The organism is Arthrobacter sp. SAFR-023, assembly GCF_051965295.1.
In the GTDB taxonomy this organism is placed as follows: Bacteria; Actinomycetota; Actinomycetes; order Actinomycetales; family Micrococcaceae; genus Arthrobacter.
This window is the reverse complement of the sequence record NZ_JBQCMF010000003.1, coordinates 169677-277926: the sequence shown is the minus strand read 5'-3', so window position 1 is coordinate 277926 and position 108250 is coordinate 169677. Positions and strand designations below refer to the sequence as shown.

Here is a 108250-nt window from a genome sequence, read left to right as displayed (position 1 = left end):
GGAGATCAGTGCGGCGTGCCCGTCCACCGCATCCAGCACAGCAGTGGACACGTCGTTGGTTACGACGGTTTCCGTCTGCGTGGCGAGGGTGTCCAGCATCTGCCGTGTGGCTTGCAAAGCGTCCCGGAGGCGGATGTTCTTCGCCACCACAGACCGTGACACCGCACCGTCGGCGGCCTGTGCCATGAGTTCCAGCAGCGCGAGCTGGAAGGACGGGGCCAGGACATCCCACGCGTCAACCCAAGCCCGGGTGAGAGCAAGGGTTTGCGCGTCCGTCATCCGTTCCAGTTTGGTGCGGAGGTCGGCCACGACGCGCAATGTATCGGCCGTGACCGCCATCCGAACCTCCTACTTCAACGCTGCCGCGGGGTCTTCGCCGTCTCGGAATGCTTTCGCTGCCCGGTCGCCGGCGCTCACTTCCGGGTGGAGGTAGTTGCCGTCCTCGTCCATGACCTCGGCGAGGATTTCGTCGATGTCGCGGAGCTTGAGTGCCTGCAGCACGAGCTTCAGGAGCACGAGCGGCGGCGGCTTGACGGACAGGCCGTCCGCTTCCCCGATGGCCTTCATCAGTGTTTCGAGGGGCACCTCGTCCAGGCCGGGGAAGACAACCTCGACGGTGGCGGTGGCTGGGTCGTTGAACCTGACCCTGAGCCGGTCCCCGTCCCGGATCGCCGTGCCAAGGCCGCGCAAAGCGCCGCGGGGGGCGATGACGGCCTGTTCGACGGCGTACCCGGCGGAGTCCATGATGACCTCGGCGTGGAGTTCCTGCCTCGCCTGGAACGTGAGCCGAGTGGGGAGGTCCAGTGTCTCTGCGGTGGCCCGTGCCCCGGTCTGGCCGGGGTCGGCCAGGAGGATGGTGACAGGGAGCCCGATGGCGGATGCTGCCATGGTCGCTAGTGGTCGCGAGGATTCCGAGTCCAACGTGGCGCCGGACTTCGGCAGGGCCTCGATCTTCTGGTCATCCGACATGGCAACGCCGGAGCCGGCCGGGACGTTGGCCATGCCCTGCAGCGCGGCCCGCTTCGACTGCGCGTCATTGGACCGCTTCGAGGACGTCACGAAAGCGATCTTCGCCAGCGCCTTCATCAGCAGCGCCCAGTCCTCAAGGAACCCCTTGTGGGACAGGGCCCACGGGATCGCCGCGTAAGAGTCGCCGATGCCGAACTTGGCCCCGTCGCCGGCGTTGACCTTCACGTGCCGGACAGGTGCGTCCCAGATGATCTCGACGCCGTCGATATTCCGGTACTTGGTAGCCGGCTGGTACTTGAGAGCCGGGTAGTACGCCTTCTTCGAGACATCCTTAGCGTTGGCGTCCTGTTCGGTCCATTCCCGCAGGTAGAACCACGGGGTGGCCTTGTCACCGGGTGCGGTCTTCACGTCCGTAATCTCGTCGAACGGGAGGGACCGGACCTTTACCACGCCGGTGAGGGGGTTGGTGAAGTGGGCGAGGAAGAAGTTGCCCTCGTCGTACAGGCAGCCCTCGTACTTCTGCCGTGCCTGGGCGCCGTAGAACGATTCCCGGTTGCCTTCGTCGTCGATGAACTCCTGCACGACGGCGTTGACCTTCTCGTCCCGGGCGGAGATCCCGACGCCCTGGCCCCACACGTAGGCGTGGCGGACTTCCCGGCCGCGCTTGATGAGGGGGTTGGCGATCCCGAAGACCCGGCCTTGGGTGGCCGCGGTGCGGAGCCCTTCGCGGGTGAAGTCCTGCTGGTGCTGCTCGACGACGCGGGCCCAGCCGTTGTTCTCCCGGGCGAGTTCCAGCTGGGCGAGGGATTCCTCGAGCCGGTACGTCAGCGTCTCCACCGTGCCCTCGTGGACCTTTACCTCGGCGGCGGTGGCGGCCTCCTGAAGGCCGAGCAGCTGCAGGAACTTACCCACATTGGCCTCCTTAGACGGGGCTGATGGACCAGCCCTGCGCGTTGTAGTCGTCGTAGACGTCGGGTTCGATGAGTTTGCCGTGATTGATGAGCGGCATGAGGAGGAGCCGGTTGACGGCCTGGGATGTGGCGTCGATGGTGTCGTCGTGGGCGCCGTTGGGGAAGTTCTTGGCTTCCTCGACGAGCTCTTCGACGTTGGGCAGCAAGTGCGGTTCCGGGATGATCACGTTGCGGGAGTAGACCAGCGGGGAGATGGCGTTGGCGCGTGCTGTCTTGGACCCTTCCGGCTCGATCGGGATCAGCCCGACAAGCTGGGACTGCAAGGAGTTGATCACCGCGGGCCCGTTGGCTTTGTCCTCGATGAACTTCGCCACGGCCTGCGGCCACTTCGCGGACATCGCCTTCACGGCACCCAGGGAAGCGTTGAAGTTCATGCGCTCCCGCACCATGTCCAGCAGGTACGCCTGTGTGCCGATGCGGAGCCAGACCTGCCCGACGACGTAGTCGCTGGACTGCTTGTCCTTGAACGTGAGGTCCCACGACTGCACGAGTTCGTGGTCGTCGCGGCCGATACCGGGGACGATCCGTGAGCCGTCTTCGCGGGTGATCCAGAGCGGCTGGTCGTAGCGTGCCCACTCTTCACCGGCCGGGAACACCCCGCCCTGGTCGGGGGAGGGGCGGCCCTGGTACAGACTGGCCCATGTGCGGGGGCCGGCGGTGGCTTTGCGTCGTTCCCACTGCTGCTGGGTGCGGCCACGGGCGGAGACCATGAACTGTCCCGGCGCACGGCCGAGGGGGTCAGTTTCGCCCTTCTCGGGGCGGTGGTCCGCCTGAGCTGGGATGTTCAGGACTTTCCAACCGGCCTCGATGTCGCGTTCGAGGAGGCGGCCGGCGAGGTCGTCCTGATGCCAGCGGGTGAGGATGACGACGACAGGGGCGCCGGGGGCGAGGCGGGCGGAGGCTGCGTCCGTCCACCAGTCCCACACGTTGTCGCGGTAGGTTTCGGAGTCCGCTTCCTTGCGGTCCTTGATGGGGTCGTCGATGATCATCATGTCCGCGGGGCGGCCGGTCACACCAGCGCCGATACCCACGGACAGGACACCGCCCTGGTGGCCTTGCAGCGTCCATTCGGACACGGAGCCGTTGTCGTTGGCTATCTGCAGGCCGAGGTCTTTGGTGGCCTGGATCCGGTTGCGGATGGCCCGCCCGTTCCTGTTCGCGAGTCCCTGGGCATAGGAGGCGGTGACGATCCGCAGTTCGGGGTTCTGGGTGAGGCACCAGATGGGGAAGTCGTTGGCTACCCGGACGGACTTGCCCTCCTGCGGGGCCATGCAGATGATAAGCCGCGAGTCGGGGGTGTTGAATGCTTCAACGAGGGCGGCGTCGATGAGGTCAAGTGCCGGGGTCTGCACCATCTTCGGGTTGGTGGCGCCTGCCATCTCCCCGGGGGTGGACCACTTGGCCGCGACTGGTTCGAACATGCGGGCCGCGTGCTCCCACATATCCACGGTCACGGTCGGCTCCTCATTTTGTAATCGCGCTCTACCCTCGAGGCCTTGTCGAGTGCAATCATTTTTGGAAAGTAGGAGGCGGCATGGACTTTGCTACCCGGGTTGTCAAGGCCGTGGAGTCCGTCGCTGCAATTTGTGCACGTGCATGGGCAGCCGTAAAGACGTGGTGCGACAGGACGGGATGGGTATACGCACTCATCCTGACGATGGTGCTTTTGGTTGTCCTCTTTGTCAGCGTGGGGACGTCGAACGGGTGGCCGCTGCAAGCAAGTCTGTTCCTGTTGTTTCCATTTTTTATTGCCGGACTCGCGGCGACGCACACAGTGGGGCCGTACGGGTCCCCGGAACAAAGGCGTGAGGCTCTCGCTTCCCTCATCGTCTACGCAGGGCTAGCGGCTCTGACCGCCTTCGCATTCCTAATCGGGGAAACGACCGTCAGAGACAAATACATAGACGCGCTTCTATTCGGCCAGGTCGTTCCGCTTCTTTCCGTTGCCAAGCTCTGTTTGCATTCTTGGGCCTCCCCGACCCCTTTTGAAACCCCGGCAGAGTTTGCGGATCGGGTAAATGCCGCCCGAGAGACTCGTCGATTGAACAGGGCTAGGGTGAAAGGAGAAAAATGAGTGTTGCCCCGCCAGTGTCTGCCGCTGGTGTGGGCGTGCCCGGTGTGGTGCCGGCGTACGCCATCCACTGCCCTAGACGATGTGGTGCAGGCGGGCTGCTTTGGCTGGCCGGTCACGTTGAAGCGGCCCGCCCCTGGGTCTCAGCAAGGGCAGGCCGCGAGTGGACTGCCGGGACTCGAACCCGGTGGACGTCCAATGCCTTGCGGCGCTGCGTCCAGCCCTCCCGCCGTTCATGTCCGGCGGGCTATTCAGTTGTGGGTGTGCGGGGGGTGTTGGGCAGGTCCGTCCATGACAGGGCTAGAAAGGTATAAGCGCTCCGGCCGGCCTTCACTGGCGTCCCGTGCTTTGTTCCTGGTGTTGACCCTGGCCCCGCAAACAAAAGGAACCTGCCGCATGGGGGTCCGGCAAGTTCCTGATGGTAGAGACACGTATGCCCTACGCGCACTATCCTGCCTCAGACGGCGACTGATTGCAAGTGCAGAGCGCTTCTCGTACGAGCTGCACTTGTTTTCAATGCTGCGGCCAGGGCGTGGAGGCTTTTGCCTTCCCATGTGGTGCCGCAGTTCAGGCACCGCGCCGCCCCTCCCTGGGTGATGATGGCATGCCCGATCCGGGTGCGTTCCCCGTCGACGTTCTCCCACGCTTCCGCCGCTGTGCATTCGGGGCAGGCGCCGGGGATCTCACCCTTCCGGACGGGGTGGAGCATGGTCTCGATCTTGCCCACCCACTTCGCCAGATACGCCTGACACTCGACCGCCCGCTCAGGCTCCGCCGCGGCCACGATGGGGGACTGGACCCAGTGAGCCCACGCGATGAGCTGCTGCTCCACGCTCCCGTACGCCTGACCGGTGATGGCGACGTGCCATTCCTGGATGGTTCCCGCGAGTTCGCGGTAGTCCATGACGGCCTGTATTGCGATGGGGGCGCTGGGTCCGGTGCTGTGGCCGCTGGCCCCGCCTCGCGAGTCTTGCCGGCAGGCGTACCGGAGTTGCTGCAGCAAGGGGAGGACGTCAACAAGCTCACGTTGCCCGCCGTCTCGTTCGATCATGGTTTTGTGCGGTCTTGCGAGCTGGTGGACGAGCTGATCAAGTGACGCCAATGTTCCCCCTCAGGATACGCTTTCTACTGGTAATTCTAGCAAGTCCAGGTTGTAATTCCTCGTCGGGGCGAGGCTCGTTTCTATTTGGTCATTGACAGCAGCCGGGCTGGGACTGACCATCCATCCATGCACGGTCTGGCTAACTTCATCGGAGAGCTTGGCGGAGAGTCATGGACCACCCAGGCAGTGGCCGCAATAATCGGGGCCGTCTTGGTATTGATTGCAGCCGTGGTTACAGCCATTGTTGCCATCAGGCAAGGTCAGGCTAATCGGGACGCCGCTGCAAACCAGATAGCCGACGTCATCAAGAAGGACAGGGACTTGGCACTTGCAAGCGCTGAGAAGGACAGGGAGCTAGCCGCCAAAACGGCCGAGAAGGACCGTGAGCTCGCTAAGGAAACCGGCGAGCGAGAGCGTGAGCTCAAGGCCCGCGAGCAATGGTGGCAACGCTTCAAGACTGTTTGCGATGACGTCACTTCGAATGACGAAAAGAAGGGCATCGTTGCGGTCATCCTCATGGAGCAGCTGCTCGATAGCACTTGGGCCGCCGCCAGAGATAAACTGATGGCGGCAGCCGTTCTCGAGGTGGTCAACCGCCCTGCAGAGGAGCAGATGAAGGCGAGGGCCAAGGAGGGGTCACAACAATGACTATCTCTGAATTTGACATCAGGGTTGCGAAGCTTCGCAAGAAACTCCTGGACGAGCTCGAGCAGAACGTGTCGCCCGAGCTTGAGGAGCTAGCGGCGCTTGAGGAACCCGACGATACCCCTGCGCCTGCGACTAGTTCGAGGGCCAGCGAGGGCTCTGGAACGGTGATTCAGAACATGGGACTTGGCCTGGACAACATACCGAACACCGGTATCAACGTCGCCAACTGGTCGGCTAGCACCCCCCTGATTCCGAGCCCGACTTATGGCCGGAATGCCTTTGAAAAGGTCGGGCTCCACAACCCAATCATGAATGGTCTGCCGGCGACGATTAGGTCTGACCTTTTCGGTACCCGTTCCGCAACCATCAGTGTGCGGGGCCACGAAGTAATCCTTGACTTTCCTAATGCAGGTGACGCGAACCGAATCGCCGACAGCTTGAGCTCAGATGTGCATCCCACAATCGTGTTTGACACTGACCCGCCCGACACGGAGGAGTAAAGCATCTAGGCTCCTGTCGCGAGAGCACGGAGTTCCCGGGGGACGATTTCGGGGACGAGCAGTTGTTGTTCGGGGGTGAGGCCGAGGGCGTTGAGGATGCGGCGGATGACGTCGGCGACGAGGAGGCCCTGGTTCTCGGCGAGCTTCACCCGGCGCTCCTCGATCCCGGCCCGGAGGGCGAGGGCGCAGACCTTGGCGAGGTGTTCGCGCTCCTTGAGGTAGAGGTCGTACCAGACCGAGGGCGCGGCCTTCTCTGTGGTCACGTCCACGACGCCCTGGGGGCCCACCCCGTCGTCGTGCTGGGTCTTGCCCCACACGAGCTCCTCAGCTTCGAGCTCCTGCACCTTCTCCCGCAACCAGGCGACATGCCCGGCGGTCCAGTGGATCTCGTCCAGCAGGGCTTTGCCGGGGTCGACGTCCACAGGCAGGCCGAGTGTGCGCACGGCTTTGGTCATCATGTTCTTTGCTTCCTGCTCTGCTACCCGCCGTTCGGCCGCCTTCTTTGCTTGCGGTGACGCACCACCGTGCCGCCAGCAGCGGGTGGCGCCCTCGGCCGGCGTCAAACTGCAGAGTTCGCCCGCTCGCTTGCCTTTCAGCTTTGCGCCACAGCCGCCCTTGGGTTGCAAGTGCTCGTTCGCCACAGCTTCTCCTCCGTCATAATTCACGCTCGGCTTGTAATGTCCAAAAGTTCTCGGCAGCCGTCGAAGTGCCGGTGATGTTCCCAGGCGCGACTTCGGTTGCTACTGGATAGTTACAGTCAGTTACCGCTAGTTAACATTTCTTGCGGCTTGGCACGGTGCGACTGGCGCACACGTGCGAGCAAGACCGCGGCCGTCAGGTTCCGTCCGGGCGTAACCACGAAGAAAGAGTCAGACAGGGCGCGCTAGTTTAGAAATGCAGCAGCCCACCTCGTCTTTGGACGGACGTGGAGGTGGGCGGCTGAGGAGAAACATCCAGCGATGGCTGGTGTGCTTCTGCGCCCATCGTAGGCATCGGTCACCGGCCGAATCAATCTGCGAAGGCAGGGAGCGCGCACGCCCTGAAACCGAAAGGTGCCAGCCAAATGGCCCGATCCAAGAAGTCCCGCCGACGTCCTAGCCGTCTTGCCGACTCGGCCTTGCCTTATGTACAGGCCACTGCCGTGCCGCTGGCTACTGTCGCAGTCGTGTTCATTGATCACCTGCTGAGGTAGGTGCACGAGTCGCCGGCTCACCATTCCAGCCGTGGTGGGTCGGCGGCTCATGCTGCTTCCCGTTCTCCGTGCTCTGGGCAGTCCGGGTTGGTGGGTTTGGGGTGCCTTGGGTGGTAGCGCCAGGCGGGGCAGGTGCAGTCCGGGTAGTGGTTGGTGGGGCGTTCCCAGAACGACGCCGCCCCGGTGCCAACCTCGGCGTGATGGCGTCCATTCGCGTCTACTGACAATGCAGGCTCCTTCGCCCTCGGGGTTAGAACAGTACGTCATCGGGGTATGAGCCGGCGTCTTCGTAGTCGGGTGCTTCGAGGTCCCACGCTTCGCCGGTTCGGGTGTCGGTGACGACGTCGTGCAGGCAGTGCCGGCAGCGGGCGGCGATGAGGTCCCGGACCGCCCACGCCTCGACCTCGTGCGGCACGTCGTACTGGTGCCCGGACTTGGTCGTCTTCGTCCGGGTGGTCATGAACGTTGGGTGCTCGGGCGGCCGCTTGCCGAAGCTGATCGACGCTTCCTCTATGGCCCCGCACCTGTCACAGGCGAGCTTGTCCGCTGGGACGTGCAGCGCCAGCGTCGTGTGGCCCTCGCTCCACTCGGACCACTCCACGGGCACGCCGTCCCATGACGGGGGCAGGTCATGCCGGGCGTGGACCAGGGTCAGGTGGCTCATGCGCCGTCCAGTGCCTGCGTGGTGGGGCATGGCCAGGGGTGCCCGCACCCGGTGCAGGTCTGGTCCTTGGGGAGCGTGCACGGGAGAGCCTTGGACCGGTGCAGGGCCCGGACGGCGGACAGCGTGTCGTCCTGCTTCCGTGCGGTTTCCTGCAGCCATGCGACGTCGCTGGGCGTGATGGTGATGGACCCCGGCGCAGCCTTGTCTAGCCGTGCCTGGAGCGCGTCAAGCCCGTCAGACACCGCGCTCACTGGAAGACCACCACCGACGGTCGGGCTTCCCCTGCTGCCTCCGCCGCCTGCAAGAACAGCTTGGTAGCAATGGCACGCGCCTGTTCGGGCGTCATCTGGATGTACTGGTCATCGGGCAGCGATAGGAATACATCGCCGCCGATGGTCGTCACCGCGGTCTTGTGCTTACGTTCGAACTCGCTCATGGTTGCCCTTCCTCTGCTGCGCGGAGTGCGGCGCGGGCTTGTTGTGCGGCGTGCGCGTAAGCGGGCACCCCGTACCAGTTCTTCTCGCGGGCGGCTTCACGGATCGCGGCCGTGTAGGCGTCGTCCAGGCGGTCCGCCTCAGCCCGCAGTGACTCGACGTCGGGGCGGGGCATAGCCGGGGCCGTCACTTGGATACCTCGACGGGGATTGGTTCGATGACCTGCATCGATGGCGGTGCGAGTCTGTGCGTTGCCTGGTCGGAGAGGTCCTGGCCGGTCTTGATCTGCGCCCATGCCCACAGGGCTTGCCCGGCGATCCCGGCAATGTTCGGCACCGGGTGGATCTCCCGGACCCAGAAGCCGCCAGCGGTGGCGCGGGCGACCGACTGGCGGCCATGCTTCGGGTCAAGGTGCACCCAGTTCAATTCCCTAGTCGTGGAACCCCACAGGACTGCCATGGACCCGTCAAGGACTTGGGCGCTCATGCTGTGGCCAGCTGTTCGCGGAGGGGCTGCATGGTGCTGGCCTGGTAGGCCTCGAATGCCAGCGTGTATTCGGCGTGGGTGGCGTAGTGGGCGGGTTGTGGTGCTTGGAGGGCGGCGGCGAACAGCTGGTTGCGGGCCGCTTGTTTGGCGGGGGTTTGAGTCTGAGCACTCATCGTGGGTTTCCTTTTCGTGGTCCGGCGGGAGTTGCAGCTCGCTGGGCCGGGGATCAAGTTTTCCTGACCCAGCAAGTATAGCAAGTCCCACTTGGTGTAGCAACGATTTCAAAGCGTTTCGACGGGCAAAGCTGCGCGCTGCTCGTCTGCTGTGAGGACAGCCAGGGCATACGCCTGCCACATGTCAGCCGCGAAGCCATGGAACCAGCCAGGAGCGGCCTTAGTACCCTTCCCGCGGTTGGGCTGCCCGTAGGCGAACCGGTCGATGAGCGCCTGCGTGATGTTGGCATCCTTCGCCTTCGCGCTCTGGCAGTGGTGGAGCTTCACGTCACGGCGATAGACGAGGGCGTGTTCGACGTCAGGGCCGGCCCATATGTGTTGCTGGACGAACCGGCCAATCCACACGCAGGTGTCGAAGACTTCCTTGCCGACAGCCATGCCGTACGAGGCGATCATCTCAACGCTTAGGCGGGTGTAGCTGGTGGTTGCTATCAGGTGTAGAACTTCGGCGTTCGGGATCTTCCCGACCCTGAGCGGCCGACACGTCTCCGGGTCGATGAGCGCGAACCCGGAGTGGGTGTTGCCTGGGTCAATCGCGAGGATGGTCACGATGGTTCTCCTTGGTGATGGCCAAATTGTGCTGGCAGCGGTAGCGCCTCAGAATCGTTTCTCCGGGCCTAGTGATGCCCGGCATAGGTAATCACCCCAGACCGCCCATGCGGACCCGTCCTACCCACCACAGAGCCCCGCTGGCACACAACGCTGCGGTACAGGTCCAGATCCGCCTTCGTCGCCACCACCCAATCCCACGCCTCCTCCTGCTGCAGCACAGCCGCCACACGATCCTGGCCACCGCTCTGCCGGACCCGGTCGCACCATGCCTCGAAGATGTCCAGCGCTTCCTGGTGGCGGGCTTTGAGGGTCGCTTCGGTGTGCATGCCGGTCGCCACGTAGTGGGGGGTCTCGGTGGTCATGATTCTTCCTCCAGGATTCGGGTGAGGACGTTCTTGGCTGACGGGGTCATGTCGTCGGGGTAGAGCAGCTTGAGTGCCCCTTCGATCCGGGCGAGCTTGTCCTCGGCCTTCTTGCGCATCTCGTGCGGGGTGTTGCCTTCGGCTCGCTGGAAGGTCATCACGTAGCCGCGGTTCGTTGCCCGGTCGTAGCAGCGCTGCTCGAGGTAGTTCTTCGCGTCGGGGAATTGCTCGAAGCTGGTCCGCATGATGTCGAGTGAAGCGGCTGCGAGGGCTTCCGGTGTCGTGATGGAGATCCCTTGCGGGCCGATCTCCAACAGCTCAGCCTCCACGTCTCCGCGGACCTCGGGCTTGGCCTTGGTCTTGCTGCCCTTGCGTGGTCGTGCGCCTTCCGGGATGAGGAACGTCATGGACCTGCCGCGGCCTTCCATGAGCGCTTCGGGGTAGGCCATGCCGATCACTCGCATGACGGTGCCGGCGACGTCCATCGGCAGCGGGAGGTTGACTTGGATGCGGGTCATCTTTTCGGTTTCGGTCATGATGCGATTTCCGTTTCGTGGTGTTTGCCGAGGCGGTCGGTGGGTCTGAGTCCGGCTTTGATGTCTCCCCAACAGGCTCGGCAGTTGTGGGCTTCGAAGGTGGGGTGGTCTTCGCAGGGGGGACCTGGGGGGACCTGCGCCCCGGTCTCTTGCACTGGTTGGTCCCAGTGCCGGCCGGGTTGGTAGATGACTGCTGGGGTGCGGGCCACGTGGCTGCCGTCGGGGTTCCTCCGGGTGGCTGCCGTGATGGCTGCCTGGGTGAGTTGGGGGAACGTGGCCGGGTGGGTCAGGTTGCGCCCGATGAGGGTCATGAGGGCTGGTGTGCCCCATTCGGGCCGGAGCTGGTGGAGGATCCCCGCCAGCGCTTCTGCCTGGGGCCGGGTGATGCTGATTTGGTCAGTCAAGTGTCTGCCTCCTTCGCGTTACGTAACTGGACGATTGACTGATTTTCTTAGCCACAACTTCTTTAGAACTGGACTAAAAGCTTTGGTGAGATAGGCACATAGGTGAGTAGTAAGTGGTTAATGGTTAATGGTGCTAACTTTTCGCTAACCCTCTGCCATGCGTTTGCTATAGCAGGTGCTAAGGATTTGCTAGCCGCTAGGCAGCCTCCTGGCAGTGCGCGCATTCCGGTTTGAACACCCCCTTCTTTTCGTGGTGCCGGACGTGGGCGCCGTACCCGCCCGACTCCTGCTTGTTCGCCTGGTACGTCTCGATCTGCGTCCGTGAGTGCTGGTGGTCGAGGTAGTCGTGGAGCACGTAATTCCCGTCCTCCAAAGCGATCACAAGCCCTTTGTCGATCAGCTCCTTTCCCGCTTTCGGGCCCCGCGTGTTCAGCTCGTGCTTCGTGAAATGCCCGTCACTTTTGTTCTCGTTGCAGTCCGCGATCAATTCCACGTGCAACCGGAACGCTTTATCCGACAGGACCCGGATTTTCCGGTGCCGCGGATACTCGTTCGTGAGCGTGAAGTATGGCCTGGTGTCCTTGGCCACGACCGTTCCTTTCATGTGAGACCTCGGACCAGCTGTACGCGTTTGCTACGCCCGGGGCTGGTTCCTGAAGGCATGACTAAGCAGCGTTCGTACGGCAAATAAGCTGGTGTGCATGCATATAGAACCCCCCGCCGCTGGCCTGCTCGCCCAAATCATCCCGACGCTGTTGATCGTGCTGGCATTGGAGCAGCGGGCCGGGCTTCACAGAGGTCGGCGTGGTTTCTGGTCCGAGGTTCATTTCCTTGTCCGTACCGCCGCGATCTTCCTCAATCTGTCCACAACCTTCGTGTGTCTTGTCATCGTCATAACCGATTCGGACTTCAAGGGGCCATCCGCGATTGTCGTGGACAGCGGCATCCTGACAAGTCTCGTGTTTTTGTTCCTTGCTTTCTTCTTCATGGTGTTCGGATTGCTGAAGAAGGAAGTTGATGACTACTTCGCGCCCCTTGCCCATCCGAGCAACCTCGGTGTCGACCCCGGCGGTTCGGAACATCAGAAGGCCTGCAGTGAGTCGGACACGAGGTAGGCAAGATCCCGGGCTGCCGGGGGAGTGACGGCGTTGCCCGCCTGCATGGTGCGCTCCTTCATCGTCCCGAGGATGGTGTAATCCCGCGGGAAGTCCATTCCCCACATCTGCTCGTGTGGCTGGATCATCCGGAAGGCGACGTCGGCGACGTCCTTCTCGGTGTAGGTCATGAGCCCGTGGTGGTTGCCGCCGGCGGTGATGGTGGTGAACGGCTTCTCGCTGGCCGGGGTGGCCACAGCGTTGGACCGTAGAGTGACTACGAGTCCGTGCCGGTCCCTGGTGGTGAATGTGCTGTACGGGTCCGTGGTCGGCTTGGGCGATGGGGAGCCGTAGAACTGCGTGAGGATGCTCTCTGCGTTCGGGTAGCGGTTCAGCCCGTCCACGATCTGCCGCATGGTCGCGGCCGCCAGCGGCTTCTTCCGGTCTCCGATTCGCTTGCCCTTGATGCCCCAGTCGATGGCCTCCGCTGCAGGCTTCACGGCGGGCTCGAGGACAGCGTTGCGGCAGCTGGTGTGAGGGCAGCGGTAGACGTACTGCTGCCGGTACTTACCAACGATCCTCTTCGGGTCCTTGAATGCCTGGATGCAGCGGACCATGCCGTGCTCCGGGCACTCGGCCATGGGACGGAGGCGGTCGAAGTCAGGGGCCTTGTTGCCCTTGCGCCAGAACACGATGTAGACACGGTCACGGGACTGTGGGGCACCGTCGCCGAAAGCCTGGGCGTGCATGGAGTTGAGGCTGATGATCCGATGCTCGTAGCCGAGGTCTCCCATGGATTGCAGCCACCCGCGGAACGGCTTCCACGCGGTCACTTCGACCACGTTCTCGGTCATGATCGCTTCGTACTCGTGGATCTCGGCGAAGCGGGGCACGTCGTACATGGTGGCGCGGGACCGCTGCGCTGCCTCGTCGGGGATCCCGTCCGTGAACAGCGAGTCCTGGCCGTCCCACTGCTCGCGCTTGACGCCCTTGGCCACGGTGAAGTTCGTGCACTCCGGGGATGCCCACAGCAGGTCGGTGCGTGGGGTGAACTCCGGCCGGATGTGGGCAATGTCTGCGCAGGCGTGGTCCGTGTCCGGGTGGTTGTAGCCGTGCGTTTCGATGGCGCGTTCCCAGTGGTTCAGCGCCAGCTTCACGTGCAGGCCTGGGACCTGCATGATTCCGGTGCTGGATCCGCCGGCGCCGCAGAAGAAGTCTGAGACCGTGAGACTCATGCCGGGCTTCCTTTCAAGTTGAGGGGTGTGTCTTTGGTGAGTTGCCGGAACTCTCCGGCTTGCCGGTAGCTCCAGCCGTGGCCTGGGAAGTACTTCCGGAGGGTGCCGCGGTTGATGCCGGTGGTTCGGTGCACCTCGGTTTGGGATGCGCCGTCAGCGAATAGCTGTTCGGCCTGGCGCATCTTTTCTGGCGCGGGTGGAGCGTTGCGGCTGGTGATGTTCATTTGGTGCAGCCGCGGCACTCCCCGGTGCCGTTCAGGGGCCCGTCGCACGAGCTGCACGTTGGGATGGTCTTCTGCTGCTTGGGGAGGTTGAGGGCGGGCTTGGGCGGGAGGAGGGCGATGGTCTTCACGAGGCGGCCTCCAGCTCTGCCTCGGGAGCTTCCTTGCTGGCGATGTGCTCGTCGATCTTGGCGGCGATGAACCCGGACCAGTGCTCATCGCCTTCGGGCTTCGAGACGTAGACGACAGGTGCTTGGAGGTGCCCGAGGGACTTGATGAATTCAAGCGCGGTGGCGTCCTGGCTGACGTCGACGACGGTGTAATCGACTCCTTCCGCCAAGTTCTTCTTGTTGAACTTCCGCTTGGTCGCATCGCACTGGACGCAGGACGGCTTGGAGTAGAGAACGACGGCTGCCCCGTCGCGGGCTTCGATGCGGGGTGCGATGTCAGTGACTGTCAATGCTTCTCCTTGAGGGGATGGTGGCGGGCGCCCGATGGTTCAGGCGCCCGCGGTGGATGGTGCAAGGGTTGGTTAGAAGGGGACTTCGCCGCCGCCGTAGCCGCCGGAGTCGCCGCCCCAAGCTGCGGAGTTGCCGCCGCTGGAGCCGCCGCCCTGGCTGTTGCGCTGGGTGCGGTTGACCTTGGCGGTGGCGTTCTTCAAGCTTGGGCCGATCTCGTCGACCTGCAGTTCGATGACGGTGCGCTTCTCGCCTTCTCGAGTCTCGTAGCTGCGGCTGCCGAGCCGGCCGGACAAGATGACGCGGGTGCCCTTGGTGAGGGACTCGGCGACGTTTTCGGCTGCCTCGCGCCACACGGAGCAGCGCAGGAACAGTGTCTCGCCGTCCTTCCATTCGTTGCTCTGCCGGTCGAACGTCCGGGGCGTGCTGGCCACCGTGAAGTTGGCAACGGCCGCGCCCGAAGGTTGGAACCTCAGCTCTGGATCATTCGTCAGATTCCCGATGAGGGTCAGTGTGGTTTCGCCGGCCATCAGTTGCCCACCCCTGCCAGCCACTGAGCGTCTGCGTCTTCGGCGGGCAGGACACCGTCAGCGTCGGCCGGGGGCGTCTCAGCTTCTTCGATGAACCGGGAAGCTTCCGCCTTGGTGAGCTCCTTGGAGGATTCGAGTGTGCGGCCGGTGAAGGTGGAGAGTTCAGCGAGGCCGGACTCGCGGTCGTTGGCGCCGAGTTTGCCGAGGATGACGTGGATCTTGGTGAGCTGCGCGGCCGTGGCCAGTGCCTCGCCTGGCGCTTCGGGCTCGTCCTGAGGTGCTTCGTGGACGACGGCGGGCAGGTCCGGGGCCGGTGCCTTGGCACGGTTGATGGTGCGCTTGGTCTTCGGCGCTGCCTCGGCAGGAGCGGCGGTCTGCTCGCCGAGGTCGTCAAGCTCGACCTCTTCCACGGAAGTCGCGGCGATACCGGTGAGGACGTCAGGTGCGATGACGCGGCAGATCTCGGCCTGGCACTTGGCGGTGAGCATGCCGATGGGGTCCGTCTGGTACTTCTTGTTCGAGGTGTAGCCGGCCTTCTGCGCACGGGCGATGGTCCACTCAACACGGGTGGCCGTGGTTTCGCCCTTCCGGCGTCCCTCGTACACGACGCGCTGCTCGTTCGCTTCGACCCGGCGGATGGTGTGGCCGGCCTGCATGACGAGCGCCGCCATGGTTCGGGCGTACATGGACGGGCGGCCGGAGACAACGAAGATGTTGGCCAGCGCGTTCATCGGGTCGAGTCCGAGGGACTTGCCCGCGAGGATCGCCGCGGCTGCCGCTTCGGGCTTGCCACGGAACGATGAAGGGACGAACTCAGTGCCGCACAGGGCGGTGCCGAGCTGGTGGGCTGCTGCGAGTTCCTGCGCCCACTCCATGAGGGACACGGTCGCGGCCGTCGGCGGGAGGCCCGCGGCGCTGAATGGGGCGGCCATCGGGGCTGCCGCCTGCTGGGGGATTGCTACTTCACTCATGCTGCTTCTGCTTTCTGTTCGGGCTTGACCGGTTCGCCGACGATGGCTTCCCGGAGTTTGGTGGTCTTGTGGGTGTAGGCCGCGGCCAGGAACATGGCGTAGTGGCCCTTCATCTCGTCGCGGTTCTTCGCCAGCGGATAGAGCGTGGTGCCCAGCGGGGCGTCACCGTACCGGGCGTTCTCGCCGTCCCGGTCCATGGGGGTCACGTGCGCCACGTAGGTGGCTGCGATCTCTGGGAGCGGGTGCTCGTTGCCGTCCTCGTCGATGTAGAACTCGGCGAGGGAGTAGGCCGCGCACTGCAGCCCGGTCTCCCCGTAGACGTACTTGGACGTCTTGAGGTCGATCATCACGGGCTTGCCGTCGTTGAGCAGGGGAGAGGTGCCGATCATGTCGAACTTCCCGGCGAACCAGTCCTGCCGGCTGGCGCACGGCCGCTCCATCAGGAGCGGGGTGATCTGGAACCGGTCGAGGAAATCCGCGTACCCCTCGACGTACCCGGCGAGCTCTTCGGGGACGTCTTCGACGGTGCCGGTGGTCGCCAGGATCTCGGCGAAGTCGTGCACCGCTGTGCCCCTGACGCCCGCTTCGTCGCGGACCTTCGCGGGGATGGCGGCCAGCTCGCGGACGAAGTCGACGTCGTCACGGTTGCGGAGTGATTCGATCTCGGCCGGGTTCGCTTCGACGTACTCGGCCACGGTCTTGCCGGACCAGTAGATCAGTGCGGGCTTGGGGATCCCGCCGTTGAGGATGGTGGTCACGCCGGTGACGGGGAGCCCGTCGAGCTTGTACCGGTGCCCGTTGTGGGTGAAGGTCAGGCCCTTCACCGGCTCCTTGATCTTCGTGCTCATCGTGCTGGCTCCTTGTAGATGGCGGTGACGCCTTTGTCGCGGCCGCCGCAGAGGCGGGCGACTGCGCGGGCTTTGGTCTCGTCCTGGCCGTAGCGGCCGATGGGGTAGCCGATCTCGTCGTAGACGATCCACTCACCGGCGGCGTCGTCGCGGGGGTCGTAGCTCATACGGTCAGCTCCTGCTTCTGTGCCCAGGCTTCGAGGCGGGCGGTGGATGGGTTGACGTGGCCGGCGGTGACTTCGGCCTGGGTGTCGGGTGTGCCGTCGTGTTCGCAGTTGCAGAAGCAGACGTCGCGGCGGCAGTCTTCGCAGCGGTAGTGGCCGCCGCAGTAGCACTGAGTCATGGTCAGATCCCGAGTACGTCGCCGAGGAAGGCGAAGAAGATTGTGATGGTGAAGAGGAAGGCGAGCCCTGCGAGGGTGCCGAGGACGAGTTCGCCGCGTTCGGTGAGCCGGATCGGCTGGCGGCGGTTCATGCTGCCAGCTCCCAGTGGTCCTGGAATCCGGTGACGACGTCGGCGATGGCCATGTCGAGCTGGATCTCGAGGTGTTCGAGGACCTGCTCGGTGTTGTCGACGGTGCCGGCCCTGTTGACCTCGAGTGCGGTGTGCGTGCCGCGTTCGACTTGAAGTAGCTCATCGAGCAAGTTCAAAGCGTTTTCGACGGCATCGTTTTGGGCTGGGATGCCCAAGATGCCGCTGATGCGGTAGGCGAGGCGGTCGGCGTCCTGGTCGTTGAGGGCCACGGTTTCGTGGTGGGAGACGATGAGGTCGCGGGCTACTTTGGCGGCCTGTTCCTTCGTGAAGAAGTAGCCGTTGCTATACTTGGTGGTGTTCATCGAACGATTCCTTTTCGTGGGTTCGGTGGGCGTGAGGTCCGCGGGTTGCAGCCCGTGGGCCTCTTTTGTTGTGCTGCATCTATTACACCTTCAACTAGCGACAGAAACAAGTGACACTTGTTTTCAAGCAGTTTGTTGAAGGCCGGAGTCCCGGATCTGGTACGCCCGCTGCGGCGTCACCGACAGGATCCTCCCCACCTCCGGCGCCGTGCAACCAGCCTGAAAAGCAGCACGCACAGCCGCCCGCCTCGCGGCCTGCTTCTCCGCCGCCACAGCCTCAGCCTCAGCCGCCTCCGCGTTCGTGGATGCGACCAGCCGCAGAGCATCATCCTTATCGCTCACTGCTTGCTCCTCGTTGCCTGGTAGTAGTCGATGGCTTTGGGTGGGATCCGCCACGGGCTGGACCGGCCGCCGATCTTGTACGCGCCGCGCAGATCCTGCGTCTGGCAATGCTTCTTCACCGTGTCCGGGTGCTCGGCGAGCATCTCCGCGACTTCGGGGATGGTGTACGCGAGCCGGGGGAGCGCGGTGGCTGTCTTAGTGGCCGGCACGTGGCACACCCTTCCATGCGTGGAGGAACCCGCCGTGCCGCGACTTCCGCCGGCTGTTCGAGTAGTCCGCCTTGGCGATCAGGCCTCGGTTCTTGGCCGCGGTGAAGAGTCCGCCCCACTGGTTCTGATGGTTCGAAGGCTCAGGCACACCACGCTCCCGCAGGGTGTCGGCATTGAAGGGGTTCCCAGTCTTGGCCAGGTCTTCAATCACGACGAGAGCGTCCGCCTTCCAATCCGTCTCGAGTACAGCTGCTTGGGTCATTCGGTTATCTCCAATCTCATGAGGTAGTCGCGGAACGCGTCGTCCGCTGCGGTGTACGCGGTGATGTCGCCGGACGCCATCATGTTGACGGCCTCGCGGTGCAGGTCGAGGAGCTTGTCCCGCTGCTCCGCGTTCACTCGCCCCCCTCGCCTTCGCGGAGAACGGTGAGCGGTAGCCAGTCCACTTGGGGCTGCCACCAAGCGAGCGAGTTCGGCGTCTGCCAGTGGCCGTTGATGTACACCATGACCTTGCCGTGCGCAGTCGCGACGACCATGCCCTCTTTTGCAGTAATGGCGCCGATGCTGTGGATGGTCCGGGGGCTGGCTTCGATGATGTCCACCAGCTTTGCGATCGTGTCCTTGGCGGGCCGGGGGACCGACAGCGACCAGTCGGGGTCGGCCAGGTCCTTGGCGAATCGCAGGACCCGCGCCTGCTCGTCGTTGGCGGTAGCTGTGGTGGTCATGCGGGTTCCATTTCTTCTGTGGGTTTGGTGAGGGTCCAGCCCATTAGGGTTTCCAGCTCGAGGAGGGCGTTGTGCAGCTCGTCCGGTGTTGCCATCCCGCAGGTGGTGTCTTCGATGAGGTCGCGCAGCTTCTGCGTGGGCGCGGCGGTGAGCGTGGATGTTGCCATGGTTGTCCCCCTGTGGACTGGTGCTTATACGGTTGCGAGCTGGCGTTTGGAGCCTGCCGCGTTTGTCATTCTGGCCACGCGTGAATCCTCATTGCGGATGAAGAGTTCGTCGACGTCGCGGCGTAGCCACTTGGCGATTTGGTTTGCCAGGTCTTCCGAGCATTGCGTCATGGTTCCGCATTCAAGTGCGGAGATCGCTGCCTGGGTGCATTTGCAGAGGAGCGCGAGCTGCCGCTGCGAATAGCCTTCACGCTCACGGCGCTTCTTGAGCGTGGCCGTGCTGATGGGCTTCATAAAGACCTCCCCCCGGAGTCGTGTTCTGGGGCGCCTGGCCGCGAAGCTGGGGCGCCGTTCTTTTTCCTTGCCTTGGTACGTGTACATCCTGCATCCTTTCTTAGTGATTGACAAGTGAAGTGTGCTCCACTTGTCAGTCACTTGTCAACAACACGGGCTTGTTTCCCTGCAATTTCAAGGATCTAGCCGGTTTACTTGTATTCGGGAAAGTTTGAATCGTTGGAACAAGTAATACAACTGGTTAGAGGATGGGCCCCATGGACAGCACACCAATGACGTTGACGGAGATCGCCCAGGCGGCCTCCGACAACAACGGAGGCGCTAGGGGGCGTCAGCTGGGCCGTATAGCAGAACGAAAAGGTCTCACACTGTCCTACACGACAGTCGACAAGATCCTCGCCGGCACGTACACCTCGCGGCCGAGTCGGCGAACCTTGGAGGCGCTCGCTCAACTATCAGGAGTACCAGTGGAAAAGGTTTACGCAGCCGCGCAGGAGGCACCACCACAAGCCCGATTTGCAGACCAACTGCCCCCCGGCGTCGACGCACTCACACCCGAACAGCGGAAAGTGATCATCGACATAATCCGCGTCTTCCTCAAAGACAACCGCACCATCCACCGCCTCGAAACCGAGATCGCAGCTACCGAGCCGCAGGAAGCCCAGGACGACTACCGCCTGGCCGCCCGTGAACCCGACGCCGAGATCGGCCACGATCAACTTCCCGAAGAATAAGGACCACCCACCATGACGACAGAAAGCACCGGGGGCCTCCGAGCCCTCATCATGAACACCCGCGGCGAACGCAACAACGCCGAACTCTCCCGCGACTGCGGCGGCATCCCCACGCAGTCCCGGCTGCAGCAGATGGCCACCAAGCCCATCATGCTCTTCCCGGACCCCGCCACCATCAAGGGCCTCGCCCGCGGCCTGAACGTGAACGTCGGCGACGTCATCGCCGCCTGCGCCAAGGACCTCGGTCTGAACATGGGCGGCCCGGACGACTCGGCCCTGCAGCTGGCCGGCGCCCGCGACCTGCCCGAGTCCTCCCAGCGCGTGCTGATCAGCATGTCCCGGGAGCTGCAAAACCTCGCCGCGCAGGCCCGCACCAACCACTAAAGTTTGAGCGCAAACTAATCCTGTCAGTGCTCTCTACTATGTTCTTGCCCCATGGGGTACGAACAGATGGCGGCGCACTTAGGCGTCACTGTCGTATCCGGATACCCGCCGCACGGATGGTGGGGAAGCTACGATCCTGACCGGCACCGCATCATGATCCGGCCTGACCTGGGCTATATTCAGGCGAGGTCAACCATCTGGCACGAGCTCGGCCACGCCCACTACCAGCACGTCGGGTGCACCCCGAAGCAGGAGCGCCAGGCGCGGATGTGGGCGGCCCGCCACCTGATCCGGCCAAAGCAGTTCATCGATGCCGCCCGGATCACGGACGACCTCATCAGCATCGCCCACCGGCTCAACGTCATGCCCGACGACGTCCGGCACTTCGAACAATCCCTCACCGAGGACGAGCTGCTGTATCTGAGAAAGGAAATCGACAAAGCACATGAATGAGCGGGACAAGCAGATCCTTGCCCTCGCCGGTGAGCAGTTCAAATACGCCGCCGCCCGGGAAGCCAAGGCCAGCGAGCAGTTCGGACTTTCCGGGGTCCGGTTCTGGCAGGAGGTCAACCGGATCCTCGATACGCCGACGGCTCACGCTTACGATCCGCACACCGTCACGCGGCTCAAGCGGCAGCGGGTGCAGCGGCACCGGCCACGCGTCGCCTCGAGGCTCCTCTAATGGCCAGGGTGGAGGACCGGTGGATCCGGAAGGACAAGACCCGCACGCCGCTCTACGGGAAGGGGCTGCGGTGGCGTGCCGAGTGGACCCCGCCCGGGGCGACCAAGCAGCGGCAGAGCTTCGCCACGAAAGCGGCAGCCGAGCACTTCCTCGCCGAGCAGGTAACGGCCATGAACCGCGGCACCTACGTCCGGTCACGGAAGAAGACCCTGTTCCCCGACTACGCGAGAGCGTGGCAGAAGTCCCAGCTGCAGCACCGGGACTCCTCGAAGGAGCAGGTCGAGGCGAAGCTGAAGCTCTACATCATCCCCAGCTTCGAGAACGTGAGCCTGGACGAGATCCGGCGCGAGGACGTGCAGGAAGCGGTGGGGGACTGGTCAGAGTCGCTGGCGCCGTCCACGGTGAAGCTCACCTACAGCTACCTCTCCGCGATCTTCAAGTCAGCCGTGCTCGACGGGCACATCCAGAAGACCCCGTGTGTGAAGATCCGCATGCCCGAGGTCGAGCACGAGGCCGTCATCCCGCTCCGCACCGACGTCGTGCAGCGGCTCGCCGCCGAGATCTGGCGACCGTACCGGCGGATGGTGGTCTTCTGTGCTGCCACCGGGCTCCGGTCCTCCGAGCTGCGCGGGCTGACCTGGGACCGGATCGACCTCGACAACGCCATGATCAGCATTGACCGGCAACTCATCGGGTACAGCTCGTCCGATCCGAAGTGGGGGCCGCTGAAGACGAAGGCGAGCCGCCGGCGGATCCACATCGGGGACCACTCCGTGCAGCTCCTCAAAGACCTGCGCGAGAGCGAGCACGGGCCGGACGGTCTGATCTTCCACTCGGAGGGGCGGGCGATCACCCGGCACACGGCCAGCGAGGCGTGGCGGAACGTCCGTCTCAAGGTCAAGGAAGCGGGGACGGGCTGGCACGAGCTCCGCCACTACCACGCCTCCCAGCTCATCGCCGGGGGCATGTCACCGGTGGCCGTCGCACACCGCCTGGGCCACAAGGACGCCACCGAAACACTGAAGACCTACGCCCACCTGTGGCCGGACGATGACACCCGGGCGGCCGCCATCACGGATGGTCTCGTCAGGTTCGATGCCCCTGATTTGCCCCTGACCTAGCCGGAACGCCAATGCTGGTGCAGAATGTTGCAGAACCCGGCGTATCGGTCAACCCATCCACCTAACCCCGCGTCTGGAAGGTAGATGCCCGTGCAGTCCTCCTATGACCTCGATCCAAGACTGAACGCCGTGCTCGTGCCCATCGTTGGCCCCGGCCGTCAGGATCCGGATGGAACGATCGAGCTCACCGTCATTATCGATGGGACCATAATGTCCGGCTCGGTGGTGAGTGAGGAAGCGTGGTCCAGACGCCAGGAATCGCAGATCGGCGCATCGGGCGGGTACGGGGCTGACGTTCCCGGAGACGCGCAGGAAGCCGGGAACAACCCGCTGGAAGACCAGGTCCGGTTCATCCATTTCCTTGAACCCGTAGTGGTGTCCGGCGGCAACCCCATCCGGCTGAACGCGACGAGGGTGGACCTCCGCAACGTATCGGCCTGGAGCATCGGCCGCCTCCAGTACGGAGAGACGTAAATGCTGCCCGTCCGGGGGTGTGAGTGATTTCACGGGCTCCAAGGCAAAAGAAGCCCCCTGCCCGCCCTAGAATGGATGGTGAACGTAGAAGTTCTTCCGCCGGATCTGCGTTCGCAGCCGGCGGTATTTCTTTGCACGTCCAACGGCATCCGGGGTGGACCGAAACCCTGCCGGTGCCAGCATGCCCTGGATAACTTCCAGTGGCCGCCATCCGGTTTACGAGGACGTAGCCGGTTGAACCAAGGAAGGTAGTTCTGTGAGCCAGACGTCAGATTCTTGTCTTGATACGTGGATGAGCCGTGAGGCGCTCGCCGAGGCCATGATCCCGGTTATCGGCCGGCTGTACCGTGAAAACAACGTGGTTACCTCCATCCACGGCCGCAGCCTGATCAACAAGTCCACCATGAACATCCTTAAGGCGCACCGCTTTGCGCGCCGGATGAGCAAGGATGAGCTGCTCCTCGAGGAGACGGCACCGCTGCTGGACACGCTGGCACAGCTGGACCTGGGTGCCGCTGCCATCGACATTGCCCGCCTGAACCAGAAGTTCAAGTCCGACGGCGGGGACCTGACGTTGGAGGAATTCCTCCGCGCCGAGCTGGCTGAGATCGTGGGTAAGCGGGGAGCGGACGACCGCACCAGCACCGACGTCGTGCTCTACGGCTTCGGCCGCATCGGCCGCCTGCTGGCGCGCCTCCTGATCGAAAAGGCGGGTGGCGGCCACGGCCTGCGCCTGCGCGCCATCGTGGTCCGGCGCGGCTCCGACAACGACCTGACCAAGCGGGCCAGCCTGCTGCGCCGCGACTCCGTCCACGGTTCCTTCGAAGGAACCATCCGGGTGGACACCGATGCCAACACCATCACGGCCAACGGCGTCCAGATCCAGGTCATCTACTCGGACAACCCGGCCACCATCGACTACACGGCCTACGGCATCAACAACGCCCTGGTGGTAGACAACACCGGCCGCTGGCGCGACGCCGAGGGCCTCGGCCAGCACCTGCTGAGCAAGGGCGTTGCCAAGGTTCTGCTGACCGCACCGGGCAAGGGCGAGCTGAAGAACATCGTGCACGGCATCAACCACCGCGACATCGCCGATTCCGACAAGATCGTAACGGCAGCCTCCTGCACCACCAACGCCATTACCCCGGTCCTGAAGGCGCTCAACGACAAGTACGGTGTGATCCACGGCCACGTGGAGACCGTCCACTCGTTCACGAACGACCAGAACCTGATCGACAACTTCCACAAGGGCGACCGCCGCGGCCGCTCCGCCGCGCTGAACATGGTGATCACCGAGACCGGCGCGGCCAAGGCTGTGGCCAAGGCGCTGCCGGAGCTGCAGGGCAAGCTCAGCGGCAGCTCCATCCGGGTCCCCACCCCGGACGTATCCCTGGCCGTCCTGAACCTCAACCTGGAACGCGGCACCACCAAGGACGAGGTCAACGACTACCTGCGCGAGATGTCGCTGCACTCGGACCTGCGCAAGCAGATCGATTACATCGACTCGCCTGAGGTCGTCTCCACAGACTTCGTCGGCTCCCGCCGGGCAGGCATCGTCGATGGCCTCGCCACCATCGCCAACGACAAGAACCTCGTTGTCTACGTCTGGTACGACAACGAGTTCGGCTACAGCTGCCAGGTGGTCCGCGTCATGGAAGAAATGGCCGGGGTCAACCCGCCGACCTTCCCGGCCAAGGACTCCGAAAAGGACGCCGCCCCGGTCCTGGCCGTGGCAGCCTCGGCCTAACCGGAACGTTTCGTCAGCCCCGCCGGCACAGTTGTGCCGGCGGGGCTGACCTGTTCCCGGGAAGTTCCCGGGCAATTCTCTGGAATCAGGCGGTAATCGGGCACAAACTTGTGTCATGAAACAGAACCCGACACTCCAGCATGAGACAACCCTGGAACACGCCCTCGATGTTGCCAAGGCCAACCAGAAAGAAGCCCAACGGCTTCTGGACGAGGCACGCGCGTCACATGCGGCAGGGGAAATAGGCGAGGACAGGGTGGCCCAGCTTGAGCGGCTCCTGGATCTGGCCAACACCGATCTCCATCGGGTCATGCGCGAGCAGTAACCGGCCCCCCCTCCACAGGGCACCTGTCCTCCACACTGTGGATACCCGCACACCGACGGGTGGTTTCGCTTAGGCTCCTGGATGTGTATCCACAACCTGCCCGCCACGCCCAGCGCCCCCGGACGCCCCTGTGAGCGTCAGCTGGGCCGGTTACCGGCGTGCGCGCCGCCGCTCCCGGCAGGCCTGGGCGGTGCTCGGTGCCGCAGCGGCATCGGTGGTCGCCGCCGCCGTGTGGTTTTTCACGGCAGGCCAGTTCATCGCCGCCGAGCCTGCCATGTCCGGACCCAGAGAGGCGCCGGTGTTCGATGCGGCCTGGATGAAGCCCGTGACGCCCCCGCACGCGGTGCCGCCAGGCGGCGCGGCCGCCGCACTTGAAACCTTGGCAGTGAAGGGCCGGGCATCGGGAAGCGACTATGACCGGTCCGCCTTCGGCCAGGCCTGGCAGGACGCAGACCACAACGGCTGCGACACGCGCAACGACATCCTGCGCCGGGACCTTCACGACGTTGAGTTTACGGAGGGGTCAAAGTGCAAGGTTTCCGCTGGAACCATGCATGAGCCGTACGTGGGGCTGGCGGTCAGGTTCGTCCGCGGCGCAGAGTCCAGCAAGGCCGTGCAGATCGACCACGTCGTCGCGCTCGGCGACGCCTGGCAGAAGGGGGCCCAGCAGTTGACGCTGCAGCAGCGGCAGAACCTTGCCAACGATCCGGTCAACCTCATTGCCGCGGACGGTGACGCCAACCAGGAGAAAAGCGCGTCGGACGCCGCCACGTGGCTGCCGAAGAACAAGGCCCTCCGGTGCCACTACGTGGCGCGGCAGATCTCGGTGAAGGCAGCGTACGGACTCTGGGTCACCCAGCCGGAGAGGGACGCCATGGCCCGCGTGCTGGAATCATGCCCGCAGCAGCAGACGGTGGTGCCGCAGTAGGGCCGCAAAGGCAGCAAGCAGGCGCGGTGTCAGTGGCCGAACGGGTCGGGGTCAACGCCCGGCATCCAGGTCAGGCCCGGTACGCCCCAGCCGCTCTTCTTCGCCTGCTTCATCGCCTTGCGGGCATACCTGTCGATGAGTCGGTTGACGTACAGCTTGCCGTCAAGGTGGTCGTATTCGTGCTGGATGATGCGTGCGAACCAGCCGGTGGCTTCGAAATCCACCGGATTGCCTAGCCCGTCAAAGCCCTGGACTCGCACCCACTCGGCGCGCTTGAGCGGATACTGCTCGCCGGGGAAGGAAAGGCAGCCCTCCACTTCCTCATCCGGATCCGGCAGCGCCCCGGACACCTTGGAAAGCGTCAGCACAGGATTGACCACCACGCCGGCCGGGGGAGCGCCGTCCTCGTTTTCGTACTTGTACACGAAGATGCGCTTGCCCACGCCGATCTGCGGCGCGGCCAGGCCGACGCCGTTCGCCAAGTCGTTCGTTTCGAACATGTCGGCAATCAACTGGCGAAGCCCGTCGTCGAACTCTTCCACTTCAGCAGCCCGGCGGTGCAGCACCGGCTCGCCCCAGATCGTGATGGGCAGAACGGTCATGTGAGGATCCTTCGACGCTTTGCCGGGGTGGAACCGGCAGTGGTGAAAACAAGCAGCAGTGGTGAAAACAAGCAAAGGCCGCACCGGAAAACCGGTACGGCCTTTGTTGCTGGCCGGCAAGAAACTGCCGTCCTCGGTGAGGGTGAGCGACGGGGGTTGAACCCGCGACCTCCTGGACCACAACCAGGCGCTCTGCCAACTGAGCTACGCCCACCATGTGCCCTGCAGACTGTCCGGTTTCCCGGCCGTCCGAATTGGCAACGACAAATAGCTTACCTGCTGTTTGGGGATGCTTTTGCCACTTTTGGCTGTTTCGGCAAAATTTTCCCCAAACGTGGCGCAGATTACTTTCCGGACTGCTGCGCTGCGGGCGGCAGGACGCCTTCCGGGGCCTGCTGGTCCACTGCGGACGGCGACGCCGAGATGCGCTTGGAGATCTTCTGGGCCGTGGCACTGTCCGGTCCCGGGGCAGGCACGAAGACTGCTTCCCGGTAGTACCGGAGTTCATCAATGGAATCCTTGATGTCCCCGAGGGCGCGGTGGCCGCCGAGCTTCGCCGGCGCCTGGAAGTAGGCCCGCGCGTACCAGCGCCGCGCCAGTTCCTTGATGGTGCTGACGTCGATGATCCGGTAGTGCAGGTGCTCCACCACCAAGGGCATGTCCCTGGCGAGGAAGACCCGGTCCGTTCCCACCGAGTTGCCGGCAAGGGGCGCCTTGCGGGGGTCCGGCACCCACTTGCGGATGTAGTCCAGCACCAGGGCCTCCGCCTCGGCCATGGTTTTGCCGGCCGGAAGCTCGTTGAGCAGGCCTGACCGGGTGTGCATGTCCCGGACGAAGTCGTTCATCTGGGCGAGGGCGGCGTCGTCCGGTTTGATCACCACGTCCACCCCGTCTCCGAGGATGTTGAGCTCGGAGTCGGTCACCAGGGCCGCGACCTCGATCAAGGCGTCGTTGACGCTGTCGAGGCCGGTCATTTCGCAGTCGATCCAGACGATGCGTTCGTTAGTAATAGGCACCCGTTCAGCCTACCGTTTAGCCGCGTGCAAGCCTTGGAGAGGCGCTCCGATGCTAATATTTCGGGTACGTGGCAACGCCTCATTGCGGCAGCCGCGCCCCCGGCGTCGCCCGTTTTGGCTCGCCGCCCGATTTGGCTGGCCGCGCAGTTAGGCTGCACACGGGGCAGCACGCCCAACGAGATATGCCCAAGAGAGATACGCGCAAGAGAGTTAGGCGCAGAAGAGATTGGACGATCCTGAGATGACGGCGCCTGTGCCTGCGATAGGGGAAACAGCTACCGGCACTTCCACGGACCCGGGCCGGCCGGAAGTGGACAACCCACGCTCCCCGATCCTCTCCGGTTTCATCGGTTCCATGTTCCTGTTCGTCGGCTCGCTCGGCGTCGGCTGGCTGGCGCCGGTCTCGGAGCTGCGGCGGATGCCCCTGTTCATCTGGATGCGCACGGAGGCGTTCGGCGTCGGACTGTCCATCGTGCTGCTTGCGGTGGGCGGCATGCTGCTGGTCCGGGCGTGGCTCAGGCTTGGCCAGCACGTTCACGTGTGGGGCCGGGAGGCCCGGAAGGCCACCCTCCAGGCCGTCGTCGCGTGGGGCCTTCCCATGATGTTCACGGTCCCGCTGTTCAGCCGGGACGTTTACGCCTACATCGGCCAGGGCCGGCTGATGGTCGAGGGCTTCAACCCGTATGAGAACGGAATCTCGGCGCTGTCCAACTACTTCCAGCTGGGCGCGGACAAGATGTGGACCGAGGCCCCGGTTCCCTACGGCCAGGTGTTTTTGTGGATCGAGCAGTTCGTGGTCTGGTCCACCAACGTGCACCCGGAAGCCAGCATCATGCTGTTCCGCCTCGCCGCTCTGGCGGGTGTGGTGCTGTGCATCATCTACGTGCCCAAGCTTGCAGAGCTGCACGGCGTCAATCCGCACCGTGCCCTCTGGCTGACGGCGGCGAACCCGCTCTTCCTGACCAACTTCATCGCCAGCGTCCACAACGATGCGCTGATGATCGGCCTGGCCCTCGCGGGCCTCTACTACTGCGCCACCCGGCGCGTCATACTTGGCCTCGTTCTTGTTACGGCTTCCATCGCCGTGAAGCCGATCACCGTGGTGTTCCTTCCGTTTATCGGGTTGCTCTGGGCGGGCAAAGCGGCCAGTTGGCCCAGGAAGTTCGTGTTCTGGGGCCTGACCGCCGGAATCAGCTTCGCGCTGCTCTACGCCATGAGCCTGGTCAACGGCTTCGGGTTCGGCTGGATCAACGGACTCTCGGCGCCCGGCAGTGTCTGGATCTGGTACGCCCCGGTGGGACTGCTTGGCCTGGTGGTCGCCTCCATTTTCAACGCGTTCAGCCTTGACGGCTGGGGGCTGGCCAAATGGGTTTACGACGCCGGCAAGCTCCTTGCCGTGGGCATCGTCGCCTGGCAGATTTTCCGGGGCGAACACGACCGCCTCATGCGCCGCCTGACCCTGGCCTTCGCGGCCGTCGTGGTGCTCGCGCCAATGATCCAGTCCTGGTACGTGGTGTGGCTGATCCCGCTGTTCGCCGTCACGGGCATCCGCGACGACTGGCAGGTCAAGGCCCTGTACTTCATCGTTTCCTTTTTCATGGTCTACGCCATCTCCGACCAGCTGGAAGTCTTCCCCTACCTGCAGACCGGCGACCTGGGCCTTGCCCTGGCGCTGGCCCGCAACGCAGCCGCCATCATTGCCCTGCTGTTTGCCCTCTACCTGATCTTCCTGGACCGCAGCACCAAGCTGCTTTTCAGCAAGGCTGACCAGCCCGTCACGACGCGCCCCGTAATCTGACCTAAAGGTTTTTCAGGGCTTCCCTGCGCGAGAGCGGACTGAGTGACGTGCCGTTCCGCGTCACGAAATTCAGGACCCATTCCGGATCAGTTTTGGCGTACTCACGCAACGCCCACCCGATGGCCTTGCGGATGAAGAACTCCCTGTCGGCCATGTTCGCCTCGATGACGGCAGAGAGCAGCGCGGTGTCCGTCTGGAACTTGGCCCCCAGCTGGGCAGTGATGGACGCCCGCCGAATCCAGAAGTCGCGGTCGGCGCTCCACTGGAGCAGCACCCGGGTGAGTTCGTCCCGGTGGGCCCGGAGCAGCGCGCCGATCCGGTGGGCCACGCCGTCTGCATAGTCCCAGGACGAGCCGGTCCGGATGATCTCCTCGTACACCGCAAGCATCCGCGGGTCTCGGGCTACGCTGCGCAGCCCGGTCAGGTCAATCGCCGCATAGCGTTCCTCGCGGTAACGGGCTTCACGCCACAGGACCAGCACCGTTGACCGCAGGTCCTCAGCGGATTCAAACGGATGGGCAGCGGCCGCGGCCTTGGTTGCCTTGCGCACCTCCGGCACACGGACGCCGAGGGACGGCGTTGAGGACTTCATGTAGGCCTGTGCTGCGGCGCCGCGGATGGGGTCTGCCGCTGCCCGCAGCTGGGCGCGAATCAACTTCAGCACCGCTTCATTTGCCATGCTGCCAAGATAGCCGGTCCAAGGAGCCTGCGGCAGCGGTTGCCATTGCCGCCGTGGTCCGCGTGGTCCTGTCATCCGACCTGTAGCCGTATCACCCTGCGGCCGGGAACTGCGTCACTGACCACCTCAAACCCCGCGGCCAGGAACAGCTCCAGCGTGCCCTGGTAGAGATCGGACGGCCCGGCCTTTGGCCGTTCCCGTGGATCCACCGGATACCCTTCGACGACGGCGGCCCCGTTGGCGCGTGCATGGCCGACGGCGGCAGCCAGCAGGACCGCCGCCACGCCGCTGCGCCGGTGGCCGCGTGCGACGACGAAGCAGCTCACCGACCACACGCTCCCGCCGCCGTCCGCGACGGCGGGACCGGCAGCCTTGAACACCTGGGAACGGAGAATCCGCGGGTAGCATCCCCGCGGCTCCACGGCGCACCAGCCGACTGCGGAGCCGCCGCGGTAGGCCAGGACCCCCGGCGCCGGCCCGCGGCCGTCGAACCTGTCTTTCAGCTGTGCCTTGCGGCCGGCAGGCGGCGTGGCAGCAAAGCTGCCTCCCGGCAGGGCAAAGAACCGGCACCAGCAGCGTGACGGTTCGCCGCGGACGCCGAAAAGTTCCTCGACGGCGGCCCACTCGGCGGCCGCGGTGGTGATGCCCGCTGCTGTCTCCTGTGGATGGTCTGTCATGGCCGCCTTCCGTTGCCGCGGGCAAAAGTCCTGCTGCAGGACGGTGGCTGTTGCCGCGCCTGCCTTGCTGCCGGCTAGGAGGCGGGTTCGCCGCCCGGCTCCGTACTCCGGCGCAGGGTCACCTCGCCTGTGACCCCCACGGCGCCGGCCGCCGCGTGGCCGGAACCGGCGGGTACTGCCAGCCTGCCGATCTCCTCCAGTGGCAGGCGGACGGTGGAGAGGGCGGGCCGGAAGTCCCGCAGTGTTTCGATGTCGTCAAAGCCGGCGATGGCGGCGTCTCGGGGGACGCGCAGCCCCTTGGAGCGCAGCGCGGCGGTGGCCCCGATCGCCATGACGTCGTTGACGGCGAAGATACAGAGCCGTGGCGGTGCGGCGGCGTCATCGCCGGCCTCGCCCTTGCCCCGGTGTGCCCCGATGCGTGCGGCGAGCTCCATGCCCGCCTCGTAACCGCCCGCACGGTCGAATCCGGTGTGCAGGACGCGTGCCGGCGAAAGCCCGGCGTCTGCCAGGCCGCGCTGGAAGCCCCGCACGCGGTCGTCGGAGGTCAGGAGGCCCTCCGGACCGGCGATGACCACGAACTCCCCGGCATGCGAAGCGGCTAGTTCCCGGGCGAGTTCGGCAGCGAGCTCCTCGTTGGGAACCTCAACCACGTGATAGCCCTCGTTGGATTCCGCGCCCACTACGGCGTGTCCCACCACGCCCACTTGGCCGCCGTTGCGGCAATAGCGGTCAAGCTCGGCGGCCAGTTCTGCGTTGGCCTCATCGTCCGCGGTCCGTGCAGATCGCGATCCCGCAATCACTATCGAGTCCGCCCGGCGCGCCGCAAAGGCCGCCACGGCCGCGCGCTCGTCGGCGGGGCTGCCCGCGGTGGTGGCCAGCAGCACCATCTTGTTCTGGTGCCGGGCCGCGGTCTGGACGCCGCGGGCTATGGCTGAGAAGTAGGGGTCCGCGATGTCGTGAACGATGAGTCCGATGAGGCCCGAGCTCGACTTGGCGAGGCCTTGGGCCTGGGCGTTGGGGATGTAGCCGAGGGAGTCCGCAGCTTTCCGGACGCGCTCAGCGATATCAGGTCCGGGGGTCCTGGCGGAACCGTTCAGGACACGGCTCGCGGTGGCGGGGGAGACTCCGGCCAGGCGGGCTACTTCGGTCAGCGTGCTTGCTGCCACAGGCGAAACTCCTCTTCAACGGGCCCCAGCCTCGGGAACTCGGCTGATGCCCACATTATCGCAGTTACAAGTAAGTTCGGAAAGCGCTTGCCAGATCCGCGCGAGTTCTGCACTATGGAAGCAGCGGGAATGCGCTTTCCGATCCATCCACCACGAATGAATGAGGACTCATGGGCTTCGAAACAAAGACGATCCGTATCGCCATGAACGGGATTACCGGCCGGATGGGCTACCGCCAGCACCTGCTGCGCTCCATCCTCCCCATCCGGGACGCAGGGGGCTTCACCCTGGAGGACGGCACCAAGGTCCAGATCGAGCCAATCCTCGTCGGCCGCAACGAAGCCAAAATCCGTGAACTGGCCGAGCTTCACAAAATCTCGGAATGGACCACCGACCTTGACGGCGTGATTCACGACCCCACTGTGGACGTCGTCTTCGACGCCTCGATGACCAGCCTGCGGGCCGCAACCCTGAAGAAGGCCATGCTGGCCGGCAAGCACATCTTCACTGAGAAGCCGACGGCGGAAACCCTCGAGGAGGCCATCGAGCTGGCCCGCATCGGCAAGGAAGCCGGGGTCACCGCCGGCGTCGTGCATGACAAGCTCTACCTGCCCGGACTGGTCAAGCTCCGCCGCCTCGTGGACGAAGGGTTCTTCGGCCGGATCCTGTCCATCCGCGGAGAATTCGGCTACTGGGTCTTCGAAGGCGACGTGCAGGCGGCCCAGCGCCCGTCCTGGAACTACCGCAAGGAGGACGGCGGCGGCATGACCACGGACATGTTCTGCCACTGGAACTACGTCCTGGAAGGCATCATCGGCAAGGTAAAGAGCGTCAACGCCAAGACGGCCACCCACATCCCCGCGCGGTGGGACGAGGCCGGCAAGGAGTACAAGGCAACGGCAGACGACGCCTCCTACGGCATCTTCGAGCTGCAAACCCCGGGCGGGGACGACGTTATCGGCCAGATCAACTCCTCGTGGGCCGTCCGGGTCTACCGTGACGAGCTGGTCGAATTCCAGGTGGACGGCACGCACGGATCTGCCGTCGCCGGCCTGAACAAGTGTGTGGCGCAGCAGCGGGCCCACACACCCAAGCCGGTCTGGAACCCGGACCTTCCAGTCACAGAATCCTTCCGCAGCCAGTGGCAGGAAGTCCCCGCCAACGCCGAGCTGGACAACGGCTTCAAGCTGCAGTGGGAAGAGTTCCTGCGCGACGCCGTCGCCGGCCGCGAGCACCGCTTCGGGCTGCTCTCCGCCGCCCGCGGCGTGCAGCTCGCCGAACTCGGCCTGCAGTCCAGCGACGAACGCCGCACCATCGACATCCCGGAGATCACGCTCTGATGACTTCACTGATCCTTCCCACCTCCGACGGCGGAACCCGGCAGTACCGGCTCCGCGCTGCCACCACCTGGGCCAAACCGACGGCACGCCTGACATCGCGCCGGGCCTACGCTGCCGCCCACGTCATCCCCGAGGTGACCGCAGACAACACTCCCGGTGCCCCGGCCCGTCTCGACTGGGACGCCACCCTGGCCTACCGGCACGAGCTCTGGTCCTACGGGCTCGGGGTTGCCGACGCGATGGACACCGCCCAGCGCGGCATGGGCCTGGACTGGCCCGCCACGCAGCAGCTGATCAAGCGCACCGGCGCGGAGGCGGCGTCCGTGGTCTCCACCGGGGGCATGGCCACGGCAGGCATGACCGTCCGCGACCTCGTGTCCTGCGGCGCCGGCACCGACCAGCTGGACCTTGCCACACTGCCTTCCGGCGCGGCCGGGCTGCAGGCGGTCCTGACCGCCTACCGTGAGCAGGTCGCCGCCGTCAGCGAGGCCGGACCCAAGGTGATCCTCATGGCCTCAAGGGCGCTGGCCCAGGTGGCGTCCGGTCCCGAGGACTACCTGAAGGTGTACTCCACACTGCTCCAGGAGGCCGACCAGCCCGTCATCCTGCACTGGCTCGGCACCATGTTCGATCCCGCGCTGGCCGGCTACTGGGGCTCAGACAGCGTTGACCAGGCCACCGGGACGTTCCTCTCCCTCATCCGCGAGAACGCGGACAGGGTGGACGGCGTCAAGGTCTCCCTCCTGGATGCCTCGCATGAAATCGCGTTGCGGGCGGCGCTCCCCGAGGGCGTCCGCCTCTACACCGGCGATGATTTCAACTACCCGGAACTGATCGACGGCGACGGCACCCTCCACTCGGATGCTCTGCTGGGAATCTTTGCGGCAATCTATCCCGCCGCGTCCGCGGCGCTGCAAAGCTACGACGCCGGAGACGCCGCCAAAGCCCGTGCCATCCTGGACTCCACCCGCGAACTGGGCAAGCACATCTTCAGTGCCCCCACGTTCTACTACAAAACCGGAATCGCCTTCCTCTCCTGGCTCAACGGCAAGCAGCCCGGATTCCAGATGGTGGGCGGGCTGCACTCGGGCCGTTCCGTGGTGCACCTCGCGAAGACCTTCGAACTGGCCGACGAAGCCGGGCTGCTGAAGGACCCCGCCCTCGCAGCGTTCCGGATGTCCGATTACCTTCGCATTAACGGAGTGGGAGTATGACCTTCTATTCAGAACCGTCCCCCTTTTCACGGCTTTCCCTCAATAGCGCCACCACCAAGAAGTGGACGCTCGCCGAGGCTGTTGACGGCTGCGCCCGTGCAGGAATCCCCGCCATCGGGCCCTGGCGGGACATCGTCGCCGAGGCCGGGCTGGACAAGGCGGCGAAGCTGATCAAGGACGCCGGGCTCCGGGTCTCCTCGCTGTGCCGCGGCGGGTTCCTCACCGCTCCGGACGCCGACGGGCAGGCGGCAGCGCTCGCCGACAACAGGGCCGCGATCCTGGAGGCGGTTGCTCTCGATACGCAAGAACTGTTCCTCGTGGTCGGGGGCCTGGCGCCGGGGGAGAAGGACGTCGTGGCTGCCCGCCAGCGCGTGGCCGACCGGCTCGAGGACCTCGTCCCATTCGCCGTCGAACACGGCGTCCGGCTGGTGCTGGAACCCCTGCACCCGATGTACGCCGCCGACCGTGCGCTCATCTCCACGCTGGGGCAGGCGCTGGACCTGGCGGCGCCGTACGATGCGCGGGCGGTGGGGGTCGCCGTCGACACCTTCCACGTCTGGTGGGATCCGGAACTGAAAGCGCAGATCGACCGCGCCGGACGGGAGAACCGGATCGCCTCCTACCAGGTGTGTGACTTCAACCTTCCGATCGCCGCGGACGCGCTGCTTTCCCGCGGCATGATGGGCGACGGCGTGATTGACTTCGCGACGATCGGTACCTGGGTCCGGGACGCCGGATACACCGGCGACATCGAGGTGGAGATATTCAACCAGGAGATCTGGGACGCCGACGGCGCCGACGTCCTGGCGAGGATGAAGGACCGCTACGCGGAACTGGTGCAACCCTTCGCCTGAACCTGCCCTTACTTCGGTGGCCGTCCGCGGGTAGGGTGGCGCCAGGAGGGGTAGCCATGGACAAGCGCATCAGGGATGCCGAGGCAAGCGTTGTTGTCGCTGCGCAGCCGGAGCGGGTGTGGAAGGCGCTGACGGATCCGGCGGACGTCAGGGAATACTTTCTCGGCACGAACGTCACATCCACCTGGCGGGAAGGTGAGCCGGTGACGTTCGAGGGGGAGTGGCAGGGCAAGTCCTACCAGGACAAGGGGACCGTGCTGGAAGTCCGCCCCAACGAACTCCTGCGGATCACCCACTACAGCCGCTTGTCGGGCCTGCCCGACGAGCCGGACAGCTACCACACGGTGGAGTACGCCCTGGAGCCCGTGGCGGAGGGCACCCGGGTCAGCATCACCCAGGGCAACAACAGGAGCGATGACGAAGCCGCGGAGTCCGAGAAACTTTGGGGCATGGTGCTCGGCAACCTCAAGGACTATCTGGAGGACTGCCGCCGGTGGCGGCTTACCGGTTCCGGCCAGCCTGTACCCTGCGACGGTGGGCGGCGGCGCGCAGCTGGATGATCCGGGCTGCGCCCGCCATGGCCACGAGGACACCTCCGCCTACTGCCGCGATGAAGAGGGACATCCCGAGCGACACCGCGCCTTCAAGGCCGAAGAACTTCACCTGGACGAGTTCCTGGTTCTGCAGGATGAAGATGATCAGCAACACCAGTACCACCAGGGCCGAGGCCACCGCCGCCCAGATCATACCTGCGCGCGTCACCTGCCGTTCCGGCTCCGCCCGGCCGGGCCGCGGTGACGCGGCCCCGTCGTAACCCGGGATCGCGGCCGTGCCGGGATGGCGGGCCGCCGCGCCGGTACCCGCCGCCGCTGCGGCCGGTGCAGGGCCAAGCGGCTCCGCGGCGCCTGGCTGGCCTGCTGCCGCGCTCGCTGGCCGGGGCGTTTCCGGATCGGCGGGGTTTCCGCCCGACTGGCTTTGCTGCATGCGGATGTTCCTTCCCTGACGGTTGGTCCAAGCTGACCGGCGCGTGCACGTCGCCGGCGTCCAGTCCGATCATAGGCACAGTCGGGCCTTATTAGTAAGCATGCTTGGCACTTGCTGTCGGGAGGTCACCCGGGGGGCCTATCCATCCGGAGGCAGAGGCAGAACTGGCCCTGTCATGGAACTATAGTCGTGGAAGCCGGGGGCGCTCAGGATCCTGGCGAGAGCGAAAGGCAACAGGGCAGATGGCAGACGTCACCGTAGTGTTCGACGGTCAAAGGACGCTCTTTTCAGACTCGGGAAAGTCCTATTCCTACCGAGTCGGTCCGGCTGGAACTCTTCATGTTCTGGCCCAGGCCTCGGGTCAGGCCGAGTGGACGTTTGAGCGGGAATATTCGCCGGCAGGCTGGCACACGGTCGAGGGCAAGCGGTTCATGGCCGATCCGACTATGTTGTCGCTGGCGGGCAAGGGTGGCCGTGCATTCCACACGGTCACCGACGAATAAAGGAAAGGGCTGCCGCTTCGACGCAGAAGGGCTGCCGGAGAGAAGCGGTCCTGACTTTCGGTGTCGAATGTCAGGACCGCTCGTGGCCGTGCCCCAGGAGGGAATCGAACCCCCGACCGGCGGATTAGAAGGCCGCTGCTCTATCCCCTGAGCTACTGGGGCAACTGGTTTCCCGGCTTCCCGGGTGCCTGAAAAAGTCTACATTGCCTGCGGGCCCGTCGGCGGCACCGAGGACGAACGTTTCGGTTATCCACATACAGCATTGCGTACCTCCCCGCGGTCGCGTCGGCGGTTGATGCTGGAAGTGCCTGCTAGGGCAAGACACTTCGAGACAGGACACCAAGATGAGTGACAACATTACGGTCCGGGGCTTCGTGGCCACGGAGATCCGCAGTTCCACTACTCCCGGGGGCGTTCCCACCGCCTCATTCCGCCTCGGTTCCGCTGAACGGCGGTACGACCGCACGGCCAACGCCTGGGTGGACGGCAACATCAACTGGTTCACGGTCCAGGGATACCGGCAGCTGGCCGGGAACATGGGCTGCAGCATCAAGAAGGGCCAGCGCGTCGTCGTCGTGGGCAAGCTCAAGATGCGCAGCTGGGAGAAAGACGGCCGCATGTACCACGACGCCGAGATCGACGCGGACGCGGTGGGCCACGATCTCAAGTGGGGCACTGCCAACTTCATCCGCAATTCCGGAAACCCGCAGGCCGCTGACGGATTCGGCCCCGGGAACGGCGACCGCAGTGTTTCCGGATCCCCAGGCGAGGCCGGGGACGGCTCGGACGAGGACCGGGAGGAAGGCGACGAAGCCGACGAAGGCCCGGCTGCGGCGGGCATCTTTCTCGACGACGCCGGCGACGAGTTGCAGCTCGACCCGGAAACGGGCGAGCTCACGGGAGCCGCTGCCTGAACGCCGGTGCCGTGCGGCACGGCACCCCCTGGCGGTGCCGCATGGCAGAATGGCAGCGTGATGCGAGCGACTACACTTCAGCGGAACAAAGCACTCCGCGGCAATGCCACTGGTGCCCTGGGAAACGCCAAGAAGGTTACCGGCCGGCTCGCATTGGCGGTTGTTGTCGTGTCCCTGGCCGCCTGCACGGCACCGGGAGATCAGGCCACCGTGCACCAGACGACGGAAGCACCAGCCGCCGGAGAACAGGCGGCCACCCAGGCGACAGCAAAACCCTCGGCAAAACCGTCGGCGCCTGCGGCAGCCACCAAAGACGCTTCCGCGGCCACGGCCGCGCTGCAGCGGACCATGGCTGTCGTCCTGGAAAGTGTAGTAGCTGCCAACCCGAAGCCCGCTACTGCGGACATCACCTCCGCCCTCACGGCGGCAGGAGTTCCGGCGCGGAGCCTGGAGGTCTCGGCCGGGCGTACACCCACCGGGCTCGAGGTGGATTCCATGGAAGCGGCGGCTGTCCAAGCCAAGGAATGCGTGATCGGCCAGATCCGCGATGGGAAGGTGACGGTGACCTTGCTGCCGGCCCTGTCGAACGGCAAGTGTTTCGTAGGAGCCGCCGGCTGAGCCCGGAATGTGAGATATCACCGCCAACCCACTAGATTTGGAACCATGGCGGAATTTATCTACACAATGACCAAGGCCCGAAAGGCTGTTGGCGAAAAACTTATTCTCGACGACGTCAGCATGTCGTTCTTCCCGGGCGCCAAGATCGGCGTCGTTGGCCCCAACGGTGCCGGTAAGTCCACCATCCTGAAAATCATGGCCGGCCTGGACACCCCCTCCAACGGCGAGGCACGGCTGAGCCCCGGCTACACGGTCGGCATCCTGCTGCAGGAGCCGCCGCTGAACGAGGAAAAGACCGTCCTGGGCAACGTCCAGGAGGGCGTGGGCGAGATCTACGGCAAGATCCAGCGTTTCAACGCAATCTCCGAGGAGATGGCCAGCCCGGACGCGGACTACGACTCGCTCCTCGAGGAGATGGGCCACCTGCAGGAGGCCATCGACTCCGCCGATGCCTGGGACCTGGACTCCCAGCTCGAGCAGGCCATGGACGCCCTCCGCTGCCCGCCGGCCGACGCGGATGTCACCCTGCTCTCCGGTGGTGAGCGCCGCCGCGTTGCCCTCTGCAAGCTGCTGCTGCAGAAGCCGGACCTCCTGCTGCTCGACGAGCCCACCAACCACCTCGACGCCGAGAGCGTGCTGTGGCTGGAACAGCATCTCTCCTCCTACGAGGGCGCAGTGCTCGCCGTCACCCACGACCGGTACTTCCTGGACCACGTCGCGGAATGGATCGCGGAGGTGGACCGCGGCCACCTGTACCCCTATGAGGGCAATTACTCCACCTACCTGGAGAAGAAGCGCGCCCGCCTGGAAATCCAAGGCAAGAAGGACGCCAAGCAGGCGAAGCGCCTCGCCGAGGAACTCGACTGGGTCCGCTCCAATGCCAAGGGCCGGCAGACCAAGTCCAAGGCGCGTCTTGCCCGCTACGAGGAAATGGCGGCCGAGGCCGACCGCACCCGGAAGCTGGACTTCGAAGAGATCCAGATCCCGCCGGGACCGCGCCTTGGCGGCGTTGTGCTCGAAGCCAAGAACCTGCAGAAGGGCTTCGACGACCGCACCCTGATCGACGGCCTGTCCTTCTCCCTGCCCCGCAACGGCATCGTCGGCGTCATCGGCCCGAACGGTGTGGGCAAGTCCACGCTGTTCAAGACCATCGTGGGCCTTGAGCCCCTCGACGGCGGCGAGCTGAAGATCGGCGACTCGGTCAAGATTTCCTACGCCGACCAGAGCCGCGGGGGCATCGACCCCAACAAGACCCTCTGGGAGGTTGTTTCCGACGGCCTGGACTTCATCCAGGTGGGCAACGTTGAAATGCCGTCCCGCGCCTATGTCGCGGCGTTCGGGTTCAAGGGACCGGACCAGCAGAAGAAGGCAGGCGTGCTTTCCGGTGGTGAGCGCAACCGCCTTAACCTGGCGCTGACCCTCAAGCAGGGCGGAAACCTGCTCCTGCTGGACGAACCGACCAACGACCTCGACGTCGAAACTCTCAGCAGCCTGGAAAACGCGTTGCTTGAGTTCCCGGGCTGCGCCGTCGTGGTCTCCCACGACCGCTGGTTCCTGGACCGGGTGGCCACCCACATCCTTGCGTACGAAGGTGACGAGGAGAACCCGTCGAAGTGGTACTGGTTTGAAGGCAACTTCGAATCCTATGAGGAGAACAAGGTGCAGCGCCTCGGCCCCGACGCGGCCAAGCCGCACCGCGTCACGCACCGCCGCCTGACCCGCGACTAAATCAGGCGCTGAGCACGAAAAGGCCGGCCCCGGGTTGACAAGATCAACCCGGGGCCGGCCTTTTCGTGTGACGGAAGTCCGTCAGGCCTTGCGCATCTGGTGCTGCAGGATCTTGGTCTGCACGGCACCGGCAACCTTGCTCTTGATGTCCGTCGGCACCCGGACCATGCCCTCCTGCGCCACGGATGCCACGTGCAGGCCCTCCCGGTTGAAGATCTTGCCGGTCGCCAGGCCCCGCGCCCCCTGGGCGCTGGGCGATTCCTGCACGTACAGGAGCCATTCGTCAACGCGGACGGGACGGTGCCACCACATGGCGTGGTCGAGGCTGGCCACGCTCATGCCCGGCGTGATCCAGCTCAGCCCGTGCCTGCGAAGAATCGACTCGAGCAGCGTGTAGTCGCTGGCGTAGGCCAGCGCGGCACGGTGCGTGTTGGCGTTGTCCGGCATGGGGCTGAAGGTCTTCATCCACACGGCGTTGCGCGCTTCCTTCTTCCCCGTGGCCGCCACATACAGTGCGGGATCCACATGGCGGATGTCGAAGGGCCGTTCGTATGACCAGTGGCGGGCGACGGGGTGGTCGAACTTGCCCAGCAGGTCCGCCGTGCTGGGCAGCGACTCCGGATCCGGAATGTCGGCAGGCATCTCGGACTGGTGCTCAATGCCGTCATCGCCGGCCTGGAACGAGGCGATCATGGACAGAATCGGGGTGCCGTCCTGGTAGGCATGCACGCGCCGGGCGGAGAACGAGCGGCCGTCCCGCAGGCGCTGGACGCCGAAGGTGATGGGCTTGTTCGCGTCACCGGGCCGGAGGAAGTAGCCGTGCATGGAATGGACGGTGCGGTCCTCGTCCACGGTGCGCATCCCGGCGATCAGGGACTGGGCCAGGACCTGGCCGCCAAAGACGCGCTGGTGCGGCTGGCGCTGCGACGGACCCATGAAAATATCCTCGTCGGTGCGGGCGCCTTCCAGCTCGCCGAGGTCAAGCAGTTCGAGGAGGGAGTTCGTGGGGTCATTCGTGGGCAAGGCCTGCAATCCGGCGTCCGCTTCAGTCATGGTTTGACTCTAGACGGCGCCCCGGCACCGCTCAACCGCGCCCCAGCCGGTAGTGTTCTTAACGTGTCTGATCTCCTTACCCAGTCTTTCCGCTTCGCCGACCCGCGCGATCTCGCCGATCTGAAGACCTTCGTCACCCGCGCCAAGGCCATTGACGACGGCGCCATCCGCCTCCAGGCGGCCGGCACGGTCCTGGCCGCCTACGTGTGCGTGCTCCGGCCCCGGATCCTGGGGGAGTCCACCCCCACGATTCTGGGCCTGCGCACGATGGGACTGGCAGAGCCCTCCGCTGTTGATGTCACGGTTCCCCTCGCTGCCGTCCTGGACCGGCTGGCCCGGGCGGGGGAGAACGACGCCGATCTTCCGGTCCCGCCGTCGACCGTCACCGAGTCATGGGCCGGCGTGGGGGCGCCGCGCAGCGGCTGGGAACTCGTGGACTCCGTGCCCGATGCCGAACTGCGGCAGGCCGCCGAAACCGGCATCGCCGAGGTGGCCGGCATCGTTCCGGACAAACCCGGAGCCCTGATCGTGAACAACGCCCGGGCCGCCGTCTGGGGACGCGGGCTCGAGGGACGGCACGGGCTGCCGGCCGGAGCGGCGTTCGCCGCCCTCGCCCTGGGTTTCCTGGGCGGGGACGAACTGGCCGGCGACGAACAGAAGCTCTACCGTTCCGGGCGCTGGTTCCGGCTCAGCAGCAACCGCGGGCACGTGCTGGCACGTACCGGCGCCGGCCTGCTTTAGGCCGCCGACACCCGGCGGCTCGAAGCCGCAGCCGGTATCAGCCCTGCGCCTCGGACGGGCTGTTCACCATCGAGAGCGCGGCGCGCTCCATGTAATCCCACAGGGTTCCCTCATGCAGGGGCGGCAGGTCCAGGGAATCGACGGCTGTCCGCATGTGATGCAGCCAGCGGTCCTTCGCCTCGGGCGTCACCCGGAACGGCATGTGGCGCATCCGCAGCCGGGGATGGCCGCGCTCCTCGCCGTAGGTGGTGGGGCCGCCCCAGTACTGCTCCAGGAACATCAGGAACCGCCGCTTGGCCGGACCCAGATCCTCTTCCGGATACATGGGGCGCAGCAGCGGATCGGTGGCCACGCCGTCGTAAAAGACGTCGATGAGCTTCACGAAGGTTTCATGGCCGCCGACGGCGTCGTAAAAGTTGTCCGTGTAGCCCGGCTGGCTGAAGGGGTCGTTGCGCATCAGCGGCTTCCGGACGCCGGGCTCGGGCGGGGTGGGAAGGGATGGGATGGTCATGGCTATTCTCCAGACTTCTGCTGGGGTGCGTGCTCGGCTTCCGCAGCCGTCTCTTCAGGCTCCGCAGGCGGGACGTAGTTTCCCTGCGAGCGGTTGCCCACACGGAGGATCTCACCGTTGCGGAGGTACCAGATGGCGCCGTTCTCGTCGCGGACGCGCGTGATCCGCAGCCCGATCGACTCCACGACGCCCACCACTTCGCTGGTTTCAATGATGTCGCCGATGCCGTACTGGTCCTCGATGGTGATGAAGATGCCGGCGAGGAAGTCCCTGATCAGCTGCTGGGCGCCAAAGCCGATGGCGATACCGAGGATTCCCACGCTGGTCAGCAGCGGTGCCACGTCGACGTCGAGGTTCTTCAGCATGTAGATGGTGGTGATGACAGCGATCATCACGCCGATGCCGCTCTTCAGCAGCGAGCCGATCGTGTTGGCCCGCTGGACGCGCCGCTCATGGTCCAGGGCACGGAGAGCCGGCGCCACCCAGCGGAAGTGCGGCTTCTTGAACAGCGACGTGCCGCTGGCCACACGCTTGGTGATCCTGGCGATCAGGAAACTGGCGATCAGCCACAGGATTATGCCCGCGCCAAGGCTGATGGCCACGCCGGCCAGGTCGAGTCCGGTGGGCTCCAGTGAGGCGGAGGGTGCGGTGAACATGCTGTGCATCTGCTGGAAGGCTCCTTGCTGCTGTCCGGTGGCGGCCGGTCTCCGCGCTTTCCTGGAGGCCGGCCGCTCTTTGGTCGCCATTAAGCCTAACGGGGTCTGCCGCTGGCTAAGGACTTCCGGCTGTGGTAACGGGAGCGTGCAGGACGGGGAAATTTACGCTACGGGCAATGAAGCACACCTGGTTGGCCTCGTGATGCATCCGGTCCGCCAGCGCGATGTGCCCCGGATCCGCAACCGTCACCTGCGGGCGCAGCGTGACGGTTTCGAACTGGCCGCTGCCGTCCCGGTTGAGCCGCATCATGCCGGTGGCGTTGTCCGCATAGGACAGGACCACCACGCCATGCTTCACCGCAACGTGCAGGAAGGACAGCATGTGGCACTGTGCGAGCGCCGTCAGCAGCAGCTGCTCGGGGTTGTACCGGGAGCGGTCGCCGTGGAAGGTGGGATCGGCCGAGCCGTGCAGGACCGGCAGCCCGGGAATTTCGATGTCATGGTCCCGGGAGTAGTCCCGGTAGGACGACGTGCCGCTTCCAAGGTTGCCGGTCCAGCGGACCGTCAGCGCATAGTGGTGTTCGTTGAGTGCCATTGCCTAGACATCCGCCGCGCGGGCCCGCAGAGCCCGGTCCACGCCATCGCGGTTTTCCAGCATCATCCGGCGCAGCGCAGCGCTTTCCTCCGGCAGCGCCGCCAGGAACGAGTCGGTCCGGTCCACGGTGGCCTGGCTGGTCAGCTGCGCCGGGTACAGCCCGACGACGATCTGCTGGGCCAGGGCATTGGTGCGCTCGGCCATGATTCCCGGGACGGCCTCGAAGTATTTCTCCGCGAACGGCTCCAGCAGCGCCGTGTCCAGCACGCGCGTGAAGCCGGCGACGGCCGAGGCCTGGATGGCGTTGGAGAGCTCGCCCTTGACCACGATCGACTCCCAGGCTGCCAGCTTGGCCTCCGGGGTGGGGATGGCGGCCTTGGCCAGGGCGGCCGCGTTCTGGCCGCTGGAGGTGGTGTCCCGTTCCAGTTCAGCGTCGATGTCCGCCTGGCCCAGCCTGCCGCCGGCCACGAGGGCGGCCACGAGCTCCCAGCGGAGGTCCTGGTCCACGGTCAGCCCGGGCAGGGTGCCCGAGCCGTCAAGCAGCCCGGCGATCCGGTCCAGCTGCTGCCCGCTGCGCGCCAGGAGCGCGTACGACTTGATGAACTGCAGCTGCGCGTCGGACCCGCCCGGCACGTCCGTGGCGAGTTCCCAGAGCCGGTCGACGGCGGCAACGGTGAAGGCTTCGCGGTGCTCCTCGGCCACGTAGAACGTGAGCGTGGTGGCCAGCTGCCGCAGCTGCACCAGGATCACCGAGGAATCAGACTCGGAGGCGATGTTGGCCAGGATCAGGTCGACGTATCCGCGGGCGGGGCTTTCCCCGTCGCGTGCAGCGTCCCAGGCCGAGCCCCACACCAGCGTCCGCGGCAGGCTGTCGCGGAAATCCTTCAGGTGCGCCGTGGCGGTGGCGAGGGACTGTTCATCGAGCCGCACCTTGGCATACGCGAGGTCATCGTCATTGAGCAGGATGAGGTCCGGCCGCTTGAGTCCGGCAAGTTCGGGGACCTCGGTGCGCTCTCCGTCGACGTCGAGCTCTTCCCGGTGCACGCGCTCAAGCGTTCCCTCGCCGGTGAGGTCATAGAAGCCCACCGCCAGGCGGTGCGGGCGGATGGTGGGCTGCTCGTCAACCGCTGACTGCAGGATGGCGAACGAGGTGATGGTGCCGTCGTCGTCCACCGCCAGCTCCGGCTTGAGCGAGTTCACGCCGGCCGTTTCGAGCCACAGGCGGCCCCACTGGTCCAGGTCGCGTCCGCTGGCCTTCTCCAGCTCGACCATCAGGTCACCGAGCTCGGTGTTCCGCCAGGAATGCTTGGCAAAGTATTCACGCACGCCGGCCATGAAGTGGTCCGGGCCCACCCAGGCCACCAGCTGCCGCAGCACGGAGGCACCTTTGGCATAGGTGATGCCGTCGAAGTTCACCTCGACGTCCTGCAGGTCGTTGATCTCGGCGAAGATCGGGTGCGTCGTGGGGAGCTGGTCCTGGCGGTAGGCCCACGACTTCTCCACCGAGGCGAACGTGGTCCACGCGCTCTGGAACTTGGTGTTCTCCACCGCGGCCAGGTGCGACATGTATTCGGCGAAGGATTCGTTGAGCCAGAGGTCGTTCCACCAGCGCATGGTCACGAGGTCGCCGAACCACATGTGGGCCAGTTCGTGCAGCACGGTGATGGCACGGCGTTCCACCTGCGCCTCCGGGACCTTGCCGCGGAAAACGTAGCCTTCGAGGATGGTGACGGCTCCGGCGTTTTCCATGGCGCCGGCGTTGAACTCCGGGACAAACAGCTGGTCGTACTTCTCAAACGGGTAGGGGCAGCCGAACTGAGCCTCGAAGAACTCGAAGCCCTGGCGCGTGAGCTCAAAGATGTTGTCCGCGTCCAGGTACTGCATGAGGGACTTGCGGGCGAAGACGCCAAGCGGAACGACGCGGCCATCCGAACTGGTGACGTCGCTGCGCGCCGACTGGTACGGTCCGGCGATCAGCGCGGTGACGTAGGAGGACAGGCGTGGCGTGGGCGGAAAGTCCCAGACCGAGCGAGCGGCGCCGTCGTTCCCCGGTGCCGCCACCGGCTCCGGCGTCGGGGAATTGGAGATCACGTCCCAGTGCGAGGGTGCGGTGACGCGGAACCGGAAGGTGGCCTTGAGGTCGGGCTGTTCAAAGACCGCGAACATGCGGCGCGAGTCCGGCACCTCGAACTGCGTGTACAGGTACACCTCGCCGTCCACCGGGTCCACGAAGCGGTGCAGGCCTTCGCCCGTGTTCATGTAGGGAGCGTCCGCCACGACGGTCAGTTCGTTGTCCGCAGCAAGGTCCGGCAGCTGGATCCGGACGCCGTCGGACACCTCGGCCGGGTCCAGTTCGCGGCCGTTCAGGCTCACGCTGTGGACGGCGTCCGTCACGGCGTCGATGAACGTCGAGGATCCCGGCGCCGCCGTGAACCTGACAGTGGTGGTGGAACCGAAGACCGTCGCACCCTTGGTCAGGTCCAGGCTGACATCGTAGGAGTCGACGGCGATCAGGGCGGCGCGCTCGCGTGCTTCGGCGCGGGTCAGGTTCATGCCTGGCAAGGTTGTGCCTCCAGAGGTTGTGGTGGTGCGGGCAGGCCCGGCCCGCCGGCTGCCGCGCACGGTAGTCACGCGTGCGGTTGCATCACTGTGAAGCCATTGTTTCATTTCGGGGCCGCTTGGCAAGTTGCGCAGCTCACTTCCCTGGCCCAACTCCGGGCTCGTTCCCTGCGGCAGTCCTCTCCGGCCGGCCGGGGCAGGGGTAGCGTTAAGGCATGGGAAAGATCCTCGATGCTGTGGACACCAAAGCGCTGCGGTTCGCGATCGGCTTCCCAGTGTTGCTTGCCGCCGGGTTCGCGGTCTGTGCCGTGTTGTTGCGGCCGGATCTGCCGGAACCGCTGGCGGTCATGTGGAATAACGACGGCGGCACCGCCTTCGCTCCGTTCCCCGCCTTCGTGGGCGGCGGGGCAGCCCTGATCGTCATCACCGGCTGGCTGGTGCTGCTGCAGTCCGCGCCGGTGTCGCGGCCAACCGTGATGCGCCGGATCATGATGGGCGCGGGGCTGACGGTGAGCCTTTTCGTCACCACCGTGCTGGCGGCCGCCCTCGTAGGCCAGGCCGGTGTGGCTGACGCACGCCAGTCAAGCGTGGACATGATTGTCCTCGCCTCGGGCAGCGGCGCCGCCCTTGCCCTGGGGGTCATCATCGGGTTCGTGTTCAAGGCGGACCAGCAGTGGACACCGGAGGATGACCGTGCCCTGCAGCAGGCCCTGGAACTTGAGCTCGACCCTGAGCTCGTCCGCGATTCCGTCCGGTTCTGGGTGCATGCGCGCAGCTCGGTCTTCGTCATGATCGCTATAGCCAGCCTGTTTCCAGCTTCCCTGATCGCGATCGCCGTGCCGTGGCTCGGAGCGCTGCTCGTGGCGGCCGCGCTGGTGGGCGCCGCGTTCCTTTTCGCCCGGGTCACCGCGGACCGGAGCGGTCTGCGGGTCTTCCTTGCAGGCATCCTGCGTGTCATCGACGTCCCCGCCGCCGCCATCTCCGCAGCCCAACCAGCCGACGTCCGGGCCGCCGACTACGGCGGGTGGGGCTACCGCAACCACGACGGAACCGCAGCGGTCCTCGTCAGCAGCGGCCCCGCCGTCGTCGTCCGCAAGACCGACGGCCACAAGCTTGCCGTAAGCGGCGGCAACCCCGACTCGGCCGCCCGTCTGGCAGAGGTCCTGACCCGTGTTGCGGCAAGGGCCCGCCGCGACGCCCGCCCGCCGGACACCCACCCGTCAGCTTAGGACGGCAAGGACGCGTAACTGCCGCGTCACCGCCCGGGCGGACCCCGCCCGGGGGAAGCGCAGCGAGTACTCTTGGATCTGTTGATTTGACCTGTACCAGCCCGGCCGCGCCCCGGTGCTCATGACTGAACGGAAGCTACCGTGACAACAAACCCTGCATTTCCGCGGGTCCACATCGCCACCGACCACGCCGGCATGGAGCTGAGCGCCCATCTGGTCAAGCACCTGACCTCGAACGGCTACGACGTGGTGGATCACGGGCCCAAGGAATACGACGCCCTGGACGACTACCCGTCGTTCTGCATCAACGCGGCGCTCGCAGTGGTGGCGGACCAGGAAGCAGGAATCCACGCGCTGGGCATCGTGCTGGGCGGATCCGGCAACGGCGAGCAGATCGCGGCCAACAAGGTCAAGGGCGTCCGCGCCGCCCTGGCCTGGAACCACTCCACCGCCACGCTGGCCCGCGAGCACAACGATGCCAATGTCGTGGCCGTCGGCGGGCGCCAGCACAGTGTCGAGGAGGCCACGTCCCTGATCGAGGCCTTCCTGCAGGAGCCCTTTAGCAACGACGAGCGGCACGTCCGCCGCATCGGCAAGATCGCCACCTACGAAACCACCGGCGAGATCGTCGAATAGTGCCGGAAGGCCACTCCATACACCGGCTGGCCCGCCAGTTCGGTGACGTGTTCGCCGGCGAGCCGCTGGCTGTCAGCAGCCCCCAGGGCCGCTTCGCCGCCGGCGCCGCACTGCTGGACGGACACACCATGGTGCACGCGTCCGCCCATGGAAAGCACCTGTTCCTGCACTTCGAGCACGCACTGGTGCTGCACGTCCACCTCGGCCTCTACGGGGCCTGGGATTTCGGCGGGGACAGCCAGTTCCGCGGGGCCTCCAGCATCGGCGCGCCCCGCCGGGTGGGGGAACGGGAAGTGGCCGATGGCACTGGGTCATCAACCGACGGGCCCGGTAACGATGCTGCGCCCGTCGAGTACGCCGGGCCGCCGGCGCCGGTGGGAGCGGTGCGGGTCCGGCTGGTGAGTGACCACGGCTGGGCCGACCTGCGCGGTGCCACCACGTGCGCGGCCATCACCGACGCCGAGGCGGCAGCCGTGCTGGACAGGCTGGGTCCCGATCCGCTCCACAACACTGGCGGCAGCAGGGACGACTTCATCCGGCGCGTCCTGGCAAAGCGGACGCCGCTCGCCACGCTGCTGATGGACCAGAAGGTGATTGCCGGCGTCGGGAATGTCTACCGGGCCGAAGTGCTGTTCCGCGGCAGGATCGACCCCCTGCTTCCCGGCCGTGCGCTCACCGCGGACGCCGCCGGCCTCCTCTGGGATGACACCGCCGCGGTGATGGCCGACGGCGTCCGCGACGGTCGGATCATCACCACCACCGCCGGATTCTGGACCCGGAGCGGCCAGCTTCCGCCGGGGGAGGAGGCGCACTTCGTCTACCGCCGCCACGGCCAGCCCTGCCGGGTCTGCGGCACTCCGGTTGCCCTGGCCGAACACGCCGCCCGCAAACTGTACTGGTGCCCCTCCTGCCAGCAGCCCGTATGAGCTGATCGGCCCGGGCCTGAGTCGCTGCCCAGGGTCGCTGGGATGCCAGTGGGCTTAACGCAAGAGAGGCCCCTCAACGAGGGGCCTCTCTTGATGTGGAGGGGACGACGGGAATCGAACCCGCGTAATCAGTTTGGAAGACTGAGGCTTTACCATTAAGCTACGTCCCCGAGGAAAGCGTTGCGGCGCCGGCTTTTGGGGGCGCGGGCCTTGGGCTTTTCTTCGGCGGCTGTTCAAGCCGGATATAACTAAACCTAATTCATGTCCCAACTGTCAAATGTGCAATCACGGCGGGGATGAACGTAGACTGTCCTGTGCATTACGGGGTGTAGCTCAGCTTGGCTAGAGCACCTGCTTTGGGAGCAGGAAGTCGCAGGTTCAAATCCTGTCACCCCGACTCTGCGGCCCGGGCCCCAGGCCTGGTCACAACAACGCGTTTGCAGAACCCATCCAACAAAACCAGGAGTACTTAGACCGTGAAGAGCGCTGTCGAGAACCTCACCCCCACGCGGGTCAAGCTCAATGTTGAGGTCCCCTTTGAGGAATTGAAGCCCAGCATCGACGAGGCATACAAGACTGTTGCTTCGCAGATCCAGGTCCCTGGCTTCCGTAAGGGCAAGGTTCCCGCCAAGCTGATCGACCAGCGCGTCGGCCGCGGCTACGTCCTGGAGACCGCCATCAACGAAGGCCTCAACGGCTGGTACCAGGCTGCAGTCCAGGAGTCCGGCATCCACCCCCTGAGCCGTCCCGAGGTTGAGATCACCGAGGTTCCGGATCCTTCCGCCACCGATGGTGAGCTGAAGTTCCAGGCGGAGGTTGACGTCCGCCCCGAGATCGAACTGCCCGACTACGCCGGCATCAAGGTTGAGGTTGCCGCGGCAGAGTCCTCCGACGCAGACGTCGACAAGGCCCTGGACGAACTGCGCGGCCGCTTCGGCACGCTCAAGTCCGTGGACCGCCCGGCAGCTGACGGCGACTTCCTGAGCATCGACATCACGGCGAGCATCGACGGCGCCGAGGTGGACTCCGCTTCAGGGCTGTCCTACCAGGTTGGCGCCGGCACCATGCTCGAGGGCATGGACGAGGCCGTCACCGGCCTGAGCGCTGACGAGGACGCCATCTTCGACACCACCCTGGTGGGCGGCGACCACGCCGGCGAAGCCGCGCAGGTCAAGGTTGTCGTCAAGTCCGTCAAGGAGCGCGAACTGCCCGAGGCGAACGACGACTTCGCCCAACTGGCGTCCGAATTCGACACGCTGGCCGAACTGCGCGAGGACCTCGCCAAGCAGGCCGCCGACTCCAAGGTCGTCGAGCAGGGCGTCGAGGCACGCGACAAGGTCCTGGACAAGCTCGTTGAGCTGGTTGAGGTTCCCGTTCCGGAGTCCGTCGTCGAAGAGCAGCTCGAGCAGCACTTCAAGGCCGAGAACTCCCACGGTGAAGGCGAGCACGACACCGAAGAGCACCGCGCCGAGGTCAAGGCCAACACCGAGCGCGCCTTCCAGAACGAGATCATCCTCGACGCCATCGCCGAGAAGGAAGAAGTGGGCGTCAGCCAGAACGAGCTGATCGACTACATCGTCACCACCGCCAGCCAGTACGGCATGGACCCGAACCAGTTCGCCCAGATCATCGACCAGAGCGGCCAGGTTCCCATGATGGTCTCCGAGGTCCGCCGCCGCAAGGCACTGGCCGTCGTCCTGGGCCAGGCCGAGGTCACCGACTCCGAGGGCAACAAGGTTGACCTGAGCGACTTCGTCCGCCCCGGCGGCGAAGAGGCTCCGGCCGTCGAAGCCGAAGCAGAAACCGAAGCTGAAGAGGCAGCCGGCGAGACCGTCGCGAACGACGATCCCGCGGCCGTGAAGTTCTAGCAGCACCACGCATCAGCGGCGTCAGCCCCCGGGTCCTCGGATCCGGGGGCTGGCGCGTTAACGGCCGGTGTACAGCTCCCGCTGGCAATCGTGCGCCGTCAGCGAACAGCGCGATTCCGACGAACAAATCCGCTCCGAAAGCGGTTAGTGTCCAAGTAGTGAAGTTCAGTGATGTCGTTCAGTGATGTCACCGTCACCAGCGAGAGGTAAGTACAAATGTCACAGCAAGCAGCGGCCCCCCGCATGGCAACCGTCGATCCTGCAGCCCAGGACAACTACATCTACAACCGCCTGCTGAAAGAGCGCATCATCTGGCTTGGCTCCGAGGTCCGCGACGAGAACGCGAACGCCATCTGCTCACAGCTGCTGCTGCTTTCCGCCGAGGATCCCAACAAGGACATCTACCTCTACATCAACTCGCCCGGCGGCTCGGTGACCGCCGGCATGGCCATCTACGACACCATGCAGTTCATCCCCAACGATGTCGTTACCGTCGCCACCGGCCTGGCGGCCTCCATGGGACAGTTCCTGCTGTCCTCCGGCACCAAGGGCAAGCGCTACGCCACCCCGAACGCCCGCATCCTGATGCACCAGCCCTCCGGCGGCATCGGCGGCACGGCTTCGGACATCAAGATCCAGGCCGAGCTGATCCTCCACATGAAGAAGGTCATGGCTGAGCTCACGGCGGACCAGACCGGACAGACCGTGGAAACCATCCTCAAGGACAACGACCGCGACAAGTGGTTCACGGCCACCGAGGCGCTGGAATACGGCTTCTTCGACAAGATCTCGGCACACGCAGGATCGGTCGCGGGCGGCGGCGGAACCCAGAACGCGTCATCCAACGGCCAGAGCTAAACCGGCACCAAGACAGAACTGAATCCAGGAGCAATGAACATGAACTACAATTTCGGATCGTCTGCCGGTAACCTGCCGACAAGCCGCTACGTCCTGCCGCAGTTCGAGGAGCGCACGCCGTATGGCTTCAAGCGCCAGGATCCCTACACCAAGCTCTTCGAGGACCGGATCATCTTCCTTGGAGTGCAGGTGGATGACGCCTCTGCCGATGACATCATGGCGCAGCTGCTGGTGCTCGAGTCCACGGACCCGGACCGCGACATTACCCTGTACATCAACTCGCCGGGCGGCTCCTTCACGGCCATGACCGCGATCTACGACACCATGCAGTACATCCGCCCTGAGATCCAGACCGTGTGCCTGGGCCAGGCCGCAAGTGCAGCGGCCGTGCTGCTGGCAGCGGGAACGCCGGGCAAGCGCCTGGCACTGCCCAACGCCCGCGTCCTGATCCACCAGCCGGCGCTGTCCGGCGGCCAGGGCGGACAGGCATCCGACCTGGAGATCCAGGCGGCCGAAGTCATGCGCATGCGGACCTGGCTGGAGGAGACCCTGGCCAAGCACTCCGGCCGGACGCCGGAACAGGTCAACAATGACATCGAGCGCGACAAGATCCTCACCGCGGCCGAGGCTCAGGATTACGGACTGATCGACCAGGTCCTTGATTCCCGCAAGATCAAGCCGCAGGCACTCGCCCGGTAAAACAGGCGCTTGCCCGCTAAATGCGGACACACGCGTAAACAGCAGTAACGGACGCCGGTGCGGTTTAGATTTTTGAACCGCACCGGCGCCCGGTTTCCACCCCTCGGGCCGAATGTGACCTAGAGTGGATGTAAATCATTGCCGGATCCCGGCCATGGTTAGATTCAACCGGTGCAAAGCTGCCCTTGCGGCAAGATACTAAGGGGTTCACATATGGCTCGGATTGGCGAGAGCGCGGATCTGCTCAAGTGCTCTTTCTGCGGCAAGAGCCAGAAGCAGGTGCGCAAGCTCATTGCCGGGCCTGGCGTCTACATCTGCGACGAGTGCATCGAGCTCTGTAACGAGATCATCGAGGAAGAACTCGCAGAGGTCGCCGATCTGGGCAGTTTCGAACTGCCCAAGCCCCGCGAAATCTTCGACTTCCTGCAGGAATACGTCATTGGCCAGGAACCGGCCAAGCGTTCCCTCGCCGTCGCGGTCTACAACCACTACAAGCGGATCCAGGCCGGCCACGCTCCCAAGAGTGGCACGCTGGCCGACGGCGTCCACCACGATGACGTTGAAATCGCGAAGTCCAACATTCTCCTCATTGGCCCCACCGGCTGCGGCAAAACCTACCTGGCGCAGACCCTGGCGCGCCGGCTGAACGTCCCCTTCGCCGTCGCCGACGCCACGGCCCTGACCGAAGCCGGGTACGTGGGCGAAGACGTGGAGAACATCCTCCTCAAGCTCATCCAGGCCGCCGACTATGACGTCAAGAAGGCCGAACAGGGCATCATCTACATCGACGAGATCGACAAAATCTCGCGCAAGAGCGAAAACCCCTCGATCACCCGCGATGTCTCGGGCGAGGGCGTGCAGCAGGCCCTGCTGAAGATCCTCGAAGGAACGGTTGCCTCCGTTCCGCCGCAGGGCGGCCGCAAGCACCCGCACCAGGAATTCATCCAGATCGACACCACGAACGTCCTCTTCATCGTTGCCGGCGCCTTCGCCGGCTTGGAGGACATCATCGGTTCCCGTTCCGGCCGCAAGGGCATCGGCTTCGGAGCCCCGCTGAACGAGGTCAAGAACACCGACTCCTATGGCGAAGTGATGCCGGAAGACCTGCTGAAGTTCGGGCTTATTCCGGAGTTCATCGGCCGCCTGCCGGTCATCACCACTGTCTCCAACCTTGACCGCCCCGCCCTGATCCAGATCCTGTCCACGCCCAAGAACGCCCTGGTCAAGCAGTACCAGAAGATGTTCCAGCTGGACGGCGTGGAGCTGGTGTTCGACGACGATGCCCTGGACCTGATCGCCGACCAGGCCCTGGAACGGGGAACCGGAGCCCGCGGGCTGCGCGCCATCATGGAGGAAGTCCTTCTCCCGGTCATGTTCGATCTGCCCAGCAGGGACGACATCGCCAGCGTGGTCATCACCGCTGACGTGGTGGGCAAGAAGGCCCAGCCCACCATGATCACGCACGACGTCGTGGCCAAGCGGCGGAACAAGTCCGCCTAGCCGGCTTCCATCCGCCGGGCCGGAATAAAACGGCCCGATCCATCGCTGTCCCTTAAGCGCGCCCTGCGAGTATGGCTCTGCGGCGCGCCACACGCCACACCCCGAAGACTTCCCTGAGGAGATTTGCTGTGTCTGAAACCGCCCCCAATAAGGCTGACTTCTGGTTCGACCCCCTCTGCCCGTTCGCCTGGATCACGTCCCGCTGGATCGGCGAGGTGGAAGGCGTCCGCGACATCCAGACGGAGTGGCACGTCATGAGCCTGTCCGTGCTGAACGAAGGCCGCGACCTCGATCCCAAGTACCGCGAGGCCATGGACAAGGCCTGGGGGCCGGTCAGGGTCATCATCGCCGCACAGGAACAGCACGGCGACCACGTGGTCAAGCCGCTGTACGACGCCATGGGTTCACAGATCCACGACGGCGGGCAGAAGGACTTCTCGATCGTCATCAGCAAGGCACTGGCCGACTGCGGCCTCCCCGCCGGGCTGGCAGCAGCCGCCGGCTCGGACGAGTACAATCCGCAGCTGCGCGAGAGCCATGAAAAGGGCATCTCCCTGGTGGGCCAGGACGTCGGAACCCCCGTGGTCGCCTTTAACGGCACCGCGTTCTTCGGGCCCGTCCTCACCCGCATTCCGCGCGGGGAGGAAGCCGGGAAGATCTGGGATGCGTCGGTCACGCTGGCGTCGTACCCGCACTTCTTTGAGATCAAGCGCAGCCGGACTGAAAGCCCTGCCTTCGACTGACCGTTTGAGCCCCGGCTGAACTACATGAGAGTAGTTCCGCCGGGGCTCTTGCGCATCCGCAAGAGGAGGACAAAGATGGTTCTTACCCACTTCGAAAGAAGTGAGACGCAGGAACCAAAGATTCAGTGACATGCTTCCAACGCAGCCTTCGGCAAAGTTAGAAGCAGGCTACCGGTGACAAGGTAGGAAGACCTGAAATTCTAAGGATCTTGCCAGACTGTCAAAGATGTCACCAGACAGCCGAAAAGTCGAAGCCCCACCAACGGCAAAACGCTGATGGGGCTTCCCCTTTGCCCGAAATAGGGCGGTGCCCAAAAATAGGCCGGTGAGCCCGGAACGTTCCGGGCTCACGTAGTATCAGGCCTGCGCCGGCTCCTCGGCCGGGGCCAGTTCAACATCGCTCACGGTAAGCTCGCCCTCGCCGGTGTTGAGGGTGATCTCCTGCGCGTTGGCCGCTGCCTTGAGGTCCCCGAGGCCTGCCTGAAGCTGGGCCACGAGGGACTCCGTCGCCGTGATCGTCGCCGACAGGACCTCGGTGCGCTGCTTGACCTTGGCCTCGGACTTGGCCTTCCGGATGCCGCTGAGCGCAATGCCCACGGTGCCGAGCATGCCGGTGTCGCCGTCGGTGATCTCCAGCGGCGCCGGCCACGCGGCGCGGTGCACGGACCCGGCCCGCCACCAACCCCAGACCTCTTCGGTGGCGAAGGGCAGGAACGGTGCGAACAGCCGCAGCAGCGAATCCAGCGTGGTGGCCAGGGCAGCGAGTACCGAAGCCTGCTCGGTCTCGCCCGCGGCCCCGTAGGCACGGTCCTTGATCAGCTCGACGTAGTCGTCAGTGAACTGCCAGAAGAACGATTCGCTGATCTGCAGCGCCCGGGCGTAGTCGTAGTTGTCGAACGCCTTCGTGGCCTGGGCCACGACGTCGGAGAGCTGGGCCAGCAGGGCACGGTCCAGGGGATTCGTCAGGACAGACAGATCGGTGGATACCACCGAATTCTCCGTGGCACCCAGGTTCAGGACGAACTTCGAGGCGTTCAGCAGCTTGATGGCCAGGCGCCGGCCGATCTTCATCTGCGCGATCTCGTAGGCGGTGTCCGCGCCCAGGCGTGCGGAGGCAGCCCAGTAGCGGACAGCGTCCGAGCCGTACTCGTTCAGGACGTCCGTCGGCACCACCACGTTGCCCTTGGACTTGGACATCTTCTTGCGGTCCGGATCCAGGATCCAGCCGGAGATGGCCGCGTGCTTCCAGGGCGCGACGTCCTGCAGGGCGTCCGCACGGACGACGGAGGAGAACAGCCAGGTGCGGATGATGTCGTGTCCCTGGGGGCGCAGATCGAACGGGAACACCTTCGCGAACAGGTCCTCGTCCCGGCTCCAGCCGCCCACGATCTGCGGGGTCAGGGACGAGGTGGCCCAGGTGTCCAGCACGTCAGCGTCACCGGTGAAGCCGTTGGGCTGGTCGCGCTGCGATTCGTCGTAGCCGGGCGCGGCGTCAGCCGCAGGGTCCACCGGCAGTGACTCGTCCGAGGGGATGACAGGGCTGTCGTAGTCAGGGTTGCCCTGGGCGTCCAGCGGGTACCAGACCGGGATCGGCACGCCGAAGAAGCGCTGGCGGGAGACCAGCCAGTCCCCGTTGAGGCCGGCAATCCAGTTCTCGTAGCGGGAGCGCATGAAGGACGGGTGGAAGTCGATGTCCTTGCCGCGGCCGATCAGGCGTTCACGGCGGTCCTCGTCGCGGCCGCCGTTGCGGATGTACCACTGCCGGGACGTAACCACCTCGAGGGGCTTGTCACCCTTTTCGAAGAAGTTCACCGGATGGGTGATCTTCTTGGGTTCGCCGTCGAGCAGGTCCGCGGCGGTGAGCAGCTCCACTACGGCCTCCTTGGCCGAGAAGACCGTCTTGCCGGCGATCGCTGCGTAGGCCTCGCGGCCGGCATCCGTGGTGATCCACTCCGGGGTCTCGGCGAGGATGCGGCCGTCGCGGCCCACGATCGCACGGGTGGGAAGCTGGAGTTCGCGCCACCAGGTCACGTCGGTCAGGTCGCCGAAGGTGCAGACCATCGCGATGCCCGAGCCCTTGTCCGCCTTGGCCAGCGGGTGGGCCTTCACCTCCAATTCGACGTCGAACAGCGGGGACTTCACGGTCTTGCCGAACAGCGGCTGGTACCGCTCGTCGTCGGGGTTTGCCACCAGGGCGGCGCAGGCCGCGAGCAGTTCGGGGCGGGTGGTCTCGATGAAGATCTTCTCGCCGTCGGCGGTGAAGAACGGGTATCGGTAGTACGCGCCCGGCACCTCGCGGTCCTCGAGTTCGGCCTGGGCCACGGCGGTACGGAAGGTGACGTCCCAGAGCGTGGGGGCCTCGGCCATGTAGGCGTCGCCGGCAGACAGGTTCGCGAGGAAGGCTCGCTGGGATACAGCGCGGGACGTGTCGTCGATGGTGCGGTAGGTGAGGTTCCAGTCGACGGACAGGCCAAGGGTCTGGAACAGGTTTTCGAAGACCTTCTCGTCCTCGACCGCGAGTTCCTCGCAGAGTTCGATGAAGTTCTGGCGGGAGACGACGTCGAAGTCCCGCTGGTTCTTCGCCGGCTGTGCCGGCGGCTGGTAGTCCGGGTTGTACGGAATGGCGGGATCGCAGCGGACGCCGTAGTAGTTCTGGACGCGGCGCTCGGTGGGCAGGCCGTTGTCGTCCCACCCCATCGGGTAGAAGACGTTCTTGCCGGTCATGCGCATGTAGCGGGCCTGAACGTCGGTCTGCGTGAACGAGAACATGTGGCCCACGTGGAGGGAACCGGAAGCGGTGGGCGGGGGAGTGTCGATCGAGTAGACCTGCTCCCGGGTGGTGTCGGGGTCGAACCGGTAGGTTCCTTCCTCGAGCCAGCGCTGCGTAAGGGCAGCCTCCAGGCCCTCGAGGGCCGGCTTGTCGGGAACGTTGATGGGGGCGGTGGCGGGCGTGTCTGTACCCTGCGTTGATTCAGCCATGGGCCAATTGTTTCATGCCGGGCATTTGTTTCCTGCCGGGAGGTGCGTGCCTGCTGCCGGACGCCGGGAGTAGCATGCGGCCTATGGGCACAGCAGACGCTTCCTTTGCGATCAAACGCATCTATGAAGAACCCGCGGACGACGACGGCTGCCGGGTTCTGGTGGACAGGCTCTGGCCGCGCGGGGTCAGTAAGGAAAGGGCCCAGCTGGAGCTGTGGCTCAAGCAAGTGGCACCGTCGCCTCCGCTGCGGCAGGAATTCGCCCACATGCAGGAGCGGTTCGAGGACTTCCGTGCCCAGTATGAGGACGAGTTGGCGGGCAATCCCGCGGTGGACCAGCTCCGGGACCTGGCGGCCAAGCACCGGAAGGTGACGCTGCTGTACGCGGCCCGGGATCCGGAGGTGAACCATGCCAGGGTCCTGCTGGAGTTCCTGGCAGCCCGGGGGTCAGGAAAGTAGGCGGTTCGTGGAAGTAAACATTGGGCTGGCCCACCCTGTGGTTGGCGCTAGGGTGGTGCCATGACTGAGGTTTCCGCAAGCTCTGACGTGTCCACCAACAAGTCCCCCAGGAAGGCAGCCCTCGTTACCGGCGCCAGCTCCGGCATTGGCGAGGCCACCGTCCGCGCGCTCCGTGCAGACGGCTGGACCGTGTACGCCGTCGCCCGCCGCCAGGAACGGCTGGCCGCGCTGGAAGCCGAGACCGGCGCCGTCGCCCTCGCTGGCGACATTTCCGAGGACGGGGACGTGGCCCGCCTGCTGGCAGAGGTGACCTCCGCTGGCGGGATCGACACGCTGGTCAACATCGCCGGCGGCGCCCGCGGAGCGGACCGTGTAGGGCAGGCCGTGACCGAGGACTGGGAGTGGATGTACCGCGTGAACGTCCTCGGCACCATGAAGATCACCCGCGCTTTCCTGCCAATGCTGCGTGAGAACGGCGAGGGCACCGTCCTGAACCTGACATCCACGGCCGGGCTGGATGCCTACGAGGGCGGGGGCGGCTACAACGCCGCCAAATTTGCCCAGCATGGCCTGACCGGGGCGCTGCGGCTGGAAGAGGCCGATCACAACGTGCGTGTCATCGAGGTCGCCCCCGGCCTGGTCCAGACCGAGGAGTTTGCCCTCAACCGGCTTGGTGACGCACAGGCGGCCGGGAAGGTCTACCAGGGCGTGGAGAAGCCGCTGACCGCCGAGGACGTGGCCGACGTGGTGCGCTACGCCGTAAGCGCACCACACCACGTTAACCTTGACCAGATCGTCATCCGCCCGGTGGCGCAGGCTTCTACCTTCAAACTGATCCGCAAGCAGGCCTGAGCAGGCTGCGCTATCCGTTCACCGGGACGTACAGCGTGGCCAATACGGCTGCGTGGTCCGTCCCGGGGACGCGGCGCACGGCGTAGCCCGACGCCGGAATGCGCGGGCTGGTCACCAGGTGGTCGATGGTGATGCCGGGCAGCGGCTGGCCGTCCATCGGCCACGTGGGCATGAACCGCGCCCCCGACGCCATGCCGACGTCCACCAGCTTCCGGCCGCCCGGGCCGCCGTCGAGCAGCCTGCGGAACTCCGCGTGGTCGTAGGTGGCGTTGAAGTCGCCAAGCAGCAGCTGGTTGCCCGTCAGTTGGTTGCCCCGGCCCACGGCCCCGTTGCGTGCCACCAGCCGGCCCAGTGACTCCAGGTCGCTGCGCCACTGGCCCACACGGACATCCACAGGCGGGAGCGTGTGCACGTTCGTGACCTCAAGCGTGGCTGGCGCAGCATCCGTCTTGCCAGCACCCGCAACGGCACCGCCAGCAACGGGCACTGTCATCCGGAAAGTCGGCATCTGGAACGGGGTGTCAGGAATCAGCCCGGTGGCTCGGATGGCGTGCCGTGAGTACGTTGCGCTGCCCGAGCCGTTCTCGGTGGGACTGCTGATCCTGTTGGGCAGGAGGCTTCCCAGGCCTTCCGTCGCCAGCCGGTCCTCCAGCGCCTGGGTGTACTCCTGAATGGCGAGAAGTTCCACCCCGTTGTCCCGGACCAGCCGGACGATTTCGGCGGCGTTGGCCCTGCCGAAGCGGGAATTGATGCTCATCACCGTCAGCGGAACGGTGCTGCTGGTACCGGAGGCTCCGGAGTCTGCCCGGCCTGCACCCGCCTGTCCTGCGTCTGCTGCCCGTTCATCCGCGCGGCCCGCATCCGGCGCCCAGAGCCAGAAAAGCTGGGCTCCCAGGAGCAGCACGGCAGCGGCCGTGACCAGATGCCGCCGGCCCGGCAGCGCCAGGGCCAGCGCAAGGGCGGCAGGAATCACCAGCCACGGGGTGAAGGACAGCAGCTGGACCACCGGCGTGGGCCACTCGGCAGGGATGGCCCGGAACACCGAAAGCGAAGCGACCGGCAGGAGGACGCACAGTGCCAGCACCAGCCAGACGGTTTGCGCGCGGCGGGCCGAAGCAGTCATGGATCGAGTCTAGGCTCCGGCCGCCGGATGGTTGTGGCCGCCCCGGCCTCAGCAGTTAGACTGGAGCCAGCAGCTTTGACCCGGCCATCACCGGTGAGCTTCCGGAAGAACACCCGGCCCGCGGTGCGCACAACCGATCGCGGGGACCAGGCCAGTAGAACCGGACGGGTAAGCCCGTCACAGCAGCAATGAGCGGCCGTCGTCGAACTCCTTGGAGTTGGCAGCGGTAAGTGAGGTGGTACCGCGGTGCCGGTGCAGTCGCAGGACTGTGCGTGCGCCGTCCTCGCATCCTGAATTTGTTCACCAGCTCAACCCAGGATGTTCGAGATGACGTATTACCCCAAGGCCTCAGCAGCCCCGTCCGGTCCGGGCTCCTCTGCAGGAGTGTCCGCCTCCGTGAAGTTCCCGGAGATCGAGGAGCGGATCCTCAAGTACTGGGACGAGGACGGCACCTTCCAGGCCAGCATCGACCAGCGCAGCGCCGACCTTCCAGGCGGCACCCCCGGCAGCAATGAATTCGTCTTCTACGACGGCCCGCCCTTCGCCAACGGCCTGCCGCACTACGGCCACCTGCTGACCGGCTACGCCAAGGACCTGGTGGGCCGCTACCAGACCCAGCGCGGCAAGCGCGTGGAGCGCCGCTTCGGCTGGGACACCCACGGCCTGCCCGCCGAGCTGGAAGCCATGAAGCAGCTGGGCATGACGGACAAGACCCAGATCGAGGCCATGGGCATCGACAAGTTCAACGACGCCTGCCGCGCCTCCGTGATGAAGTACGCCAACGAGTGGCAGGCATACGTCACCCGCCAGGCCCGCTGGGTGGACTTCGACAACGACTACAAGACGCTCAATGTCGAGTACATGGAGTCCGTGCTCTGGGCGTTCAAGCAGCTGCACGAGAAGGGGCTGACCTACAACGGCTACCGCGTGCTGCCGTACTGCTGGAAGGACGAGACGCCGCTGTCCAACCATGAGCTGCGCATGGATGACGACGTCTACAAGAACCGCCAGGACCAGACCGTCACGGTGACCTTCCCCGTCAAGGCGGGGGAGTCGGAACTGTCCAAGCAGCTGGCCGGTGTGCAGGCGCTCGCCTGGACCACCACGCCCTGGACGCTGCCCACCAACCTGGCGCTCGCCGTCGGACCCTCCATCAGCTACGCAGTGCTGCCCGCCGGGCCGAACGGCATCAAGGCCGCCGCGGCCGAGGCGCCGGTCACCGGAAGCTTCCTGCTCGCTGAAGACCTGCTGGGGACCTACGCCAAGGACCTGGGGTACGACGACGCCGCTGCCGCGGCCGCCGCCGTCACGTCCACCCACACCGGCGCCGAGCTGGAAGGGCTCAGCTACGAGCCTCTCTGGCATGACTTCGCCGACACGGAAAAGTACGGCACCCAGAACGCCTGGGTGTTCCTCGTGGCCGACTACGTCACCACCACCGACGGCACCGGCATCGTCCACCAGGCCCCGGCCTACGGTGAGGACGACCAGAAAGTCTGCGAGGAAGCCGGTATCCCCGTAGTCCTCTCCGTGGACGAGGGCGCCAAGTTCCTGCACCTGTTCGCCCACGGCGACCTGCACGACATCGTCGGCCTGCAGGTCTTCGACGCCAACAAACCCATCACCCAGGTGCTCCGCGCCCAGGGCCGCCTGGTCCGCCAGGCCAGCTACGAGCACAGCTACCCGCACTGCTGGCGCTGCCGCAACCCCCTGATCTACCGCGCCGTCTCCTCCTGGTACGTGGAGGTCACCAAGTTCCGCGACCGGATGTCCGAGCTGAACCAGGAAATCAACTGGATCCCCGGCAACGTCAAGGACGGCCAGTTCGGCAAGTGGCTCGCCAACGCCCGCGACTGGTCCATCAGCCGCAACCGCTACTGGGGCAGCCCCATTCCGGTGTGGCAGTCCAGCGACCCGGAATACCCGCGCACCGACGTGTATGGGTCGCTCGCGGACATCGAGGCCGACTTCGGCCGGCTGCCGCTGAACAAGGACGGCGAGGTGGACCTGCACCGGCCGTTCATCGACGAACTGACCCGGCCCAACCCGGACGATCCCCGCACCCCTGAAGAGGGCCAGTCGGTCATGCGCCGCGTGGAGGACGTGCTGGACGTCTGGTTCGACTCCGGCTCCATGCCCTACGGCCAGGTGCACTACCCGTTCCAAAACGAGGCCTGGTTCGACACCCACAACCCGGCCGACTTCATCGTGGAATACATCGGACAGACCCGCGGCTGGTTCTACATGCTGCACATCCTGTCCACCGCGCTGTTTGACCGCCCGGCCTTCCGGAACGTCATCAGCCACGGCATCGTGTTGGGTTCCGACGGGCAGAAGATGTCCAAGAGCCTGCGCAACTACCCGGACGTCTCCGAGGTGTTGGACCGCGACGGCTCCGACGCCATGCGCTGGTTCCTCATGTCCAGTCCCATCCTGCGCGGCGGCAACCTCGTGGTCACCGAACAGGGCATCCGCGACGGCGTCCGCCAGGTCATCCTGCCGCTGTGGAACGTGTACAGCTTCTTCACGCTGTACACGAACGCCGCTGCTGGTGGTTCTGGCTATGACGCGCAACTGCGGTACGACGGCTACACCGACACGCTGGACCAGTACCTGCTGGCCAACACCGGTGACCTCGTCCGGAACATGACTGCCCAGCTGGACACGTACGACATCTCCGGCGCCTGCGACGAACTCCGCAGCTACCTGGACATGCTCACCAACTGGTACGTCCGCCGCAGCCGCCAGCGCTTCTTCGACGAGAACGCCGACGCGTTCGACGCCCTGTACACCGCCCTGGAAGCTGTGTGCCGCGTGGCCGCCCCGCTGCTGCCGCTGGTCTCCGAGGAGATCTGGCGCGGCCTCACCGGCGGCCGCTCCGTGCACCTCGCCGACTGGCCGGACCCGGAGCTGTTCCCGTCCAACGCCGCGCTGGTGGAGGCGATGGACCGCGTGCAGCAGATCTGCTCCACCGGCTCCTCCCTCCGGAAAGCCGCCAACCTGCGCGTGCGCCTGCCGCTGCAGGAACTCACAGTCGTGGCACCCGGTGCAGATGCGCTGGAAGGCTTTGCCGCCGTCGTCGCCGACGAACTGAACCTGCGCTCGGTCCGCCTGCTGGACGCCGCCAGCGCCTCCCCGGAGGAGTTCGGCATCGAGCAGAAGCTCGTGGTCAACGCCCGTGCCGCCGGTCCGCGCCTCGGCAAGAACGTGCAGCTGGCCATCAAGGGTTCCAAGTCCGGCGACTGGTCGGTCTCCGACGCCGGTGTGGTCACCGCCGGCGGCCTTGAGCTGGAACCGCAGGAATACACGCTGGAGACGGTGGTGGCAGAGGCCGACGGCGGTTCGGCCTCCGTCGCGGTGCTCCCCGGCGGCGGCTTCGTCGTGCTGAACACCGAGGTCACCCCCGAGCTGGAGGCCGAAGGCCTGGCCCGTGACATGGTCCGTGCCATCCAGCAGGCCCGCAAGGACGCCGCGCTGAACGTGAGCGACCGGATCCGGACCACGGTCAGTGCCGCGCAGAACGTCATCGACGCGCTGCTGGCGAACGCCGAGCTGGTGAAGACCGAAACGCTGACGCTGGAGCTGGATGCCGTGCCTGCCGACTCTGCCGAACCGCGCATCACTGTCGAAAAAGTGGGGGCCTGAGCATGACTTCTGAACCGACCGACGAATTCTCCGTGGAGAGCGTCTACGCCGAGCTGCTGGGCCGTGCACCGGAAAACAAGATGGAGCCCCGGCTGGCCCCGCTGTTCCGCGCCATGGATGTGCTGGGGGAGCCGAACAAGGCCTACCCGATCATCCACATCACCGGGACCAACGGAAAAACGTCCACGGCCCGGATGATCGAGGCCGGCCTGCGCGCCCACGGCCTCAGCACCGGGCGCTACACCAGCCCGCACCTGTCCAAGGTCACGGAGCGGATCAGCCTGGACGGTGAGCCCGTCTCCGACGAGACGTTCGTGCGCATCTGGGACGAGATCCGGCCGTACCTGCAGATCGTCGACGACGAACTCACCGCCGAGGGCCAGCCCCGGCTGACGTACTTCGAATGCCTCACCATCCTCGCCTTCGCCGTGTTCGCCGACCAGCCGGTCAACGTGGCCATCATGGAGGTGGGCCTCGGCGGCATCACCGACGCCACCAACGTGGGCGACGGCCAGGTGTCCGTGGTGACACCTATCTCCCTCGACCACACAGACCTGCTGGGTGACACCACCGAGGACATCGCCTACGAGAAAGCCGGCATCATCAAGCGCGGCGGCTTCCTTATCAGCGCGGCCCAGCCGCTGGATGCCGCACAGGTCCTGCTGGAGAAGGCCAAGGAGGTGCAGGTGCCGTTCCGCTTCGAAGGAGTGGAATTCGGCGTCGAATCCCGGCAGGTCGCCGTCGGCGGACAGGTGGTGACCGTCCAGGGCCTCGCCGGCCGCTATCCGGACCTCATGGTCCCGCTGCACGGCGCCCACCAGGCCGAGAACGCCGCCGTGGCAGTGGCAGCGCTGGAGGCGTTCCTTGGCGGCGGCGAGAAGGAGCTGTCCCTGGAGGTCCTGCAGGAAGCCTTCGGCACCGTGTCGTCCCCGGGCCGGCTGGAAGTCGTGCGGACAGCCCCCACCATCATCGTGGACGCTGCCCACAACCCGGATGGCATCCGGGCGTCCGCCGAGGCGATCCAGGAGGCCTTCAGCTTCAGCAAGCTGGTGGTCGTGGTGGGCGTGCTCAAGGAAAAGGACGCCGAGGAGATCCTGCGCCAGCTCAAGGAATCCCTGGGTGACCTCGCGGAGGAATTCTGCTTCACCCAGTCCAACTCCCCGCGGGCAGTGCCTGCAGCGGAACTGGCGGAGCTCGCCGTCGACCTCGGCTTTGGCGAGGAAAACGTGCACATCGCCGAAAAGCTGGACGACGCACTGGAGTGGGCCGTTGAACGCGCCGAAGCCAACGACGACCTCGCCGGCGGCGTGTTGGTGACCGGCTCCATCACGCTGGTGGCGGACGCCCGCATCCTGCTTGGAAAGGCGGCCGGCTGATGGCCCGGCTGACAAAGGCCCAGCGTGAATGGCGCCCGGGCATGCCCAAGAAGCGGCGGTCCACCAAGGTCATGTTCGCCTCGACGGTGCTGCTGCTGGAGGCCTTCGTGGTCTTCTTCGCAACGCTGGCGGTGTTCGGCCTGCGCCGCGCCGAGATCTCCCCGGCGCTGATCCTCTCGGTGGGCATCGGACTGAGCGTGGTGCTGATCCTGGCCTGCGCGGTGCTGTCCAAACCGTGGGGCGTGGCGCTGGGCTGGATCCTGCAGCTGGTGCTCATCCTGAGCGGTTTCGCGGAACCCCTGATGTTCCTCGTCGGCGCGCTGTTCGCCCTCGCCTGGTGGTACGGCATCCGGGCGGGCATCCGAATCGACCGCGAGTCCGCCCAGCGGGACCAGGCGCAGGCTGAGTGGGATGCCGCGCACCCTGAGGCCGCCGGCACTGAAGGCGCTGGCACCTAAAGGATCCGGCACCTAAAGGATCCGGCCGGACCCCGTAGACTTACCGTCGAAACCCACAACCAACCCCATTGGAGCAACTGTGAGCATTGAGCGCACCCTTGTCCTGATCAAGCCGGACGGCGTCACCCGCAACCTGACCGGTGAAATCCTCAAAAGGATCGAAGCCAAGGGCTACACCCTGGCCGAACTCAAGAAGACCAACGCCAGCCGCGAACTGCTCGAGCAGCACTACGAGGAGCACGTGGGCAAGCCGTTCTACGAGCCGCTCGTGGAGTTCATGCTCAGCGGCCCCGTGGTTGCAGCGATCTTTGAAGGCCACCGCGTGATCGAGGGCTTCCGGTCTCTGGCCGGCACCACGGACCCGACGACGGCGGCCCCCGGCACCATCCGCGGCGACTTCGGCCGCGACTGGGGCCTGAAGGTCCAGCAGAACCTGGTCCACGGTTCCGACTCGGTGGACTCGGCCGAGCGCGAAATCAAGATCTGGTTCCAGGCCTAAGCTTCACCGCAGGTTAAGCGCGAACTGGCAGCTAATGCCCCGAAAAGCTGGTTTTGAGGGCGTTAGCTGCCAGTTCGCGCTTTTTCGTTCGGAAGACTGTGCTGCTAGAAGCCCGACGTGCCGGCGAACACCTGGATGAACGCAAAGAAGATGGTCGCAATCACGGCTACGTAGAGCAGCGCCGTGATGATCCAGCCGGAGTCGCCCAGGATGCGGGCCAGGCCTGCCGGCGCCGGAATCACGCCGTGGACCACGTTCCGCACGGTCACCCAGACGAAGAGCGGGATCATCGCCGCCCAGACCACCATGCAGAACGGGCACAGGATGTGGATGGAGTACAGCGCCTGCGACCACAGCCACACCACGAAGATGAAGCCGAGGGTGATGCCGGCCTGCAGCCCGAGCCAGTACCAGCGGGCAAACCGGGCGCCGGCAAGCAGTGCCATTCCGACTGTGGTTGTGATGGCGAAGGCGACTATCCCGATGAACATGTTCGGGAAACCGAAGACCGAGCTCTGCCACGTCTGCATGACCTGCCCGCAGGAAATCCAGGGGTTCACGTCGCACACGGTGGCATGGTTGGGATCCTTGAGGACCTCAAGCTTTTCCAGCACCAGAATGCCGGATGCCAGCCAGCCCACAACGCCGGTGATGACCAGCAGCCAGCCGAAGGGGCGGTCGCGCGTCATGGCCGGCACGGCGGCACCGGCCGAAGCCGCAGCAGCCCGGGCACCGTCCCGCTGGTCCTGTTCGTAGTCCGTGCCTGTGGAAGGCGAAGTGCGTGGCATGGGATTGCGTCCTTTTGTCTCGGGTGCTCCTGCCCAGATTCTATCGCCGCCACCTTGACGCGGGCTGTGCTCGTAGCCAATCTCGCCCTTGACCGGCTTTGTCACACAATTACGGCGTATTTGAACGGCAATATGAGAGAATAAACGTGGCTGGAGCGCGAACCACATTCGAACTCCAGTCCGGTGGCTTGTTCCCAAGACCGCCAATGAGCAGTGGTGCAGGCTTTGGAAAGAAGATCCAGCCTCCCACCTTCCATTGGACGGCACCTGGTTGTGGTTGTCAGAAACAACGGGTTCCAGTAACAATCCCGCCGGCCTGTCAGGCCTGCCGCACCCCACTGCCGGTGCGAGCCTGCTGGTATCCAATTGACTTCTGTCAATGCCTGCGGGTTTTGACAATATGTGCCCCAATGGGTGCCGAATGTGGCGGCAGGTCAGGGGCAGGAGTGTTGCCACATATGGATAATGACCAGGTTATAGCCGTCAACGAAGAACCGGCTGCCACCGGCGAAGCCGCCGCTGAGGCCCCCAAGAAAGCCACCCGGACCCGCCGCAAGGCTACGCCCAAGGCCGCAGCAGCGGACACGGAGACTGCGGCGTCGGAGCTGCCCGCTCCGGAAACCCTGACGTCTGAAGGCGCAGCATCAGAAACTGCAGCACCAGAAACGGCAGCACCAGAAGCCGCAGTGCTGGAGTCGGCTGTCGGAGATGCCGCAGCAGCCCCTGCCAAAACCCCGGTCCGCCGGACCCGCGCCCGGAAGAAGGTCGCCGAAGAACCGCTGCCCGCGTTTGCGGAAGCTGCCGGGGCCGAAGTTGATGTGCACGAAGGTGGCGCGCAGGTAGCCGCCACGGAGCCGGCCGTCGAGGCTGCGGCCCTTCCGGCCGCCACTGAGCAGGTCGCCACTGAGCAGGCGGTTGCAGAGCCGGCCGCCGAGTCCAAGCCTGTACGCCGCCGGCGGGCAACAAAGCCCAAGGCCGCGGAGCTGGCCGAAAGCCCCGCGGAGTCAGCCGAATCTGCCGAGTCGCCCGCTCCGGCCGCTCCGGGAACAGCCACTGAGGCGCCTTCAGCCGGACAGGCTGATGAGCCCGCCCCGGCCGCCGGCGCCCCTGATACCCAGGCAGCGCCGGCCACTGCAGCCCCTGCTGCACCCGTGGCTGCACAGGAGTCCGCTGTCGAGGAAGAGGCCGAAGACGAGGCCGCAGGGCAGTCGCCCCTGGGCTCGCTTTTCCTGGAACCGTCGTCAGTGACGTCGATTATCTTCCAGGCCCCTGACCTGAACACGGTGGTCCGCCCTGCCGCTTCCGCCGCGAAAGAGGAAGCCGCAGCCGAGGACGGCGACGACGAGTTGGAGGACGACGGCGGGCGGCGCCGGCGGCGCAGCCGCGGCCGCCGAGGCCGCAGCCGGACCGACCGTGAGATCACCGACGGCGATGAAGGCACCGAAGTTTCTGACGAGGCCGGCGAAGACGAAGGCGAGCCACTCGAAGATGGCGTGACGTCCCGCCGTCGCCGTCGCCGCCGCCGCGGCGACCAGGACCTGGAACTGACCGGCGGCGGAGAAGACGATCCCCCCAACACGGTCACCCGCGTCCGCGCCCCGCGGACCATCAGCGAGGCACCGGCGAGCAACCGGGTCACCAGCGTCAAGGGCTCCACCCGCCTGGAAGCCAAGAAGCAGCGCCGCCGCGAATCGCGGGACACCGGCCGCCGCCGCACGGTGATCACCGAGGCTGAGTTCCTCGCCCGCCGCGAATCCGTGGACCGCCAGATGATCGTGCGCCAGCGCGACGACAGAATTCAGATCGGTGTCCTGGAAGACGGCGTCCTGGCCGAACATTTCGTCTCCAAGACGCAGCAGGACTCCCTGATCGGCAACGTCTACCTGGGCAAGGTCCAGAACGTCCTGCCGTCCATGGAAGCTGCCTTCGTGGACATCGGGCGCGGCCGCAACGCCGTGCTGTACGCCGGTGAGGTGAACTGGGAAGCCGTCAACCTCGAAGGCAAACAGCGCCGCATCGAGAACGCGCTCAAGTCCGGCGATTCCGTCCTGGTCCAGGTCACCAAGGATCCGGTGGGCCACAAGGGTGCGCGGCTGACCAGCCAGATCTCCCTGCCCGGCCGTTACCTCGTGTACGTTCCCGGCGGGTCCATGACCGGCATTTCCCGCAAGCTGCCCGACGTCGAACGCAACCGGCTGAAGCGAATCCTCAAGGACCGCCTCCCCGAGGACGCCGGCGTCATTGTGCGCACGGCCGCTGAGGGGGCCTCCGAGGAGGAACTGACCCACGACATCAACCGCCTCCGTGCCCAGTGGGAGGGCATCGAGAGCCAGGCGAAGTCCACCAAGGTCCTCGCCCCCGAACTCCTCTACGGCGAACCGGACCTGACCATCAAGGTTGTGCGCGACGTGTTCAACGAGGACTTCTCCAAGCTGATCGTCTCCGGCGACGAAGCGTGGGACACCATCGAGGCCTACGTCACCTACGTTGCCCCGGACCTGGTGGGCCGGCTCGAAAAATGGACCAAGGACGAGGACATTTTCTCCGCCTGGCGCATCGACGAGCAGATCCACAAGGCTCTTGACCGCAAGGTTTTCCTGCCGTCCGGCGGCTCACTGGTCATTGACCGGACAGAGGCCATGACGGTGGTTGACGTCAACACCGGGAAGTTCACCGGCAGCGGCGGCAACCTTGAAGAGACCGTCACCAAGAACAACCTTGAGGCTGCCGAGGAAGTTGTCCGCCAGCTGCGGCTCCGCGACATCGGCGGCATCATCGTCATCGACTTCATCGACATGGTGCTCGAGTCCAACCGCGACCTGGTCCTGCGCCGTCTGGTGGAATGCCTGGGCCGTGACCGGACCAAGCACCAGGTGGCCGAAGTGACCTCCCTGGGACTCGTGCAGATGACGCGCAAGCGCATGGGCACCGGCCTCCTGGAAGTCTTCGGCGAGCAGTGCGAGGCATGTGCCGGCCGGGGAGTCGTCACCCATGACGAGCCGGTGGAGCACCGCCGCGCCAACACCGTGGCCGCGGAGCACCACGTGCACCGTGCCGAGGTCCAGCCCCCTGCCCGGACAGAGCGGAAGCGCCGCCGCGGCAAGGGCGGACAGCCGTCCTCCGAGGCAGCTCCGGCCGCCCCCGCCGTGCCGCACCACCCCGAACCGTCAGACGCGGAGCGCCACGCCAAGGCTGAAGCGACCCGCGCTGCCCTCGCCAACATCGCCGCCGCGGCCCACGCCGCACACCTGCATGAGGAAGAAGCTGCGCACGGTGCCGCAGCGTCCGGTGAGGCCCCCCGCCCCGCCGCCGCCGCACCGGAAAGCCCCGTGGTGCACCGCGCTCCGGAAACGGAAAGCGTCTCCGGACGGCCCGGCGCAGTGCTCACCTTTGGCGGCGAGAAAGTGGTGCTTCCGTTTGTCGATCACAGCGATGAACCGGTGAAGGAACCGCCGGCCCTGACGCTGGACCGCCTGGAGGAAGCCTTCGCGCACCTCGGCGCTCCGATTGCCCCCGCCGAAGAGGAGGAGGCCAAGGACGAGGCTCCCGCGCCGGCGCGCCCGGAAAGCCAGCGCCCGGAAAGCCAGCAGCCGGAGGGCCAGCAGGCCGCAAGCCAGCCCGCGGCTCAGCCTGCTGCACGGCAGCCGGTGGAAAGCCCCGCGGCACCGTCCCGCAGCCGCCGTCCGCGCCGCAACCGCAGTGCCAGCCGCCCCCAGGGTGCAGCCAACGAGACATCCGTGGAACACCACGAGGTTGCTCCGGCTGCAGCCGCCGGGCACTCGCACGAGGCCAAGGCGCCTGAGGCAGGCAATGCGCAGACGGCCAAGGCGGCTCCGCGGCCGGCCAGCGAACCGATCATTCTGGGGGTCGGCGTACCCGCCTCAGAACTGTAGGAACAAGCGCCACTGAAAGGTCCGGCACCGCGGTTGCGGTGCCGGACCTTTCTGGTTCCGGACATTCGTCCGCCGGCAAAGGGCAGTAGCCGAATGGCAGCAGGCAAGGGGAGGGGACAACAGCGCACGCCGAAGCCTGTCGCAATCGTCAAACTTGGCGCCGCGCACTAAACCAACCGCTAGGCTGGAGGACTGACACGGGGTGCCGCGCAAGGGCCGGCTGAGATCCAAACCCGTTGAACCTGTCCGGTTAGCACCGGCGAAGGGATGTCTTCTTTGTCATCAACACTGTCATCCGCGTCACTCCTGCCGGCACCCGCGGCCGCCGACAAGTCACTCCTGGAAACCGATGAGCCGGGCATTCAGAGGGCCCGCGACGTTCCCCGCGTCCTGGCCATCGCAGGCTCGGACCCTTCTGGCGGTGCAGGCATCCAGGCCGATCTGAAAAGCATTGCGGCCCACGGCGGCTACGGGATGGCCGCAATAACAGCCCTCACTGCGCAGAACACCACCGGCGTGCTCGGCGTGCACGTTCCGCCAGCCTCCTTCCTGTCAGCGCAACTGGACGCTGTCAGCGACGACATCCACGTGGACGCCGTGAAGATCGGCATGCTTGGCGATGAACGTGTCATCGCTGCCGTCCGCGGCTGGCTCGAAAAGGTAAGGCCCGGCGTCGTGGTCCTCGATCCGGTGATGGTGGCTACCAGCGGTGACCGCCTCCTCCAGGAATCTGCAGAGGCGGCACTCCGGAAACTGCTGCCTCTGGCGCACCTGATTACACCGAACCTTCCCGAACTGGCCATGCTCCTGGGGGAACCGGAGGCCGGGGACTGGGCCGCCGCGCTCGACCAGGGCAGGCGGCTGGCGGACCAGACCGGTGCCACGGTCCTCGTCAAAGGTGGGCACCTGAACGGCTCAACCTGCCCGGACGCCCTCGTGAACACTGCCGGGCTGCTCTCGGCGGAGGTGGTGGAGGTTGCGGGCGAACGGATCAGCACGCGGAACAGCCACGGCACCGGATGCTCGCTCTCCTCGGCCATGGCCACGGCCCAGGCGCGGCTGGATGACTGGGAAGCGTCACTGCGGGCGGTCAAACCGTGGCTGGCCGGGGCCCTGCGGACCTCCGGATTGCTGGAAGTCGGCGCCGGCAACGGACCGGTCAACCATTTCCACCACCTCCGCCAGACTGAAACGACAGCCCAGCCCGAGCCCAAGGGCGCCTTCGCCGAACTGCTGCGCGCCGAGACCGCTGCCGACCTCGAAGACATTTATGGCCTGGGCTTCATCCGTGGGCTTGCCGACGGCACCCTGGCGGAGAAGGAATTCGCGTACTACCTGGCACAGGATGCCATCTACCTCAACGGCTACTCCCGGGTCCTGGCCAGGGCCAGCGCGCTGGCGCCAACCGAGTCCGAGCAGCTGTTCTGGGCGCGCTCCGCCCAGCAGTGCCTGGAAGTTGAATCGGAACTGCACCGCAACTGGCTCAGCACGCGAACCGTGCAGCCGGAGCTGGGCCCGGTCACGAAAGCTTACGTCGATCATCTGCTCGCGGCTTCGGCAGGCGGCAGCTACGCAGTGATGGTTGCCGCTGTGCTGCCGTGCTTCTGGCTGTACGCCGAGGTGGGGGAGAGTCTGCACGCCGAATATGTGGCCGCCGGAGCGCAGGCCGGGCACCCGTACGCGGAGTGGCTGCGGACGTACGCCGACGAGGACTTCGCCGCCGCCACCCTGCGGGCCATCGAAATCGCCGACGACGCCGGCCGGGCCGCGTCAGCGGGGGAGCGCGCGGCGATGATCACTGCTTTCCGGCAGTCCTGCCGGTACGAGGTGGAATTTTTCGACGCGCCGAGCCGCCACAGCTGAGCGGAAGCCGGCCCGCTACCCGGTAAGATAATCGCGCACGGCATCGGATGTGCGGGAAAGCGGCACCTGTGGCGCTTATCACGGACAACCCGCCGCTGCCAGCCTCATTTGCGGCCGACGACGGAATTAGCGTATTCTAGATCTTCGGTGCTTACGCCAACACTTGGGTTATGACCCGGGATCGTCCACTCGGACAGGTTCCTGGGATAGCTCACGGGTTCCCCCGGGGAATCCACGGCGTTGAGGCACAGCGAGAACCAGGCCAATTTCCGGACCCGGCTTCCGCACGCAAATTTAGTAATAGACGTCGAGAGAAGTGAGTTCCCAAGTGGTGTACGCGATTGTCCGCGCAGGCGGCCGCCAAGAGAAGGTTTCCGTTGGAGACTTCGTTACCCTGAACCGCGTCGCCGGTGGAGCTGGCAGCACCATTGAGCTGCCCGCGCTGCTTCTGGTGGACGGTGACAAGGTCACCTCCGCAGCTGCGGACCTGGCCAAGGTAACTGTCACGGCTGAGATCCTCCAGGACCTCCGTGGTCCGAAGATCGTCATCCAGAAGTTCAAGAACAAGACCGGTTACAAGAAGCGCCAGGGTCACCGCCAGGAACTGACCAAGGTCAAGATCACCGGTATCCAGTAACCACCGGTTACTGAACAGGTTTCCCGCAGTCTCAAGAATTAAAGGCAGGCATTCCAAATGGCACACAAAAAAGGCGCGAGCTCCACTCGCAACGGTCGTGACTCCAACGCCCAGTACCTCGGCGTCAAGCGCTTCGGCGGCCAGGTAGTTTCCGCTGGCGAGATCATCGTCCGCCAGCGCGGCACCCACTTCCACCCCGGTGCGGGCGTTGGCCGTGGCGGCGACGACACCCTCTTCGCCCTGCAGGCAGGTGCCGTTGAATTCGGCACGCGCCGCGGCCGTCGGGTCGTCAACATCGTTGCTGCTGCAGCTGCAGAGTAACAACAAGTTCTGAACCGGTGGAGCGGGCCATGATGGCTCGCTCCACTGTTCTTTTAACCGCATTACAATCGATTTGGACGTCCAGGACGGCCTGATCAGCAACAGAGGAGATTCAACGTGGCGAGCTTTGTAGACCGGGTAGTACTGCACGTATCCGGCGGTACCGGCGGCCACGGCTGTGTCTCCGTTCACCGTGAGAAGTTCAAGCCGCTGGGCGGACCCGACGGCGGCAACGGCGGCAACGGCGGCGACGTCATCCTGCGCGTCGACTCGCAGACCACCACGCTGCTGGACTACCACCACGCACCCCACCGGCATGCCACCAACGGCGGCCCCGGCATGGGTGACTGGCGCGGCGGCAAGAACGGTGAAACCCTGATCCTGCCCGTCCCCGAGGGGACCGTCGTCAAGACCAAGGACGGCAAGGTGCTTGCTGACCTCGTGGGGGAGGGCACCGAATTTGTCGCAGCGTCCGGCGGGATCGGCGGTCTGGGTAACGCCGCGCTGTCCTCGCAGAAGCGGCGGGCGCCCGGGTTCGCCCTGCTCGGCATCGAGGGTGACGCTGCCGACATCGTCCTGGAGCTGAAGTCGATCGCCGACATCGCCCTGGTCGGGTTCCCCTCCGCCGGCAAGTCCAGCCTGATCGCGGCCATGTCGGCGGCCCGCCCGAAGATCGCCGACTACCCCTTCACCACCCTCATCCCCAACCTAGGCGTGGTCCAGGCCGGCGACGTCCGCTTCACCATCGCCGACGTGCCGGGCCTCATTGAGGGTGCCAGCGAAGGCAAGGGCCTGGGCCACAACTTCCTCCGCCACGTCGAACGCTGTGCCGCCTTGGTGCACGTTTTGGACTGCGGTACGCTGGAATCTGACCGAGATCCACTCTCCGACCTCGCAATTATCGAAACCGAGCTCGAAAAGTACGCGGTGGACATGAGCTACGCCGGCTCGAACGGCGAAGTTGTCCCGCTCAACCACCGCCCCCGGCTGGTGGCACTGAACAAGGTGGATCTGCCGGACGGCAAGGACATGGCCGAGTTTGTCCGGCCCGAGCTTGAATCCCGCGGCTACCGTGTGTTCGAGGTTTCGGCCACGAGCCATGAGGGCCTGCGCCAGCTTGGCTTCGCCATGGCAGAGATCGTCCAGGCCGCCCGCGACAGCGTGGCAGCCACGCCGCCGAAGGTGCACGCACCGGTACTGCGGCCCCGCGCCGTCAACGAGACCGGTTTCCGGATCCGCCGCGAGGAGAAAAACCTGGAGCCGCTGTTCCGCGTGCTGGGTGAAAAGCCCGTGCGCTGGGTCAAGCAGACGGACTTCACCAACGAGGAAGCCATTGGCTACCTTGCCGACCGCCTGGCCAAGCTCGGCGTCGAAACCGAGCTGTTCAAGCAGGGCGCCAAGCCCGGCGACACCGTAGTGATCGGTGAGGACGACGGCGTGGTGTTCGACTGGGAGCCGACCATGATGGCGGGCGCCGAGCTGCTGGCTTCGCCGCGCGGCACGGACGTCCGCTTCGCAGACATCGGCGACCGTCCCACCCGCAGCCAGAAGCGCGAGGAACAGATCGAGCGCCGCGACGCGAAGGCAGCGGCACGGGCCGAGCTGGAAGCCGAGCGCAAGGCCGGCATCTGGACCGAGTCCGTCAGCGCGCGCCGGGCGGCCCGGCCCCTCAAGGAGAGTGGACTGAACACCGAACATGAGGAGTGAACCCGCACACGTGACTGATACTTCCGCAATTGTCATCGAGGAACCCAAGACCGACGACCGCAGCATGCTCGCCAGGGCGCGCCGCATTGTGGTCAAAGTAGGATCGTCGTCCCTTACCAGCATCAAGGGCGGAATATCGGAGGAGGCGCTGACCGAGCTTTCGGACGCGCTGGCCGCCAAGTGCAATGCGGGCACCGAGATCATCCTCGTGTCTTCAGGCGCCATCTCGGCCGGCCTTGCGCCGCTCGGCCTGGCGAAGCGTCCGCGCGACCTCGCCACCCAGCAGGCGGCGGCCAGCGTGGGCCAGGGACTGCTCATGGCCCGGTATACCCACGCGTTCGCCGCCCACGGCGTCACCGTGAGCCAGGTGCTCCTCACTGCCGATGACCTCATGCGGCGCAGCCACCACCAGAATGCCTTCCGTGCCCTCAACCGGCTCCTGAACCTCGGCGTCGTGCCCGTCGTCAACGAGAACGACACCGTGGCCACCCACAAGATCCGCTTCGGCGACAACGACCGGCTGTCAGCCCTGGTTGCGCACCTGGTGCGCGCCGATGCACTGGTGCTGCTGTCCGACGTCGACTCCCTGTATGATGGCCCGCCCGCCCAGGGCGCAAAACGGATTCCCCAGGTGGACGGTCCTGAGGACCTCGACGGCGTCTCCATCGGCAAGACCGGCAAGGCCGGCGTGGGAACCGGCGGCATGCAGACCAAGGTGGAGGCCGCCCTGATGGCGGCCGATTCGGGCATCCCTGCCCTCGTCACGTCCACCGCCAACGCCGCGTCCGCGCTGGCCGGAGAGGACGTCGGAACCTGGTTTACCGTCAATGGCGGACGCAAGTCCGTCCGGATGATGTGGCTCGCGCACCTCGCCCATGTGCAGGGACGGCTGATCATTGACGACGGCGCCGTCCGGGCCGTGCGGGACAACCGCACCTCGCTGCTGCCCGCCGGCATCAAGGCTGTTGAGGGCAATTTTGAAAGCGGAGACGCCGTCGAAATGGTTTCGCTCGACGGCACGGTGATCGCCCGCGGCCTGGTGAACTACTCCGCGGCGGAACTGCCGCAGATGCTCGGACGGTCCACTGTGGAGCTGGGCGAGGCTTTGGGCCGCGGTTTCGACCGTGAAGTTGTTCACGTTGACGACCTGGTTCTGGTCTAGGCGCCGGACTCGCCTAGACTTGAATGATGACTGAGGCACTGATGAACCAAGCAGCCGAGACATCCAACGACGCCACGACGGTCCCCAGCCTGCCGGAAGACAGGCAGCCCACACCCGCTGAGACCGAGTCCGCCGTGTACGCGATCGCCGACCGGTCCCGCCAGGCCGCCCGCAGCATGGGCCGCGCCAACCGGGCTTGGAAAGACAAGGCCCTGCGCGCCATCGGCGGCGCCCTGGTCGCGAACAAGCAGCAGATCCTGGCCGCGAACGCCAAGGACGTGGAAGCAGGCCGCGCCAACGGCACGTCCGCCGCCCTCCTGGACCGGCTGACCCTCAACGAAACCCGCATTGCCGCCCTCGCGGCCGCCCTGGAAAACCTGGCCGGCCTGCCCGATCCCGTGGGCAATGTGGTGCGGGGCCAGACCCTGCCCAATGGCCTGCGCCTGCGCCAGGTCAACGTCCCCATGGGCGTGGTTGCCGCGATTTACGAGGCTCGGCCGAACGTGACCGTTGACATCGCCGGCCTGGCCCTCAAGAGCGGCAACGCCGTGATCCTCCGCGGCGGTTCGGCAGCAGGCTTCACCAACGAAGCCCTCATCCGCGTGCTGCGCGACGCCCTGGAGTCCGTTGGCCTGCCGGCGGATGCCGTTCAGACCGTGGACCAGTTCGGCCGTGAGGGCGCCAACGTGCTCATGCGTGCCCGCGGGCGCGTCGACGTGCTGATTCCGCGCGGCGGCCGTGAGCTGATCCAGACCGTCGTCAACAACTCCTCCGTGCCGGTCATTGAGACCGGCGAGGGGAACGTCCACATCTTCATCGACGAGTCGGCCAGTGAAGACATGGCGGTGGAGATCCTCCTCAACGCCAAGACGCAGCGCCCCAGCGTCTGCAACACAGTGGAGACACTCCTTGTGCACTCCGGCTCCACGGTCCTGCCCGCGGTCGCCGCAGCCCTGAGCAAGGCGGGTGTCCGGTTGCACGCCGATGACCGCGTCCGGGCTGCCCTTCCCGCGTCGGTGGAGTCCCTCCCGGCTACGGACGACGACTGGGCCACCGAGTACATGGACCTGGACTTGGCCGTGGCCATGGTGGACAGCCTGGATGACGCCGTGAAGCACATCCGCACGTGGTCCACTGGACACACGGAAGCCATCCTGACGAATGACCTGCGAAACGCGGAGCGCTTCATCGCGGAAATCGATTCCGCTGCGGTCATAGTGAACGCGTCCACGCGGTTTACCGACGGCGGCGAGCTGGGCCTGGGTGCCGAGGTCGGCATTTCCACCCAAAAGCTTCACGCCCGCGGCCCGATGGGCCTGACCGAGCTGACAACCACCAAGTGGATTGTCCAGGGCGAGGGCCAGGTCCGCGCTTAACGTCGCGGAAACCGCTCCTGACATAGCGGTAACATAGTAAAGAAGTCCGGACCGGCGGGAATCTCCGCCGTTGTCATCCTTAACATTCCTAGGGGAGAAAATGCTGCTCCAGCAGATTGCCGCGTCAGTTGCCGAACACGAGGAGAGAGCGCCCCTGTGGGCCGAGCCATGGGTCTTCGGCATCTCGATGTTTGCCATCCTGGTGGTGCTGATGCTCGTTACCCTCTCCTACGTCAACCTGGGCAACCGTCACTCTCCGGTTGACGAGCACGCGGACCCGCACCGCCAGCACCCCAACAAGCACGACCACGGCCAGGGCCACTAACATTTCCGCCGCACTGCACCACAAGGATACGCAGCGCCGGCTGCGGCTGGGCGTGATGGGTGGGACTTTCGATCCCATCCATCACGGCCACCTTGTGGCCGCCAGCGAGGTGGCCGACAAATTCGGCCTCGATGAAGTCGTGTTCGTCCCCACCGGCCAACCGTGGCAGAAGTCCAGCAAGAAGGTCAGCGAACCCGAACACCGTTATCTGATGACGGTGATCGCGACGGCGTCGAACCCGCGTTTCACTGTAAGCCGGGTCGACGTTGACCGGCCCGGTCCCACGTACACCATCGACACCCTCCGCGATCTGCGTACGCAGCGGCCCGACGCCGACCTGTTCTTCATCACCGGCGCCGACGCCCTGGCGCAAATCCTGTCGTGGAAGGACATCGACGAGCTCTGGTCGCTGGCCCACTTCGTGGGAGTAACCCGGCCAGGCCATGAGCTCGACGGCATGGGCCGGAAGGACGTCAGCCTGCTCGAGGTCCCCGCCATGGCGATCTCGTCAACAGACTGCCGCGCCCGCGTTGCTGCCCATAACCCCGTCTGGTACCTGGTGCCGGACGGAGTGGTGCAGTACATCGCGAAATACGGACTCTATGCCGCACCGGCCGGGAACAGCAGCTCCGAAACTACCGAGACAAACGATCCAGCCAGCACTGAATGAGTTTGAGATGAGTCAGGAACAGCAACCGATCCGCAGTCGCCGAGAACTGCGCAAGGCCCGGGACGAAGCCCTGGCCCAGAACCGGAACGCCGCGCCCCCGGGTGCCGGTGAGTCAGTCCCTGCCTCCAAACCGCCCGCTTCAAAGGCTCCCGCCCCGAACCCGGCTGCCTCGAAGCGCCCGGCGCCGGCAGGCACGGGCACGCCAGCTCCCGCCGGCCCGGAAAAGCCTGGCTCTTCACGTGCCGCCGGAGATGCCAGGCAGGAAAATGCCGCTGAACGCGTACGCCGGGTGGCACCGGGCCCCGCGGATTCCGCGCCAGCCGGCTCAGCCGCCGAACGCTCGTCCCAGATCCGTGCCCGCGACAGGGCCGCCCTGCGGACCATCAAGGAGCTGTCCGAAAAGGAAGAGCAGCTTTCCGGCGGCGGCCCGCCGACGCGCCGCCAGCTGCGGCTGATGCAGCTCAAGGAGCAGGCGGTTACTTCGGCGATGCCCGTGGTGCCCCCGGCCGACGGCGGCGCCTCCACCGGGAAAGCGCCCGCTTCCTCGCCAGACCCTTCCTCCGGTACGGCCGGCAAACCCGCTCCTGCCACCGGGTCGAAGCCTGCAGGCCAGCCCTCCGGCGGTCCGGGCCCGCGGCCCGCGACGTCGGCGGGGAACGAATTGCCCGAGGGCATGACCGTTGAGCAGGCCCTTGAAGCGCGTACCCTCCTCGCCGAACAGGCCAAGAACCAGATCGCCAAGATGGAACACATCGCGGCGACAGACCCTGAAGCCGTGGATCCGGACATCCTGGCCCAGCAGATTGCCCTGGCCGAACGGGCCGCTGTGCTCAACAAGCGGGCCATGGCCAAGCAGAAGCTTGCCGAACAGAACACGCCCCAGCAGAGCGGACAAAACGGTCCGTCCACCGCCAGCAACCTCGCTATGGTGACACCGCTGGAATTCGAACAGGTGCCCGGTGTGGACCGTCCCGTCATGAAGCGGCCGGCCACCTCTCATGTTCCCGTGGTGACCAACCCTGGTCCGCGGGTTCCGGCGCGTGGCAACCGGACAGCCAAGGCGTCCCGCCCCAGCGCGCCGTCCACCGGACGGTCGCGGGTCATTGCCCGGGCGGAAGCGGCGGCGCGGTCGGCAGCAGCGCCTCCGGCCGTGGCCCACCAGAATGAGGCCTGGACCGACGAGTCCGGCGAAGACGTGGCGGGGCTGCCGCCCGTGTCCGCGAAATCCGCCTACGGGCTGGAGCCCCTGGACGCAGCCACCGCCGGGCTGGCCCGGGCCAACCGGTTGAGGATGATCCAGCTTGGCGTCCTGGCGCTCGGCGCAATCGCCCTCGTTGCCGGCATCATCATGATCATCAGCGGCCTTTCACGCTGACTTCAGCCAGTACCACCACCTACGCTTTTCATCACCACAAGGAGTCCCGTGACCGCATCCGAATCATCCGTCACCATAGCCCGGCACGCAGCCAGGGCCGCGGCGGACAAGATCGCCCAAAACATCGTCGCCCTCGACGTCAGCGAACGCCTGGCTTTGGCGGACGTGTTCCTGATCGCTTCAGCACCCAGCGAACGCCAGGTCAACGCCATAGTCGACGGCATTGAAGAGGAACTCATCAAGCAGGATCTCCGCCCGGTCCGCCGCGAAGGCCGTTCGGCCGGCCGGTGGGTCCTGCTGGATTACGCAGATGTCGTCATCCACGTTCAGCACGAGGAAGACCGTGTCTTCTACGCCCTGGAGCGTCTGTGGAAGGACTGCCCGGTGGTGGACCTGCAGCTGGGAGACGACGCGTCGGCCAAGGCCGCTGCTGCCGCCGAGCAGGAGTAGCCCGCGCGCGACTGAATATGCCCGATTTGGAATTTTCAGAAACGCTGGTCTAAGATATTTGAGTTGCTTCGGAGAGATCGGAAACTGAAGCAGCAAGAATATGGGGCTGTGGCGCAGCTGGTAGCGCACCTGCATGGCATGCAGGGGGTCAGGGGTTCGAGTCCCCTCAGCTCCACCGGACGATCCGCCGGAATCGAAAGATTCCGGCGGATTTTTTCTTTGCCGGAAAGTAGTGCTGATCCCGCTTGCGGGTGCTGTGGAGAACGTGACGGAAGCCACATGGCACCAATTCGCATCCTGGCGATTTCTGGACTACGCTGGTCGGGTTGCTTCGGGAAAACGCAAAGATCCCGGAGGGAACGGCTTGGGGCTGTGGCGCAGCTGGTAGCGCACCTGCATGGCATGCAGGGGGTCAGGGGTTCGAGTCCCCTCAGCTCCACCAAGTAGCCGCCTGATCACGGAACTGACCGTGATCGGGCGGCTTTTTCGTTAATCCCGCTGCCGAGACCGCGATCTTTGACGAATCTTGGATATTCCTTGGGACTGTCTTACCCGCTTTGCCCCTAAAGTGGAGCCATGAAGACGGGAGCGGCCCTGGTGCTGTCCGTTGCAGGTATCCTCGCAGCGGGCTCGGCGGCACTTGCCGTCAACACGCAGGTCCTGAACGTCTCGCCCCCCGGCACCGGAAATGCCAACGTTGTCCTCCTTCCGAATGCCGCAGTGCCTCCCGTTCCTGGCACCAGCGCCGGACCAAAGGCCACCCCGCAGACAACAGCGACGCCGGCGGGCGCACAGAAGGATGCCACCCCGGCAAAATCCAGCCCCGCGAAGCCAGGCCCCGCGAAGTCCGGTGCAGCGGCATCAAACACAGCGAAAGCCAATCCGGCAAAATCTGTCCCGGCCGCGCCCGGTAATGCCGGCGGTTCCGCGGCGGTACCGTCGACGTCCGGCCCCGGTGGCGGGCCGGCCGGTGGAGCGGTGACAGTTCAGCCCGTACCTGTGCCGGGCGGCGTGGCCTCCGTTGAGCCGGGGGATGACAAGGGCGGCCTGCGGAAGGCGCCGGAGCCCGGCGACGACAGCGGCGGCCACGGCGCCGACGACTGACCCGCAGGGCACAGCTGGCCCACGGGGCGCAGCTGACCCTGCCGCCTGCGTTCCTGCCGGCGCACCGTTTCCTGACCGCTGTCTTGCCTTGCGCTCTCCCTGTCTGACCCGTCGCACCTGACCGCGGAACTCCGTCCTGCCCCGGCGGTCGGCCGCCGCAAGGCCCCGGGGGGCGGTGCAACTTGGGGAGGGTCGTAGGCAATCTTGGACAACTCTTGGATTTTCTTTGCACCTATCCTCGACAGCGAGTTCCTAGTGTGGAGCCATGAAAACAAGAGCAGCCCTCGCATTATCCGTCGCCGGCGTTCTCCTCACCGGAGGTGCCGCCTTCGCCACCACCCAGTCGCTGAGCAACACCGGCACGGGTACCAGTGACGACACCAGGAACGTCCTTGTCACGGACGACTCTGCCACCAGAACCCCCGCCGTCAGCTCCGCCAAGGCAACCCCCAAGTCGGCCGTGAAGTCCAGTGATGACAAGCAAGCCCACGACAAGAAGGCATCAGCCGCCAAGAAGGCATCAGTCGCCAAGAAGGCGTCGAAGCCGGCCGAGCCGGGTGACGACAAGGGAGGGCTCCGGACCACCCCTGAGCCCGGCGACGACAAGGGCGGAACCGTGGCAGCGCCTGCAGAAAACTTCGTTGGCAGCGGCTCCCTCTCGGTTGAACCCGGTGATGACAAGGGAGGCCTCCGGACCACCCCGGAGCCCGGCGACGACAACGGCGGTCTCCGCTCAGACCAGGCGCCGCGCGTTGCCGAACCCGGCGATGACCACGGTGGACTTCGGACGTCTGCCGAGCCCGGCGACGACAAGGGCGGTGACCGCAAGGCCGTTGAGCCGGGCGATGACAGCGGAGGCAGCGGCGGCCACGGCAGCGACGACTAAACAAGCAAAGCAACCGACTAATAGCCCAAAGGCCCTCCTGCACCTCATGTCCAGGAGGGCCTGCCGTGTGCCAAGGACGCGCGGCAGCAGGGCCGGGACGCGCCTAGGATGAAGAAATGAAGCGGATCAGCGAGCCTGGGGAGCGGCACTATTGAGCGATGGTATCCAGAACGGCGGCACCCAGAGCGGCACCCGGAAAGGAGCCATCCAGAACGGCGGCACCGTAATCGGTGGATCTAACCGCAATGCCGACGTCGTGGTGATCGGAGCCGGGCAGGCCGGCCTCTCCGCGGCCTTCCACCTGGCCCGCCGCGGCTTCACGCCAGCCCAGGCCGGAGAGCAGCCAAGTGGTGCAGCCACGGCGGACGGTCCAGGGCGGTCGTACGCGGTGCTGGACGCCGAGGCCGGGCCGGGCGGAGCCTGGCGGCACCGCTGGAAAACCCTGCTCATGGCCACCGTAAACGGCATCAGTGACCTTCCCGGAATACCGCAGCCGGATGTCGACCCGGCGGAACCAAGCTCGGCATTCCTCAGCCGCTACTTCGCCGCCTACGAGCGGCAGGTCGGGCTGGCCGTCGAGCGGCCCGTCAAGGTACTCGCCGTCGAACGTGCGGACGCTGACCCGGCGGGGCGGTTAAGGATCACCACGTCCGACGGCGGCTGGACGGCCCGGGCAGTCATCAACGCCACCGGAACCTGGACCAGGCCCTTTTGGCCGATCTATCCGGGCCAGTTCACGTTCGGGGGCCGCCAGCTGCATGTGGCCGACTACGTGTCCGCCGAGGAGTTCCGCGGGCTGCACGTCATCGTGGTGGGCGGCGGAATCTCCGCCGTCGGGCTGCTGGACGAAATCTCCAGCGTCACGACGACAAGCTGGTTCACCCGCCGCGAGCCCGTATGGCGGGACGCGTTCGACCGGCAGTCCGGCCACGACGCCGTCGCCCTGGTGGAAGAACGGGTGCGGCAGGGGCTGCCGCCGCAAAGCGTCGTCGCCGCCACAGGTCTCATCTGGACTCCGGCTCTCCGGGCGGCTGCCGCGCGCGGCGTACTGTACCGCCGGCCGATGTTCACGGCGATAGAACCCGGCGGCGTCCGGCTCGCGGACGGCGGGTTCCTCGCGGCGGATGTGATCCTGTGGGCCACCGGGTTCCGCGCCGAGCTGGAGCACCTTGCGCCGCTGCACCTGCGGGGACCAGGGGGCGGGATTGCCATGGAGGGAACGCAGGTGGCGGCGGAACCCCGTGTGCACCTGGTGGGCTACGGCCCGTCGTCGTCCACCATCGGCGCCAACCGCGCCGGCCGGGCCGCGGTGACCGCTATCCTCAAACTCCTGGCCCCCACCGCAGCCGTGACGGATCCGCGGTAGATTTGCACCGGCGGAATTCCGCCGGGTCATCAGCAAGGAAGAGGCGGCGGCACCACGTGACAGAAAATGGTCTTGGGCAGGTCCTTGGCTTGCTCCGAAGGCACCCCGATGTCGAGGCCGCCAACCTCCAGGCGTGGGACGCCACGGACTCCCTCCTGCTGGACGCCGCCGGGGATCTGCTCACCCCGGACAGCACGGTAGCCGTCATCGGGGACAACTACGGGGCGCTCACGCTCGGGCTGCTGGCCGGCGGTGCCGGCCCGGTGCCGGCCGAGGTGAAGGTGCACCAGGACCTGGTCACTGGGGAGCGGGCGCTCCGCAACAATGCTGAGGCCCTGGGAGTTTCCGGGGGCTTTGCGCAGCTGCCGCTCGGCGCTGAACTGCTGGCCGGCGCGGACCTGGTGCTGTTGCAGCTTCCCCGGACCCTCGCCGAACTCGAGGAAATTTCCGACGCCGTTGCCCGGCACGCGCCCGCCGGCGCTGTCTTGCTTGCCGGCGGCCGGGTCAAGCACATGTCCCTGGGCATGAACGCCGTGCTGGGCAAATACTTCGGAACGGTCCAGCCGCAGCTGGCCCGGCAAAAATCACGGCTGCTCCTGGCCACCGACCCGAAGCGTGCGGAGTGCGAACCGCCCTACCCCGTGACGGAACACAACGCCGAACTCGGCTTGGACATCTGCGCGCACGGCGCCGTCTTCGCCGGCACACGTTTGGACATTGGAACCCGCTTCCTGCTGTCATTCCTGCCGGAGATCCCGGCCGCCGCCAAGGCCGTGGACCTGGGCTGCGGCACCGGGATCCTGGCCGCAATGTATGCCCGCCGGCACCCCGAAGCCGAGGTCATCGCCACGGACCGGTCCGCGGCCGCAGTGGCGTCGGCAGTGGCAACTGCCCGGGCCAACGGCCTCGCGGCCAGCATCGCGGCTGTCCAGGATGACGCAATGAGCACCCTTCCGGCCGGGAGCGCGGACCTCATCCTGCTGAATCCCCCGTTCCACCTCGGTTCCAGCGTCCACGCCGGGGCGGGGCTGAAGCTCTTCGAAGCAGCTGGCCGGGTACTGGCACCCGGCGGCGAGCTCTGGACGGTATTCAACAGTCACCTGCGCTATGTGACGGCCTTGGACCGACTGGTTGGTCCCACCACGGTGCGGGGCCGGAATCCCAAATTCACGGTGGCCGTCAGCGTCAGGCGGGCGGTCGACTGAGCCCCGCCAGCCGTCGTCGAACGCGACTGCACCGCGCTGAGCGTGGGGCGTACCCGTTCCCCGGGGCGTAACGTACGATTCAGACATTGGTAGTGGCCAACAAAAGATGTTAAGGGGAATTCTTGACCGAGATCCGCCAGCCCTCGCCGAGGCGCGGAACCAATCTGCCGCGGATGGGCGACTTCAACCTGACTGTCATTCTCGATGCCATCCGCCGTGCCGCCGGAGGGCTCAGCCGCGTTGAGCTTGCCCAGATCGTCGGTCTGTCCCCGCAAACCATTTCGAACATTTCCCGCCGACTGCTGGACCAGAACCTTATTGTCGAGGCGGGCAAAGAGGGCAGCGGACCCGGCAAGCCGCGAACCATCCTTCGCCTGAATCCCGCCGGCATGTATGCCGTCGGGGTGCATCTGGACCCCGCCGTGGCAACGTTCGTCGTCCTTGATCTGTTGGGTGCAGTGGTCCTGCATTCGAGCGTGAAAACGCCGGACAGCTCCCGGCCCGAGGCGGTCATTACGGCCATTGCCGCCGAAATCGACAAGCTGATCGAGGCCTCCGGGGTGGATCGTGCCAAGATTGCCGGCCTGGGCGTCGCCGCACCAGGCCCCATCGACCACGACAACGGCACGGTGGTGGAGCCGCCGCTCATGGACGGCTGGGACAGTGTTCCGCTCCGGGATGCGCTGGCTGAGGCGACAGGACTGTCTGTGCTGATGGACAAGGACGTCACCAGCGCGGCGGTCGCGGAAACCTGGGCGGGCGGAGCCAGCGGCGCCGGCAGCTTTGTCTTCATGTACATGGGCACCGGTATCGGCTGCGGCATTGTCCTCAATGACGAGGTGGTCCGCGGCACGTCAGGCAACGCCGGCGAAATCGGCCACATCATCGTCGACCCTGACGGAGCCCCCTGCGACTGCGGGCTGCGCGGCTGCGTCAAGTCCACCTGCATACCCCAGGTCCTCGTCGCGCAGGCCCAGGCTGCAGGCATTCTGGATGGGCCCGGAACTGCCACCAGCAACTCTGCCGTCCAGGAAAGGTTCGCCATGCTCTGCGCAGCAGCCGACGCCGGCAACAGCGAAGCGGCGGCCATCATCGACAAATCAGCAGAACTCGTGGCCAGGGCTGCGTCAGCGGTGGCCAACACGCTGGACGTGGACCGGGTGGTGTTTGGCGGCCCCTTCTGGCCGCTGCTGTCCGCGCGCTACCTGGCGAAGGTCCCCGGCCTGATCCAGCAGAACAGCGACGCCGGCAACATCCACGCCGTCGAAGTCGTGGGCACGGGCGTGGGGGAGGACGTGGGAGCGGTGGGCGCTGCATGCCTGGTCCTTGAGCACACCCTTGCGCCCCGGGCCCAGCGGCTGCTGCTGGAGGGCTGAGCGCTAGTCGATGTCCTCGACGATTGTCCCGTAGGGAATCGTATCGTCGAGGTGTGCCTGGTGCCCGCGGGGGATATAGAGCACCCGGACGCCGTGCAACTGGTCCGCTGCCGACTGGAGGAGGATCGGACGGACCATGTCGACGAAGCTTGGGTCCTTGCCAACGAGATATTCCTCGTAGCTGGCTGGTAGCTGGATCATGGCATCAGAATAGACCTGATCGTGGGCTAAGGGGAGGGTACCCGGTGACCTCCCGCCGGGTACCCTTTCCTGTGTTGGACACTAGTTCCGACTAGTAGCCGGGCTGAACCGTCGGGCTGTCGCTCGTAGCCGGGCTGCTGGCAGGGGCAGACGTTTCAGTGGCAACCTCAGCCTTGTCCGTCTTGGCATAGACGTTCTTGCTGACCTGGTAGGCATGCTGGTCGAGCTTGAGCGCCTCCTGGTTGATTTCCTTCAGCTTGGCGTCGGTGAGCTGTTCGATCTTGGCGAGCTCCAGCGTCTCCTGGTTAGTTCCGCCCACAGCTGTCACCTTCACCAAGCCCGTTCCGGCCGAGTAGAACTTCCGCTGGTGGCCTGCCGCAGGCTCCAGCGGGTTGCGTTCGTCAATCACCAGCACATCGTCATAGCAACCCGTGGCGACGCACACATGCTCGTTCTGTTTGAAGACCTGCCCGCAGTCCAGGAAGTCGACGCTCGCCGCGTGGGCCTGGACATAACTGGGCGTGTTGGTCCGGGGGTCCGTCTGCATGGCGATTCCGGCCTGGGCCCCGTCCAGGCTATGGATGAAGGTGGCAGGCGCACCGGCGAACTTCCCGCCTTCATATTCCTCCGGGTATTCACCGAACAGCCAGACGTCGCCGCTGTTGGTCTGGGCGAAGAACGCCAGTTCGGATTCCACGAGCTCACCGTCGGCGTAGTCGCGGTCCCACATGACCTGGGTCTTCACGCCGTCGATGACCTTGGTCAGTCCCGTTATTGAGTGCACCACCGTCCGTTTGATGTCTCCCTCGGCACTCTTGACGTCGCCCGTGGTGGTGTACTGCATGCCCGGCTTGAGCGGGAACCATTTGTTGTCAACGTTGGGCGATGACTGGAATTGTGAGATGTCAAAGTTGATCGCGGAGCCGGGACCGCAAAGCTCGTCCGCACCGGCTGTCCCGCTTGAGCCGGGGGTGGCGGATCCCGAAGCGGCAGATCCGGTTGGGGAGGCTGCGGCCGACGTCTCTGTCGGTGCGGCGGAACCGGAGGTGGCCTGCGGGGCGGCATTTTGCTGAGGGGAGCAGGACGTAACTGTGGCCAGCGCGACGAGGAGCACAAGGGAGAAGCCCGGGGCGGACCGTGCTTTGTAAAGCGGTGGTTTCTTGAGCTGGAACATCTCGGGGGCCTTTCGCCGTGGGGATTCTGGTTTCCAGCACCTCCACCGCGGCGTCAGAGCCGTGCCCGGCCGCAGCAGAACGCTGGCTAACCGCGCCCTGCCGGCAGGCGAATCATGGGACGGTGCGGGCTCTCGTGGGCGCGGATAATGTTCTCTCGGGACGATTCACCGAGGAAGAACCAGAAGAAGCATCCAGCCTCCTCAACCTGAGACCTTGCTGAATCCGATACGACGTGACAAAAGAATGGACTAATTTCCCCGGTTTGAACAGGGCGCGCGCGGGCTGGCTTCTCGCGCGGCTCCCGGGGTCCAAGAAACGCAAGAGTCCATTTGGGCGAAGATAATTTTGGACGGGCATCCAATCCGGCGTAAAGCAGCGTCTTAATTCGGCGTCAACTTGAAGGCGTCCCCGGAGGGCTTCTAGAGTTCTATACAAGTTACCCAGGTAACGTGTCAGCGATCCTCCGCTGCGGATGTGCCGCCCGCCGGCCGCCAAGGAGGGTGTGGGTGCCCCCATGTGGGCCTGACATTTGCTCACGGTGGACTTCTTTACAGGCGTAACAGTCGCGGCTGCGCCCTGCCGAAGTTCGTCCCGTGTTCCCCAAACTCAATTCATTGACCGCTTGCTGCCCCGGCTGACCGCCACGGCAGCGCAGCCTTCAATGGCCCAAAGCCAAGGACGCAAATGTCACCACCAAGCCTTATTGAAACACATCCAAATCTCTCCGACACCGCGCCGGTGGCCCTCTCCTATGAGCTGTTTCCGCCCCGTTCGCCGGCTGCCGCCGAGACCCTGTGGAACACCATCCGGGAACTGGAGGCCACCGATCCCGACTACGTATCGGTCACCTACGGTGCCAGCGGCTCCAACCGGGACACCGCCGTCGAACTCATTAACCGCCTGGTGCTGGAGACCACACTCCGGCCGCTTGCCCACCTGACCTGTGTGGGCAACACGCCAGCTGAGCTCGCCGAAATCATCGGTGAACTGCTCGACGCCGGCGTCCGCGGAATCCTTGCCCTTCGCGGCGACCTGCCCAAGGACAGCGGCGAACCGGTCAGCGGCTCGCTGCGCTACGCCCAGGACCTGATTGAGCTCATCCGCCGGGTGGAGCAGCGGCGCTCGGCACTGCTGTGCGCCGGAAAGGTCGCCGTCGGTGTGGCAGCCTACCCCACGCGGCATCCTGAATCGCCGAGCGAGGCCCACGACGTGGAGGTGCTGCTGGCCAAGCAGCGGTCAGGTGCCGACTTCGCGATCACCCAGGTGTTCTTCCGCACGGAGCAATATGCGGACCTCGTGACCAGGGCGCGCAGGGCCGGCGTCACCATCCCCATCATTCCCGGCGTCATGCCGCTCACGAGCCTGCGGAGGCTCAAGCGCCTCGGCGAGCTGACCGGCGTCGAACCCGCCCCGGAGCTCATCGAGCGGATGGCTGCCGCGGATACCGACGCCGAGCGGCTCCGCATCGGAGTCAGCGCGACGGTGGACCTGGCCAACGCGGCCCTGGACGCCGGCGCACCCGGACTCCACATCTACACGTTCAATGAGCACCAGAGCGCGCTGGAAGTGCTGGACAAGCTGTCGCTTGCCCGGCCGGCACGCCCGTCGAGCCGCCTGAACGCACTCGCCCGCCGCCAGCTCGCCAGCTGAGCGGCATCGCCTGCCGTCGGCTCGCGAGCCGACTCGATTCGCCTGCCGTCAGCCTGCCAGCTGACCGCTTCCTCCCCCCGACATTGCCAGCTTTTCGCAACCATTCAAGGAACTGACATGACTGAACAGAACACCGCGTTCCCGTCCGCCTCCATCCTCGGCTACCCCCGCATCGGCCGCCGCCGCGAGCTGAAGAAGGCCGTTGAAGCCTACTGGGCAGGCAAGATCGACGCCGCTGCCCTGGACGCCGCCGCCAAGGAGATCCAGCTGGGCACCGCCAAGCGCCTCCAGGGCCTCGGGCTTACCGAAGCCGCAGCAGTTCCGGGCACGTTCTCCTTCTACGACCAGGTGCTCGACGCCGCTGCCCACGTCGGCGCCGTTCCCGCCCGTTTCGGCAACCTCCTCAACGCCGAGGGACAGCTGGACATCGACGGTTACTTCACCCTGGCCCGCGGCAACAAGGAACAGCAGCCGCTGGAAATGACCAAGTGGTTCGACACCAACTACCACTACCTCGTGCCCGAAATCGGCCCGGAGACCAACTTCTCCCTGACCTCCAACCGGATCGTTGAAGAATTCGAATACGCCCTCGCCAACGGCGTGGAGACCCGCCCTTACATCGTCGGCCCCGTCACCTTCCTGCTGCTGAGCAAGGCTTCCGACGACGCCCGCGCCGGCTTCAGCCCGCTGTCCCGCCTCGAGGACGTCCTGCCGGTCTACACCGCGCTGCTCGGGAAGCTGGCAGCTGCCGGCGCCAGCTGGGTGCAGCTGGACGAGCCCGCCCTGGTTGTGGACCAGGACACCCCTGAGCAGGAGATCCAGGCCGCCGTAGCCCGTGCCTACGAGGTCCTCGCCGCTGCCGCCAGCCGGCCGCAGCTGTTCGTCTCCACTCCGTACGGCGCACTGAACGGCCAGCTGGGCACCCTTGCCGCCACCAACATTGACGCCCTGCACATCGATGTCTTCAAGGGCGAGGTTCCCTCCGCCGCAGCCCTGGCAGCGCTGGGCACCAAGACCCTGGTTGCCGGCGTCGTGGACGGCCACAACATCTGGCGCAACGATCTTGCCGCCTCGGCCAACAAGATCGCCGAGCTGCAGAAGAGCGTCGCCAAGCTGGCCATCAGCACCTCCACTTCCACCCAGCATGTCCCGCACGACGTCGCAGAAGAGACCCAGCTGTCGGAGCAGCTGCGCAGCTGGCTGGCTTTCGCCGACCAGAAGGCCGTTGAGGTTGTGACCCTCGCCGGCCTGCTGACCGACGCTGCGGCAGTCCAGCCGGCTATCGACGAGGCCACCCGCGTCATCGCCTCCCGCGCCGAAGCCGAGGGCGTACGCCGCGCCGACGTCCGTGCCCGCACGGAGGCCCTGACCCCGGCCGACTTCAACCGCTCCGAGTACGCGGTCCGTGAAGCCGCCCAGGAAGCAGCCCTGCACCTGCCGCCGCTGCCCACCACCACCATCGGCTCCTTCCCGCAGACCTCGGAAATCCGTTCGGCCCGTGCCCGTAACAACAAGGGTGACCTGACCAACGAGCAGTACGAACAGCTCATGAAGGACGAGATCAAGCGCGTTGTGGAGCTGCAGGAAGAGCTCGGCTACGACGTTCTGGTGCACGGCGAGCCCGAGCGCAACGACATGGTCCAGTACTTCGCCGAAAACCTTGAAGGCTTCGACGTCACGGTCCACGGCTGGGTCCAGTCCTACGGCTCCCGCTGCACCCGCCCGTCCATCCTCTGGGGCGACGTCACCCGCAGCGCCCCCATCACCGTGGCCTGGGCGGAATACGCCCAGTCCCTGACCAACAAGCCGATGAAGGGCATGCTCACCGGTCCCGTCACCATCCTGGCCTGGTCCTTCGTCCGCGACGACCAGCCGCTGGGCGAGACCGCCAACCAGGTGGGCCTGGCCCTGCGCGACGAGATCGCCGACCTCGAAGCTGCCGGCATCAAGATCATCCAGGTCGACGAGCCAGCCCTGCGTGAGCTGCTCCCGCTGCGCAAGGCCGACCAGCCCGCCTACCTGGACTGGTCCGTCAACTCCTTCCGCCTGGCCACTGCCGGCGCTGCAGACGCCACGCAGATCCACACCCACCTGTGCTACTCCGAGTTCGGCGTGATCATCGACGCCATCGACGGCCTGGACGCCGACGTGACCTCGATCGAAGCCGCCCGCTCCCGCATGGAGGTCGTCCACGACCTCGAGTCCCACGGCTTCGGCCGCGGCGTGGGACCCGGCGTTTACGACATCCACTCGCCGCGCGTCCCGGGCGAGCAGGAAGTCACCGAACTGCTGAGCACCGCCGTGAAGCACGTCCCGTCCCGCCAGCTCTGGGTCAACCCGGACTGCGGCCTGAAGACCCGCGGTTACGCCGAGACCGAAGCGTCCCTGCGCAACCTGGTCGCGGCCACCAAGACGGTCCGCGCCGGGCTGCTCGAAGGCGCCAAGTAGTAAAAAGCAGAAGAACGACGCCGGCTGGTCACCTCAGGTGACCAGCCGGCGTCGGGCGTTTAAGTACTTACCTCAGGACTCCCAGACGATTTCGTCGTCCACGACGCCGTCCTCGTCCGCGGACGCCACCAGGACCTCGTCGGTGAAGTGCTCGCCCAAGGTGAAGTCAAGGACGAAGTAGCGCTCGGGCTGGCCGGGGTAGATTCCCACGTGGCCGAGTTTCAGGGCCTTGAGGAACACCGCATGGGTGAGCTGGCTCTTCTCCTTCACGCCGAAGACCTTCTGCAGGTGCTCGTCCTTGATGGCGTTGCAGTGGAAGCGGAGGTATTCCTGCGGGCTGGTGCCCTCCTGCTCGAGCTCCTCGGCGATCATCTCCCTGACCTCGTCCACGAGTTCGGGGAGGTACCGCAGCCGGTAGTCCACCTTGTGCATGGCCGCTTCGTCGAAGTGGTCATGGGCGTTGATGTTCAGGTCCAGCTCAAGGCGTTGTCCGGCCAGCTCGTGCTCCGCGGCAACGTTATGGTCCCTGCCGTGGTTCAGCTCGATTACTCCGAAGTGCTGGCTCGCTACCTTGGTGGTCATATCTTCAACATAGACCCGAAAAGCAGAGCATTCCAGCATCGGGGATCATTTAACTGACTGCCCCAGGCCGCCCATCGTTTCCGCCAGCAGGTCAACGAACAGCTGTACCCGGGCCGTCTTCTTGTCGTTGATGAGCAGCGCGAAGACGTTGCGGGCCAGCCGGATTTCCGGGACGTCCAGCACCACGACGCCGGCCGGCCGGTGCAGCAGCGCAAGTTCCGGCACCAGTGCTGCCCCCAGCCCGGCGGCCGCCATTTCAAGGCTGGCATGGAAGTCGTCGCTGTAGGCCACCACGCGCGGGTGGAGGTTGCAGCCGGCGAAGAGGCGCTCAATGACGGTGGCATCGCTTGTGCCCGGGTGGTGCATGATCCACGGCATGTCCGACAGATGGTCCGCGGCCACCCTCGCCTCGGTGCGGAATCCCCAGCCGGCGGGGAGGACCACGCGGAAGTTGTCGTCACCGATCCACTGCCGGTTGATGGTGTGGGGCCAGGCCAGCCCGGACTGTCCCACCTGGTACACCAGCGCCACATCCGTGTCACCGCCGGTGCGCAGCCCCTGGATGGTTTGGGCGGGTTCGGCGACGGACACCCGCAGGTCGATGCCCAGGTCCTTCCATGCGGCACTGCGCAGGATCCGCGGCAGCACGTAGGTGGCGAGGCTCGGGAAGGTGCCCAGCCGGAGCTCCTGGCTCGTGGCGTCCTGCGTTTTGGACGCTGCAGCCATCAGCGCCTCGATGTCCGTCAGGACCTTGGCTGCGTGCCGCGCCATCACCATCGCGGCGTCCGTAGGAACCACGCTCCGGGCGGAACGCTGGAACAGGCGAACGCCCGTGTCACGCTCCAGGGCAGACATCTGCTGGGACACGGCTGAGGCGGTGTAGCCAAGCCTGCTCGCGGCGGCCGCGAAGGAGCCCAGCCGCGTCACCTCAAGGAGCGTCCTCAAATGCACGGGGTTGACCACCAGCCAACCTTACCGGGTGCTCAGTGGCAGAAAAAGCGCTGGAAAAAGGCCACCCATCCGGCGCGCAGTACGGCTCCGAATTGCCCGTAACTACCAATTCCCCGGCAACTGTTCAGCAGAGGAGCAAAGATTGTCACCGAGCCCAGCATGGAGTGCAGACGAGAGGCGGCGGGTCGCCGTCGTCGGAAGCGGAGTGGCGGGCCTGACGGCCGCGCATATCCTCAGCCGCCGGGACCACGTGACCCTGTTTGAGTCGGATTCCCGGGCGGGCGGGCATGCCCACACGCACGACGTCCGGCAGGACTCGGGGAGCCTGTCCGTGGACACCGGCTTCATTGTGCACAACAACCGCACCTACCCGAACCTCATCCGGCTGTTCGCGGAGCTCGGCGTCGAGACGCAGGATTCGGACATGACCATGAGCATCCGCTGCGACGGCTGCGGTTTGGAGTACGCCGGGGCCAAGGGCGCTTCCGGTGTCTTTGCCAGGCCTGCCAACCTCGCACGGCCCCGGTTCCTGCTGATGCTTGCCGAGATCCTGCGGTTCTGGCGGAAGGCGCGGGCGCTGCTGGCCGCCGGCGCGGACGGTGAGGGACAGGAGGAAACGCTGGGCGAGTTCCTTGCCCGCGAACGCTTCAGCGACTACTTCACCTCGCACTTCATGGCGCCCGTGGTCAGCGCGGTCTGGTCCTGCGATCCCACCACGGCGCTGGCCTATCCCGCACGGTATCTCTTTACCTTCCTCGAACACCACGGCATGCTCGGCGTCAAAGGATCACCGCAGTGGAAGACGGTGAAGGGAGGATCCCGGCGCTATGTTGACCGTGTGGTCGACGGTCTCCAGGATGTCCGCCTCTCCACTCCGGTCCTTGCCGTGCGCCGGATCCCAACGGGAGTGGAGATTACGACGGCGGCCGGAACCGAGCACTTCGATGCCGCGGTGATCGCCGCCCACCCCCGCGAAGCACTTGCCTTGATGGCGGAACCGACGCCGGCGGAGGTCCAGATTCTGGGGCACATCCCGTATTCCGTGAACCGCATCAAGTTCCACCGCGATCCGGCGGTCCTGCCGCGCAGCGGCGCTGCCCGCGCGTCGTGGAACTACCGGCTGCCGTCCTGCGCTGCCCGTCCCGGACACGTGCTGGTCAGCTACGACCTCACCCGGCTGCAGCGTCTTACCCCCGGCGACGGCGGCAGTTACATCGTGAGCCTCGGCGAATCGGAACTGATCGAGCCGGAGTCCGTGCTGCAGGACCTTGTGTACGAGCACCCCCAGTACACGCCCGAATCCATGGCGGCCCAGGAGCGCCTCGGGGAGCTCGGCGACCACCGGCTTGCTTTCGCGGGGGCCTATCACGGCTGGGGATTCCACGAGGACGGCGCCGCCTCCGGGGTGCGCGCGGCGGCCCAGCTTGGCCGCGCCTGGGAGGACCCATTCGCTCCTGATTCGAAGCCAGCGGCTACGGACGCCGGGCAGGACTCGGAGCTGGTCCAATGAGCGCGGCCATCTACCGGACCAGGATCCGCCATGTGCGGCGGGATCCATTGAAGAACGCCTTTACCTACCGCAGCTACAGCTGGTACGTCGACGTCGATGACCTGCCAGAACTGCCCTGGTGGTTGCGGCCGCTTGCAGGATTCCATGCGAGGGATCATCTGGGGGATCCCGCGGCGAGCATCCGCGAGAACGTGGACCACTTCCTCGCCGTGAACGGTGAAGAGCCCGACGGCGGCGCGGTCACCATGCTGGCCAACGCCAGGGTGCTGGGACACGTCTTCAACCCGATCACCATCTTCTGGTGCCACCGTGCCGACGGTGCGCTCCGTGCTGTCATCGCCGAGGTCCACAACACCTACGGCGAACGGCACTGCTACCTTCTGCACCCGGACGGCGCCGGCCGTGCGCGCACCGACAAGGAATTCTTTGTGTCCCCGTTCAATGAGGTGGACGGCAGCTACCGGATGAGCCTGCCCGAACCGGCGGGAGAGCTCTCGGTGGCAGTGGTGCTGGAGCGCGCCGGGCGCAAGCCTTTCACTGCCACCATGACCGGGGTCCGGCGGCCCGCCACAGCCGGCAGCATCCTGGCGGCGGCGGCCGCGGTTCCGCTTGCGCCGCTCCGCCTGGCTCTGCAGATCCGCTGGCAAGGAATCAAACTCTGGGCCCGCGGGTTGCCCATCACCAACCGTCCCGACCATCGAGCACAGGAGGCCGTCTCGTGACTCTCACAGATCCGTCATACACAGATCCGTCATACACAGATCCGTCATACTCTGACCCCTCTTACAGGGACCATTCACAGAACGCACCAGGCGAGGCCTTCCGGGTGCCGCCGGCGCCGGAGACCGTCGACGCGGCGGTGTGGCCCGGCGTCGCCCGTCCGCCCGCGGGGCTGAAGGCGCAGGTGGCCGGCAAGGCTGCGGATTCGCTGTTCCGCGCGGCGGTCCGCCGCCTGCCGCTGCGGGTGGAATACCCCGACGGCACGGTCCTGGGCGCCGGCGGTGCAGGCGCGCCGGTGATGACCGTGGTGCGTCCGGTGGACTTCGCGGTCCGGATCGGCGACAACGGGCTGATCGGGCTGGGGGAGTCCTTCATGGCGGGGGACTGGGAGGCTTCCGACCTCGCCGCCGTCCTTGAGGTCTTTGCCTCCCGTGTGGACACGCTCATCCCCGCGCCGCTGCAGAGACTCCGGAGCCTGTACCTGCCGCGGGCGCCCCGGCAGGAACGCAACACCGAGCAGAATACCCGCGGCAACATCTCCCGGCACTACGACCTCTCCAACGAGCTGTTCGGCAGCTTCCTGGACCGGACCATGAGCTACTCGTCGGCCCTGTTTCCGGCCTCGGCGGGCCAGCTGGCTGAGGTGGGCTGGGACGCCCTCGCGGCAGCGCAGCACGCCAAGATCGACAGGCTGCTGGACAAGGCGGGGGTGGGGCAGGGCACCCGGCTGCTGGAGATCGGAACCGGCTGGGGCGAGCTGGCCCTGCGGGCCGCAGCCCGGGGGGCCACCGTGTACACGGTGACGCTCTCCAGTGAGCAGCAGGCGCTCGCGCAGCAGCGGATTGAGGAAGCCGGCTTCTCCGGTCAGGTCACTGTGGGCCTGCAGGACTACCGCGCCGTGGAAGGCGAGTACGACGCCGTCGTCTCCGTGGAGATGATCGAAGCGGTGGGCTACGAATACTGGCCCGTTTACTTCCAGACCATCGACAGGGTACTGGCGCCCGGCGGCAAGGTGGCCATCCAGGCGATCACCATGCCGCACGGCCGGATGCTCGCCACCCGCAACGCCTACACCTGGGTGCACAAGTACATCTTCCCCGGCGGGTTCCTGCCCTCCGTGCGGGCGATCGAGAGCGTCACGGAGCAGCACACCACACTCCGCGTGCGTGAGCGCCGGGGGATGGGCGACCACTACGCCGCCACGCTGAGGCTGTGGGAGGAGCGGTTCCTGCAGCGTGCGCAGGAGGTGCGCGCGCTCGGATTCGACGAGGTCTTCCAGCGGATGTGGCTGTTCTACCTTTGCTACTCCCGGGCCGGCTTCCAGTCCGGATATTTGGATGTGCAGCAGATCGTCCTGGACCGCCGGGAGGCTCAGCTCTAGCCGCCGGGAGGCTCAGCCCCAGTCAGCCGTCTGCTTAATCACAGTGGGGGTTCCGAGGCTTGCTTCGGGACCCCACTGCTGTGTTCCGGCCCACCCAAAAGGTGCCCCCGGAGGTGCCGCGACACGCCGTCTTCGGGCCGACACGCTGTGGTTTAAATGTGGGGAACTACTCCACAGGGTGTGGATTCCGTCCATCAAAAACCCGGAAATCCGGACATTTTGAGGGCACCGGCCTGTGGATTAAAAGTGCATTAAATGACATACTTGTAATACATCATCTTGGGGTCCCATCCGGGGCCGCGCACTACATGTAGTATCGACATACAGATTGAGCGGGAGACCGGCGCAGCCAGTACTGGACAGTAAGGTCCGGGCAGAGTCCACCGCTACGATGCCAGAGATTTTAATACCGAGACACCAGCAAGGTCTCAGAAGAGTGCAGCAGCAGTGACTTCAACAAAGGGGACAGGAACCATGACCGTTACGGTTTACACCAAGCCGGCCTGCGTACAGTGCAACGCCACCTACCGTGCACTGGACAAGAAGGGTATCGCCTACCAGAGCGTGGACATCTCCCAGGACGCGGACGCCCTTGAGCGCCTGAAGTCGCTCGGCTACATGCAGGCTCCGGTCGTCGTTACGGACCAGGACCACTGGTCCGGTTTCCGCCCGGACAAGATCGAAGAGCTGGCGCTGAGCGCCTCCGCTTCTGTGGCCTGAGGCTACGCCCACGCCGTTTCCGGCAGAGAATTCGCACGTAGATGAGGTGACTCCCATGGCTGCGCCGGCACTTACCGATGCGCCGGCCGCAGCCCGTGCTGCGGACACGACGTCCGTCAACCAGACACCGCCCGTGAACCATACTCACAGCCGCCTCATCTACTTTTCCTCGGCCTCCGAGAACACCAGCCGCTTCATCGCGAAGCTTGGTGCGGACGCGGCCAGGATCCCCCTGCACCCCAAGGATGAACCCCTTGTTGCCTGTGAACCGTTCGTGCTCGTGGTCCCCACCTATGGCGGGACGGGCGGCGAGGGTTCAGTGCCCAAGCAGGTCATCAGGTTCCTGAACAACCCGGACAACCGGCGCCTGCTCCGCGGCGTCATCGGGGCCGGAAACACGAATTTCGGGGACAACTACTGCATGGCGGGCGACATCATCGCCGCCAAATGCAAGGTCCCCCACCTATACAGGTTTGAACTCATGGGTACGCCGGAAGACGTCGCCCGTGTACAAGAAGGATTGGAAGAGTTTTGGACACGACTGTCGCAGACACAGAAGTAACCAGGCCCGAAGGAAAGGACGCCTCTATGGACACGGCTGTCGAAAAGCAGGAGAAGCCGGCGCTCCCCGCTGCCTACAAGGGCCTGGGCTACCACGAGCTGAACGCGATGCTGAACCTGTACGGTCCGAACGGCGAGATCCAGTTCGAGGCTGACCGCGAGGCGGCCCACCAGTACTTCCTGCAGCACGTGAACAACAACACGGTCTTCTTCCATGACCTGGAGGAGAAGCTCGAATACCTGGTCAAGAACGACTACTACGAGCGCGAAACCCTCGACCAGTACACGATGAACTTCATCCGTGACCTGTTCAACCGCGCCTACAAGAAGAAGTTCCGGTTCGAGACCTTCCTGGGCGCCTTCAAGTTCTACACGTCCTACACGCTGAAGACGTTCGACGGCAAGCGTTTCCTGGAGCGCTACGAGGACCGCGTGTGCATGGTTGCCCTGCACCTGGCCCGCGGCAACGAGCAGCTGGCCACCCAGATGGTGGACGAGATCATCGAGGGCCGCTTCCAGCCTGCCACCCCGACGTTCCTGAACGCCGGCAAGAAGCAGCGCGGCGAGCTGGTCTCCTGCTTCCTGCTCCGCATCGAGGACAACATGGAGTCGATCGGCCGCTCCATCAACTCCGCGCTGCAGCTGTCCAAGCGCGGCGGCGGCGTGGCGTTCGCGCTGACCAACATCCGCGAGGTCGGTGCGCCGATCAAGCAGATCGAGAACCAGTCCTCAGGCGTCATCCCCGTGATGAAGCTCCTCGAAGACAGCTTCTCCTACGCCAACCAGCTCGGTGCCCGCCAGGGCGCCGGTGCCGTGTACCTGCACGCCCACCACCCGGACATCTACCGGTTCCTGGACACCAAGCGGGAGAACGCGGACGAGAAGATCCGCATCAAGACCCTTTCACTCGGCGTCGTGATCCCGGACATCACCTTCGAGCTGGCCAAGAAGGACGAGGACATGTACCTGTTCTCGCCGTACGACGTCGAACGCGTCTACGGGATGCCGTTCTCCGACGTCTCGGTCACCGAGAAGTACTACGAGATGGTGGACGATTCCCGGATCAAGAAGACCAAGATCAAGGCGCGCGAGTTCTTCCAGACCCTTGCCGAGATCCAGTTCGAGTCCGGCTACCCGTACATCATGTTCGAGGACACCGTTAACCGGGAGAACCCGATCGACGGCAAGATCATCATGTCCAACCTGTGCTCGGAGATCCTCCAGGTCTCGCAGCCCACGACGTACCACGATGACCTGTCCTACGACGAGACCGGCAAGGACATCTCCTGCAACCTGGGCTCGCTGAACATCGCGAAGACCATGGACTCGCCGGACTTCGGCCTCACCATCGAGACGGCCATCCGTTCGCTCTCGGCTGTCTCGGACATGTCCAACATCACCTCGGTGCCGTCCATCGCCCGCGGCAACGACCAGAGCCACGCGATCGGCCTGGGCCAGATGAACCTGCACGGCTACCTGGCGCGTGAGCGGGTCCACTACGGCTCCGAAGAGGGCCTGGACTTCACCAACATCTACTTCTACTCCGTGGTGTACCACGCGGTGCGGGCCTCCAACCTGCTCTCCATCGAGACCGGCCAGACGTTCGGCGGCTTCGAGAAGTCCAAGTACGCCTCCGGTGAGTTCTTCGACAAGTACACCGAGCAGGAGTGGGTGCCGCAGACCGAGAAGGTCAGGGAGCTCTTCAAGGACGTGCACATCCCTACGCAGGAGGACTGGCGCGCGCTTAAGGCTTCCGTCATGGAGCACGGCATCTACAACCAGAACCTGCAGGCCGTCCCGCCCACCGGCTCCATCTCCTACATCAACAACTCCACCTCCTCGATCCACCCGGTGGCGTCCAAGATTGAGATCCGCAAGGAGGGCAAGCTGGGCCGCGTGTACTACCCGGCGCCATACCTGACGAACGACAACCTGGAGTACTACCAGGACGCGTACGAGATCGGCTACGAGAAGGTCATCGACACGTACGCCGCCGCCACTCAGCACGTGGACCAGGGCCTGTCGCTGACCCTGTTCTTCAAGGACACCGCCACCACCCGCGACATCAACAAGGCCCAGATCTATGCCTGGAAGAAGGGCATCAAGACCATCTACTACATCCGTCTCCGCCAGCTCGCGCTGGAAGGGACGGAGGTTGAGGGCTGCGTTTCATGCATGCTTTAATCTTCAACTAAATCGTAACCGGTACGACGGCGGGTGCCCGCCCGCCGTCGTACGCTTTAAGTAAGAACCAACCCAACTTTTTAGGGGATGACATGACCGAGAAGGTCAAGCTGCTGAGCCACGTCGAGGCGATCAACTGGAACCGGATCCAGGACGATAAGGACGTTGACGTCTGGAACCGCCTGGTCAACAACTTCTGGCTGCCGGAGAAGGTGCCGCTGTCCAACGACGTTCAGTCCTGGAACACGCTGACGCCGGCCGAGCAGCAGCTCACCATGCGTGTTTTCACCGGCCTGACCCTGCTGGACACCATTCAGGGCACCGTTGGCGCTGTCTCCCTGATTCCGGATGCACTGACCCCGCACGAGGAAGCTGTCTACACGAACATCGCGTTTATGGAGTCCGTGCACGCCAAGAGCTACTCCTCCATCTTCTCCACGCTGGCCTCCACCAAGGAGATCGACGAGGCCTTCCGCTGGTCCACTGAGAACGAGAACCTTCAGAAGAAGGCCCAGATCGTCATGGACTACTACCAGGGCGATGATCCGCTGAAGCGCAAGGTCGCCTCCACGCTGCTGGAAAGCTTCCTGTTCTACTCCGGCTTCTACCTGCCGATGTACTGGTCCTCGCGCGCCAAGCTGACGAACACCGCAGACCTGATCCGCCTGATCATCCGCGACGAGGCAGTGCACGGCTACTACATCGGCTACAAGTTCCAGAAGGGACTCGAGAAGGTCTCCGAGGCCCGCCGGCAGGAAATCAAGGACTACACCTTCGAGCTGCTCTTCGAGCTGTACGAGAACGAGGTCCAGTACACGCACGACCTCTACGACGGGGTGGGCCTGGCCGAGGACGTCAAGAAGTTCCTGCACTACAACGCCAATAAGGCGCTGATGAACCTGGGCTACGAGGCCATGTTCCCGGCCTCCGTCACAGACGTGAACCCGGCGATCCTCTCGGCGCTGTCGCCGAACGCCGACGAGAACCACGACTTCTTCTCGGGTTCGGGCTCGTCCTACGTCATTGGTAAGGCAGTCAACACCGAGGATGAGGACTGGGACTTCTAGTTCAGCAGCCTGCGTATTTGAGTACGGTGTGAGGTTCCACGGGACATGGCCATTTCCCAATTTAGATGGCTATGTTTCGTGGAGCATGGCCGAATCACAGTTACAGATGGGCATGTTCCTTGGTGGTAGTTGGACACCAACTACTACCTGGCGGGATGCTGGTCTAGGTCCGCTACACATCACCCACGCCGTGTCGTAGTCAACTGGACTGGCCGAGGCTGACGACAAGATTGATCGCCACGGCGACCACGAAGGTGGCGAAGAAGTAGGAGAGCAAAGCGTGCCCCAGGGCGATCCTGCGGGAGGGAGTGGATGACTCGTTCACATTGCTCGCGTTGTATGCCATGCCGATAGAGAATGCTGCGTAGGCGAAGTCGCTGTACGACGGGTCCTCGTCCTGGTTGAAGCGGAAGCGATGGCGGTCGTCGTGGTAGTACATCCGAGCGTACTTGAACGCGTAGACAGTGTTGACGAGAGCCCACGCGAGCACCACGCCGAGAGCCGCCAGGATCGCCGCGGCCACACCGATGGGGTCCTTCTGCTGGCTGCGGATCAATGCAAAGACGACCGCCACGAGACTGACGAACGTCGCGCCTGTGATGAGGGAGTCAACGAGCCGTCGAGACCGACCTTCCTGGCGGGCTAGTTCACCTGTGGCCTCCGGACCAGCGGGCCACGCCTTAGCCCACGCCCAGATCAGGAAGACGCAGCCGGCGACAGACCATCCGATCAAGGGCGCGAGTTCGGGAGCACCGAGCAACGCCGGAACGAGTGCGATAACGAGACCGATGACGGCCGAGACCAGAGCCTTGCGATCAATGTGCGACATTGAAGAAGTTGCCTTCCAGCCTCGATTGACCGTGAAGGGGTCCGATGGCCCGCCGCCTTGGTCAGAGCGCATCTCAACATCACGGAATATCACAGGACCTACGGATTCCTTTGTGTTCACAAGGAACCGGGGGTTCAGAGCCCCAATTGTACGCGGTCGCCCCCACCGCCGGGCTTCGTTGCGGCCGGCGTTACCGTCCGCCTGGAGAGGTGTACTTGGTGGCACATCGTTCAACCCCGTGTCCGGGCTACTCACGCAACACTCGGGAAGCCGGAAGCGGACGTCCCGGTCGTGTCACGATCTCTGTAGCCTGCACATGGCGCACCTATGCGCTGTTGAAGAGTTCGTCCGTCCCCCGATTCGTGGTCGAGAATCCAGGAGGGCAGTGGGGGTGACTATGCGGCATGTACCTCCTAGCGCGGAATCTCACATACGGCCCCGCGCCCATTCGGATGCGGGGCCGTTCTTGATTTGCGCTTCGACAGTCCCGCGGTGGTGTCAACTCGGAGAGAAGCGTGCGTTGTTGTCAGGTCGATAATAAGGGTGCTACTGTACTTGTTATCAGGTTGATAACAACGAATGGAGTCCCGATGAACGCCTTGCTCGACTGGATGAACTCCGCAGCAATCCCTAACCTTCTCGGCAATCCGGTGAGCTGGATCGAGATGATTGGCTTCGTCACCGGCGCTGCCTGCGTGTACGGAGTCGCCCGCCAAAAGCTTTGGAACTGGCCGGTCGGGATTTTGAACAACCTGGCGTTTATCATTCTGTTCCTGGGGGCCGGTCTCTACGGTGAAACCGTGCTGCAGGTCATCTTCGCCGCCCTTGCTGTCTACGGCTGGTACAACTGGATGCGCGGCAGCGTCGCCACCGAGGGCAGGAACGACCTTCTCATCCGCGACGCCTCCCGCAAGGAAATTCTCCTCGGCCTCGGCGCCACCGCCGTGGGGACCGCCGCCGTCGCCATGATCCTCACGCACGGAACTGACTCCCAGGTCCCGTGGCCCGACGCCTTCGTCTTGACTGCCTCCCTCGTCGCCACCTACGCGCAGGCCAAGAAGATCTTCCAGCACTGGCACGTCTGGATCCTCATCGATGTCGTGTCCATCCCGCTGTACTTCAGCCGGGGACTGACACTCACCGCCGTCCTCTACGTCGGATTCCTCGTCCTGTGTGTCTACGGACTTATTGGCTGGAAGCGCACCCGCGGCTTCCAAGCGCCGGCCAGCACTCCCGAAACCGTCACCGCAGGAGCCTGAGATGTACAAGAACTCCATGGTCATCGGCAAGTTCTACCCGCCCCACACCGGCCACGCCCACCTCATCGCCACGGCAGCCGCACGGTCCGAGAACGTCTCCGTCCTCGTCCAGGGCAACCGCTTCGAATCCGTCACTGTTGCCGAACGGACCAGCTGGCTGTCAGAAGAGTTTGCAGACACTGCCGGAGTGCAGATCATCGGAATGCGCAACGACTGTCCCGAGGACTACCAGTCGGACGAGATCTGGAAGGCGCAGAACGAACTGATGCGCCTGGCACTGAAGTCCAACGGGGTCACGGCCGTCGATGCGGTCTTCAGCTCCGAGGAGTATGGCGTCCGGCTGGCGGAGGCCTTCGGTGCGGAGCACGTTCTTGTGGACCTGTCGCGCTCCACCTACCCCATCAGCGGGACTTTGTGCCGGGAAGACCTCGGCGCCGCATGGCCCTACATCATTGCCCCGGCCCGGCAGGAACTGGCCACACGCATCATCATCGTCGGCGCTGAATCCACCGGCACCACCACCTTGGCCCGGGCGCTCAGCGAGCACTACCGGCCCCGCTTCCCCCGGCTCGCGGATGTGCCTGAATACGGCCGCGAGTACACGTACGAGAAGTTCGACGCCCTGCGCACCCAGAAACCGGACGCTGTACTGGAGGAGATGGTCTGGACCGAACAGGACTTCGGCCGCATCGGTGCACGGCAGAACGAGATGGAAAACGCCGCCGCCGACCTCTGCCCGCTGGTCATCGCCGACACCGACTCCCTGGCCACCACCCTCTGGGAGAGGTTCTACATCGGCGAACACAGCTACGGCTCCTACCATGCCGCCGAACAGCTGCCCCACCGGGACCTGTACCTGATCACCGATCATGAAGGAGTGGACTTCGAAGACGACGGCTGGCGTGAAGGGGAACACCGCCGGGCCGAAATGACCGAATGGTTCAAAGAGACCCTGACCGAGGAACGGCACTCCTGGATCTTGCTCAACGGCGACCACTCCCGGCGCATGCAGACCGCGACCGAGATCATCGACCTGATCCTGGCCCAGCGGAGCGGCTTCGCCTCCCCGCCCTGGGCCACGCGCACCGTCCTGGACGGAGCCCAGGCTTGAACCGCGAATCGGGAGACGAGCGGGAATTCCTCGAAGCCCATAAACCGAAGGATTACCCCTCGATCGCGCTGACCGCGGACCTGGTGGTCTTCGCCGTGGCCGGGGGAGTGCTGCACGCCGCCATGGTCCGTCGCGGCGGCCACCCCTTCAAGGATGCGCTTGCCCTGCCCGGCGGCTTCGTCGGCCCTCACGAGTCGGCGGAGCAGGCCGCCTACCGGGAGCTCGCCGAGGAAACAGGCCTGGACCTGGGGGGCTTGCCGGTTCACGTCGAACAGCTGGCCACGTACAGCGACCCGGGCCGGGATCCGCGGATGAGGGTGGTCTCTGTAGCCCACCTGAGCCTGCTCGCCACCGACGGCCAGTCCCTGCCGGATCTCTCGGCCGGCTCGGACGCCGCGGCCGCCGCCTGGCATCCTGTTCACGATGTTCTCCACGGCACGGACCTGGCCTTCGACCACACCACCATCCTGAGGAACGGCCTGGACCGGCTGGCCGGAAAAATAGAGTACACGACCGTCGCCGCCCGAATGCTGCCCGAAGAGTTCACCATGACGCAGCTTCGCACCGTGTACGAGGCCGTCTGGAACACCACACTCGCGGCCGGGAACTTCACCCGAAAGATGCTGCCCCAGCTCCAAGATACCGGCCGGAAATCCAAGGCTTCGATCGGGGCACCCGCGGCGCTGTTCACCGCCACCGACCGGTATATTCATCCGCCCTTGGCGAAGCCGGCCAGCAAGTAGGGGCAGCTGGCGCAGGTTTCTCGTATTTTAGGAGGGAGCAGCATGTGGGAGTCGGTGCCTGAGGGCCTACCGGCCCAGGGTTGGGGCGAGCTTGATGAGAACGGCTGGGGTGCCCTGATCGGCTGGGCTGCCGGTCCGGAGAACCTCCGCCGGGGACCCCGGCAGGACGACAGCGCCAGAACGGTGGCCGTGGCGAGGACTGGTACGGACGGAAGCGTTGTGGAGTCCGTCGAAGCCTTTACCGCTGAGGACCGACGAATCGTCGAGGAGGAAGCCAATGCGTATCTGACCGACGCCGGTGTGGAGCAGCGTCCTCCGGGTTTCCGCTGGTTCGTCAGGCTCCCCGCCCAGTTCTTCAGTTGGGATGAGTTCTCGGCGGCCGTCACCCGATCTGTCTACGCCCAGGAGCCCCAGCCGGTCCACCCGTCCGAGATCGCACCCGTGATGAAGCGGTCCATTCAGCGGCTGTACGCCGGCCAGCAGGACGGGGACTCCAGGCCGCGCTGAAATTGTCCGCCGGGTCCGGATGCAAGGGGGGGAATGCGTTCCGGACCCGGCGATCTGAAGCTCAGGTTCGCGGCTACCTGAGCTTCAGTGACAAGACCAGTGTGTACCCGGCACATTGTGAAATGCGTGGTCCACCTGAGAGCCGCCGCCCACTTTGACCCCCTGTTTGAGGGGGCTGGGGGAGGCCTCCAAGGTTTTCCCAAGCGCCTTTAGGGCCAGATACTGCCCCTGCCCTGACGTCGCCGCCCGGGCATCGATCCGCCTCCCAATCATCGATCCGCGTCCCAATCGACGAATAGCTTCGGGGACAGCGGGTTGAGTTGCCTTGGAAAGCGTTCTGTGCCTGCGCAAACGCGTAGCCGTATTGGACGAAAAACAGGTAACTGCCACTGCTGTTCTATTTTCTGACGGGGTGTTAACTATGAGGCGGGCGGATATCAGTGTTGAAGCCCTCCGGACGGTCTGCCGGCGTCCGTCCGGGTCAGGATAGCCGGGCTTGGCGCACTCCCCAGCAGGTGCCCGGCCCGGCTACCCGTCGGGGCTCCGGCGGTGTCACCTGCCCAGGGCCGAAGCCTCCTCGCGATAAGACCTTCGCCTATCTTGCCTGAAACTTTCGCCGATCTTGCCCTAGCGGAGTGAGCATTATCTCGAGCCTAAGGGGGTGAACATCATGGCTGACGACAAAGAGCTGCTGGACTGGCTGTCTCCCCGCAAGCAGCGGGAAATCGACAACCAGGCCGCGTTCCTGCGCTACCTGCTCGAGCGTGAAGACGCCGCCGCTGCAGGGGGCGACAAGTCCTAGGCATTCGCGGGACGGCGAGAGGACCGCGGATGGTTGTGGCCCCCACCGCGAAGGCGGGCAGGCCCAGCAAGTTCCTGGCAGACGCGGGGACAACGCCTTTGCGCTAGCTGACGAGCCAGCGCATTGCCGAGGCCTGCCGCCTGCTCGAAACAACCGGCCACCGCAGCTGACGCGGGAGGCGTAGTGGCCAGGAGCACGCCCCTGAGTGCAGCGCGCCGGGTGGCACAGTGCGCGGATGGTAAGTACCGTCGTCGTAAGAACCAACGCGCAATCAGTCAGGGGCAGCATGAGCAAGAGCAGCAGGAACCGGAATAAGCGCAAGGGTCCCGCTGGCACCGGAGGTTCCCCCGCACGCGGCTCTTCGCCCGCTTCCCTGAGCTCGTTCCGGGCCGGGCGGGCCGTGGACTCGCTCGCGCCGGCGTTTGTCCGGTGGTTCGACGACGGTGCTCCGGGCGCTGCTGCCACCGCCCTGGATTGCTTGGCAGCCATAGAAAGCGTCATGGGCCGGTACATGGACCGGGTGGCCGCTGCTGACCTGACACGCCTTGATCCTGCAATCCTGGCCGACGCTCTCGCTGCCGATCTCGCCGTCACAGAGGCAGACGACGACGACCGAGGTGAGTTTGTCATCGCCGCTGTGCACGGGTTCGTTGACTTTCTCGCGGACACCGACCGGTGGTCAGGGCCAGTGGAACAGCTCGCCGACGTCGTTGAGCTGCTCAACGCCCTTCTGGGGGAGACGGACGATTGGCGCCTCGTCGACGTGCCCGTTATTTCCGACGACGACGCGCTGAAGGTCTTCTCGGAGCTCCCCTTGATCCAGCGGACCACGGCACTGCTTCAGTGGATAGGCGATGCGAAGCCGGTGACCGGAACCGGTGCACTCCGGACGAAGGACATCGAAGCAGCGGCTGCGTGCGTCGGACTGAAAGCCAGGGGCGGCCCCAAACAGGCTGGGGTCCCGCAGGCCGGGAATGGCGGTTCGGAGAGGCCCGTGCCGACAGTCCGCAGCATGTACGAGGTGCCGCTGCTGGCGCAGGTGTGGGAGGCGCTGGCCCGCACTGAGCTGATCAAGGTCGGCTCAACGAAGGCGGCGCCGTCACCGGCCACCGCCGTCTTCCTGGCCGGCGACACCCCGGACCGGCTGGAGGAGCTGGTGTTCTTCGTTGACCAGTTCCTCTCGGCCTCCGTACTCGGCTACGACCCTGAACAGCCGTGGGAAGTCCTCGTTGCCGCGACGGTGGCATCGATCCTGCTGGCGGCGGCCTCGGCGGATCCCCCGCGAAGGGACACTGTGCTGGACCCCAGGACCGGTGCGTCACCAGAGGAAAGGGCGACGGTCGAGGCGCTGAAGGCCGCGGCCATGGGCCAACTGGAAGCACTCGCCGAGCAGGGCATCCTGACGATCGACACGCATTTCCGGGTACCGCCTGCCCTGGTCCGGTGCATAGCGAGCACCTATGAGGACGCAGCGGTCCTGGAGGACCTGGGCCTGCTGGACATCCCGGACCTCGATCTGGATTCCGAGGATGCCTAGGAAGACCCAAGCTTTTTGAGGCGGAAGCGGAGCTTTGATGCGCGAGCGGGGTCATCGCCGAGGGCTTTCGTTTCCTCTATGTACTGGTGCCCAAATTCCTTGAGAAGAAAATCATCGACAATCCGCACGTGTCCGGCAGGAAACTTGTAGTCCATTCTTTCGCGGACAAAATTCCAGTCCGCGCTGCCGATCAGGTCCACGGCTTCCTCCACGGTTGTGATATTCACCGCATTGAGCAAATTCACCAGCCAGTCATATTGTTCTTTTTTACTGCGCGGATGGTCCGGGAGTTCGGCCAC

The 108250-nt window shown here is 65.4% G+C and carries 121 protein-coding genes, 6 tRNA genes and 1 riboswitch (2 of these 128 only partly in view); of the genes, 70 read left to right on the top strand and 57 right to left on the bottom strand.

Annotated features, from left to right (window positions below; translation table 11 throughout):
- The 4 genes from ACTHQX_RS05635 to ACTHQX_RS05620 all read right to left on the bottom strand — a co-directional run.
- Positions 1 to 339: the beginning of a phage minor head protein gene (locus ACTHQX_RS05635; protein WP_440155891.1), read on the bottom strand. 702 nt of this gene lie to the left of the window's left edge; only the first 339 of its 1041 coding nucleotides appear in the window; the start codon lies at positions 337 to 339; its stop codon lies off the left edge, out of view.
- A gap of 9 nt (positions 340 to 348) precedes the next feature.
- On the bottom strand, positions 349 to 1881 hold the full coding sequence (locus tag ACTHQX_RS05630; RefSeq protein ID WP_440155892.1) for a hypothetical protein: 1533 nt from the start codon (positions 1879 to 1881) through the stop codon (positions 349 to 351).
- Between the two features lie 10 nt (positions 1882 to 1891).
- The gene (gene terL, locus ACTHQX_RS05625; RefSeq protein ID WP_440155893.1) at positions 1892 to 3394 is read right to left on the bottom strand and encodes a phage terminase large subunit; all 1503 of its coding nucleotides are present in this window, start codon (positions 3392 to 3394) and stop codon (positions 1892 to 1894) included.
- 1074 nt (positions 3395 to 4468) lie between these two features.
- On the bottom strand, positions 4469 to 5113 hold the full coding sequence (locus tag ACTHQX_RS05620) for a DUF7341 domain-containing protein (RefSeq protein WP_440155895.1): 645 nt from the start codon (positions 5111 to 5113) through the stop codon (positions 4469 to 4471).
- 126 nt (positions 5114 to 5239) lie between these two features.
- Here ACTHQX_RS05620 and ACTHQX_RS05615 point away from each other — a divergent pair, with 126 nt between their 5' ends.
- Complete coding sequence (locus tag ACTHQX_RS05615; protein WP_440155897.1) at positions 5240 to 5761, top strand: hypothetical protein; 522 nt, start codon at positions 5240 to 5242, stop codon at positions 5759 to 5761.
- Positions 5758 to 6261, top strand: a complete 504-nt coding sequence (locus ACTHQX_RS05610; protein WP_440155898.1) for a hypothetical protein — start codon at positions 5758 to 5760, stop codon at positions 6259 to 6261. Before ACTHQX_RS05615 ends, ACTHQX_RS05610 begins: the two co-directional genes overlap by 4 nt.
- 5 nt (positions 6262 to 6266) lie before the next feature.
- On the opposite strand, the gene ACTHQX_RS05605 is transcribed toward ACTHQX_RS05610, so the two are convergent.
- The 12 genes from ACTHQX_RS05605 to ACTHQX_RS05550 all read right to left on the bottom strand — a co-directional run bounded on the left by ACTHQX_RS05605 (position 6267) and on the right by ACTHQX_RS05550 (position 11713).
- Entirely contained in the window at positions 6267 to 6719 is a 453-nt protein-coding gene (locus tag ACTHQX_RS05605; protein WP_440155899.1) for a hypothetical protein, read from the bottom strand.
- A gap of 984 nt (positions 6720 to 7703) precedes the next feature.
- On the bottom strand, positions 7704 to 8117 hold the full coding sequence (locus ACTHQX_RS05600; RefSeq protein WP_440155900.1) for a hypothetical protein: 414 nt from the start codon (positions 8115 to 8117) through the stop codon (positions 7704 to 7706).
- Positions 8114 to 8359, bottom strand: a complete 246-nt coding sequence (locus tag ACTHQX_RS05595) for a hypothetical protein (RefSeq protein ID WP_440155902.1) — start codon at positions 8357 to 8359, stop codon at positions 8114 to 8116. The genes ACTHQX_RS05600 and ACTHQX_RS05595 overlap by 4 nt, the downstream gene beginning before the upstream one ends.
- A 5-nt stretch (positions 8360 to 8364) precedes the next feature.
- Entirely contained in the window at positions 8365 to 8553 is a 189-nt protein-coding gene (locus tag ACTHQX_RS05590; protein ID WP_440155903.1) for a hypothetical protein, read from the bottom strand.
- Positions 8550 to 8741 (bottom strand): hypothetical protein, encoded by a 192-nt coding sequence (locus tag ACTHQX_RS05585; protein WP_440155905.1) that lies wholly within the window; start codon positions 8739 to 8741, stop codon positions 8550 to 8552. The genes ACTHQX_RS05590 and ACTHQX_RS05585 overlap by 4 nt, the downstream gene beginning before the upstream one ends.
- Positions 8738 to 9037 carry a hypothetical protein gene (locus ACTHQX_RS05580; RefSeq protein WP_440155907.1) on the bottom strand — a complete coding sequence of 100 codons (300 nt, stop codon included), beginning with the start codon at positions 9035 to 9037 and terminating at the stop codon, positions 8738 to 8740. Before ACTHQX_RS05580 ends, ACTHQX_RS05585 begins: the two co-directional genes overlap by 4 nt.
- Positions 9034 to 9210, bottom strand: a complete 177-nt coding sequence (locus tag ACTHQX_RS05575) for a hypothetical protein (protein WP_440155908.1) — start codon at positions 9208 to 9210, stop codon at positions 9034 to 9036. Before ACTHQX_RS05575 ends, ACTHQX_RS05580 begins: the two co-directional genes overlap by 4 nt.
- A 108-nt stretch (positions 9211 to 9318) precedes the next feature.
- On the bottom strand, positions 9319 to 9819 hold the full coding sequence (locus ACTHQX_RS05570) for a hypothetical protein (protein WP_440155910.1): 501 nt from the start codon (positions 9817 to 9819) through the stop codon (positions 9319 to 9321).
- 68 nt (positions 9820 to 9887) lie between these two features.
- The gene (locus ACTHQX_RS05565) at positions 9888 to 10184 is read right to left on the bottom strand and encodes a hypothetical protein (RefSeq protein ID WP_440155912.1); all 297 of its coding nucleotides are present in this window, start codon (positions 10182 to 10184) and stop codon (positions 9888 to 9890) included.
- A complete protein-coding gene (locus ACTHQX_RS05560) occupies positions 10181 to 10720 on the bottom strand; it encodes a hypothetical protein (protein ID WP_440155913.1) in 540 nt (179 codons plus the stop codon). Before ACTHQX_RS05560 ends, ACTHQX_RS05565 begins: the two co-directional genes overlap by 4 nt.
- Positions 10717 to 11124, bottom strand: coding sequence for a hypothetical protein (locus tag ACTHQX_RS05555; protein WP_440155914.1), 408 nt, complete (start codon positions 11122 to 11124; stop codon positions 10717 to 10719). The genes ACTHQX_RS05560 and ACTHQX_RS05555 overlap by 4 nt, the downstream gene beginning before the upstream one ends.
- Before the next feature lie 196 nt (positions 11125 to 11320).
- The gene (locus ACTHQX_RS05550) at positions 11321 to 11713 is read right to left on the bottom strand and encodes a hypothetical protein (protein ID WP_440155916.1); all 393 of its coding nucleotides are present in this window, start codon (positions 11711 to 11713) and stop codon (positions 11321 to 11323) included.
- Positions 11714 to 11825: 112 nt separating this feature from the next.
- On the opposite strand from ACTHQX_RS05550, the gene ACTHQX_RS05545 reads away from it, so the two are divergent.
- Positions 11826 to 12239: a hypothetical protein gene (locus ACTHQX_RS05545; protein ID WP_440155918.1), complete on the top strand. Its 414-nt coding sequence runs from the start codon at positions 11826 to 11828 to the stop codon at positions 12237 to 12239.
- Here ACTHQX_RS05545 and ACTHQX_RS05540 read toward each other — a convergent pair.
- The 18 genes from ACTHQX_RS05540 to ACTHQX_RS05455 form a co-directional block, all read right to left on the bottom strand.
- A complete protein-coding gene (locus ACTHQX_RS05540) occupies positions 12206 to 13453 on the bottom strand; it encodes a DNA cytosine methyltransferase (protein WP_440155920.1) in 1248 nt (415 codons plus the stop codon). The two genes, ACTHQX_RS05545 and ACTHQX_RS05540, sit on opposite strands and share 34 nt — an antisense overlap.
- Positions 13450 to 13677 carry a hypothetical protein gene (locus ACTHQX_RS05535; RefSeq protein ID WP_440155921.1) on the bottom strand — a complete coding sequence of 76 codons (228 nt, stop codon included), beginning with the start codon at positions 13675 to 13677 and terminating at the stop codon, positions 13450 to 13452. Before ACTHQX_RS05535 ends, ACTHQX_RS05540 begins: the two co-directional genes overlap by 4 nt.
- Complete coding sequence (locus tag ACTHQX_RS05530; protein ID WP_440155922.1) at positions 13674 to 13805, bottom strand: hypothetical protein; 132 nt, start codon at positions 13803 to 13805, stop codon at positions 13674 to 13676. Before ACTHQX_RS05530 ends, ACTHQX_RS05535 begins: the two co-directional genes overlap by 4 nt.
- A complete protein-coding gene (locus ACTHQX_RS05525) occupies positions 13802 to 14134 on the bottom strand; it encodes a glutaredoxin family protein (protein ID WP_440155923.1) in 333 nt (110 codons plus the stop codon). Before ACTHQX_RS05525 ends, ACTHQX_RS05530 begins: the two co-directional genes overlap by 4 nt.
- A 72-nt stretch (positions 14135 to 14206) precedes the next feature.
- The gene (locus ACTHQX_RS05520) at positions 14207 to 14662 is read right to left on the bottom strand and encodes a single-stranded DNA-binding protein (protein ID WP_440155924.1); all 456 of its coding nucleotides are present in this window, start codon (positions 14660 to 14662) and stop codon (positions 14207 to 14209) included.
- Positions 14662 to 15633: a hypothetical protein gene (locus tag ACTHQX_RS05515; RefSeq protein WP_440155926.1), complete on the bottom strand. Its 972-nt coding sequence runs from the start codon at positions 15631 to 15633 to the stop codon at positions 14662 to 14664. The genes ACTHQX_RS05520 and ACTHQX_RS05515 overlap by 1 nt, the downstream gene beginning before the upstream one ends.
- Positions 15630 to 16481, bottom strand: a complete 852-nt coding sequence (locus tag ACTHQX_RS05510) for a hypothetical protein (protein WP_440155928.1) — start codon at positions 16479 to 16481, stop codon at positions 15630 to 15632. The genes ACTHQX_RS05515 and ACTHQX_RS05510 overlap by 4 nt, the downstream gene beginning before the upstream one ends.
- The gene (locus tag ACTHQX_RS05505; protein ID WP_440155929.1) at positions 16478 to 16648 is read right to left on the bottom strand and encodes a hypothetical protein; all 171 of its coding nucleotides are present in this window, start codon (positions 16646 to 16648) and stop codon (positions 16478 to 16480) included. Before ACTHQX_RS05505 ends, ACTHQX_RS05510 begins: the two co-directional genes overlap by 4 nt.
- Entirely contained in the window at positions 16645 to 16824 is a 180-nt protein-coding gene (locus ACTHQX_RS05500; protein ID WP_440155931.1) for a hypothetical protein, read from the bottom strand. The genes ACTHQX_RS05505 and ACTHQX_RS05500 overlap by 4 nt, the downstream gene beginning before the upstream one ends.
- Positions 16825 to 16826: 2 nt before the next feature.
- Positions 16827 to 16955 (bottom strand): hypothetical protein, encoded by a 129-nt coding sequence (locus ACTHQX_RS05495; protein ID WP_440155932.1) that lies wholly within the window; start codon positions 16953 to 16955, stop codon positions 16827 to 16829.
- Positions 16952 to 17317 (bottom strand): hypothetical protein, encoded by a 366-nt coding sequence (locus ACTHQX_RS05490; protein ID WP_440155934.1) that lies wholly within the window; start codon positions 17315 to 17317, stop codon positions 16952 to 16954. Before ACTHQX_RS05490 ends, ACTHQX_RS05495 begins: the two co-directional genes overlap by 4 nt.
- Positions 17318 to 17440: 123 nt before the next feature.
- Positions 17441 to 17659: a hypothetical protein gene (locus ACTHQX_RS05485; RefSeq protein WP_440155935.1), complete on the bottom strand. Its 219-nt coding sequence runs from the start codon at positions 17657 to 17659 to the stop codon at positions 17441 to 17443.
- Positions 17656 to 17868 (bottom strand): helix-turn-helix domain-containing protein, encoded by a 213-nt coding sequence (locus tag ACTHQX_RS05480; RefSeq protein WP_440155937.1) that lies wholly within the window; start codon positions 17866 to 17868, stop codon positions 17656 to 17658. Before ACTHQX_RS05480 ends, ACTHQX_RS05485 begins: the two co-directional genes overlap by 4 nt.
- Positions 17855 to 18130 (bottom strand): hypothetical protein, encoded by a 276-nt coding sequence (locus tag ACTHQX_RS05475; RefSeq protein WP_440155938.1) that lies wholly within the window; start codon positions 18128 to 18130, stop codon positions 17855 to 17857. Before ACTHQX_RS05475 ends, ACTHQX_RS05480 begins: the two co-directional genes overlap by 14 nt.
- Positions 18127 to 18267 (bottom strand): hypothetical protein, encoded by a 141-nt coding sequence (locus ACTHQX_RS05470; protein ID WP_440155940.1) that lies wholly within the window; start codon positions 18265 to 18267, stop codon positions 18127 to 18129. The genes ACTHQX_RS05475 and ACTHQX_RS05470 overlap by 4 nt, the downstream gene beginning before the upstream one ends.
- Positions 18264 to 18593, bottom strand: coding sequence for a hypothetical protein (locus ACTHQX_RS05465; RefSeq protein WP_440155941.1), 330 nt, complete (start codon positions 18591 to 18593; stop codon positions 18264 to 18266). The genes ACTHQX_RS05470 and ACTHQX_RS05465 overlap by 4 nt, the downstream gene beginning before the upstream one ends.
- Complete coding sequence (locus tag ACTHQX_RS05460) at positions 18590 to 18760, bottom strand: hypothetical protein (RefSeq protein ID WP_440155943.1); 171 nt, start codon at positions 18758 to 18760, stop codon at positions 18590 to 18592. Before ACTHQX_RS05460 ends, ACTHQX_RS05465 begins: the two co-directional genes overlap by 4 nt.
- Positions 18761 to 18784: 24 nt before the next feature.
- Complete coding sequence (locus tag ACTHQX_RS05455; protein ID WP_440155945.1) at positions 18785 to 19054, bottom strand: helix-turn-helix transcriptional regulator; 270 nt, start codon at positions 19052 to 19054, stop codon at positions 18785 to 18787.
- A gap of 257 nt (positions 19055 to 19311) precedes the next feature.
- On the opposite strand from ACTHQX_RS05455, the gene ACTHQX_RS05450 reads away from it, so the two are divergent.
- The 9 genes from ACTHQX_RS05450 to ACTHQX_RS05410 all read left to right on the top strand — a co-directional run bounded on the left by ACTHQX_RS05450 (position 19312) and on the right by ACTHQX_RS05410 (position 25452).
- Positions 19312 to 19788, top strand: coding sequence for a hypothetical protein (locus ACTHQX_RS05450; RefSeq protein ID WP_440155947.1), 477 nt, complete (start codon positions 19312 to 19314; stop codon positions 19786 to 19788).
- A 12-nt stretch (positions 19789 to 19800) separates the two neighbouring features.
- Complete coding sequence (locus ACTHQX_RS05445; protein ID WP_440155948.1) at positions 19801 to 20172, top strand: hypothetical protein; 372 nt, start codon at positions 19801 to 19803, stop codon at positions 20170 to 20172.
- Positions 20173 to 20223: 51 nt separating this feature from the next.
- Positions 20224 to 20625, top strand: a complete 402-nt coding sequence (locus ACTHQX_RS05440) for an ImmA/IrrE family metallo-endopeptidase (protein WP_440155949.1) — start codon at positions 20224 to 20226, stop codon at positions 20623 to 20625.
- Complete coding sequence (locus tag ACTHQX_RS05435) at positions 20618 to 20854, top strand: DUF3263 domain-containing protein (protein ID WP_440155950.1); 237 nt, start codon at positions 20618 to 20620, stop codon at positions 20852 to 20854. The genes ACTHQX_RS05440 and ACTHQX_RS05435 overlap by 8 nt, the downstream gene beginning before the upstream one ends.
- Positions 20854 to 21975 carry a tyrosine-type recombinase/integrase gene (locus tag ACTHQX_RS05430; protein ID WP_440155952.1) on the top strand — a complete coding sequence of 374 codons (1122 nt, stop codon included), beginning with the start codon at positions 20854 to 20856 and terminating at the stop codon, positions 21973 to 21975. Before ACTHQX_RS05435 ends, ACTHQX_RS05430 begins: the two co-directional genes overlap by 1 nt.
- Positions 21976 to 22065: 90 nt before the next feature.
- Positions 22066 to 22449, top strand: a complete 384-nt coding sequence (locus tag ACTHQX_RS05425) for a hypothetical protein (RefSeq protein ID WP_440155954.1) — start codon at positions 22066 to 22068, stop codon at positions 22447 to 22449.
- A gap of 256 nt (positions 22450 to 22705) precedes the next feature.
- Entirely contained in the window at positions 22706 to 24199 is a 1494-nt protein-coding gene (locus ACTHQX_RS05420; RefSeq protein WP_440155955.1) for a glyceraldehyde-3-phosphate dehydrogenase, read from the top strand.
- Between the two features lie 115 nt (positions 24200 to 24314).
- On the top strand, positions 24315 to 24524 hold the full coding sequence (locus ACTHQX_RS05415) for a hypothetical protein (RefSeq protein WP_440155957.1): 210 nt from the start codon (positions 24315 to 24317) through the stop codon (positions 24522 to 24524).
- Between the two features lie 130 nt (positions 24525 to 24654).
- Positions 24655 to 25452 (top strand): HNH endonuclease family protein, encoded by a 798-nt coding sequence (locus ACTHQX_RS05410; protein WP_440155959.1) that lies wholly within the window; start codon positions 24655 to 24657, stop codon positions 25450 to 25452.
- Between the two features lie 29 nt (positions 25453 to 25481).
- Here ACTHQX_RS05410 and def read toward each other — a convergent pair whose 3' ends face one another.
- The 3 genes from def to orn form a co-directional block, all read right to left on the bottom strand.
- Positions 25482 to 26054, bottom strand: coding sequence for a peptide deformylase (gene def, locus ACTHQX_RS05405; protein WP_236803705.1), 573 nt, complete (start codon positions 26052 to 26054; stop codon positions 25482 to 25484).
- 141 nt (positions 26055 to 26195) lie between these two features.
- Positions 26196 to 26268 (bottom strand) — tRNA-His (locus ACTHQX_RS05400).
- A 130-nt stretch (positions 26269 to 26398) separates the two neighbouring features.
- Entirely contained in the window at positions 26399 to 27070 is a 672-nt protein-coding gene (gene orn / locus ACTHQX_RS05395; RefSeq protein ID WP_440155961.1) for an oligoribonuclease, read from the bottom strand.
- Positions 27071 to 27311: 241 nt separating this feature from the next.
- Here orn and mptB point away from each other — a divergent pair, with 241 nt between their 5' ends.
- Positions 27312 to 28868, top strand: a complete 1557-nt coding sequence (gene mptB / locus ACTHQX_RS05390; protein WP_236803703.1) for a polyprenol phosphomannose-dependent alpha 1,6 mannosyltransferase MptB — start codon at positions 27312 to 27314, stop codon at positions 28866 to 28868.
- 1 nt (position 28869) lies between these two features.
- Here the strand turns inward: mptB and ACTHQX_RS05385 are convergent, their stop codons facing one another.
- The 3 genes from ACTHQX_RS05385 to ACTHQX_RS05375 form a co-directional block, all read right to left on the bottom strand.
- Complete coding sequence (locus ACTHQX_RS05385; RefSeq protein ID WP_440155963.1) at positions 28870 to 29547, bottom strand: DNA alkylation repair protein; 678 nt, start codon at positions 29545 to 29547, stop codon at positions 28870 to 28872.
- Positions 29548 to 29618: 71 nt separating this feature from the next.
- Positions 29619 to 30224: a GNAT family N-acetyltransferase gene (locus ACTHQX_RS05380; RefSeq protein ID WP_440155965.1), complete on the bottom strand. Its 606-nt coding sequence runs from the start codon at positions 30222 to 30224 to the stop codon at positions 29619 to 29621.
- 74 nt (positions 30225 to 30298) lie between these two features.
- Positions 30299 to 31390 (bottom strand): LacI family DNA-binding transcriptional regulator, encoded by a 1092-nt coding sequence (locus ACTHQX_RS05375; protein WP_440155966.1) that lies wholly within the window; start codon positions 31388 to 31390, stop codon positions 30299 to 30301.
- A gap of 170 nt (positions 31391 to 31560) precedes the next feature.
- Between ACTHQX_RS05375 and ACTHQX_RS05370 the strand changes: the two genes are divergently transcribed.
- The 4 genes from ACTHQX_RS05370 to ACTHQX_RS05355 are packed head-to-tail and all read left to right on the top strand — an operon-like array spanning position 31561 to position 35358.
- Complete coding sequence (locus ACTHQX_RS05370) at positions 31561 to 32730, top strand: Gfo/Idh/MocA family protein (protein ID WP_440155967.1); 1170 nt, start codon at positions 31561 to 31563, stop codon at positions 32728 to 32730.
- Positions 32730 to 33944, top strand: a complete 1215-nt coding sequence (locus tag ACTHQX_RS05365) for a dihydrodipicolinate synthase family protein (protein WP_440155969.1) — start codon at positions 32730 to 32732, stop codon at positions 33942 to 33944. The genes ACTHQX_RS05370 and ACTHQX_RS05365 overlap by 1 nt, the downstream gene beginning before the upstream one ends.
- A complete protein-coding gene (locus ACTHQX_RS05360; RefSeq protein ID WP_236803692.1) occupies positions 33941 to 34798 on the top strand; it encodes a sugar phosphate isomerase/epimerase family protein in 858 nt (285 codons plus the stop codon). The genes ACTHQX_RS05365 and ACTHQX_RS05360 overlap by 4 nt, the downstream gene beginning before the upstream one ends.
- Positions 34799 to 34854: 56 nt before the next feature.
- Positions 34855 to 35358, top strand: coding sequence for an SRPBCC family protein (locus ACTHQX_RS05355; RefSeq protein WP_440155971.1), 504 nt, complete (start codon positions 34855 to 34857; stop codon positions 35356 to 35358).
- Here the strand turns inward: ACTHQX_RS05355 and ACTHQX_RS05350 are convergent.
- Positions 35300 to 35782, bottom strand: a complete 483-nt coding sequence (locus ACTHQX_RS05350; RefSeq protein ID WP_440155972.1) for a LapA family protein — start codon at positions 35780 to 35782, stop codon at positions 35300 to 35302. The two genes, ACTHQX_RS05355 and ACTHQX_RS05350, sit on opposite strands and share 59 nt — an antisense overlap.
- Positions 35783 to 36024: 242 nt before the next feature.
- Between ACTHQX_RS05350 and ACTHQX_RS05345 the strand changes: the two genes are divergently transcribed.
- The gene (locus ACTHQX_RS05345) at positions 36025 to 36285 is read left to right on the top strand and encodes a hypothetical protein (protein ID WP_440155973.1); all 261 of its coding nucleotides are present in this window, start codon (positions 36025 to 36027) and stop codon (positions 36283 to 36285) included.
- Between the two features lie 89 nt (positions 36286 to 36374).
- On the opposite strand, the gene ACTHQX_RS05340 is transcribed toward ACTHQX_RS05345, so the two are convergent.
- Positions 36375 to 36447 (bottom strand) — tRNA-Arg (locus ACTHQX_RS05340).
- A gap of 182 nt (positions 36448 to 36629) precedes the next feature.
- On the opposite strand from ACTHQX_RS05340, the gene ACTHQX_RS05335 reads away from it, so the two are divergent.
- Genes ACTHQX_RS05335 through ettA form a run of 3 tightly spaced genes read left to right on the top strand, consistent with a single transcriptional unit; the run spans position 36630 to position 39545 of the window.
- A complete protein-coding gene (locus tag ACTHQX_RS05335) occupies positions 36630 to 37199 on the top strand; it encodes a single-stranded DNA-binding protein (RefSeq protein WP_440155974.1) in 570 nt (189 codons plus the stop codon).
- 60 nt (positions 37200 to 37259) lie between these two features.
- Positions 37260 to 37817 carry a DUF6993 domain-containing protein gene (locus ACTHQX_RS05330; RefSeq protein ID WP_440156187.1) on the top strand — a complete coding sequence of 186 codons (558 nt, stop codon included), beginning with the start codon at positions 37260 to 37262 and terminating at the stop codon, positions 37815 to 37817.
- Between the two features lie 45 nt (positions 37818 to 37862).
- On the top strand, positions 37863 to 39545 hold the full coding sequence (gene ettA, locus ACTHQX_RS05325) for an energy-dependent translational throttle protein EttA (RefSeq protein ID WP_190602495.1): 1683 nt from the start codon (positions 37863 to 37865) through the stop codon (positions 39543 to 39545).
- Between the two features lie 81 nt (positions 39546 to 39626).
- Here ettA and ACTHQX_RS05320 read toward each other — a convergent pair whose 3' ends face one another.
- Entirely contained in the window at positions 39627 to 40598 is a 972-nt protein-coding gene (locus ACTHQX_RS05320; RefSeq protein WP_440155976.1) for an acyl-CoA thioesterase, read from the bottom strand.
- 63 nt (positions 40599 to 40661) lie between these two features.
- On the opposite strand from ACTHQX_RS05320, the gene ACTHQX_RS05315 reads away from it, so the two are divergent.
- Positions 40662 to 41339 (top strand): hypothetical protein, encoded by a 678-nt coding sequence (locus tag ACTHQX_RS05315; protein WP_236803680.1) that lies wholly within the window; start codon positions 40662 to 40664, stop codon positions 41337 to 41339.
- Between the two features lie 37 nt (positions 41340 to 41376).
- On the opposite strand, the gene ACTHQX_RS05310 is transcribed toward ACTHQX_RS05315, so the two are convergent.
- The 4 genes from ACTHQX_RS05310 to pepN form a co-directional block, all read right to left on the bottom strand.
- Positions 41377 to 41850, bottom strand: coding sequence for a globin (locus ACTHQX_RS05310; protein WP_272912715.1), 474 nt, complete (start codon positions 41848 to 41850; stop codon positions 41377 to 41379).
- A gap of 2 nt (positions 41851 to 41852) precedes the next feature.
- Positions 41853 to 42515, bottom strand: a complete 663-nt coding sequence (locus ACTHQX_RS05305) for a mechanosensitive ion channel family protein (protein ID WP_236803679.1) — start codon at positions 42513 to 42515, stop codon at positions 41853 to 41855.
- Between the two features lie 106 nt (positions 42516 to 42621).
- The gene (locus ACTHQX_RS05300) at positions 42622 to 43101 is read right to left on the bottom strand and encodes an OsmC family protein (RefSeq protein WP_236803677.1); all 480 of its coding nucleotides are present in this window, start codon (positions 43099 to 43101) and stop codon (positions 42622 to 42624) included.
- Between the two features lie 3 nt (positions 43102 to 43104).
- Entirely contained in the window at positions 43105 to 45654 is a 2550-nt protein-coding gene (gene pepN, locus ACTHQX_RS05295) for an aminopeptidase N (RefSeq protein ID WP_440155977.1), read from the bottom strand.
- Between the two features lie 221 nt (positions 45655 to 45875).
- On the opposite strand from pepN, the gene ACTHQX_RS05290 reads away from it, so the two are divergent.
- From ACTHQX_RS05290 to ACTHQX_RS05280, 3 genes are all read left to right on the top strand, one after another.
- Complete coding sequence (locus ACTHQX_RS05290; RefSeq protein ID WP_440155978.1) at positions 45876 to 46889, top strand: hypothetical protein; 1014 nt, start codon at positions 45876 to 45878, stop codon at positions 46887 to 46889.
- Between the two features lie 141 nt (positions 46890 to 47030).
- On the top strand, positions 47031 to 47525 hold the full coding sequence (locus ACTHQX_RS05285; protein WP_236803671.1) for a ribose-5-phosphate isomerase: 495 nt from the start codon (positions 47031 to 47033) through the stop codon (positions 47523 to 47525).
- Positions 47525 to 48451 carry an Fpg/Nei family DNA glycosylase gene (locus tag ACTHQX_RS05280; protein WP_440155979.1) on the top strand — a complete coding sequence of 309 codons (927 nt, stop codon included), beginning with the start codon at positions 47525 to 47527 and terminating at the stop codon, positions 48449 to 48451. Before ACTHQX_RS05285 ends, ACTHQX_RS05280 begins: the two co-directional genes overlap by 1 nt.
- Before the next feature lie 96 nt (positions 48452 to 48547).
- Here ACTHQX_RS05280 and ACTHQX_RS05275 read toward each other — a convergent pair.
- Positions 48548 to 48621, bottom strand: a tRNA-Gly gene (locus ACTHQX_RS05275).
- 152 nt (positions 48622 to 48773) lie between these two features.
- On the opposite strand from ACTHQX_RS05275, the gene ACTHQX_RS05270 reads away from it, so the two are divergent.
- The 6 genes from ACTHQX_RS05270 to ACTHQX_RS05245 all read left to right on the top strand — a co-directional run bounded on the left by ACTHQX_RS05270 (position 48774) and on the right by ACTHQX_RS05245 (position 54119).
- Positions 48774 to 48848: transfer RNA gene (locus ACTHQX_RS05270), tRNA-Pro, on the top strand.
- 79 nt (positions 48849 to 48927) lie between these two features.
- Positions 48928 to 50319: a trigger factor gene (gene tig / locus ACTHQX_RS05265; protein WP_440155980.1), complete on the top strand. Its 1392-nt coding sequence runs from the start codon at positions 48928 to 48930 to the stop codon at positions 50317 to 50319.
- 243 nt (positions 50320 to 50562) lie between these two features.
- Positions 50563 to 51177 carry an ATP-dependent Clp protease proteolytic subunit gene (locus ACTHQX_RS05260; RefSeq protein ID WP_003803391.1) on the top strand — a complete coding sequence of 205 codons (615 nt, stop codon included), beginning with the start codon at positions 50563 to 50565 and terminating at the stop codon, positions 51175 to 51177.
- Positions 51178 to 51216: 39 nt separating this feature from the next.
- Positions 51217 to 51876 carry an ATP-dependent Clp protease proteolytic subunit gene (locus ACTHQX_RS05255; RefSeq protein WP_236803665.1) on the top strand — a complete coding sequence of 220 codons (660 nt, stop codon included), beginning with the start codon at positions 51217 to 51219 and terminating at the stop codon, positions 51874 to 51876.
- A 213-nt stretch (positions 51877 to 52089) separates the two neighbouring features.
- The gene (gene clpX / locus ACTHQX_RS05250) at positions 52090 to 53376 is read left to right on the top strand and encodes an ATP-dependent Clp protease ATP-binding subunit ClpX (protein ID WP_111905596.1); all 1287 of its coding nucleotides are present in this window, start codon (positions 52090 to 52092) and stop codon (positions 53374 to 53376) included.
- Positions 53377 to 53504: 128 nt separating this feature from the next.
- Positions 53505 to 54119, top strand: a complete 615-nt coding sequence (locus ACTHQX_RS05245) for a mycothiol-dependent nitroreductase Rv2466c family protein (protein ID WP_440155982.1) — start codon at positions 53505 to 53507, stop codon at positions 54117 to 54119.
- A gap of 357 nt (positions 54120 to 54476) precedes the next feature.
- Here the strand turns inward: ACTHQX_RS05245 and valS are convergent, their stop codons facing one another.
- Positions 54477 to 57098 carry a valine--tRNA ligase gene (valS, locus tag ACTHQX_RS05240; protein WP_440155984.1) on the bottom strand — a complete coding sequence of 874 codons (2622 nt, stop codon included), beginning with the start codon at positions 57096 to 57098 and terminating at the stop codon, positions 54477 to 54479.
- Positions 57099 to 57181: 83 nt separating this feature from the next.
- On the opposite strand from valS, the gene ACTHQX_RS05235 reads away from it, so the two are divergent.
- Complete coding sequence (locus ACTHQX_RS05235; RefSeq protein ID WP_440155985.1) at positions 57182 to 57556, top strand: DUF488 domain-containing protein; 375 nt, start codon at positions 57182 to 57184, stop codon at positions 57554 to 57556.
- 60 nt (positions 57557 to 57616) lie between these two features.
- Positions 57617 to 58408, top strand: coding sequence for an SDR family oxidoreductase (locus tag ACTHQX_RS05230; protein ID WP_440155987.1), 792 nt, complete (start codon positions 57617 to 57619; stop codon positions 58406 to 58408).
- Positions 58409 to 58418: 10 nt separating this feature from the next.
- Here ACTHQX_RS05230 and ACTHQX_RS05225 read toward each other — a convergent pair whose 3' ends face one another.
- Positions 58419 to 59531: an endonuclease/exonuclease/phosphatase family protein gene (locus ACTHQX_RS05225; RefSeq protein ID WP_440155989.1), complete on the bottom strand. Its 1113-nt coding sequence runs from the start codon at positions 59529 to 59531 to the stop codon at positions 58419 to 58421.
- Between the two features lie 327 nt (positions 59532 to 59858).
- Between ACTHQX_RS05225 and ileS the strand changes: the two genes are divergently transcribed.
- The 4 genes from ileS to ndk all read left to right on the top strand — a co-directional run bounded on the left by ileS (position 59859) and on the right by ndk (position 65509).
- Entirely contained in the window at positions 59859 to 63176 is a 3318-nt protein-coding gene (gene ileS / locus ACTHQX_RS05220) for an isoleucine--tRNA ligase (protein WP_440155991.1), read from the top strand.
- 2 nt (positions 63177 to 63178) lie between these two features.
- Positions 63179 to 64552: a bifunctional folylpolyglutamate synthase/dihydrofolate synthase gene (locus ACTHQX_RS05215; RefSeq protein ID WP_440155992.1), complete on the top strand. Its 1374-nt coding sequence runs from the start codon at positions 63179 to 63181 to the stop codon at positions 64550 to 64552.
- Positions 64552 to 65010: a DUF4233 domain-containing protein gene (locus ACTHQX_RS05210; RefSeq protein WP_236803650.1), complete on the top strand. Its 459-nt coding sequence runs from the start codon at positions 64552 to 64554 to the stop codon at positions 65008 to 65010. Before ACTHQX_RS05215 ends, ACTHQX_RS05210 begins: the two co-directional genes overlap by 1 nt.
- A gap of 79 nt (positions 65011 to 65089) precedes the next feature.
- A complete protein-coding gene (gene ndk, locus ACTHQX_RS05205) occupies positions 65090 to 65509 on the top strand; it encodes a nucleoside-diphosphate kinase (RefSeq protein WP_003803412.1) in 420 nt (139 codons plus the stop codon).
- A gap of 104 nt (positions 65510 to 65613) precedes the next feature.
- Here ndk and ACTHQX_RS05200 read toward each other — a convergent pair whose 3' ends face one another.
- Positions 65614 to 66297 (bottom strand): vitamin K epoxide reductase family protein, encoded by a 684-nt coding sequence (locus ACTHQX_RS05200; RefSeq protein ID WP_440155994.1) that lies wholly within the window; start codon positions 66295 to 66297, stop codon positions 65614 to 65616.
- A 458-nt stretch (positions 66298 to 66755) separates the two neighbouring features.
- On the opposite strand from ACTHQX_RS05200, the gene ACTHQX_RS05195 reads away from it, so the two are divergent.
- The 18 genes from ACTHQX_RS05195 to ACTHQX_RS05110 all read left to right on the top strand — a co-directional run bounded on the left by ACTHQX_RS05195 (position 66756) and on the right by ACTHQX_RS05110 (position 86013).
- Entirely contained in the window at positions 66756 to 70190 is a 3435-nt protein-coding gene (locus tag ACTHQX_RS05195) for an Rne/Rng family ribonuclease (RefSeq protein WP_440155995.1), read from the top strand.
- Between the two features lie 188 nt (positions 70191 to 70378).
- Positions 70379 to 70475, top strand: a riboswitch (TPP riboswitch).
- Between the two features lie 54 nt (positions 70476 to 70529).
- Positions 70530 to 72053: a bifunctional hydroxymethylpyrimidine kinase/phosphomethylpyrimidine kinase gene (locus ACTHQX_RS05190; protein ID WP_440156189.1), complete on the top strand. Its 1524-nt coding sequence runs from the start codon at positions 70530 to 70532 to the stop codon at positions 72051 to 72053.
- Positions 72054 to 72381: 328 nt separating this feature from the next.
- The gene (gene rplU / locus ACTHQX_RS05185) at positions 72382 to 72690 is read left to right on the top strand and encodes a 50S ribosomal protein L21 (protein WP_079596325.1); all 309 of its coding nucleotides are present in this window, start codon (positions 72382 to 72384) and stop codon (positions 72688 to 72690) included.
- A gap of 57 nt (positions 72691 to 72747) precedes the next feature.
- A complete protein-coding gene (rpmA, locus tag ACTHQX_RS05180) occupies positions 72748 to 73011 on the top strand; it encodes a 50S ribosomal protein L27 (RefSeq protein WP_003803426.1) in 264 nt (87 codons plus the stop codon).
- A 117-nt stretch (positions 73012 to 73128) separates the two neighbouring features.
- Positions 73129 to 74718: a GTPase ObgE gene (gene obgE / locus ACTHQX_RS05175; protein WP_440155997.1), complete on the top strand. Its 1590-nt coding sequence runs from the start codon at positions 73129 to 73131 to the stop codon at positions 74716 to 74718.
- 64 nt (positions 74719 to 74782) lie between these two features.
- Positions 74783 to 75880: a glutamate 5-kinase gene (proB, locus tag ACTHQX_RS05170; RefSeq protein WP_236809336.1), complete on the top strand. Its 1098-nt coding sequence runs from the start codon at positions 74783 to 74785 to the stop codon at positions 75878 to 75880.
- 26 nt (positions 75881 to 75906) lie between these two features.
- Positions 75907 to 77256, top strand: a complete 1350-nt coding sequence (locus ACTHQX_RS05165) for a glutamate-5-semialdehyde dehydrogenase (protein ID WP_236803644.1) — start codon at positions 75907 to 75909, stop codon at positions 77254 to 77256.
- Between the two features lie 100 nt (positions 77257 to 77356).
- Positions 77357 to 77581, top strand: a complete 225-nt coding sequence (locus tag ACTHQX_RS05160; protein ID WP_236803642.1) for a hypothetical protein — start codon at positions 77357 to 77359, stop codon at positions 77579 to 77581.
- A gap of 13 nt (positions 77582 to 77594) precedes the next feature.
- Complete coding sequence (gene nadD / locus ACTHQX_RS05155) at positions 77595 to 78251, top strand: nicotinate-nicotinamide nucleotide adenylyltransferase (protein ID WP_440130539.1); 657 nt, start codon at positions 77595 to 77597, stop codon at positions 78249 to 78251.
- 7 nt (positions 78252 to 78258) lie between these two features.
- Positions 78259 to 79626: a hypothetical protein gene (locus ACTHQX_RS05150; RefSeq protein ID WP_440155998.1), complete on the top strand. Its 1368-nt coding sequence runs from the start codon at positions 78259 to 78261 to the stop codon at positions 79624 to 79626.
- Positions 79627 to 79674: 48 nt separating this feature from the next.
- Positions 79675 to 80076 carry a ribosome silencing factor gene (gene rsfS / locus ACTHQX_RS05145; protein WP_236803635.1) on the top strand — a complete coding sequence of 134 codons (402 nt, stop codon included), beginning with the start codon at positions 79675 to 79677 and terminating at the stop codon, positions 80074 to 80076.
- A gap of 102 nt (positions 80077 to 80178) precedes the next feature.
- A tRNA-Ala gene (locus ACTHQX_RS05140) sits at positions 80179 to 80251 on the top strand.
- Positions 80252 to 80442: 191 nt separating this feature from the next.
- Positions 80443 to 80518: transfer RNA gene (locus ACTHQX_RS05135), tRNA-Ala, on the top strand.
- 134 nt (positions 80519 to 80652) lie between these two features.
- Positions 80653 to 81180, top strand: a complete 528-nt coding sequence (locus tag ACTHQX_RS05130; RefSeq protein WP_440155999.1) for a hypothetical protein — start codon at positions 80653 to 80655, stop codon at positions 81178 to 81180.
- A 265-nt stretch (positions 81181 to 81445) separates the two neighbouring features.
- A complete protein-coding gene (locus tag ACTHQX_RS05125; RefSeq protein WP_440156000.1) occupies positions 81446 to 82066 on the top strand; it encodes a hypothetical protein in 621 nt (206 codons plus the stop codon).
- Positions 82067 to 82271: 205 nt separating this feature from the next.
- Positions 82272 to 83432, top strand: a complete 1161-nt coding sequence (locus ACTHQX_RS05120) for an NAD(P)-binding domain-containing protein (RefSeq protein ID WP_440156191.1) — start codon at positions 82272 to 82274, stop codon at positions 83430 to 83432.
- Positions 83433 to 83488: 56 nt separating this feature from the next.
- A complete protein-coding gene (locus ACTHQX_RS05115) occupies positions 83489 to 84637 on the top strand; it encodes a class I SAM-dependent methyltransferase (RefSeq protein WP_440156001.1) in 1149 nt (382 codons plus the stop codon).
- Between the two features lie 122 nt (positions 84638 to 84759).
- Complete coding sequence (locus tag ACTHQX_RS05110) at positions 84760 to 86013, top strand: ROK family protein (RefSeq protein WP_440156003.1); 1254 nt, start codon at positions 84760 to 84762, stop codon at positions 86011 to 86013.
- 3 nt (positions 86014 to 86016) lie between these two features.
- On the opposite strand, the gene ACTHQX_RS05105 is transcribed toward ACTHQX_RS05110, so the two are convergent.
- Both ACTHQX_RS05105 and ACTHQX_RS05100 read right to left on the bottom strand, forming a co-directional pair.
- Positions 86017 to 86214: a hypothetical protein gene (locus tag ACTHQX_RS05105; RefSeq protein WP_102972413.1), complete on the bottom strand. Its 198-nt coding sequence runs from the start codon at positions 86212 to 86214 to the stop codon at positions 86017 to 86019.
- A gap of 91 nt (positions 86215 to 86305) precedes the next feature.
- Positions 86306 to 87388, bottom strand: a complete 1083-nt coding sequence (locus ACTHQX_RS05100) for a hypothetical protein (RefSeq protein WP_440156005.1) — start codon at positions 87386 to 87388, stop codon at positions 86306 to 86308.
- A gap of 685 nt (positions 87389 to 88073) precedes the next feature.
- Here ACTHQX_RS05100 and ACTHQX_RS05095 point away from each other — a divergent pair.
- Complete coding sequence (locus ACTHQX_RS05095) at positions 88074 to 89039, top strand: methylenetetrahydrofolate reductase (RefSeq protein ID WP_440156006.1); 966 nt, start codon at positions 88074 to 88076, stop codon at positions 89037 to 89039.
- A 117-nt stretch (positions 89040 to 89156) separates the two neighbouring features.
- Positions 89157 to 91487, top strand: a complete 2331-nt coding sequence (metE, locus tag ACTHQX_RS05090) for a 5-methyltetrahydropteroyltriglutamate--homocysteine S-methyltransferase (protein ID WP_440156007.1) — start codon at positions 89157 to 89159, stop codon at positions 91485 to 91487.
- 72 nt (positions 91488 to 91559) lie between these two features.
- Here metE and ACTHQX_RS05085 read toward each other — a convergent pair whose 3' ends face one another.
- Positions 91560 to 92069 carry a DUF2004 domain-containing protein gene (locus tag ACTHQX_RS05085; RefSeq protein ID WP_236803619.1) on the bottom strand — a complete coding sequence of 170 codons (510 nt, stop codon included), beginning with the start codon at positions 92067 to 92069 and terminating at the stop codon, positions 91560 to 91562.
- Positions 92070 to 92114: 45 nt separating this feature from the next.
- Positions 92115 to 93032, bottom strand: coding sequence for a LysR family transcriptional regulator (locus ACTHQX_RS05080; RefSeq protein WP_440156009.1), 918 nt, complete (start codon positions 93030 to 93032; stop codon positions 92115 to 92117).
- Positions 93033 to 93162: 130 nt separating this feature from the next.
- On the opposite strand from ACTHQX_RS05080, the gene ACTHQX_RS05075 reads away from it, so the two are divergent.
- The 7 genes from ACTHQX_RS05075 (at position 93163) to nrdF (ending at position 101163) form a co-directional block, all read left to right on the top strand.
- Positions 93163 to 94530 (top strand): NAD(P)/FAD-dependent oxidoreductase, encoded by a 1368-nt coding sequence (locus tag ACTHQX_RS05075; RefSeq protein WP_440156010.1) that lies wholly within the window; start codon positions 93163 to 93165, stop codon positions 94528 to 94530.
- Positions 94527 to 95252, top strand: coding sequence for a DUF1365 domain-containing protein (locus ACTHQX_RS05070; protein WP_440156012.1), 726 nt, complete (start codon positions 94527 to 94529; stop codon positions 95250 to 95252). Before ACTHQX_RS05075 ends, ACTHQX_RS05070 begins: the two co-directional genes overlap by 4 nt.
- A 104-nt stretch (positions 95253 to 95356) precedes the next feature.
- Positions 95357 to 96631: a class I SAM-dependent methyltransferase gene (locus ACTHQX_RS05065; RefSeq protein WP_440156192.1), complete on the top strand. Its 1275-nt coding sequence runs from the start codon at positions 95357 to 95359 to the stop codon at positions 96629 to 96631.
- Positions 96632 to 97105: 474 nt separating this feature from the next.
- Positions 97106 to 97351: a glutaredoxin-like protein NrdH gene (nrdH, locus tag ACTHQX_RS05060; protein ID WP_076802586.1), complete on the top strand. Its 246-nt coding sequence runs from the start codon at positions 97106 to 97108 to the stop codon at positions 97349 to 97351.
- A gap of 55 nt (positions 97352 to 97406) precedes the next feature.
- Entirely contained in the window at positions 97407 to 97913 is a 507-nt protein-coding gene (nrdI, locus tag ACTHQX_RS05055; protein WP_440156013.1) for a class Ib ribonucleoside-diphosphate reductase assembly flavoprotein NrdI, read from the top strand.
- A gap of 26 nt (positions 97914 to 97939) precedes the next feature.
- On the top strand, positions 97940 to 100096 hold the full coding sequence (gene nrdE, locus ACTHQX_RS05050) for a class 1b ribonucleoside-diphosphate reductase subunit alpha (protein ID WP_440156014.1): 2157 nt from the start codon (positions 97940 to 97942) through the stop codon (positions 100094 to 100096).
- A gap of 92 nt (positions 100097 to 100188) precedes the next feature.
- Entirely contained in the window at positions 100189 to 101163 is a 975-nt protein-coding gene (gene nrdF, locus ACTHQX_RS05045; protein ID WP_111905624.1) for a class 1b ribonucleoside-diphosphate reductase subunit beta, read from the top strand.
- A gap of 199 nt (positions 101164 to 101362) precedes the next feature.
- Here nrdF and ACTHQX_RS05040 read toward each other — a convergent pair whose 3' ends face one another.
- Positions 101363 to 101992 (bottom strand): DUF1345 domain-containing protein, encoded by a 630-nt coding sequence (locus ACTHQX_RS05040; RefSeq protein WP_236803606.1) that lies wholly within the window; start codon positions 101990 to 101992, stop codon positions 101363 to 101365.
- Positions 101993 to 102582: 590 nt separating this feature from the next.
- Here ACTHQX_RS05040 and pnuC point away from each other — a divergent pair.
- The 6 genes from pnuC to ACTHQX_RS05010 all read left to right on the top strand — a co-directional run bounded on the left by pnuC (position 102583) and on the right by ACTHQX_RS05010 (position 107951).
- Positions 102583 to 103251, top strand: a complete 669-nt coding sequence (pnuC, locus tag ACTHQX_RS05035) for a nicotinamide riboside transporter PnuC (RefSeq protein ID WP_440156016.1) — start codon at positions 102583 to 102585, stop codon at positions 103249 to 103251.
- Position 103252: 1 nt separating this feature from the next.
- On the top strand, positions 103253 to 104362 hold the full coding sequence (locus ACTHQX_RS05030; RefSeq protein ID WP_440156018.1) for an AAA family ATPase: 1110 nt from the start codon (positions 103253 to 103255) through the stop codon (positions 104360 to 104362).
- Positions 104359 to 105105 carry an NUDIX hydrolase gene (locus ACTHQX_RS05025; protein WP_440156020.1) on the top strand — a complete coding sequence of 249 codons (747 nt, stop codon included), beginning with the start codon at positions 104359 to 104361 and terminating at the stop codon, positions 105103 to 105105. Before ACTHQX_RS05030 ends, ACTHQX_RS05025 begins: the two co-directional genes overlap by 4 nt.
- A 42-nt stretch (positions 105106 to 105147) precedes the next feature.
- On the top strand, positions 105148 to 105612 hold the full coding sequence (locus ACTHQX_RS05020; protein WP_236803596.1) for a DUF5956 family protein: 465 nt from the start codon (positions 105148 to 105150) through the stop codon (positions 105610 to 105612).
- 670 nt (positions 105613 to 106282) lie between these two features.
- Entirely contained in the window at positions 106283 to 106414 is a 132-nt protein-coding gene (locus tag ACTHQX_RS05015) for a hypothetical protein (protein ID WP_307028946.1), read from the top strand.
- A 286-nt stretch (positions 106415 to 106700) separates the two neighbouring features.
- The gene (locus ACTHQX_RS05010; RefSeq protein ID WP_440156022.1) at positions 106701 to 107951 is read left to right on the top strand and encodes a hypothetical protein; all 1251 of its coding nucleotides are present in this window, start codon (positions 106701 to 106703) and stop codon (positions 107949 to 107951) included.
- On the opposite strand, the gene ACTHQX_RS05005 is transcribed toward ACTHQX_RS05010, so the two are convergent.
- Positions 107948 to 108250 carry the 3' end of a GTP pyrophosphokinase gene (locus ACTHQX_RS05005; protein ID WP_236803592.1) on the bottom strand. 723 nt of this gene lie beyond the right edge of the window, so 303 of the gene's 1026 nt are visible here — the last part of the coding sequence; the start codon falls outside the window, past its right edge; the stop codon is at positions 107948 to 107950. The two genes, ACTHQX_RS05010 and ACTHQX_RS05005, sit on opposite strands and share 4 nt — an antisense overlap.

Coding starts and splice junctions, on each gene's coding strand:
- ACTHQX_RS05615 (WP_440155897.1), top strand. CDS start 5,240: ATGCACGGTCTGGCTAACTTCATCGGAGAGCTTGGCGGAGAGTCATGG.
- ACTHQX_RS05610 (WP_440155898.1), top strand. CDS start 5,758: ATGACTATCTCTGAATTTGACATCAGGGTTGCGAAGCTTCGCAAGAAA.
- ACTHQX_RS05605 (WP_440155899.1), bottom strand. CDS start 6,719: ATGATGACCAAAGCCGTGCGCACACTCGGCCTGCCTGTGGACGTCGAC.
- ACTHQX_RS05600 (WP_440155900.1), bottom strand. CDS start 8,117: ATGAGCCACCTGACCCTGGTCCACGCCCGGCATGACCTGCCCCCGTCA.
- ACTHQX_RS05590 (WP_440155903.1), bottom strand. CDS start 8,553: ATGAGCGAGTTCGAACGTAAGCACAAGACCGCGGTGACGACCATCGGC.
- ACTHQX_RS05580 (WP_440155907.1), bottom strand. CDS start 9,037: ATGAGCGCCCAAGTCCTTGACGGGTCCATGGCAGTCCTGTGGGGTTCC.
- ACTHQX_RS05575 (WP_440155908.1), bottom strand. CDS start 9,210: ATGAGTGCTCAGACTCAAACCCCCGCCAAACAAGCGGCCCGCAACCAG.
- ACTHQX_RS05565 (WP_440155912.1), bottom strand. CDS start 10,184: ATGACCACCGAGACCCCCCACTACGTGGCGACCGGCATGCACACCGAA.
- ACTHQX_RS05560 (WP_440155913.1), bottom strand. CDS start 10,720: ATGACCGAAACCGAAAAGATGACCCGCATCCAAGTCAACCTCCCGCTG.
- ACTHQX_RS05545 (WP_440155918.1), top strand. CDS start 11,826: ATGCATATAGAACCCCCCGCCGCTGGCCTGCTCGCCCAAATCATCCCG.
- ACTHQX_RS05540 (WP_440155920.1), bottom strand. CDS start 13,453: ATGAGTCTCACGGTCTCAGACTTCTTCTGCGGCGCCGGCGGATCCAGC.
- ACTHQX_RS05535 (WP_440155921.1), bottom strand. CDS start 13,677: ATGAACATCACCAGCCGCAACGCTCCACCCGCGCCAGAAAAGATGCGC.
- ACTHQX_RS05520 (WP_440155924.1), bottom strand. CDS start 14,662: ATGGCCGGCGAAACCACACTGACCCTCATCGGGAATCTGACGAATGAT.
- ACTHQX_RS05515 (WP_440155926.1), bottom strand. CDS start 15,633: ATGAGTGAAGTAGCAATCCCCCAGCAGGCGGCAGCCCCGATGGCCGCC.
- ACTHQX_RS05510 (WP_440155928.1), bottom strand. CDS start 16,481: ATGAGCACGAAGATCAAGGAGCCGGTGAAGGGCCTGACCTTCACCCAC.
- ACTHQX_RS05505 (WP_440155929.1), bottom strand. CDS start 16,648: ATGAGCTACGACCCCCGCGACGACGCCGCCGGTGAGTGGATCGTCTAC.
- ACTHQX_RS05500 (WP_440155931.1), bottom strand. CDS start 16,824: ATGACTCAGTGCTACTGCGGCGGCCACTACCGCTGCGAAGACTGCCGC.
- ACTHQX_RS05495 (WP_440155932.1), bottom strand. CDS start 16,955: ATGAACCGCCGCCAGCCGATCCGGCTCACCGAACGCGGCGAACTCGTC.
- ACTHQX_RS05490 (WP_440155934.1), bottom strand. CDS start 17,317: ATGAACACCACCAAGTATAGCAACGGCTACTTCTTCACGAAGGAACAG.
- ACTHQX_RS05475 (WP_440155938.1), bottom strand. CDS start 18,130: ATGACCCAAGCAGCTGTACTCGAGACGGATTGGAAGGCGGACGCTCTC.
- ACTHQX_RS05465 (WP_440155941.1), bottom strand. CDS start 18,593: ATGACCACCACAGCTACCGCCAACGACGAGCAGGCGCGGGTCCTGCGA.
- ACTHQX_RS05460 (WP_440155943.1), bottom strand. CDS start 18,760: ATGGCAACATCCACGCTCACCGCCGCGCCCACGCAGAAGCTGCGCGAC.
- ACTHQX_RS05455 (WP_440155945.1), bottom strand. CDS start 19,054: ATGAAGCCCATCAGCACGGCCACGCTCAAGAAGCGCCGTGAGCGTGAA.
- ACTHQX_RS05450 (WP_440155947.1), top strand. CDS start 19,312: ATGGACAGCACACCAATGACGTTGACGGAGATCGCCCAGGCGGCCTCC.
- ACTHQX_RS05445 (WP_440155948.1), top strand. CDS start 19,801: ATGACGACAGAAAGCACCGGGGGCCTCCGAGCCCTCATCATGAACACC.
- ACTHQX_RS05440 (WP_440155949.1), top strand. CDS start 20,224: ATGGGGTACGAACAGATGGCGGCGCACTTAGGCGTCACTGTCGTATCC.
- ACTHQX_RS05435 (WP_440155950.1), top strand. CDS start 20,618: ATGAATGAGCGGGACAAGCAGATCCTTGCCCTCGCCGGTGAGCAGTTC.
- ACTHQX_RS05430 (WP_440155952.1), top strand. CDS start 20,854: ATGGCCAGGGTGGAGGACCGGTGGATCCGGAAGGACAAGACCCGCACG.
- ACTHQX_RS05415 (WP_440155957.1), top strand. CDS start 24,315: ATGAAACAGAACCCGACACTCCAGCATGAGACAACCCTGGAACACGCC.
- def (WP_236803705.1), bottom strand. CDS start 26,054: ATGACCGTTCTGCCCATCACGATCTGGGGCGAGCCGGTGCTGCACCGC.
- mptB (WP_236803703.1), top strand. CDS start 27,312: ATGACGGCGCCTGTGCCTGCGATAGGGGAAACAGCTACCGGCACTTCC.
- ACTHQX_RS05385 (WP_440155963.1), bottom strand. CDS start 29,547: ATGGCAAATGAAGCGGTGCTGAAGTTGATTCGCGCCCAGCTGCGGGCA.
- ACTHQX_RS05380 (WP_440155965.1), bottom strand. CDS start 30,224: ATGACAGACCATCCACAGGAGACAGCAGCGGGCATCACCACCGCGGCC.
- ACTHQX_RS05370 (WP_440155967.1), top strand. CDS start 31,561: ATGGGCTTCGAAACAAAGACGATCCGTATCGCCATGAACGGGATTACC.
- ACTHQX_RS05365 (WP_440155969.1), top strand. CDS start 32,730: ATGACTTCACTGATCCTTCCCACCTCCGACGGCGGAACCCGGCAGTAC.
- ACTHQX_RS05360 (WP_236803692.1), top strand. CDS start 33,941: ATGACCTTCTATTCAGAACCGTCCCCCTTTTCACGGCTTTCCCTCAAT.
- ACTHQX_RS05355 (WP_440155971.1), top strand. CDS start 34,855: ATGGACAAGCGCATCAGGGATGCCGAGGCAAGCGTTGTTGTCGCTGCG.
- ACTHQX_RS05350 (WP_440155972.1), bottom strand. CDS start 35,782: ATGCAGCAAAGCCAGTCGGGCGGAAACCCCGCCGATCCGGAAACGCCC.
- ACTHQX_RS05345 (WP_440155973.1), top strand. CDS start 36,025: ATGGCAGACGTCACCGTAGTGTTCGACGGTCAAAGGACGCTCTTTTCA.
- ACTHQX_RS05335 (WP_440155974.1), top strand. CDS start 36,630: ATGAGTGACAACATTACGGTCCGGGGCTTCGTGGCCACGGAGATCCGC.
- ACTHQX_RS05330 (WP_440156187.1), top strand. CDS start 37,260: ATGCGAGCGACTACACTTCAGCGGAACAAAGCACTCCGCGGCAATGCC.
- ettA (WP_190602495.1), top strand. CDS start 37,863: ATGGCGGAATTTATCTACACAATGACCAAGGCCCGAAAGGCTGTTGGC.
- ACTHQX_RS05320 (WP_440155976.1), bottom strand. CDS start 40,598: ATGACTGAAGCGGACGCCGGATTGCAGGCCTTGCCCACGAATGACCCC.
- ACTHQX_RS05310 (WP_272912715.1), bottom strand. CDS start 41,850: ATGACCATCCCATCCCTTCCCACCCCGCCCGAGCCCGGCGTCCGGAAG.
- ACTHQX_RS05305 (WP_236803679.1), bottom strand. CDS start 42,515: ATGCACAGCATGTTCACCGCACCCTCCGCCTCACTGGAGCCCACCGGA.
- ACTHQX_RS05300 (WP_236803677.1), bottom strand. CDS start 43,101: ATGGCACTCAACGAACACCACTATGCGCTGACGGTCCGCTGGACCGGC.
- pepN (WP_440155977.1), bottom strand. CDS start 45,654: ATGAACCTGACCCGCGCCGAAGCACGCGAGCGCGCCGCCCTGATCGCC.
- ACTHQX_RS05290 (WP_440155978.1), top strand. CDS start 45,876: ATGGGAAAGATCCTCGATGCTGTGGACACCAAAGCGCTGCGGTTCGCG.
- ACTHQX_RS05260 (WP_003803391.1), top strand. CDS start 50,563: ATGGCAACCGTCGATCCTGCAGCCCAGGACAACTACATCTACAACCGC.
- ACTHQX_RS05255 (WP_236803665.1), top strand. CDS start 51,217: ATGAACTACAATTTCGGATCGTCTGCCGGTAACCTGCCGACAAGCCGC.
- clpX (WP_111905596.1), top strand. CDS start 52,090: ATGGCTCGGATTGGCGAGAGCGCGGATCTGCTCAAGTGCTCTTTCTGC.
- valS (WP_440155984.1), bottom strand. CDS start 57,098: ATGGCTGAATCAACGCAGGGTACAGACACGCCCGCCACCGCCCCCATC.
- ACTHQX_RS05235 (WP_440155985.1), top strand. CDS start 57,182: ATGGGCACAGCAGACGCTTCCTTTGCGATCAAACGCATCTATGAAGAA.
- ACTHQX_RS05230 (WP_440155987.1), top strand. CDS start 57,617: ATGACTGAGGTTTCCGCAAGCTCTGACGTGTCCACCAACAAGTCCCCC.
- ACTHQX_RS05225 (WP_440155989.1), bottom strand. CDS start 59,531: ATGACTGCTTCGGCCCGCCGCGCGCAAACCGTCTGGCTGGTGCTGGCA.
- ileS (WP_440155991.1), top strand. CDS start 59,859: ATGACGTATTACCCCAAGGCCTCAGCAGCCCCGTCCGGTCCGGGCTCC.
- ACTHQX_RS05215 (WP_440155992.1), top strand. CDS start 63,179: ATGACTTCTGAACCGACCGACGAATTCTCCGTGGAGAGCGTCTACGCC.
- ACTHQX_RS05210 (WP_236803650.1), top strand. CDS start 64,552: ATGGCCCGGCTGACAAAGGCCCAGCGTGAATGGCGCCCGGGCATGCCC.
- ACTHQX_RS05200 (WP_440155994.1), bottom strand. CDS start 66,297: ATGCCACGCACTTCGCCTTCCACAGGCACGGACTACGAACAGGACCAG.
- ACTHQX_RS05195 (WP_440155995.1), top strand. CDS start 66,756: ATGGATAATGACCAGGTTATAGCCGTCAACGAAGAACCGGCTGCCACC.
- rpmA (WP_003803426.1), top strand. CDS start 72,748: ATGGCACACAAAAAAGGCGCGAGCTCCACTCGCAACGGTCGTGACTCC.
- proB (WP_236809336.1), top strand. CDS start 74,783: ATGCTCGCCAGGGCGCGCCGCATTGTGGTCAAAGTAGGATCGTCGTCC.
- ACTHQX_RS05165 (WP_236803644.1), top strand. CDS start 75,907: ATGACTGAGGCACTGATGAACCAAGCAGCCGAGACATCCAACGACGCC.
- ACTHQX_RS05160 (WP_236803642.1), top strand. CDS start 77,357: ATGCTGCTCCAGCAGATTGCCGCGTCAGTTGCCGAACACGAGGAGAGA.
- ACTHQX_RS05150 (WP_440155998.1), top strand. CDS start 78,259: ATGAGTCAGGAACAGCAACCGATCCGCAGTCGCCGAGAACTGCGCAAG.
- ACTHQX_RS05130 (WP_440155999.1), top strand. CDS start 80,653: ATGAAGACGGGAGCGGCCCTGGTGCTGTCCGTTGCAGGTATCCTCGCA.
- ACTHQX_RS05125 (WP_440156000.1), top strand. CDS start 81,446: ATGAAAACAAGAGCAGCCCTCGCATTATCCGTCGCCGGCGTTCTCCTC.
- ACTHQX_RS05105 (WP_102972413.1), bottom strand. CDS start 86,214: ATGATCCAGCTACCAGCCAGCTACGAGGAATATCTCGTTGGCAAGGAC.
- ACTHQX_RS05100 (WP_440156005.1), bottom strand. CDS start 87,388: ATGTTCCAGCTCAAGAAACCACCGCTTTACAAAGCACGGTCCGCCCCG.
- ACTHQX_RS05095 (WP_440156006.1), top strand. CDS start 88,074: ATGTCACCACCAAGCCTTATTGAAACACATCCAAATCTCTCCGACACC.
- metE (WP_440156007.1), top strand. CDS start 89,157: ATGACTGAACAGAACACCGCGTTCCCGTCCGCCTCCATCCTCGGCTAC.
- ACTHQX_RS05085 (WP_236803619.1), bottom strand. CDS start 92,069: ATGACCACCAAGGTAGCGAGCCAGCACTTCGGAGTAATCGAGCTGAAC.
- ACTHQX_RS05070 (WP_440156012.1), top strand. CDS start 94,527: ATGAGCGCGGCCATCTACCGGACCAGGATCCGCCATGTGCGGCGGGAT.
- nrdH (WP_076802586.1), top strand. CDS start 97,106: ATGACCGTTACGGTTTACACCAAGCCGGCCTGCGTACAGTGCAACGCC.
- nrdI (WP_440156013.1), top strand. CDS start 97,407: ATGGCTGCGCCGGCACTTACCGATGCGCCGGCCGCAGCCCGTGCTGCG.
- nrdE (WP_440156014.1), top strand. CDS start 97,940: ATGGACACGGCTGTCGAAAAGCAGGAGAAGCCGGCGCTCCCCGCTGCC.
- nrdF (WP_111905624.1), top strand. CDS start 100,189: ATGACCGAGAAGGTCAAGCTGCTGAGCCACGTCGAGGCGATCAACTGG.
- ACTHQX_RS05040 (WP_236803606.1), bottom strand. CDS start 101,992: ATGTCGCACATTGATCGCAAGGCTCTGGTCTCGGCCGTCATCGGTCTC.
- pnuC (WP_440156016.1), top strand. CDS start 102,583: ATGAACGCCTTGCTCGACTGGATGAACTCCGCAGCAATCCCTAACCTT.
- ACTHQX_RS05030 (WP_440156018.1), top strand. CDS start 103,253: ATGTACAAGAACTCCATGGTCATCGGCAAGTTCTACCCGCCCCACACC.
- ACTHQX_RS05020 (WP_236803596.1), top strand. CDS start 105,148: ATGTGGGAGTCGGTGCCTGAGGGCCTACCGGCCCAGGGTTGGGGCGAG.
- ACTHQX_RS05015 (WP_307028946.1), top strand. CDS start 106,283: ATGGCTGACGACAAAGAGCTGCTGGACTGGCTGTCTCCCCGCAAGCAG.
- ACTHQX_RS05010 (WP_440156022.1), top strand. CDS start 106,701: ATGAGCAAGAGCAGCAGGAACCGGAATAAGCGCAAGGGTCCCGCTGGC.